Source organism: Curtobacterium sp. 314Chir4.1 (assembly GCF_900215175.1).
GTDB classification, from domain to species: domain Bacteria; phylum Actinomycetota; class Actinomycetes; order Actinomycetales; family Microbacteriaceae; genus Curtobacterium; species Curtobacterium pusillum_A.
In genome coordinates this window covers 914,359-1,029,701 of sequence record NZ_OCMI01000001.1, presented here as the reverse complement: position 1 = coordinate 1,029,701, position 115,343 = coordinate 914,359, and the positions used below count along the sequence as shown (strand labels likewise).

General features: G+C 71.6%; 105 protein-coding genes, 1 pseudogene and 1 riboswitch (1 of these 107 running past the window's edge). Of the genes and pseudogenes, 66 read left to right on the top strand and 40 right to left on the bottom strand.

Going from position 1 to position 115,343, the window contains the following annotated elements; all coding sequences use genetic code 11:
* Nucleotides 1-398 precede the first annotated feature (398 nt).
* Nucleotides 399-1,829: an amino acid permease gene (locus CRP27_RS04710; RefSeq protein WP_097179511.1), complete on the bottom strand. Its 1,431-nt coding sequence runs from the start codon at nt 1,827-1,829 to the stop codon at nt 399-401.
* A 183-nt stretch (nt 1,830-2,012) separates the two neighbouring features.
* Here CRP27_RS04710 and CRP27_RS04705 point away from each other — a divergent pair, with 183 nt between their 5' ends.
* Nucleotides 2,013-2,504: a DUF427 domain-containing protein gene (locus tag CRP27_RS04705; protein ID WP_097179510.1), complete on the top strand. Its 492-nt coding sequence runs from the start codon at nt 2,013-2,015 to the stop codon at nt 2,502-2,504.
* 201 nt (nt 2,505-2,705) lie between these two features.
* Here CRP27_RS04705 and CRP27_RS04700 read toward each other — a convergent pair whose 3' ends face one another.
* Nucleotides 2,706-3,041 (bottom strand): hypothetical protein, encoded by a 336-nt coding sequence (locus CRP27_RS04700; RefSeq protein WP_079238764.1) that lies wholly within the window; start codon nt 3,039-3,041, stop codon nt 2,706-2,708.
* A gap of 99 nt (nt 3,042-3,140) precedes the next feature.
* Here CRP27_RS04700 and CRP27_RS04695 point away from each other — a divergent pair, with 99 nt between their 5' ends.
* From CRP27_RS04695 to CRP27_RS04685, 3 genes and pseudogenes are all read left to right on the top strand, one after another.
* Nucleotides 3,141-3,521, top strand: a complete 381-nt coding sequence (locus tag CRP27_RS04695) for a hypothetical protein (protein WP_097179508.1) — start codon at nt 3,141-3,143, stop codon at nt 3,519-3,521.
* Nucleotides 3,485-3,988 (top strand): annotated as a pseudogene (locus CRP27_RS18430) (DUF6264 family protein); the annotation flags it as partial. The gene CRP27_RS04695 and the pseudogene CRP27_RS18430, both read left to right, overlap by 37 nt.
* Before the next feature lie 94 nt (nt 3,989-4,082).
* The gene (locus CRP27_RS04685; RefSeq protein ID WP_141399688.1) at nt 4,083-4,529 is read left to right on the top strand and encodes a hypothetical protein; all 447 of its coding nucleotides are present in this window, start codon (nt 4,083-4,085) and stop codon (nt 4,527-4,529) included.
* On the opposite strand, the gene CRP27_RS04680 is transcribed toward CRP27_RS04685, so the two are convergent.
* The gene (locus tag CRP27_RS04680) at nt 4,530-5,150 is read right to left on the bottom strand and encodes a hypothetical protein (RefSeq protein WP_097179505.1); all 621 of its coding nucleotides are present in this window, start codon (nt 5,148-5,150) and stop codon (nt 4,530-4,532) included.
* A 91-nt stretch (nt 5,151-5,241) separates the two neighbouring features.
* Nucleotides 5,242-6,699: an APC family permease gene (locus tag CRP27_RS04675; RefSeq protein WP_097179504.1), complete on the bottom strand. Its 1,458-nt coding sequence runs from the start codon at nt 6,697-6,699 to the stop codon at nt 5,242-5,244.
* A 132-nt stretch (nt 6,700-6,831) separates the two neighbouring features.
* Here CRP27_RS04675 and CRP27_RS04670 point away from each other — a divergent pair, with 132 nt between their 5' ends.
* Nucleotides 6,832-7,260 carry a hypothetical protein gene (locus CRP27_RS04670; RefSeq protein ID WP_079238770.1) on the top strand — a complete coding sequence of 143 codons (429 nt, stop codon included), beginning with the start codon at nt 6,832-6,834 and terminating at the stop codon, nt 7,258-7,260.
* Nucleotides 7,261-7,368: 108 nt separating this feature from the next.
* Here the strand turns inward: CRP27_RS04670 and CRP27_RS04665 are convergent, their stop codons facing one another.
* From CRP27_RS04665 to CRP27_RS04655, 3 genes are all read right to left on the bottom strand, one after another.
* Nucleotides 7,369-7,986 carry a uracil-DNA glycosylase gene (locus CRP27_RS04665; RefSeq protein WP_097179503.1) on the bottom strand — a complete coding sequence of 206 codons (618 nt, stop codon included), beginning with the start codon at nt 7,984-7,986 and terminating at the stop codon, nt 7,369-7,371.
* A gap of 124 nt (nt 7,987-8,110) precedes the next feature.
* Complete coding sequence (locus CRP27_RS04660; RefSeq protein ID WP_097179502.1) at nt 8,111-9,313, bottom strand: glycosyltransferase; 1,203 nt, start codon at nt 9,311-9,313, stop codon at nt 8,111-8,113.
* Nucleotides 9,314-9,322: 9 nt separating this feature from the next.
* Entirely contained in the window at nt 9,323-10,219 is an 897-nt protein-coding gene (locus CRP27_RS04655; protein ID WP_176505461.1) for a DUF429 domain-containing protein, read from the bottom strand.
* Nucleotides 10,220-10,251: 32 nt separating this feature from the next.
* Between CRP27_RS04655 and ligD the strand changes: the two genes are divergently transcribed.
* Nucleotides 10,252-11,283, top strand: a complete 1,032-nt coding sequence (ligD, locus tag CRP27_RS04650; protein WP_097179500.1) for a non-homologous end-joining DNA ligase — start codon at nt 10,252-10,254, stop codon at nt 11,281-11,283.
* Between the two features lie 4 nt (nt 11,284-11,287).
* Here ligD and CRP27_RS18130 read toward each other — a convergent pair whose 3' ends face one another.
* On the bottom strand, nt 11,288-11,431 hold the full coding sequence (locus CRP27_RS18130; protein ID WP_176505460.1) for a hypothetical protein: 144 nt from the start codon (nt 11,429-11,431) through the stop codon (nt 11,288-11,290).
* A gap of 79 nt (nt 11,432-11,510) precedes the next feature.
* A complete protein-coding gene (locus tag CRP27_RS04645) occupies nt 11,511-12,560 on the bottom strand; it encodes an ATP-dependent DNA ligase (protein WP_097179499.1) in 1,050 nt (349 codons plus the stop codon).
* Nucleotides 12,561-12,648: 88 nt separating this feature from the next.
* On the opposite strand from CRP27_RS04645, the gene CRP27_RS04640 reads away from it, so the two are divergent.
* Nucleotides 12,649-13,707 (top strand): MBL fold metallo-hydrolase, encoded by a 1,059-nt coding sequence (locus CRP27_RS04640; protein WP_176505459.1) that lies wholly within the window; start codon nt 12,649-12,651, stop codon nt 13,705-13,707.
* A gap of 115 nt (nt 13,708-13,822) precedes the next feature.
* Here the strand turns inward: CRP27_RS04640 and CRP27_RS04635 are convergent, their stop codons facing one another.
* The 5 genes from CRP27_RS04635 to CRP27_RS04615 all read right to left on the bottom strand — a co-directional run bounded on the left by CRP27_RS04635 (nt 13,823) and on the right by CRP27_RS04615 (nt 21,026).
* Nucleotides 13,823-14,455, bottom strand: a complete 633-nt coding sequence (locus CRP27_RS04635) for an FMN-dependent NADH-azoreductase (protein WP_079238779.1) — start codon at nt 14,453-14,455, stop codon at nt 13,823-13,825.
* Nucleotides 14,456-14,587: 132 nt separating this feature from the next.
* The gene (locus CRP27_RS04630) at nt 14,588-16,330 is read right to left on the bottom strand and encodes a hypothetical protein (protein WP_141399687.1); all 1,743 of its coding nucleotides are present in this window, start codon (nt 16,328-16,330) and stop codon (nt 14,588-14,590) included.
* Nucleotides 16,331-16,516: 186 nt separating this feature from the next.
* Nucleotides 16,517-17,851: an LPXTG cell wall anchor domain-containing protein gene (locus CRP27_RS04625; protein ID WP_097179496.1), complete on the bottom strand. Its 1,335-nt coding sequence runs from the start codon at nt 17,849-17,851 to the stop codon at nt 16,517-16,519.
* A gap of 229 nt (nt 17,852-18,080) precedes the next feature.
* Nucleotides 18,081-19,952 (bottom strand): putative Ig domain-containing protein, encoded by a 1,872-nt coding sequence (locus CRP27_RS04620; protein WP_097179495.1) that lies wholly within the window; start codon nt 19,950-19,952, stop codon nt 18,081-18,083.
* A 171-nt stretch (nt 19,953-20,123) separates the two neighbouring features.
* Nucleotides 20,124-21,026 carry a LysR family transcriptional regulator gene (locus tag CRP27_RS04615; protein WP_097179494.1) on the bottom strand — a complete coding sequence of 301 codons (903 nt, stop codon included), beginning with the start codon at nt 21,024-21,026 and terminating at the stop codon, nt 20,124-20,126.
* 81 nt (nt 21,027-21,107) lie between these two features.
* Here CRP27_RS04615 and CRP27_RS04610 point away from each other — a divergent pair, with 81 nt between their 5' ends.
* Entirely contained in the window at nt 21,108-24,581 is a 3,474-nt protein-coding gene (locus CRP27_RS04610) for a bifunctional proline dehydrogenase/L-glutamate gamma-semialdehyde dehydrogenase (protein WP_097179493.1), read from the top strand.
* Between the two features lie 136 nt (nt 24,582-24,717).
* On the top strand, nt 24,718-25,158 hold the full coding sequence (locus tag CRP27_RS04605) for a VOC family protein (protein WP_097179492.1): 441 nt from the start codon (nt 24,718-24,720) through the stop codon (nt 25,156-25,158).
* Nucleotides 25,159-25,272: 114 nt separating this feature from the next.
* On the opposite strand, the gene CRP27_RS04600 is transcribed toward CRP27_RS04605, so the two are convergent.
* Both CRP27_RS04600 and CRP27_RS04595 read right to left on the bottom strand, forming a co-directional pair.
* Nucleotides 25,273-25,716: a thioesterase family protein gene (locus CRP27_RS04600; RefSeq protein ID WP_097179491.1), complete on the bottom strand. Its 444-nt coding sequence runs from the start codon at nt 25,714-25,716 to the stop codon at nt 25,273-25,275.
* Nucleotides 25,713-26,294, bottom strand: coding sequence for a QsdR family transcriptional regulator (locus tag CRP27_RS04595; protein ID WP_097179490.1), 582 nt, complete (start codon nt 26,292-26,294; stop codon nt 25,713-25,715). Before CRP27_RS04595 ends, CRP27_RS04600 begins: the two co-directional genes overlap by 4 nt.
* A gap of 46 nt (nt 26,295-26,340) precedes the next feature.
* Here CRP27_RS04595 and CRP27_RS04590 point away from each other — a divergent pair, with 46 nt between their 5' ends.
* On the top strand, nt 26,341-27,534 hold the full coding sequence (locus CRP27_RS04590; RefSeq protein WP_097179489.1) for an acyl-CoA dehydrogenase family protein: 1,194 nt from the start codon (nt 26,341-26,343) through the stop codon (nt 27,532-27,534).
* 80 nt (nt 27,535-27,614) lie between these two features.
* On the opposite strand, the gene CRP27_RS04585 is transcribed toward CRP27_RS04590, so the two are convergent.
* From CRP27_RS04585 to CRP27_RS04575, 3 genes are all read right to left on the bottom strand, one after another.
* Nucleotides 27,615-29,720: an alpha/beta fold hydrolase gene (locus CRP27_RS04585; RefSeq protein WP_097179488.1), complete on the bottom strand. Its 2,106-nt coding sequence runs from the start codon at nt 29,718-29,720 to the stop codon at nt 27,615-27,617.
* Nucleotides 29,721-29,792: 72 nt separating this feature from the next.
* Nucleotides 29,793-30,665 carry a patatin-like phospholipase family protein gene (locus CRP27_RS04580; protein WP_097179487.1) on the bottom strand — a complete coding sequence of 291 codons (873 nt, stop codon included), beginning with the start codon at nt 30,663-30,665 and terminating at the stop codon, nt 29,793-29,795.
* A 109-nt stretch (nt 30,666-30,774) separates the two neighbouring features.
* The gene (locus CRP27_RS04575; RefSeq protein ID WP_097179486.1) at nt 30,775-31,512 is read right to left on the bottom strand and encodes a trypsin-like serine protease; all 738 of its coding nucleotides are present in this window, start codon (nt 31,510-31,512) and stop codon (nt 30,775-30,777) included.
* Between the two features lie 113 nt (nt 31,513-31,625).
* Between CRP27_RS04575 and CRP27_RS04570 the strand changes: the two genes are divergently transcribed.
* Both CRP27_RS04570 and CRP27_RS04565 read left to right on the top strand, forming a co-directional pair.
* Nucleotides 31,626-32,453: a GAF domain-containing protein gene (locus tag CRP27_RS04570; protein ID WP_141399686.1), complete on the top strand. Its 828-nt coding sequence runs from the start codon at nt 31,626-31,628 to the stop codon at nt 32,451-32,453.
* Between the two features lie 41 nt (nt 32,454-32,494).
* Complete coding sequence (locus tag CRP27_RS04565; protein ID WP_079238793.1) at nt 32,495-32,680, top strand: hypothetical protein; 186 nt, start codon at nt 32,495-32,497, stop codon at nt 32,678-32,680.
* A gap of 25 nt (nt 32,681-32,705) precedes the next feature.
* Here the strand turns inward: CRP27_RS04565 and CRP27_RS04560 are convergent, their stop codons facing one another.
* Nucleotides 32,706-33,734: an NADPH:quinone reductase gene (locus CRP27_RS04560; RefSeq protein ID WP_097179484.1), complete on the bottom strand. Its 1,029-nt coding sequence runs from the start codon at nt 33,732-33,734 to the stop codon at nt 32,706-32,708.
* Nucleotides 33,735-33,778: 44 nt separating this feature from the next.
* Complete coding sequence (locus CRP27_RS04555; protein WP_097179483.1) at nt 33,779-34,144, bottom strand: helix-turn-helix domain-containing protein; 366 nt, start codon at nt 34,142-34,144, stop codon at nt 33,779-33,781.
* Between the two features lie 92 nt (nt 34,145-34,236).
* Here CRP27_RS04555 and CRP27_RS04550 point away from each other — a divergent pair, with 92 nt between their 5' ends.
* Nucleotides 34,237-34,884 (top strand): NAD(P)-dependent oxidoreductase, encoded by a 648-nt coding sequence (locus tag CRP27_RS04550; protein ID WP_097179482.1) that lies wholly within the window; start codon nt 34,237-34,239, stop codon nt 34,882-34,884.
* A 149-nt stretch (nt 34,885-35,033) separates the two neighbouring features.
* Here CRP27_RS04550 and CRP27_RS04545 read toward each other — a convergent pair whose 3' ends face one another.
* Nucleotides 35,034-36,359, bottom strand: a complete 1,326-nt coding sequence (locus tag CRP27_RS04545; RefSeq protein WP_097179481.1) for an MFS transporter — start codon at nt 36,357-36,359, stop codon at nt 35,034-35,036.
* A gap of 124 nt (nt 36,360-36,483) precedes the next feature.
* Between CRP27_RS04545 and CRP27_RS04540 the strand changes: the two genes are divergently transcribed.
* Nucleotides 36,484-37,341, top strand: a complete 858-nt coding sequence (locus tag CRP27_RS04540) for a LysR substrate-binding domain-containing protein (RefSeq protein ID WP_097179480.1) — start codon at nt 36,484-36,486, stop codon at nt 37,339-37,341.
* A gap of 179 nt (nt 37,342-37,520) precedes the next feature.
* Here CRP27_RS04540 and CRP27_RS18580 read toward each other — a convergent pair whose 3' ends face one another.
* Nucleotides 37,521-38,534 (bottom strand): hypothetical protein, encoded by a 1,014-nt coding sequence (locus CRP27_RS18580; RefSeq protein ID WP_141399685.1) that lies wholly within the window; start codon nt 38,532-38,534, stop codon nt 37,521-37,523.
* Nucleotides 38,535-38,630: 96 nt separating this feature from the next.
* On the opposite strand from CRP27_RS18580, the gene CRP27_RS04530 reads away from it, so the two are divergent.
* Nucleotides 38,631-39,599: an aldo/keto reductase gene (locus CRP27_RS04530; protein ID WP_097179478.1), complete on the top strand. Its 969-nt coding sequence runs from the start codon at nt 38,631-38,633 to the stop codon at nt 39,597-39,599.
* Nucleotides 39,600-39,823: 224 nt separating this feature from the next.
* On the opposite strand, the gene CRP27_RS04525 is transcribed toward CRP27_RS04530, so the two are convergent.
* Complete coding sequence (locus tag CRP27_RS04525; RefSeq protein ID WP_097179477.1) at nt 39,824-40,471, bottom strand: NADPH-dependent F420 reductase; 648 nt, start codon at nt 40,469-40,471, stop codon at nt 39,824-39,826.
* A 79-nt stretch (nt 40,472-40,550) separates the two neighbouring features.
* Between CRP27_RS04525 and CRP27_RS04520 the strand changes: the two genes are divergently transcribed.
* From CRP27_RS04520 to CRP27_RS04505, 4 genes are all read left to right on the top strand, one after another.
* Complete coding sequence (locus CRP27_RS04520) at nt 40,551-40,847, top strand: GNAT family N-acetyltransferase (RefSeq protein WP_097179476.1); 297 nt, start codon at nt 40,551-40,553, stop codon at nt 40,845-40,847.
* A 22-nt stretch (nt 40,848-40,869) separates the two neighbouring features.
* Nucleotides 40,870-41,331: a VOC family protein gene (locus CRP27_RS04515; protein ID WP_097179475.1), complete on the top strand. Its 462-nt coding sequence runs from the start codon at nt 40,870-40,872 to the stop codon at nt 41,329-41,331.
* 101 nt (nt 41,332-41,432) lie between these two features.
* Entirely contained in the window at nt 41,433-41,903 is a 471-nt protein-coding gene (locus CRP27_RS04510; RefSeq protein WP_079238804.1) for a MarR family winged helix-turn-helix transcriptional regulator, read from the top strand.
* Nucleotides 41,900-42,406 carry a metallophosphoesterase gene (locus CRP27_RS04505; RefSeq protein WP_097179474.1) on the top strand — a complete coding sequence of 169 codons (507 nt, stop codon included), beginning with the start codon at nt 41,900-41,902 and terminating at the stop codon, nt 42,404-42,406. The genes CRP27_RS04510 and CRP27_RS04505 overlap by 4 nt, the downstream gene beginning before the upstream one ends.
* Before the next feature lie 423 nt (nt 42,407-42,829).
* Here the strand turns inward: CRP27_RS04505 and thiD are convergent, their stop codons facing one another.
* The 3 genes from thiD to thiM all read right to left on the bottom strand — a co-directional run bounded on the left by thiD (nt 42,830) and on the right by thiM (nt 45,827).
* Nucleotides 42,830-44,302, bottom strand: a complete 1,473-nt coding sequence (gene thiD / locus CRP27_RS04500) for a bifunctional hydroxymethylpyrimidine kinase/phosphomethylpyrimidine kinase (RefSeq protein WP_217990687.1) — start codon at nt 44,300-44,302, stop codon at nt 42,830-42,832.
* On the bottom strand, nt 44,299-44,955 hold the full coding sequence (gene thiE, locus CRP27_RS18350) for a thiamine phosphate synthase (RefSeq protein WP_217990686.1): 657 nt from the start codon (nt 44,953-44,955) through the stop codon (nt 44,299-44,301). Before thiE ends, thiD begins: the two co-directional genes overlap by 4 nt.
* Nucleotides 44,952-45,827 carry a hydroxyethylthiazole kinase gene (thiM, locus tag CRP27_RS04495; protein WP_176505458.1) on the bottom strand — a complete coding sequence of 292 codons (876 nt, stop codon included), beginning with the start codon at nt 45,825-45,827 and terminating at the stop codon, nt 44,952-44,954. Before thiM ends, thiE begins: the two co-directional genes overlap by 4 nt.
* Nucleotides 45,816-45,911, bottom strand: a riboswitch (TPP riboswitch). It overlaps the preceding gene by 12 nt.
* A gap of 68 nt (nt 45,912-45,979) precedes the next feature.
* Between thiM and CRP27_RS04490 the strand changes: the two genes are divergently transcribed.
* A complete protein-coding gene (locus CRP27_RS04490) occupies nt 45,980-46,975 on the top strand; it encodes an NUDIX domain-containing protein (RefSeq protein ID WP_097179473.1) in 996 nt (331 codons plus the stop codon).
* Nucleotides 46,976-47,102: 127 nt separating this feature from the next.
* Here CRP27_RS04490 and CRP27_RS04485 read toward each other — a convergent pair whose 3' ends face one another.
* Both CRP27_RS04485 and CRP27_RS04480 read right to left on the bottom strand, forming a co-directional pair.
* Nucleotides 47,103-48,338 (bottom strand): MFS transporter, encoded by a 1,236-nt coding sequence (locus tag CRP27_RS04485; RefSeq protein WP_097179472.1) that lies wholly within the window; start codon nt 48,336-48,338, stop codon nt 47,103-47,105.
* On the bottom strand, nt 48,335-48,985 hold the full coding sequence (locus tag CRP27_RS04480; RefSeq protein ID WP_217990685.1) for a GntR family transcriptional regulator: 651 nt from the start codon (nt 48,983-48,985) through the stop codon (nt 48,335-48,337). Before CRP27_RS04480 ends, CRP27_RS04485 begins: the two co-directional genes overlap by 4 nt.
* Nucleotides 48,986-49,135: 150 nt before the next feature.
* Between CRP27_RS04480 and CRP27_RS04475 the strand changes: the two genes are divergently transcribed.
* From CRP27_RS04475 to CRP27_RS04460, 4 genes are all read left to right on the top strand, one after another.
* The gene (locus tag CRP27_RS04475) at nt 49,136-49,882 is read left to right on the top strand and encodes a phosphotransferase enzyme family protein (RefSeq protein ID WP_097179471.1); all 747 of its coding nucleotides are present in this window, start codon (nt 49,136-49,138) and stop codon (nt 49,880-49,882) included.
* 42 nt (nt 49,883-49,924) lie between these two features.
* Nucleotides 49,925-51,001, top strand: a complete 1,077-nt coding sequence (locus CRP27_RS04470) for a winged helix DNA-binding domain-containing protein (RefSeq protein WP_097179470.1) — start codon at nt 49,925-49,927, stop codon at nt 50,999-51,001.
* A 245-nt stretch (nt 51,002-51,246) separates the two neighbouring features.
* Nucleotides 51,247-52,194, top strand: a complete 948-nt coding sequence (locus CRP27_RS04465) for a DnaJ domain-containing protein (RefSeq protein ID WP_097179469.1) — start codon at nt 51,247-51,249, stop codon at nt 52,192-52,194.
* Complete coding sequence (locus CRP27_RS04460; protein WP_176505457.1) at nt 52,194-52,565, top strand: hypothetical protein; 372 nt, start codon at nt 52,194-52,196, stop codon at nt 52,563-52,565. Before CRP27_RS04465 ends, CRP27_RS04460 begins: the two co-directional genes overlap by 1 nt.
* Here CRP27_RS04460 and CRP27_RS04455 read toward each other — a convergent pair.
* On the bottom strand, nt 52,559-52,921 hold the full coding sequence (locus CRP27_RS04455) for an RNA-binding S4 domain-containing protein (RefSeq protein ID WP_097179468.1): 363 nt from the start codon (nt 52,919-52,921) through the stop codon (nt 52,559-52,561). The genes CRP27_RS04460 and CRP27_RS04455 overlap by 7 nt on opposite strands.
* A gap of 33 nt (nt 52,922-52,954) precedes the next feature.
* Here CRP27_RS04455 and CRP27_RS04450 point away from each other — a divergent pair, with 33 nt between their 5' ends.
* Nucleotides 52,955-53,212: a hypothetical protein gene (locus CRP27_RS04450; RefSeq protein WP_255257430.1), complete on the top strand. Its 258-nt coding sequence runs from the start codon at nt 52,955-52,957 to the stop codon at nt 53,210-53,212.
* A gap of 354 nt (nt 53,213-53,566) precedes the next feature.
* Complete coding sequence (locus CRP27_RS04445; RefSeq protein ID WP_097179467.1) at nt 53,567-54,724, top strand: hypothetical protein; 1,158 nt, start codon at nt 53,567-53,569, stop codon at nt 54,722-54,724.
* 65 nt (nt 54,725-54,789) lie between these two features.
* Here CRP27_RS04445 and CRP27_RS04440 read toward each other — a convergent pair whose 3' ends face one another.
* A complete protein-coding gene (locus CRP27_RS04440) occupies nt 54,790-56,265 on the bottom strand; it encodes a S1C family serine protease (RefSeq protein WP_097179466.1) in 1,476 nt (491 codons plus the stop codon).
* 159 nt (nt 56,266-56,424) lie between these two features.
* On the opposite strand from CRP27_RS04440, the gene CRP27_RS04435 reads away from it, so the two are divergent.
* From CRP27_RS04435 to CRP27_RS04405, 7 genes are all read left to right on the top strand, one after another.
* On the top strand, nt 56,425-57,459 hold the full coding sequence (locus CRP27_RS04435; protein ID WP_097179465.1) for an iron ABC transporter permease: 1,035 nt from the start codon (nt 56,425-56,427) through the stop codon (nt 57,457-57,459).
* A 5-nt stretch (nt 57,460-57,464) separates the two neighbouring features.
* The gene (locus tag CRP27_RS04430; protein ID WP_097179655.1) at nt 57,465-58,466 is read left to right on the top strand and encodes an iron chelate uptake ABC transporter family permease subunit; all 1,002 of its coding nucleotides are present in this window, start codon (nt 57,465-57,467) and stop codon (nt 58,464-58,466) included.
* A gap of 405 nt (nt 58,467-58,871) precedes the next feature.
* On the top strand, nt 58,872-61,274 hold the full coding sequence (locus CRP27_RS04425; protein WP_097179464.1) for a glycosyltransferase family 2 protein: 2,403 nt from the start codon (nt 58,872-58,874) through the stop codon (nt 61,272-61,274).
* Nucleotides 61,274-62,866, top strand: coding sequence for a chitinase (locus CRP27_RS04420; RefSeq protein WP_255257429.1), 1,593 nt, complete (start codon nt 61,274-61,276; stop codon nt 62,864-62,866). The genes CRP27_RS04425 and CRP27_RS04420 overlap by 1 nt, the downstream gene beginning before the upstream one ends.
* Nucleotides 62,867-63,059: 193 nt before the next feature.
* Nucleotides 63,060-63,539, top strand: coding sequence for an FHA domain-containing protein (locus tag CRP27_RS04415; RefSeq protein ID WP_097179463.1), 480 nt, complete (start codon nt 63,060-63,062; stop codon nt 63,537-63,539).
* Entirely contained in the window at nt 63,539-64,243 is a 705-nt protein-coding gene (locus CRP27_RS04410; protein ID WP_097179462.1) for a MerR family transcriptional regulator, read from the top strand. The genes CRP27_RS04415 and CRP27_RS04410 overlap by 1 nt, the downstream gene beginning before the upstream one ends.
* A 150-nt stretch (nt 64,244-64,393) precedes the next feature.
* Nucleotides 64,394-64,954, top strand: coding sequence for a MerR family transcriptional regulator (locus CRP27_RS04405; protein WP_070418635.1), 561 nt, complete (start codon nt 64,394-64,396; stop codon nt 64,952-64,954).
* 251 nt (nt 64,955-65,205) lie between these two features.
* Here CRP27_RS04405 and CRP27_RS04400 read toward each other — a convergent pair whose 3' ends face one another.
* The gene (locus CRP27_RS04400) at nt 65,206-66,018 is read right to left on the bottom strand and encodes a ParA family protein (RefSeq protein WP_079238821.1); all 813 of its coding nucleotides are present in this window, start codon (nt 66,016-66,018) and stop codon (nt 65,206-65,208) included.
* 60 nt (nt 66,019-66,078) lie between these two features.
* Between CRP27_RS04400 and CRP27_RS04395 the strand changes: the two genes are divergently transcribed.
* The 3 genes from CRP27_RS04395 (at nt 66,079) to CRP27_RS18415 (ending at nt 70,243) form a co-directional block, all read left to right on the top strand.
* Complete coding sequence (locus tag CRP27_RS04395) at nt 66,079-69,489, top strand: pyruvate carboxylase (RefSeq protein WP_097179461.1); 3,411 nt, start codon at nt 66,079-66,081, stop codon at nt 69,487-69,489.
* Nucleotide 69,490: 1 nt separating this feature from the next.
* Nucleotides 69,491-69,994 carry a peptide deformylase gene (locus CRP27_RS04390; RefSeq protein ID WP_079238823.1) on the top strand — a complete coding sequence of 168 codons (504 nt, stop codon included), beginning with the start codon at nt 69,491-69,493 and terminating at the stop codon, nt 69,992-69,994.
* A gap of 117 nt (nt 69,995-70,111) precedes the next feature.
* Entirely contained in the window at nt 70,112-70,243 is a 132-nt protein-coding gene (locus CRP27_RS18415; protein ID WP_255257428.1) for a hypothetical protein, read from the top strand.
* A gap of 108 nt (nt 70,244-70,351) precedes the next feature.
* On the opposite strand, the gene CRP27_RS04385 is transcribed toward CRP27_RS18415, so the two are convergent.
* Nucleotides 70,352-72,196: a long-chain fatty acid--CoA ligase gene (locus CRP27_RS04385; RefSeq protein WP_255257427.1), complete on the bottom strand. Its 1,845-nt coding sequence runs from the start codon at nt 72,194-72,196 to the stop codon at nt 70,352-70,354.
* A gap of 121 nt (nt 72,197-72,317) precedes the next feature.
* Between CRP27_RS04385 and CRP27_RS04380 the strand changes: the two genes are divergently transcribed.
* From CRP27_RS04380 to CRP27_RS04370, 3 genes are read left to right on the top strand one after another with little or no spacing between them, the layout of a single operon-like run.
* Nucleotides 72,318-73,271 (top strand): ROK family glucokinase, encoded by a 954-nt coding sequence (locus CRP27_RS04380; RefSeq protein ID WP_079238825.1) that lies wholly within the window; start codon nt 72,318-72,320, stop codon nt 73,269-73,271.
* A gap of 11 nt (nt 73,272-73,282) precedes the next feature.
* Nucleotides 73,283-74,023 (top strand): 1-acyl-sn-glycerol-3-phosphate acyltransferase, encoded by a 741-nt coding sequence (locus CRP27_RS04375; protein WP_079238826.1) that lies wholly within the window; start codon nt 73,283-73,285, stop codon nt 74,021-74,023.
* A 53-nt stretch (nt 74,024-74,076) separates the two neighbouring features.
* Complete coding sequence (locus CRP27_RS04370) at nt 74,077-75,462, top strand: class II 3-deoxy-7-phosphoheptulonate synthase (RefSeq protein ID WP_097179459.1); 1,386 nt, start codon at nt 74,077-74,079, stop codon at nt 75,460-75,462.
* Between the two features lie 388 nt (nt 75,463-75,850).
* On the opposite strand, the gene pknB is transcribed toward CRP27_RS04370, so the two are convergent.
* Both pknB and CRP27_RS04360 read right to left on the bottom strand, forming a co-directional pair.
* Nucleotides 75,851-77,899, bottom strand: a complete 2,049-nt coding sequence (pknB, locus tag CRP27_RS04365; RefSeq protein ID WP_097179653.1) for a Stk1 family PASTA domain-containing Ser/Thr kinase — start codon at nt 77,897-77,899, stop codon at nt 75,851-75,853.
* Between the two features lie 103 nt (nt 77,900-78,002).
* Nucleotides 78,003-79,172: a LysM peptidoglycan-binding domain-containing protein gene (locus tag CRP27_RS04360; protein WP_097179458.1), complete on the bottom strand. Its 1,170-nt coding sequence runs from the start codon at nt 79,170-79,172 to the stop codon at nt 78,003-78,005.
* Between the two features lie 229 nt (nt 79,173-79,401).
* On the opposite strand from CRP27_RS04360, the gene CRP27_RS04355 reads away from it, so the two are divergent.
* On the top strand, nt 79,402-79,758 hold the full coding sequence (locus tag CRP27_RS04355; protein ID WP_255257426.1) for an Rv2175c family DNA-binding protein: 357 nt from the start codon (nt 79,402-79,404) through the stop codon (nt 79,756-79,758).
* 72 nt (nt 79,759-79,830) lie between these two features.
* On the opposite strand, the gene CRP27_RS04350 is transcribed toward CRP27_RS04355, so the two are convergent.
* A complete protein-coding gene (locus tag CRP27_RS04350) occupies nt 79,831-80,949 on the bottom strand; it encodes a polyprenyl synthetase family protein (protein ID WP_079238828.1) in 1,119 nt (372 codons plus the stop codon).
* A gap of 83 nt (nt 80,950-81,032) precedes the next feature.
* Here CRP27_RS04350 and CRP27_RS04345 point away from each other — a divergent pair, with 83 nt between their 5' ends.
* From CRP27_RS04345 to CRP27_RS04250, 20 genes are all read left to right on the top strand, one after another.
* The gene (locus CRP27_RS04345) at nt 81,033-81,425 is read left to right on the top strand and encodes a DUF3040 domain-containing protein (protein WP_097179456.1); all 393 of its coding nucleotides are present in this window, start codon (nt 81,033-81,035) and stop codon (nt 81,423-81,425) included.
* 665 nt (nt 81,426-82,090) lie between these two features.
* The gene (gene mraZ / locus CRP27_RS04340) at nt 82,091-82,522 is read left to right on the top strand and encodes a division/cell wall cluster transcriptional repressor MraZ (RefSeq protein ID WP_022906684.1); all 432 of its coding nucleotides are present in this window, start codon (nt 82,091-82,093) and stop codon (nt 82,520-82,522) included.
* Nucleotides 82,523-82,628: 106 nt separating this feature from the next.
* Complete coding sequence (gene rsmH / locus CRP27_RS04335) at nt 82,629-83,603, top strand: 16S rRNA (cytosine(1402)-N(4))-methyltransferase RsmH (RefSeq protein ID WP_097179455.1); 975 nt, start codon at nt 82,629-82,631, stop codon at nt 83,601-83,603.
* Nucleotide 83,604: 1 nt separating this feature from the next.
* On the top strand, nt 83,605-84,330 hold the full coding sequence (locus tag CRP27_RS04330) for a hypothetical protein (protein WP_097179454.1): 726 nt from the start codon (nt 83,605-83,607) through the stop codon (nt 84,328-84,330).
* 50 nt (nt 84,331-84,380) lie between these two features.
* Nucleotides 84,381-86,150, top strand: a complete 1,770-nt coding sequence (locus tag CRP27_RS04325; RefSeq protein ID WP_097179453.1) for a penicillin-binding protein 2 — start codon at nt 84,381-84,383, stop codon at nt 86,148-86,150.
* A gap of 14 nt (nt 86,151-86,164) precedes the next feature.
* Entirely contained in the window at nt 86,165-87,805 is a 1,641-nt protein-coding gene (locus tag CRP27_RS04320) for a Mur ligase family protein (protein WP_097179652.1), read from the top strand.
* Nucleotides 87,802-89,304, top strand: a complete 1,503-nt coding sequence (murF, locus tag CRP27_RS04315; RefSeq protein ID WP_097179452.1) for a UDP-N-acetylmuramoyl-tripeptide--D-alanyl-D-alanine ligase — start codon at nt 87,802-87,804, stop codon at nt 89,302-89,304. The genes CRP27_RS04320 and murF overlap by 4 nt, the downstream gene beginning before the upstream one ends.
* Nucleotides 89,301-90,404: a phospho-N-acetylmuramoyl-pentapeptide-transferase gene (gene mraY / locus CRP27_RS04310; protein WP_097179451.1), complete on the top strand. Its 1,104-nt coding sequence runs from the start codon at nt 89,301-89,303 to the stop codon at nt 90,402-90,404. Before murF ends, mraY begins: the two co-directional genes overlap by 4 nt.
* Nucleotides 90,397-91,941, top strand: coding sequence for a UDP-N-acetylmuramoyl-L-alanine--D-glutamate ligase (gene murD, locus CRP27_RS04305; RefSeq protein ID WP_097179450.1), 1,545 nt, complete (start codon nt 90,397-90,399; stop codon nt 91,939-91,941). Before mraY ends, murD begins: the two co-directional genes overlap by 8 nt.
* Nucleotides 91,910-93,214 (top strand): putative lipid II flippase FtsW, encoded by a 1,305-nt coding sequence (gene ftsW, locus CRP27_RS04300; protein WP_097179449.1) that lies wholly within the window; start codon nt 91,910-91,912, stop codon nt 93,212-93,214. The genes murD and ftsW overlap by 32 nt, the downstream gene beginning before the upstream one ends.
* Nucleotides 93,211-94,359 carry an undecaprenyldiphospho-muramoylpentapeptide beta-N-acetylglucosaminyltransferase gene (murG, locus tag CRP27_RS04295; RefSeq protein ID WP_255257425.1) on the top strand — a complete coding sequence of 383 codons (1,149 nt, stop codon included), beginning with the start codon at nt 93,211-93,213 and terminating at the stop codon, nt 94,357-94,359. Before ftsW ends, murG begins: the two co-directional genes overlap by 4 nt.
* Nucleotides 94,356-95,780: a UDP-N-acetylmuramate--L-alanine ligase gene (murC, locus tag CRP27_RS04290; protein WP_097179448.1), complete on the top strand. Its 1,425-nt coding sequence runs from the start codon at nt 94,356-94,358 to the stop codon at nt 95,778-95,780. The genes murG and murC overlap by 4 nt, the downstream gene beginning before the upstream one ends.
* Entirely contained in the window at nt 95,777-97,000 is a 1,224-nt protein-coding gene (locus CRP27_RS04285) for an FtsQ-type POTRA domain-containing protein (RefSeq protein ID WP_097179447.1), read from the top strand. The genes murC and CRP27_RS04285 overlap by 4 nt, the downstream gene beginning before the upstream one ends.
* Nucleotides 97,001-97,150: 150 nt before the next feature.
* On the top strand, nt 97,151-98,311 hold the full coding sequence (gene ftsZ, locus CRP27_RS04280; RefSeq protein ID WP_097179446.1) for a cell division protein FtsZ: 1,161 nt from the start codon (nt 97,151-97,153) through the stop codon (nt 98,309-98,311).
* 6 nt (nt 98,312-98,317) lie between these two features.
* Nucleotides 98,318-99,043: a YggS family pyridoxal phosphate-dependent enzyme gene (locus CRP27_RS04275; protein ID WP_097179445.1), complete on the top strand. Its 726-nt coding sequence runs from the start codon at nt 98,318-98,320 to the stop codon at nt 99,041-99,043.
* A 43-nt stretch (nt 99,044-99,086) separates the two neighbouring features.
* Nucleotides 99,087-99,653, top strand: coding sequence for a cell division protein SepF (locus CRP27_RS04270; protein ID WP_097179444.1), 567 nt, complete (start codon nt 99,087-99,089; stop codon nt 99,651-99,653).
* Nucleotides 99,654-99,721: 68 nt separating this feature from the next.
* Nucleotides 99,722-100,012, top strand: coding sequence for a YggT family protein (locus CRP27_RS04265; RefSeq protein WP_255257447.1), 291 nt, complete (start codon nt 99,722-99,724; stop codon nt 100,010-100,012).
* A 184-nt stretch (nt 100,013-100,196) separates the two neighbouring features.
* Nucleotides 100,197-100,886, top strand: coding sequence for a DivIVA domain-containing protein (locus CRP27_RS04260; protein WP_176505456.1), 690 nt, complete (start codon nt 100,197-100,199; stop codon nt 100,884-100,886).
* A gap of 71 nt (nt 100,887-100,957) precedes the next feature.
* Nucleotides 100,958-101,563 carry a signal peptidase II gene (gene lspA / locus CRP27_RS04255; protein ID WP_255257424.1) on the top strand — a complete coding sequence of 202 codons (606 nt, stop codon included), beginning with the start codon at nt 100,958-100,960 and terminating at the stop codon, nt 101,561-101,563.
* The gene (locus tag CRP27_RS04250) at nt 101,560-102,483 is read left to right on the top strand and encodes an RluA family pseudouridine synthase (RefSeq protein ID WP_097179442.1); all 924 of its coding nucleotides are present in this window, start codon (nt 101,560-101,562) and stop codon (nt 102,481-102,483) included. Before lspA ends, CRP27_RS04250 begins: the two co-directional genes overlap by 4 nt.
* Before the next feature lie 259 nt (nt 102,484-102,742).
* Here the strand turns inward: CRP27_RS04250 and CRP27_RS04245 are convergent, their stop codons facing one another.
* Nucleotides 102,743-104,155, bottom strand: a complete 1,413-nt coding sequence (locus CRP27_RS04245; protein WP_255257423.1) for a DHA2 family efflux MFS transporter permease subunit — start codon at nt 104,153-104,155, stop codon at nt 102,743-102,745.
* Between the two features lie 68 nt (nt 104,156-104,223).
* On the opposite strand from CRP27_RS04245, the gene CRP27_RS04240 reads away from it, so the two are divergent.
* From CRP27_RS04240 to CRP27_RS04225, 4 genes are all read left to right on the top strand, one after another.
* Entirely contained in the window at nt 104,224-104,802 is a 579-nt protein-coding gene (locus CRP27_RS04240) for a TetR/AcrR family transcriptional regulator (RefSeq protein ID WP_217990684.1), read from the top strand.
* A gap of 91 nt (nt 104,803-104,893) precedes the next feature.
* Nucleotides 104,894-108,427 (top strand): DNA polymerase III subunit alpha, encoded by a 3,534-nt coding sequence (gene dnaE, locus CRP27_RS04235; protein WP_097179440.1) that lies wholly within the window; start codon nt 104,894-104,896, stop codon nt 108,425-108,427.
* Between the two features lie 2 nt (nt 108,428-108,429).
* Nucleotides 108,430-108,780 (top strand): DUF2200 domain-containing protein, encoded by a 351-nt coding sequence (locus CRP27_RS04230; protein WP_097179439.1) that lies wholly within the window; start codon nt 108,430-108,432, stop codon nt 108,778-108,780.
* Nucleotides 108,777-109,571 (top strand): hypothetical protein, encoded by a 795-nt coding sequence (locus CRP27_RS04225; RefSeq protein ID WP_097179438.1) that lies wholly within the window; start codon nt 108,777-108,779, stop codon nt 109,569-109,571. Before CRP27_RS04230 ends, CRP27_RS04225 begins: the two co-directional genes overlap by 4 nt.
* Before the next feature lie 72 nt (nt 109,572-109,643).
* Here the strand turns inward: CRP27_RS04225 and CRP27_RS04220 are convergent, their stop codons facing one another.
* Genes CRP27_RS04220 through CRP27_RS04210 form a run of 3 tightly spaced genes read right to left on the bottom strand, consistent with a single transcriptional unit; the run spans nt 109,644 to nt 113,912 of the window.
* On the bottom strand, nt 109,644-111,098 hold the full coding sequence (locus tag CRP27_RS04220) for a glycosyltransferase family 39 protein (protein WP_097179437.1): 1,455 nt from the start codon (nt 111,096-111,098) through the stop codon (nt 109,644-109,646).
* Nucleotides 111,091-112,545 (bottom strand): glycosyltransferase family 2 protein, encoded by a 1,455-nt coding sequence (locus tag CRP27_RS18125; protein ID WP_176505455.1) that lies wholly within the window; start codon nt 112,543-112,545, stop codon nt 111,091-111,093. The genes CRP27_RS04220 and CRP27_RS18125 overlap by 8 nt, the downstream gene beginning before the upstream one ends.
* Nucleotides 112,542-113,912, bottom strand: coding sequence for a glycosyltransferase (locus CRP27_RS04210; RefSeq protein WP_097179436.1), 1,371 nt, complete (start codon nt 113,910-113,912; stop codon nt 112,542-112,544). The genes CRP27_RS18125 and CRP27_RS04210 overlap by 4 nt, the downstream gene beginning before the upstream one ends.
* Nucleotides 113,913-114,080: 168 nt before the next feature.
* On the opposite strand from CRP27_RS04210, the gene CRP27_RS04205 reads away from it, so the two are divergent.
* A complete protein-coding gene (locus tag CRP27_RS04205) occupies nt 114,081-114,902 on the top strand; it encodes an ABC transporter permease (protein ID WP_097179435.1) in 822 nt (273 codons plus the stop codon).
* Nucleotides 114,899-115,343 carry the 5' portion of an ABC transporter ATP-binding protein gene (locus CRP27_RS04200; RefSeq protein ID WP_217990683.1) on the top strand. The gene runs 284 nt beyond the window's last position, so 445 of the gene's 729 nt are visible here — the first part of the coding sequence; its start codon is at nt 114,899-114,901; its stop codon lies beyond the right edge, outside the window. The genes CRP27_RS04205 and CRP27_RS04200 overlap by 4 nt, the downstream gene beginning before the upstream one ends.

Below are 115,343 nucleotides of genomic sequence, written 5' to 3'. Positions count from 1 at the left end.
ACCGAGGGCGGCGGAAGCGACCGCGGCTCCCGCGAAGCCCAGTATCTGTCGCCGACTTGGTTGTGCTCTTGCCCCATTGTTTTCCGTCAACATTCCCCCTGTTCGTTGATCACGAGCTGTCGGCATCGATCAGCTGCCTGAACCTTTTCAGAGGGCAGAACGATTGCACCACCCCTCGTTCAGGGGACACCGCAGGGCGAAGGTGCAGATTCCGAGCAAAGCGACTCACGGCCGGGCACGAGCACCGTGATCGCGAAGATGGGCGCGGTGAATTGAGGAAGCCACGGGTGTCCGGCTCCACCGAAACTCGAACAGGTCCCAGTGTCGAATTCGCGCATCGGATTATCCATGTGCAGCCCGAGAGCGCGTCCGGGGCTCGCTCGAGTCCGGCTGCGCGATCAGCTGCCGATGGGCTTGCCGGTCGTCTCGCCGGTCGCCAACTTGCTGTGCTTGCGGGAGTAGCCGAAGTACACGCCGAGGCCGATCGCGAACCACACCGCGAACCGCACCCAGGTCTCCCACTGCAGGAACGTGACGAGCCACAGCGACGCGATGACGCCGATGATCGGGATGACGGGCATGAACGGCAGCTTGAACTGTCGGTCGAGGTCGGGCTGGCGGTAGCGGAGCACGATCACCGCGGAGCAGACGACGACGAACGCGAGCAGGATGCCGATGTTCGTCAGCTCGGCGACGACGCCGATCGGCAGGACGCCGGCCAGGATCGCCGAGGCGATGCCGAGGATCCACGTGACGCGGGTGGGGACGTGGCGCTTGGGGTCGGTCTTCGCGAACCACTTCGGCATGAGGCCGTCGCGGCTCATCGAGAACCAGACGCGGGAGGCACCGAGCATGAAGGTCACGAGGACGGTGACGATGCCGACGATGGCACCGATCGCGATGACGTTCGCCACGCCGCCGAGGCCCACCGACGCGAACGCCGACGAGAAGCCGGAGGCCGGGTCGATGTCGGTGTACTTCTGCATGCCCGTCAGCACGAGCGTCGCCAGGACGTACAGGATCATCGAGATGCCGAGGGACAGCAGGATCGCCTTCGGCATGTGCTTCCGGGCGTCGGTGGACTCCTCGGCCGCGGTCGACATGGCGTCGTAGCCGAACACCGCGAAGAACACCGTCGCAGCGCCGGTCATCACGCCGCCGAAGCCGAACGGGAAGTAGGGCGAGTAGTTCGCGCTGTTGATGTGGAACACGCCGAGCACGACGATGAGCACGACGAGGGCGACCTTGATGCCGACGGCGACGAACTCGAACCGCGCGGCACTGCGGATGCCGCGGGTGAGGACGAACGCGGTGAGCAGGCAGAGGATGATCGCGAAGACGTCGATCACGTGGCCGTCGCCGGTGCCGGGAGCGCCGAGCATCCAGGCGGGCAGGTCGATGCCGAACTGGCCGACCAGGAACCCGACGTAGCCGGAGATGCCGATCGCGACCACCGCCACGATCGCGGTGTACTCGAGCAGCAGGTCCCAGCCGATGAACCACCCGACGATCTCGCCGAGGACCGCGTAGCCGTACGTGTACGCGCTGCCGGCCTTCGGGATGAGGCCGGCGAACTCCGCGTACGACAGGGCAGCGGCGGCGCTCGCGACCCCGGCGACGAGGAAGCTGATGAGGACGGCGGGGCCGGCGACGCCGTGCGCGACCGTGCCGGCGAGCGTGAAGATGCCCGCACCGATGATGCCGCCGATGCCGATCGCGGTGAGCTGCCAGAGACCGAGGTGGCGTTTCAGGCCGCCCTCGCCACCGGTCTCGTCGTCGATGGTCTCGATCGGCTTCCGTCGGAACAGGGTGCGTGTCGTCGTCGTCACGCGCCCACTCTGCACCCTGCGGGCGTTCGGCGCGCGGTGGCGGGGGCGGGCGTGGCGGCGGGCGCACCACGGGGCGCGCCCCGCGCGTGGCGCGACCAGGTGGCGGGCCGGGGTGGCGGGGCGGACGGGTGTCGGGCCTCCAGGCGGGGTCGTGGGTACAGGGGCGGGGGGTAGACGGGGAGCATGCGTCGACCGAACCGAACCGAGCCGGGCCCCGGACAGGAGTCCGTGTGGGACTACCCGCGGCCTCCCGCTGTCGAGCCCGTCCGCGAGCGGGTGCAGGTGCGGCTCGGGGGTGTGGTGATCGCCGACACGACGGATGCGGTGCGGGTGCTGGAGACCTCGCACCCGCCGGTGTACTACCTGCCGATGGCCGGGCTGGAGCTCCGGCCGGCCCAGGGCTCGAGCATGTGCGAGTTCAAGGGGCGGGCGCGGTACTTCGACGTCGTCGGTGGGGACGGGGTGGTGGCTCCGCGGGCTGCCTGGAACTACCCGACGCCGATGCCCGGGTACGAGTCGCTGCGTGACCGGGTGGCGATCTACCCCTCGGCGATGGACTCGTGCGAGGTCGGCGGCGAGGTGGTGCAGGCGCAGGAGGGGGACTTCTACGGTGGGTGGATCACCTCGCGGGTGGTCGGGCCGTTCAAGGGCGGTGCGGGCACGCTCGGGTGGTGAGGGCGGCGGGGCGGCGCGCGTGGGCGCGCGGCGGTTGCGTGGCGGTTGCGCGGCGGCGAGTCTCGGGCTGGGCGACCGTTCTCGGGGCATCGGGCGCGAGAGACGTCGCTCGGGCCGAGACTCGGCACACGAACCCGGCCGCACGAACGCGGACGCGGCCGCACGAACGCGTCCGCGCCCGCGCCCGCGCCCGCGCCGCGGTCAGCGGTGCGCGTACGGCGACCAGAACGGCGGCGGGAACGCGCCCCCGGTGGCGATCACGAGCAGCTGCCACACGAGCATCACGAGCCCGAGCGCCCCGATCACGATCCCGATCCACGACCACACCCGGACCGCGATCCGCCGACGTCCAGCGATCGACAGCGCACGCCAGCCGCTCAGCACGCACACCACGCCGAACGCTGCACCGAGCAGGACGTGTCGACCCATCGACGCCGCGGGGACGATGATCCCCATGTAGAACGCGACCGGGCCGAGCAGCACCGCGAACGTCGCCGGAGCGGCGGGCGGCTCGTGATCTCGCGAGGCTGCTCCCATGCACGTGAATCTACCTCGAAGACGGGGAGGCGCAGCGGCGCGCATGTCCGTTCGGAGCGGCGGCGGACCGCGGACCTGCCGGACGGGCACGATGGTGGCATGCGTTCCTTCCTCCGTGTCCTGCTCGGCCTGGCCCTCGTCTTCGCGGGGACGAGCCACCTCACCTTCGCGCGGCAGGACTTCCGCGCGCAGGTCCCGGAGTTCGTGCCGCTCGACGAGGACACCACCGTCCTGGCCTCAGGCGTCGCCGAGATCGGCCTCGGCAGTGCGCTGGTCCTCGCACCCCGCCGGTCCCGCCGCTTCGTCGGCACCGTGTCCGCGCTCTTCTTCGTCGCGGTGTTCCCCGGGAACGTCTCCCAGTGGTTGAACCGACGCGACGCCTTCGGCCTCGACTCGGACGTCAAGCGCATCGGCCGGCTGTTCGGCCAGCCCCTGCTGATCGCCGCGTCGCTCTGGTCCACACGCGGGCGGCGAGGGTGATGGACGCCCCGACGAGGGCGGAACCGCCCGGTGCCGGTCCCGGCTCCGGTTCCGTCGGTGCGGGTCCCGATCCGCTCGGGTCCGGTCCGGCGGCGTTCGGACGGGAGGCACGACACCCCTTGGCAGGCGGCCGTCGCGTCGCGGACGTGGTCGCCACCACTGCGCTGCTCGTCCTCCTGGCCGCCGAGTCGGTGGTCGCCGGGGGCGGCATCGTGTTCCTGTCGCTCGCGTTCACCTCGTGCGGCGCTCCCGGCAACACCTGTGACGAGGCGCTCGGCGGGACGGTGGTGTACGTCGGCCCGGTGCTCGTCGCGCTCGTGCTGGTCGCCACCCTGATCGTCTGCGTCCTGCGGCTCGTGCGTCGGCGGCTGTCGTGGCCGTTCGCCCTGGTCGGCATCGCCGCGGTCGTGGCGGTGTTCTTCGGGGCGATCCTGCTGGTGGACAGCGCGATCACGCACGGCATCTGAGCGTCGTCCTCCACAGGGCGCTTCCTGGGCGGGGCACTCCACAGATCGCTCGTCGCGGGCCCGCCGGCGGGGCTGTCGGCGGGACGCTGGGGGCATGCCAGAAACCGACATGCTCGACCGCCTCATCCACACCGCCGTCCGCACCGACGACGACGTCATCGACTTCGTCACCGCCCTGGTGGAACGCCCGATCACGCGGCAGTGCTGGGTCCTGTTCCTCGACGAGCGGGCCGTGCCGATCTCGTTCGTCATGCCGATCTCCGACCTGCCGTGGCAGCCGGACGAGCACGTGGAGGACTTCGCCGCGCTCACCTCCGACGTGGTCGTGCAGATGGCCGCGACGGAGGTCGTGCTCGTGTGGGAGCGTCCGGGGGAGTCCCGGCTGTTCCCGATCGACTGGGAGTGGGTGGACGCCTGCGCGTGCGCGTTCGCGGAGCACGGCGTGCGGATCCGGGCGCAGGTCGCGGTGCACACGGGCGGGGTCGCGATCGTGTCCCTCGACGACGCCGACGACCTCGACGATCTCGGCGAGGTGGCGTGATCAGGCCTGCGGCGCGGTGTCGGGGACCTTCTGGCTCGTCAGCCCCTCGACGACCGCCTTGGCCTCGGGCCAGAACTTCGCGTAGTGGTCCGGGTCCGAGTTGATCTGCACGGCGTGTGCCATCTGCGTCGGCGTCATGGTCTTCCAGCCGGGCACCTTGACGAGCTTGGCGTAGAACATCGACGCCGCCGTGTACGGGTCCATCCGCTGCTCGTAGGTGCCCCACGCGCCGTTGTCCCGCTGCTGGAACAGGCCGCGGCTGTCCGGGCCGGCCGCGTCCCCGTGGTCGAGGTTCACCAGGCTCGACTCGCCGATCGCCGTCATCACGCCGACGGCCTGGGTGTGCGGCCCGATGCCGAGCGCCTGGGCGGCCTCGATCACGGAGGCGGCGTTGACCAGGCGGTCCTGGCAGAACCCGGCGACCGGGCCGGCGGGGACGACGATCCCGCCGATGGTCTTGGAGGCGACGTCCGGGCAGGTCGGAGCGGCATCCGCCGCGACGGACTTCGCCGCTCCGGCCAGGGAGTTCACCGCGATGACGACGACCACGACGACGCCGATGCCGATCGCGACGACGCCCGCGCCGAAGACCGACGCGAGCGTGATGCCGACGCGGCGCATGGCGGGTCCTCTCGGGCGGGGCGGGTCAGGCGGAGCACGACGAGGTTACGTGCGCCGGCTGGGAACCGCACCCGCCCGATCGGGGGTGTCGTCAGACGTCGCGGTGGTCGTGGTCGTGTTGGCGCTGCACCTTCGTGGGCTCGGTCACCAGGCCGGTCGGTGCCTTCTCGGCCTGCTTGCGGCCGTGCGTGAACCACGTCACGATCCAGAGCAGGATGCCGAGCGCGAGCAGCGCACCGGCGATCTGGTACTGCTGCGGGTCGCGACCGGAGGAGAACGGCAGCACCAGCCACAGGCAGGTGACCACGCCGATGATCGGGATGATCACACCGGCTCGGAAGTGCTTGTGGTCGACCTTGTCGCGCCGCAGGACCAGCACGGAGAGGTTCACCACGGCGAACACCGAGAGCAGCAGGAGCGAGGTGGTGCCACCCAGGACGACCACGATCGGGGAGTCGGGGTCGAGCGAGACCCAGCCGATCAGCAGGAGCGAGATCAGGGTCGTGAAGACGATCGCGGTGGACGGCGTGCGACGGGTCGGCGAGACCTTCGCCAGGAAGCCGGGCAGGACGCCCTGCTTGCTCATGCCGTACAGCAGGCGCGACGCCATCATCATGTTGATCAGTGCGGTGTTGGCGACGGCGAACATCGAGATGAAGGGCAGCAGGTCGGCGATCGGGAAGTCCGGCGCCGCGGTCTGCACCACGGTGACGAGCGGCGTCTCGTTGCCGGCGAGTTCACCGATCGGCACGACGGCCACGGCGCAGATCGACACGAGGACGTAGATGACCGCGGTGATCCCGAGGCCGGTCAGCATGACCTTGGGGAAGATCCTCGAGGGGTCCTTCGTCTCCTCGGCCATGTTCACCGAGTCCTCGAAACCGACCATCGCGAAGAACGCCAACGACGTCGCGGTCGACACCGACAGCAGGAGCGTCTTGTCCTCCGGGGTCTCGAACATGACCACCCGGGAGAAGTCGGCGTTGCCGCCGGCGATCGCCCAGAAGCCGATGAGGATCACCATCACGAGACCGCTCAGTTCGACGAGGGTCAGGACCACGTTGGTCTTCACGCTCTCGCTCACACCGCGGAAGTTGATCGCCATCACCGCGAGCATGAAGCCCATGGCGATGAGCATCACGACGCCGTTCGGCAGCTCGAGACCGAACCCGGCGCCGAGGTTCGCGGCGAAGGCCCTGGAGGCCGTCGACGCCGACGTGATGCCCGAGCACATCACGATGAACGTGACGATGAAGGTGACGAAGTGGATGCCGAACGCCTTGTGCACGTAGAGCGCGGCACCGGCCGTCTGGGGGTACTTCGTCACGAGTTCCAGGTACGAGAACGCGGTCAGCAGGGCCACGGCGAACGCGATGAGGAAGGGGAGCCACGCTGCTCCGCCGACCTCCGCCGCGACCTGCCCCGTGAGCGCGTACACGCCCGTGCCGAGGATGTCCCCGACGATGAACAAGAGGAGGAGTTTGGGACCGATGACCCGCTTGAGCTCTGGCTGCTCCGTGTGCGGGCGCGCTGTGTTGGTGGTGGCCATGGGTCAGCCTCTTCCGGGGGACACCATTCTGTCCGCCTTCACAGGAAGCTCCCCGCTGATCGCAACACGGTCGTGTCCTGCGTGACACGCGGTGGCCGGACGTCAGACGGGTCGACCGCTACGCTCCGAGCCATGTACGACGACTCGAACACCACCGAGGAAGCCGTCGAGTTCGCGGACTTCAACGCGAAGCTCCTCGTGCTCGACGTGCTCTGCTACGACCTCGACGTCCTCGAGCCGTACGACCCCGAGGAGCAGGACGAAGCCGACGAGGACCTCGACGTCGAAGGGCAGGACGACCGGGCGCGCGAGTACTACGACGACCTCGACCTGCTGCCGTCGCACTTGTCGCTCGTGACCGAGGTGACGGTGGACTCCGACCTCGAGGTCCTGCAGGACGTGCACCCCGGCTGGGACGGCTCCGACGACCGCTACGACCCGCAGAACTGGGACGACCTGCTGGACCTGCCGGCGCTCACGACCGTCTACGCCGCGGCACCGCTCCCGGCGCACGTCGTCGAACGGCTCACCGCGAAGGGCGTCGAGGTCCGCTCGGCCTGACCCTCGCGGCGCGCGAGGTCGCAAGAACTGCCGCCCGGAGTGCGTCGAAGCGGCGCCTCGTGCGACCTCGGTGGGTGCCAGGCGGCATGTCGTGCGACCTGGGCGAGGTCAGCTCCCGCGGCGGTTCAGCGCCAGCACCTGCTCGGTGAACTGCTTCGCCCCGCCCTGCGCCGGGTGCCGGACCGCGACGGCGTCGATCCCCGCGAGCGACAGCGCACCCTGCGCCTTCCGCCCGACGGCGACGACGCGGACCTCGCCCGTGCTCCCGGACGACCGCAGCGCCTCGAGCAGGGCGAGCGCGACCGGAGCGCCGTCCCGCACCTCGGCCGGCCGCGGCGTCCGGTTCGTCAGTCGGTCCGGGGCCACGAACGGGTGGTGCGGGAAGATCGCCCACGTCAGGGGGAGCGCACCGTGCCACTCGGCCAGCGCTGCCTGCACGACACGGGACGACGCCTCCCACGGGGCGGTCGGCTCCGGCGGGACGACGTACTCCGGGCCGAGCTCGCGCATGCTCGTGAACGGCACGCCGGTGTTCGTCATGCCCCGCCAACCAGGGGCCTCGGCGACGAGCACGGTGTCCGCCCCGGTCCCGACGCGGTCGAGGTAGCGCTCCAGGTTCGTCCGGCGGAGCCGGCCCTCCGCGGTCGACACGTCGTAGAGTGCCTCGGCGTCGTCCGCGACCGGAACGGCGTCGAGCGCTGCCCAGAACCCGTCGAACGTGGTCATCGCACCCTCGCACCGTGCGAGCTCGCACCCCTGGCGCGCCCAGTGTGCGAGGTGCCGAGCAGTGTGCGAGGCGCGAGGCGTCCCACGGTGCGCGAAACCTCGCACGCTGCGGCGCCCGCCACGCTCACGCGCGACCGAGCACGCGGCGGTACACGTCCTCGAGCCCCTCGGCCGACCGCTCCCAGCTCAACCGCTCGGCGTGCTCGCGCCCGGCAGCCGCGAGCCCGGAGGCGTACGACGCATCGGTCAGGATCCGCTCGATCTCCGCCGCCCACACCGCGGGATCACGGGACTCCAGCACGACCCCGGTCTCACCGTCGACCACGGCCTCGCGCAGCCCCCCGGCAGCCGCCGCCACGACGGGCACCCCGGAAGCAGAGCCCTCGAGCGCGACGAGGCCGTACGTCTCCGAATGCGACGGCACGAGCACGGCTGCCGCGCCGCGGAACAGGAACGCCAGGTCGGCACGCGACTGCGGACCGACGAACGTGACGCGGTCGGCGATGCCGTGCGCGGCCGCGAGCCGACGCAGTTCGTCCACGTAGTCGCCCGCCTCACTCGAGGCGTCACCCGCGATGACGAGGGTGGGGCGTGCCTCCAGGCTGATGCCCGCGATCGCCTCGATCGCCAGGTCCAAGCCCTTCAACGGCTGCACGCGTGCCGCGGCGACCACGTACGGGACGTCCGCGCGGCGGGCGCCGGCCGCGGCGGGGCGGAAGACGGAACCGTCGACGCCCGGCGGGACGATCCAGACCCGACCGGAGTCCCCGCCGAGTCGTGTGCGGACCGTCTCGGCCTCGGCCTCGGAGACGACGACGACCGCGTCGGACTCCCGGGCGAGCAGCTGTTCGCCGGCCATCCGACCACCGGACTCCGGCCGCTCGCCCTCGGACAGCGGGGTGTCGCTGCCGGCGGCGATCGAGTGGAAGGACTGCACGTGCGGGATGCCCCGCTCGCGGGCGACGGGCAGGGCGGCGGCGCCGGAGAACCAGTGGTGCGAGTGCAGCACGTCGAAGGGGCCGAGCTGTTCGAGTCCGTGCCGGAACGGCTCGATGAACGCGTCGTGCTCACCCTTCGGGACCGGTTCGGCCGGGCCGGCGGACAGGAACCGCAGGCACACGCCCGGCACGAGCGACACCGAGTCCGGCTGCGTCGGCGCGGAACGGCGCGTGACGATGTCGACGTGGTGGCCACGGTCGGCCAGGGCCTCGGCCTGGTGCCGGACGACGACGTTCATGCCGCCGACCTCGCCGGATCCGGGTTCGTCGCCGGGGGAGGTGTGCAGCGACACCAGCCCGATGCGCAGGGGTTCCGTCGTCGTGCTCACCGATCAAGCCTATCCGCGGGGTCGCCGCTGCGACGGGCGCGCGGGCGCCACCACGACGGGCTGCCGGCCCGCCTCGTCCAGCGGGTCGGCCGGGAGGCTGGGCCCACGCCGCCGGTTCCCGGGCGACGCGCCAGCGGCGTCCGGGCCGTGCTGGTGGGGAGCGTCGCCTCCCAGGATCTGCACGCGCCCGTCACCGTGCCGCTCCCAGAACGCGGCCGTCCAGGCACAGAGGGCGCCGTCGAGCAGGTCCTCCCGGTGCTTGTGCGTCGGCCCGTGGATGCCGGAGAGTTCGGCCAGCTCGGCCGTCAGCGGGTGCGAGTCGAGCTGCAGCGGTGGGTCCAGCGGCGTCGACCGGAGCCGTCGGACGAGCTCGTCGAACGCCTCCGCCCGACGCGCCCGCGCCTCGGCTGCCGGGACCTTGAGGTCGAGCCGCTTGTAGCGGGGGCGTTCGTCGTCGTAGCCGAGCTCCTCCACGCCGACGAGGGTCGTGTACGGGTAGCACTCGAACGCCGCCGGCCCGGTGCGCTCCCGCATCGCGGCCGTTGAGGACACGTACCCGACGCCGAGGTCCGTCAGCCGCTCGAGCAGTCGGGCGCCGGCGCTCGCCGCCGAGGCCAGGTTCGTCGGGTTCGCCGCGACCTTCCAGCGGCCGTAGCGCTGCCCGACCTGCCGTTCGGCCTCGCGGATGCCGGTCGGGTTCGTCACGACGAGCGAGGCGTCGACGGCGATGAGGGAGCGGGGCCCGAGGTGCTCGGCGATCCAGGCGGTCACCGCGTCGACGCCCCGCGCCCAGCCCGCGTCGGTGATCGTCCCGTCGGCGCGCATCGCGACGAGCCCGGTCTCGTTCGCGGGCTTCCGGTCGGTCCCGAGCCCCCACGCCAGGTCGACCCCGATGTACTCCGTCACCCGTCCATCGTGCACCGTGTAGCTTCCGCAGCATGGCGAGCGAAGCGACGACGCTGACGGTCCCGGGGCCTGACGGCGACCGGGAGGTCCGGATCAGCAGCCCCTCGCGCGTGCTCTGGCCGGAGCCCGGCATCACCAAGCTCGACCTCGCCGAGTACCTCGTCGCCGTCGGCGACGCCTTCGGAGCCGCGAACGGCGACCGACCGATCTCCCTGCAGCGGTTCCCGGGCGGCGTGGACGGCGAGCAGTTCTTCTCGAAGAACCCGCCGAAGGGTGCGCCCGACTACGTCCGCTCGGTGATCGTGACGTACCCGAGCGGTCGGGAGCACCCGCAGCTCGTGGTGGACGAGCCGGCGGTCGCGGTGTGGGCGGCGCAGATGAACACGGTCGTGTTCCACCCGTGGGCGTCGCGCGCCGAGGACAGTGACCACCCGGACCAGCTCCGCATCGACCTCGACCCGCAGCCGGGGACGGACTTCCGCGACACGGTGCCGATCGCGCACGAGCTCCGGAAGGTCCTCGACGAGGTGGGGCTGACGGCGTGGATCAAGACGAGCGGCAACCGCGGCCTGCACGTCTTCGCCCCGATCCGCCCCGAGCACGAGTTCCTCGACGTGCGGCACGCGGTGATCGCGGCGGCCCGGGAACTCGAGCGCCGGATGCCGGACCGGGTGACGACGGCGTGGTGGAAGGAGGAGCGCGGGCAGCGGGTGTTCGTGGACTTCAACCAGGCGAACCGGGACCGCACGATGGCGGGCGCCTACAGCCCTCGCGCCCTGGCCCACGCGGCGGTGTCGACCCCGATCGCCTGGGAGGAGCTCGACGACGCCGATCCCACGGCGTTCACCGTTCGGACGGTCCCGGACCGGCTGCGGAGCACCGGCGACCCGTGGGAGGGGATGCACGCGAACCACGGGAGCATCGCACCGCTGCTGGAGTGGTGGGAGCGCGACCTGGAGAACGGGGAGGGTGAGCTGCCGTTCCCGCCGGACTTCCCGAAGATGCCGGGGGAGCCGCCCCGTGTGCAGCCGTCGCGGGCCAAGAAGCCGAGCGCGAAGGACTAGAGGGCTACGCCGCGCTGGTCTCTTCGCCGAGGAGCTTCGGCTCGATCACCCGCGTGGTCTGCGTCGGGAGCGTGACGCTCGCCGTGTGCAGTCGCGTCAGTCGTGACCAGGTGCCGCGGTGCGCGTCGCTGATGCCGTCGATGACCATGTCCCGCTCCCGTCCCTCGTTGCGGCCGGTGCCGCACCCCCAAGTTACTAGGCAGGCTAACTAATCACAGGCGTGAGCGTCAATCGGACATCAGCACGTCCTGCAGGTCGTACGCGGCCGGGACCTCGAGCTGGTCGAACCCGCAGGACCGGGCCTCGCGGTCCGGACGCCAGCGCTCGAACTGCACGGTGTGCCGGAACCGGTCGCCCTCCATCTGGTCGTACCGCACCTCGAGCACGCGTTCCGGCGCCAGCCGGACGAACGACGTGTCGCGACCCGACGAGAACCGCGACCGTTCTCCGTCACCGGTGACGGGCCTCCCGTCCGCATCCCGGAGGACCACCGGGTCGAGCTCGTCGACCAACTCGACCCGTCGCTTGTCGGAGAAGGCGGACACGCCGCCCACCTGACGGACCTCGCCGTCCTCGCCGTACAGGCCGACGAGCAGGGAACCGACGCCGGTACCGCTCTTGTGCACGCGGTAGCCGATCGCGACGACGTCGGCCGTGCGGTGGTGCTTCACCTTGAGCATCGAGCGCTTGTTCGGTTCGTACGGCTTCGCTCGGGGCTTCGCCACGACGCCGTCGAGGCCCGCCCCCTCGAACGTGGTGAGCCACTCGCGGGCGAGATCGACGTCGAGGGTGGTGCGCGTGACGAACAGCGGGTCGGACATCCCCGTGGCCAGGCGTTCGAGCCGATCGCGCCGCTCGTCGAACGGCAGGTCCAGCAACTCGGACCCGTCGACGGCGAGCAGGTCGAACGCCACGAACTGCGCGGGCGTCTCGGTGCTGAGCTTCGCGATCCTCGAGGCCGCAGGGTGGATCCGCTGCGACAGGGCCTCCCAGTCGAGCCGCTCGGAACCCGGCTCGCCGGAGCGCAGCACCACCTCGCCGTCGAGCACGACCGTGTGGTCCCGGCCGCCGAACTGCGCGCGGAACGCCTCGACCAGCTCGGGGAAGTACCGGGTCAGCGGCTTGGCGCCGCGGCTCCCGATCTCGACGTCGTCGCCGTCGATCGTCACGATCCCGCGGAAGCCGTCCCACTTCGGCTCGTACCGCAGACCGCCCCGCACGCTGTCGGGTTCGGGGACGGTGGCGACGGCCTTGGCGAGCATCGGTGCGATCTCCATGCGGCCTGTCTACTCGCGTGCCCGCGGCAGACTGCCTGGAGGCGCGGCTCGCCCCGGTCGCGCGCGTCGCGTCAGTAGGGTGGAACGCGTGACGACCGTGCCACCGCCGGCAGCGCCGGCACCGGAACCGATCAGCCCCGTGCAGGCCGCCGCGCTCCGCGACGGCGTCCTGCCGCCCGTCGAGGAGGTCCGGCCGGGCATCTGGACCCTCGCCGTCCCCTTCCGGTTCGGTGTGCCCGACGCGACGCTCGTGTACGTCGTCGAGGGCGCCGACCGCTCGCTCACGCTGATCGACCCGGGATGGGCGTCCGACGACGACCTCCAGGGGCTCCGCGACGCGCTGTCGGCGATCGGCCGGTCGCTCGACGACGTCGGTCTGGTCGTCGTGACGCACCTGCACGCGGACCACCTCGGTGCCGCTGCGGCGGTCCGGCGGGCCACCGGCGCACGGGTCGCGATGCACCGGCTCGAGGTCGAGGCGCTCCGCCGTGAGCGGGACGACGCGCGAGCGAATGACCTGGACATCGCGACGTGGGGGCTGCCCTCGCGTCTGCAGGCGGGGGTGGTCGAGGCATGGGGGAGCGGCCGCCGGATCGGACTCGGGCGGACCGCGGAGCCCTTCGCCGACGTGCTGCTCGAGGACGGCGACGTGCTGCCCGTCGCCGGCCGGACGATCCGGACGCTCTGGACCCCCGGCCACACCGCAGGGCACTGCTGCTTCGTCGACGAGGGCGACGGGCTCCTGTTCACCGGCGACCACGTGCTGCCCCGGATCAACTCCGGGCTCGGACTCGGTGGCCGGACGACGACGAACCCCCTCGGCGACTACCTGGCGTCACTCGGGCGGCTCGACCGGTACGCGGGCCTCGAGGTGTGCCCCGGGCACGAGTACCGGTTCCGGGACGTCGTCGCCCGTGCGCGGACCCTGGCGCGGCACCGGGAGGAGCGGTCCCGGCACGTCGCCGAGGCGCTCGACGCGCTGTCCTCGCCGACGCTGGCCTCGCCGACGCTCTACGAGGTCGCGTCGCGGGTGCCGTTCAGCGGCGGGATCGAGTCGATGACGGGGTTCCTGCTCGCGAGCGCCCTGACGCAGACGGCGTTCCACGCGGCGCTGCTCGGTCGCGCGGGCGAAATCCGCCCCGCCTGACCGCGGCGCCGGCCGGCGGTGCCGGGTGCCGGCGCACAACCAAAGTGCGCCGGCACCGCGGAACGCCGTGGCGCGAACGGACTTTGGTTGTGCGCGGGCCGCGGGCGCTGCGAGGTCAGACGATCGTGGCGGCGAGGCGCTCCAGGGTCGTCTTCGCGTCGGCGACCTCGGCGGCGGCGTGGTCGGCGAGCGGCGCCAGGTCGGGCAGCCGGTCGGCGAGGGTCGCGCTGACCGTGACCGGGTAGAGCTTCATGCCGAGGGCGGTGCCGAGGATCAGGTGCAGCACCGGCGAGCCGTGGTCCCAGCCCTCCGTCGGGGTGCCGGCGTCGTACGTCGCACCGCGGCTGACGACCGTCACCACCGGGCGGCCGGCGAGGGGCTGGACGTCGCCTGCGAGGACACCCGGGACGTGGATGCGGTCGATCCACGCCTTGAGGGTCGACGGCACCGTGTAGTTGTAGAGCGGCGCCCCGACCACGACGGCGTCGGCGGCGAGGAGCTCGTCGATGACCTCCTGCCGGAGCGCGTCGGCCTCGGGGGCGACGACCTCGTCGTCCGTGCGGTCCGCCGCCGCCCAGTGCAGTGCCGACGACTCCAGGTGAGGAAGCTGGTCGACGTGCAGGTCCCGACGCACGACGGTGTACTCCGGGCCGCGAGCGCGCCAGGCGTCGGCGAAGGCTGCGGTGAGGGCTCGCGAGCGGGAGTGTGCGAGATCGGCGGACGAGTCGATGTGCAGGAGCGTGGGCATGCGTCCACGCTACCGATCGACGGTCGCCGGATGACGGGAACGGCCCCGCCGCGCCGGTGACGGGCGGCACGGGGCCGAGGTGGGCCTCCCGTCAGCCGCGCGGGCACGCGACTGACGGGAGGCGTTCGGGGGTCAGCGCTGGGCGTGACGACGACGCAGCGTGCGTGCGCCGATCAGGCCGATGCCGGCGAGGACGAGGCCGAGGGCCCACGGGAGGGCACCCGTCGCGTCGGTACCGGTGTAGGCGAGACGGCCCGCGCCGGTGTGGTGCACGGCCACGGCGGCGGGCTTGACCGGCGTGACGACGGTCGGCACGGCGGCCGGGCGGACGTCCACCGCGAAGCTCGTGCTCGGCACGCCGGCACCGGACACGGTCAGGGTGTGCGTCGAGGCGTGCGGGAACGTGACGCTGACGTAGCCGATCTCGCCGAGGTCCGAGTCGGGCGTGATCACGTCGGACGCGACGTCGGAGGTGACGGTCGGCGTGAAGAAGAGCGGCTCGTCCGTCTCGTCGTCGAAGTCCGGGTAGATCGTGTTGCCGAAGCGGTCGACCTTGGACCCGCCGACGAGCAGCGTGCCGCCCTGTGCCACGGACACGTGACCGCCCTTGACGGGGTCGGCGTCACCGAGGAGGTCCTCCGTGTAGACGTCGCCGTTCGGGTGGATGACCCACGCGCTCGTCGTGGTCCCCGCGGCGAGTCCGTCCTTGTCGATCGAGACCACCTCGATGCCGGCGGGTGCCGCGGCCTCGACGCTGATCTGGCCGTACAGGTCGCTCGTGACCGTGCCCGAGGCGGCCTTCGTCGTCGCGGTGATATCGAAGGAGTAGTACTCCTCCGCGTCGGTCAGCGTGCCGGACAGGACGCCCGTCTCCGGGTCGAACCGGACGCCGGCGGGCGCGGTGGTCGGCTCGTCGTCCTCCTCGTCCAGCCAGGTGATCGAGAGCGTCGGCGCGGGGGTGCTCAGCGCGCGGAAGGTGTGGGAGAAGGCCTCACCTGCGGTCGCGTCGACGTACCCGTCCTCGCCGTCGACGTCCGGCTGGCCGTCCTGGTCGAGGAAGACCGGCGCCACAGCGTCCGTCGTCGTGGTCGCGGACTCGCCGGCGACCGACCCCTCGACCGTCACCGTGATCTGCTGTCCGGCGAGGGCCGGATCGATCGTGTACGCAGCCGACTCGGAGAGCGTGGCGCCGGACTCGTCGGTCCAGAGGTACGAGCTCTTGCTGCCGGAGGTGAAGCCCTCGGGCTCGGCGACGAGCTGCGAGCCGACGGTGAGGTCGCCCGTGACGGTCACCGACTGGGCAGCGGCGACCTGGACGGACTTCGTGGGCTGGTCGTCGGCCGTGCCGGGCGTGGACGCCGGAGCGGTCGTCGCGTCACCAGGCGTCTCGGTGCCGGTCGGGTCGGTGGCGGGGGCGCCGGTGGCGGGGGTGCCAGCGGTCGGGTCCGCAGCCGAGCCGTCGGTCCCACCTGCCGGGGCATCGCCGCCGGCGGTGCCGACGGTGCCGCCGGTCGTGCCGCCCGTGCTGGTCGAACCGTCGGCCGTGCCCGAGCCGGTGTCCGTGCTGGTGTCCGTGCCGGCGGAGGAGTCCGTGCCGGTGCCGGCGTCGGGCGTCGTCGTGCCCGCGTCGTTCGACGTCGTGTCGGACGTCCCGGTCGTCGCCGGGGCGGACACCGGCGCGTCGGGATCGGTCGCGGCGGACGCGGCGGACGCGGTCATGATGCCCAGGCCGGTCGTCAGACCGACGAGTGCGATGGTGGTGCCGACGGCGCAGGCGCGTCGGACGGTGGAGGTGCTACGGCGCACGGGTTCCCCCAGGTGGTCCAGGTCCGGCGGGTGCCGGATCGTAAGAATCTGCCGAGAGTTCTCGGCCACGCTCGGATCGTAGGTCCTCGGGACGAACGACACGGTGGTGTCGACCGAAATGTGACCCGGCTTGGGGGTCCGTGCGGGAACCCGTGGACGGACAGGAGTCTCCACGCCGGCCGGTACCCGGCAGACGCGCCAGCGGCTGCCGGGCCGTGCCCGGTGGGGAGCCTCCTGTCCGATCGTGGTGTGCGATCAGGCGCGACGGCGACGCAGCCGGTGCAGCAGCAGGCCCCCGCCCGCCGCCAGCAGGCCGAACGCCCACGCCAGCGGCGTGGTCTCGTCACCACCGGTGTACGCGAGCGTGCTGCCGGTGCCGCTCGTCGTGGTCGCGACCGCGGCGGTGGCGACCGGTCGCACAGCGACGACGAACGTCGTCGAGACGCCGCCCTGGGTGATGGTGAGGCGGTGGTCCGAGGCGTGCGGGAACGTCACCGTCGAGGCGTCGCCCCGGGGATCGGCGACGATCCGGTCGGACGCCACCGAGCTCGCCACCGTCGCGCCGAAGCCCGTGCTCACGGAGGCCGGTGCGGTCGGGTTGCCGAACCGGTCGACGGCGAGCCCGGACACCACGAGCGAGCCGCCCTGCTGCACGGGGATCGACGCGACGGTGCCGAGCGGGTGCCCCTCGCCGTCGAACGCCGTGATGACCCCACCCGGTGCGACCGACCACACCGTGGTGCCCGGCTTGCCGCTGTCGACGATCGCGAGGACCCCCACCGGAGCCGCCGGGAGGACCGTCAGGCGCACGTACTCCGTGGCGGTCGCGGTGCCGCGGAGCGCGACGACCTCGAAGTCGTACGTGCCGGCGACCGTGATCGTGCTGGTGAGCACGCCCGTCTCGACGTTGACGCTGAGGTCGGACGAGGGGGAGTCCTGGATGGCGTACGCCAGCGACCCCGTGCCGCCGGTGGTGCGGAAGGTGTGCGTGAACGTCGTGCCGGCGGTCGCCGTGAGGGCGAGCGGCTTCGCCTTGGTCCCCGGCTCGGTGAAGACGACCGGCGACGGCGAGACGGTGAGGCGGACGTACTCGGTGACCTGGGTCGAGCCGCTGAGGGCGACGACCTCGAAGTCGAACGTGCCGGCCGTCGTCGGCGTACCGCTCAGCACGCCGGTCTCGACGTTCACGGTGAAGTCCGCCGACGGGGCGTCCTGGATGGCGTACGCGACGGTGCCGTCGCCGCCCGTAGTGGTGAAGGTGTGACTGAACGGCGTGCCGACCGTCCCGGTGAGGGCGAGCGGCGCGGCCTGGGTCGACGGCTCGGTGAACGCGAGGCCGCTGCCGTCGCTCGGCGCTGCTGCCGGGGCCGCACTGCCCGTGGCCTTCGCGGCGGGACTCGCGCCCGGCGTCGGGCTGGCGCTCGGGGTCGAGGTGGCGGTGGCCGTCGTGCTCGTCGGTGTCGTCGGATCGGTCGGCGTCGCCGCCGTCGCGGACGCGCCGACGCCGATGACCGAGCCGATGGCGGTCGCCGCCACGACGATGCCGATCGTCGCCGCACGGCGGACGGGCGGCCTGGTGGACTGGTGCATGGTTCCCCCCTGGGAGTCCGGGTCGCGAGCGCCCGGTGGTCGTGCGCTCGTCCGTGCTGACGATACGGTCCGCCGGGCCGTTCCGGACCGGTCCGCACGTCACGGTTCCATCACGGAATCATCCGCTCTGACCTGGGGTTTTTCACAGAATCAACCAGAAGACGGACTGGAGGCGCGGGGCGGGCCCGCCCCGCGCCTCCAGTCCGTCAGTGGGTCACCGTGACGTGCCTCAGCCGTGTCGGCGACGCAGGCGCCAGACGAGCAGGCCGGCGCCCGAGGCCAGCAGGCCGAGGGCCCACGCGAGCGGGCCGGACTCGTCGGCCCCGGTGTAGGCCAGCGAACCGTCGGACGAGGAGGAGCCGGGCGTCACCGAGACGTCGAAGGTGCTCGTGGCGCCGTCGAGCGCCACGGTGATCGTGTGGACCGAGGCGTGCGGGAAGCGGATCTGGGTGCTCCACACCGAGGGCAGGAACGTGACCTGGTCGGATCCGATGCTGCTCGTCACCTTCGGCGCCGGGTCACCGGGGGCGGGCTCCACGGGCGCGGTCGCGTTGCCCCACGCGTCCATGGGAGTCGTCTTGACGTACAGCGAGTCGCCCTGCCGCACGGGGATCGAGTCGACGTCCTCGTGGGTCGCCGATTCGCCGGTGCCGTCGATGCGGATCAGCTGGTCGCCCGGCCCGTAGCCCCACGTGGTGTTCCCGAGCAGCTGCGGGTTCGGGCCGATGAAGGTCTGCAGGTGCGTGGTGGCGCCGGGGGTGACGACCACGTGCACCTCGCGCCGGACCGTCTGCGTGCCGGACGTCGCCACGACGGCGAAGCGGTAGTCGCCGGCGATCGTCGGGGTGCCGCTGAGCACGCCGGTCTCGCGGTCGAGGGTGAGGTGATCGGGGATGCGGGCGTCAGCGTGCGTGGGGTCGGCTTCCGATCCGTCGGAGTACTGGAGCGAGTACCGGACCGGTTCGATCCCGCCGGTCGTCCCGAACTGCTCCGAGAACGCCTTGCCCGCGGTGGTCCGCACGTCGTTCGAGGTGGGGGAGCCGACGAAGGCGAGCGTGGGGTCCTCGACCGAGACCGGGATCGTCATGGTCAGGCCCTCGGAGGTCAGGGTCAGCGTGCGGTCGCCCCTTGCGGTGAACGTCGTCTTCCACGTGTTCGTGTCCGCGTTCCAGACGAGCACGTCATCCGGGTCGCTGCTGGTCAGGACGGACTCCGACGGCATCTCCGGCCCGTTGAGCGGGTTGCTGTAGTGGTCGAACACCGCGGCACTCGTCCAGAGAGAGCCGCCGGGGGCCACCGGGACCGCGGTGACGAGGCCGCCACCACCGGACGGATCGACGTCGCCGCCGGCGCTCACGAACCAGGAGGGGTTGTGTCCGTCCTCGTGTGAGTAGACCTGAGCGCCGATGGTCTCGGCTGCTCCGGGCTCGACGATGATGCGGACGTACTGCGTCGCAGTGTTGCGGGTGTCGGTGGCGAGCACGTCGAAGTCGTACGCGCCGACGACGGTGGGCTTCCCGCTGAGGAGTCCGTCGTCGCCCCACGAGAACCACTTGAGCGCATCGAAGCCGATGGAGGGGGCGAACCCGTACTCGAGCGGCCCGTCCCCACCGTGCGCGACGAACTGGTGGGAGAAGTCGCTCCCGGCGGTGACGGTGTAGACGATCCGGTTCGTCCGGCTCGACGGCTGGTCCCAGGTCACGGCGGCGTCGGCGGCCGGGGCTGCGTCGGACGTGGGGTCCGTGCTCTCCGCCGGCGTGCCTGCGGCCGGGGTCGAGTCGGTGCCGTCGGCGGTGTCGCCTGCGGCGGGTGTGACGTCGGTGCCGTCCGCCGTGTCGGCCGGGTCGGCCGTGGGCGTCGGGGTGGCGTCGGTCGCCGGGTCCGTGGTCGGTGCGGCCGGTTCGACGACCGTGGTCGGCGCGGTGCCGTCGCCGGTGGTCGCGGTCGTGGCCGCGCCGCTGGTACTGGTGGCGCTGGTCTCGGCGGTGTCGGCGACGGCGGCGGTCGTGCCGATGCCGATCACGGACGACACGGCGACGAGTGCGACGGTCGCGCCGAACGCTGCGGTACGCCGGAGTGCCGGCGGTGTGGACTGCTTCACGGGATCCCCCTCGGATGCCTGGACGGGACACTCGACGAGCGTCCTCTACCCAGGGAATGTCCGGGCGTGACGAGTCCTGACGGGCCGCAGGTCACGGATCGGTCACGACGTCCGCACCGGTGTCGGCGACGGTCGTGGCGGGGCCGCACCGTGCCTCCCGACTGGTGCGCCTCAGTCGCCGACCGTCGCGGCCGCGCGCTCGAGCGCGCGGCGCAGTGCCCGCACGGCCGGTGACGACGAACCGGCGGTGCGCACCACCGTGAAGATGGTCCGTCGCGGGTGCTCGGGCAGCTCGACGAGCCGGCAGGTCGTCGTGCGGCCGGTCCACATCAGGTCGGGCATCAGGCTCACGGCGTTCCCGGACTCCACCAGGCGGATCTGCGTCTGCAGGTCGGCGGTCTCGTACCGGACGTCGGGCTCGAAGCCCCAGCGCCGACAGACCTGCTCGGCGAAGTGCCGCGATGCCGTGCCGCGCGGCTCCATCACCCAGGGCAGGGCCTCGGCGTCCTCGATCGACGACACCGGGGCGAGTGCGGTGTCGATCGGGGGCAGTGCGAGCCGGACCGCGTCGGTGGTCAGGTCCGACCGGTCGAGCCCGGGCAGGTGTGGCGCCGCGTGCGCGGGGTACTGCTCAGCGATCACCATGTCGAAGTCGCGGGCCCAGGTCTCGTGCAGGGCGGTCTCCGGTTCCCGCTGCACCATCTCGACGCGGACGTCCGGGTGCTCGGTCGCCATGGCGTGCAGGGCGTTCGGCATCAGGGCGAGGGCCGCCGACTGGAACACCGCGACGCGGATCCGTCCCTGCACGGTCGGCATGGTCTCCTCGACCTGGGACTGGGCCAGCTCGAGGACGTCCATCACGTGCCCGGCCGCCTGGACCAGGACCTCCGCCTGCGGGGTGAGCTGCAGCCGCCGCCCAGCCTTCCGGAGCAGCGGCACGCCGGCCTCGCGTTCCAACGCGCTGAGCTGCTGCGAGACGGCCGACGGAGTGAAGTTCACAGCCTCGGCGACGGCGGCGATCGTGCCCCGGATGGAGAGCTCCCGGAGCAGGACGAGGCGGCGGACGTCGAGCATGCTGACACTTTAGCCTCGCTGAACGGTATCCATCACGAACCGTTGCTTCCGCTGATGGGTCGGGCCCTCCACACTGATCCCATGACGACCCTGCACGAGCACCCCGCCACCGACCACGACGCCCTCGCGGACCAGTCCGTCGCGCTCGTGCGACAGTGGCTCGCCGAAGCCGAGACCTACCCGGTCGACGGCTCGGCGAAACAGCTCGCGGGGGTCCTCGCCGACCCGGCCGGTCTCGACTTCGCCGTCGGGTTCGTCGACGGGGTCGTCCGGCCCGAGGACCTCGGGGTCGCCGCCCGCAAGCTCCGCGCGATCGCACCCGGGGCACCCGGCTTCCTGCCCGCAGCGCTCCGCGGGCTCGTCCGACTCGGCGGCGGGATGGCACCGGCGCTGCCCGGCGTCGTCGTGCCGATCGCGCGCCGTGTGCTCCGGAACATGGTCGGCCACCTCATCGTCGACGCGACCGACGCCAAGCTCGGCCCCGCCATCGCGAAGATCAAGCGCGACGGCGTGCGGCTCAACGTCAACCTGCTCGGTGAGGCCGTGCTCGGCGAGGGCGAGGCAGCGCGCCGGATCGAGGGCACGCACAAGCTCCTCGCCCGCGACGACGTCGACTACGTGTCGATCAAGGTCTCCTCGACGGTGCACCCGCACTCCCCGTGGGCGTTCGACCACGCGGTCGAGGACATCATCGAGAAGCTCCGGCCGCTCTTCCGCCGTGCCGCGTCGGCCTCCCCGGCCAAGTTCATCAACCTCGACATGGAGGAGTACAAGGACCTCGACCTCACCATCGCGGTCTTCACCAATCTCCTCGACGAGCCGGAGTTCCTCGGCCTCGAAGCCGGCATCGTGCTCCAGGCGTACCTGCCCGACGCGCTCGCCGCGATGGAGCACCTGCAGGAGTGGTCCGCCGCCCGCCGTGCCCGCGGTGGTGCCGGCATCAAGGTCCGTCTGGTGAAGGGGGCGAACCTGCCGATGGAGCAGGTCGAGGCCTCGGTGCACGGCTGGCCGCTCGCCACCTGGCACACCAAGCAGGACTCCGACACCAACTACAAGCGCGTGCTCGACTGGGCGCTGACGCCGTCGCGCATCGAGAACGTCCGCATCGGCGTCGCCGGTCACAACCTGTTCGACGTCGCCCACGCCTGGCTGCTCGCCGGGGAGCGCGGCGTCCGGGACGGCATCGAGTTCGAGATGCTCCTCGGCATGGCGCAGGGACAGGCCGCGGCGGTGAAGAACACCGTCGGCTCGCTCCTGCTCTACACGCCGGTCGTGCACCCGCAGGAGTTCGACGTCGCGATCGCGTACCTGATCCGCCGACTCGAAGAAGGCGCGTCGCAGGAGAACTTCATGTCCGCGGTGTTCTCGCTGGTGTCCTCGCCGGAGCTCTTCGCTCGTGAAGAGGAGCGCTTCCGATCCTCCCTCGAGCCGCTCGCCACGCCCGAGGGCCTGGCTGCCCCAGCGTCCCACCGTGTCGCCGACCGCTACGCGGCCGTCGGTCGCCCCGGCGTCGGACACTTCGAGAACACCCCGGACACCGACCCGTCGGTGGCGGCCTTCCGTGAGTGGGGAGCGGCGATCACCGCGCGCGTCGCGTCGTCGACGCTGGGCGTCGCGGCCGTCCAGGAGGCACGGGTCGACTCCGCCACGACGCTCGACTCGGCGCTCGGTCGCGTCCGGGACGCCGGTGCCGTCTGGGGGACATGGTCCGGTGCCGCGCGTGGCGCGGTCCTGCACGCCGTCGGTGACGCACTCGAGGCGAACCGCGCCGCCCTCGTCGAGGTGATGGCGTCCGAGACCGGCAAGACCATCGACCAGGCCGACCCCGAGGTCTCCGAGGCGATCGACTTCGCGCACTTCTACGGCACGCTCGCCGCGTCGCTCGACGACGTCGACGGTGCGTCCTTCACGCCCGCCGCCCTGACGCTCGTCGCGCCGCCGTGGAACTTCCCGGTCGCGATCCCCGCCGGGTCGACCCTCGCCGCGCTCGCCGCCGGGTCTGCAGTCGTGCTCAAGCCGGCGCCGCCCGCCGAGCGCTGCGGTGCCGTCCTCGCATCGATCATGTCGACCGCGTTCGACGCCATGGGTGCGCCGGCGGACGTCCTCGCCTTCCTGCAGGTGTCGGAGAGCGACCTCGGGCAGCAGCTCGTCGCCTCGCCGCTCGTCGACCGGGTCATCCTCACCGGGGCGTACGAGACGGCCGAGCTCTTCCGTTCGTTCCGCCCCGACCTGCCCCTGCTCGCCGAGACCTCCGGCAAGAACGCGATCATCGTGACGCCCTCGGCGGACCTGGACCTCGCCGTGAAGGACGTCGTCGCCTCGGCCTTCGGGCATGCCGGGCAGAAGTGCTCCGCGGCGTCGCTCGTCGTGCTCGTCGGCTCCGTCGCCACGTCGCGTCGCTTCCGGTCGCAGCTCGTCGACGCCGTGTCGTCGCTCACCGTCGGCTACCCGACCGACCCCACCACGCAGATGGGGCCGGTCATCGAACCCGCCGCCGGCAAGCTGCTCGACGGCCTCACGAAGCTCGGTGCGGGGGAGTCGTGGGCGGTCCAGCCAACCAAGCTCGACGACTCCGGCAAGCTCTGGAGCCCGGGTGTCCGCCAGGGCGTCCGTCGGGGCTCGGCGTTCCACCGCACGGAGTACTTCGGTCCGATCCTCGGCGTCATGACGGCGAAGACCCTCGACGAGGCGATCGACATCGTCAACGAGGTCGACTACGGCCTGACCTCGGGCCTGCACTCCCTCGACTCCGCTGAGATCGGCACGTGGCTGTCGCGCATCGAGGCGGGCAACCTCTACGTCAACCGCGGCATCACCGGCGCGATCGTCCGACGCCAGCCCTTCGGCGGCTGGAAGAAGTCGGCCGTCGGTGCCGGGACGAAGGCCGGCGGGCTGAACTACCTGCTCGGGCTCGGGTCGTGGACGTCCGCTCCGGCTGCATCCGGTTCGGCGTCCGCCGGTGTCGCGGTGTCCCAGCCGGTGTCCGCGTTCGTGCGTGCCGCGGGTGTGGCGTCGCCGTCGCTCGACCGGGCCGTCGCCTCGGACCAGCGCGCGTGGGACTCCCTGTTCGGCACTGCCACCGACGTGTCGGCCCTGACCGCCGAGCGGAACATCGCGCGGTACCTGCCGTTCCCGGCCGTGCACGTGCGGCTGGCTTCGGCTGCTGAGGACGCGGTCGCTGATCTCGTCCGGGTGGTCGCGGCATCCGTCCGTGCCGGCACCACGATCGACGTCTCGACCGAGTCGACGTTGCCGTCCGCGGTCGTGTCGGCCGTGCGGGCGCTGCCGAACGTCCGGTCGCTGACGCAGTCGCACTCCGACGCCGCGTTCGCCTCGGCGGTCGCGAGCGGCCCGTCGACGCGGGTTCGACTGATCGGCGGCGACGTCTCGGCGCTGTACACGGCGATCGGTGGGCGCCCGGACGTCGCGGTCTACGGCGAGCCCGTCACGGAGGCCGGTCGGATCGAGATCCTGCCGTTCGTCCGCGAGCAGGCGGTGTCGATCACGGCGCACCGGTTCGGGACGCCGAACCACCTGACGGACGCGCTGATCTAGGCGCGGCGGCGGTCGGGCGCTCGGCCGGGGCGGGGCGCTGTCCGGTCGCCGCACGACCTCGGGCGGCGGTCAGGTGCGGAGGGTTGCGTCGGGCGGGTGCCGGACCCTGCCGGCCGATTCCCTGAGGAGCACCCCCGTGACCGAACCCTTCGCTCGCCCCACCGCCCTGGCCCACGTCCGCGTGACCGTGACCGACATCCACCGCAGCAAGGCCTTCTACCAGCAGCTGCTCGGGACCGATCCGGCCATCGACTTCAGCGACCAGGTCGACGAGCCCGGCGTCCTGGAAGACCGGGAGCGCTTCTACGGCGGCAGCGTCTTCCAGCTCGGTGACCAGGTGTTCGGCCTGCGTCCGGTCGCTCCCGCGGGGCAGCGGTTCAACCCGGACACCGTCGGGCTCGACCACGTGAGCTTCGTCGTCGGGTCGGTCGACGAGCTGCACGCCGCTGCCGCGCGCCTCGACGAGGCCGGGGTCGAGCACGGGGAGGTCACCGACCTCGGCGACGCGGGCATGGTCATCCTGTCGGTGCAGGACCCCGACGACATCAACCTCGAGCTGGCGGCGCTGAAGCGCTGAGGGTGCCGGCGGCGCCGTCGCTGGTCTGGCGCTGGTGCCGACCGCCGCTGCACAACCAAAGTGCGTTCGCACCGCGGCTTCCCGTGGTGCGAGCGCACTTTGGTTGTGCGCCGGTCAGTCCGCCGAGACCGACGCGGGGGTGGTCATCGTCGCCGTCACGAGCTCACGGAGGGACTCCGGCAGCGGCCTCGGGCGGCGGGCACCCTCGCGGTCGATGATGACGTGCGCGAACTCACCCGTCGCGAGCAGGGCACCGTCGGACTGCCGGAACAGCCCGAACTCCCACGACAGGCTCGTGTTCCCGAGGTGCTTCGAACGCATCCCGACCTCGATGACGTCCGGCCACACCGCCGACTCGACGAACCGGCAGCTCGACGACACGAGCACGGCGATCCACTCGGACGAGAACGGATCGAGGCCGGCTTCCTCGCGGAACCAGTAGGTGGCCGCGTTGTCCATCGCGCTGTAGTAGATCGTGTTGTTCACGTGCCCGAACATGTCGTTGTCGTTCCACCTGGTGGGGTAGACGCGGACGAAGGGGTAGTCGGCGATGGTCATCGGACTCCTGATGTGGTGGTGACGGGACGGAGGACGTACTCGAACGTCGCCCGAGCACGGGCGGGGTCGGGTGTCTCCCCGGAGATGAGGTCGGCGTACGTGAAGGACTCGGAGATCCGGACGAGCAGCCGGGCGAGCTCCTCGGCGGACAGCGGTGTCGGATCGAACGCCCCGGCGACGCGTTCACGATCGACGAGCTCGGTGACCCGGCCGACGAACCGGCTCTGCACGTCGCTCTCGGTGGTGGTCAGCAGACGGAGCGCCCGCGCTGGTTCGCGGGTGAGGAACGCCCGGAAGTAGGGCGCTTCGATCAGGTCCGCAGTGAAGCGGTCGAGCACGTCGACGATACGCGCGGCACCGGACGGCGCGGCCGCGGCGGCAGCCGCGTCGAACGTCGGGACGGCGAGCGACCAGAGGATCTCGGACAGCAACCGGTCACGGTTGCCCACCCACCGGAACAGCGACGTGCGGTCGACGCCGAGCGAGGTGGCCAGGGCGCCCATGTCGATCCGGGACCCGGCGATGAATGTGTGGCGTGCCTCCCGGAACGCGCGCAGCGCTGAATCCGATGTGTACACGCGATCCTCCCTTGCAACGTTTCCGAGAATGATGCACGATCAGTGTATGTCACTGACGACGGCCACCCCCGCGATCCTCGAGTCCGACTTCTACCGGTTCCAGGAGGGGCTGACCGACCAGGAACGCGAGTCCCTCGGACGGCTGCGCACGTACCTCGAGTCCGAGGTGCGCCCGATCGCGGACGAGTACTGGGCGCGTGCCGAGTTCCCGATGCAGGTCATCAAGCCGCTGTCGGAGCTCGGTATGTACGGCGCCGGCGTCCCGTTGGTGCGGCACTTCGAGAACTCGGCCGTGTACCGCGGGTGGGCGGCGCTCGAGCTCGGGCGGGTGGACGCCAGCGTCGCGACCTTCATCGGCGTGCAGTCCGGCCTCGCCATGAACTCGATCGCCGTGGCGGGCAGCGACGAGCAGCAGCAGGAGTGGCTGCCCCGTATGGCCTCCGGTGAGCTCGTCGGGGCGTTCGGCCTGACCGAGCCGCTCTCCGGCAGTGACTCCGCGCGCGGACTCCGGACGACCGCTCGGCGCGACGGCGACACGTGGGTCCTCGACGGCGAGAAGCGCTGGATCGGCAACGCCACCTTCGCGGACGTCGTGGTCATCTGGGCGAAGGACGTCGCCGACGACCAGGTGAAGGGCTTCCTCGTCACGACGGACACCCCCGGGTTCACCGCGACGAAGATCGAGGACAAGATCGCCCTGCGCGGCGTGCAGAACGCCGACATCGTGATGACCGGGGTCGAGGTCCCCGAGTCGCGGCGACTCCAGCGGGCAGACTCTTTCCGCGCGACGGCCGAGGTGCTCCGCCTGACCCGGACCGAGGTGGCCTGGCAGGCGATCGGCATCGCGGTCGGTGCCTACGAGGCCGCACTCGACTACGCCCGCACCCGGATCCAGTTCGGCAAGCCCATCGCCGCGCACCAGATGGTGCAGGACCTGCTCGTGAAGTCGCTCGCGAACATCACGGCGTCCATCGCGCTGTGCACGCAGGCCTCGGCGATGCAGGACGCGGGGACCGGTGGCGACGAGCACTCGGCGATGGCGAAGGCGTTCGCGACCGCGAAGATGCGCGAGACCGTGGGATGGTGCCGCGAGGTCGAGGGCGGCAACGGCATCGTGCTCGACAAGGGTGTCGCCCGGTTCTTCGCCGACGCCGAGGCGATCTACTCGTACGAGGGCACGCGCGAGGTGAACACCCTCATCGTCGGCCGCGCGATCACGGGCCAGGCCGCGTTCGTGTAGGTCGGCCCAGCGCGGCCAGACCCGGAACGACTTCGTCGACGTCGTACGGCGTCGACTCTGTCGTTCCGGGTCGGGGCGCGCTACCCGAGCAGCTCCGGCCGCTCCCACTCGCCGCCGCGCACGTGCTGCTCGAGGAACGCGAACACCGTCTCGTACCAGACCACCGCGTGCTGCGGCTTGAGCACCCAGTGGTTCTCGTCCGGGAAGTACAGGAACCGGTGCGGCATCGAACCGTCCGGTGCCGCGTGGTGCTCGGCGAGCTCGGACCACAGCCGCAGTCCCTCGCCGATCGGCACGCGGTAGTCCTTGTCGCCGTGGATCACGAGCATCGGAGACGTGATGTCCGCCACGAAGCGGTGCGGGTCGTTCTCGTGCAGCCCGTCGGCGTCGAAGATCGACTGCCAGTACTGCGACATGTCCGTGGTGCCGTTGAACTGGTCGAGCGCCCACAGGCTGGCGTGGGTGACGATCGCCCGGAACCGGTCGGTGTGCCCGGCGACCCAGTTCGCCATGAAGCCACCGAACGACCCGCCGAGGGCCGCCGTCCGGGTCTCGTCGATGTCGTCCCGCGCCACGACGGCGTCGGTGATCGCCATCAGGTCTGTGTAGGGCGCCTGGCCCCAGGCGTTCCACCCCCGGTTGATGAAGTCGAGCCCGTACCCGGTCGACAGGGCGGGGTCGGGCAGGAGCACGGCGTACCCGCGCGCTGCGGCGAGTTGCGGGTTCCACCGCCAGGACCACTGGTTCCACGAGTTCAGCGGACCGCCGTGGATCCAGAGCAGCAGCGGGTGCGGCCCGTCGCCGGCGTCGGACGACGGCAGGACGAGCCATCCGCGCACCCGGGAGCCGTCGGCAGCCGTGGTCTCGACCTCCTCCAGGCGGCCGGGGACGTCGGGCAGCGCGGCGGGCGTCGCGAGCGGCGTCACCGTCCCGTCGGTCGCGATCTGCACGGGGTGCAGCGGGGCCGCCCAGGAGGCACGGAGCGCCACCACCTCGCCGCTCGCGTCCGCCACGCGCAGGCTCGAGTACGCCCAGTCGTCGTGCGTCAGCTGCTCGACGGCGCCGCCGTCGAGGGGGAGCCGGAAGACCGGCGCGCGACCGTCCTGGTCCGCCGTCGCCAGGAGCGCACCGTCGCCGTGCGCGAAGACCAGCTCGTTCGGCCAGCGGTCCCAGTCGGTGGCGATGCGCCGTGCTCCGGACACCGTGGTGCCGTCGAGGTCGGCGACCCAGATCTCCTGCTGCGTCGCACCCTGCGGCGTGAACCGGGGCGTCCGCACCCACGCCAGGGTCCGCCCGTCGTGGCTGAGGGTGGGGGTCTCGTGGTCGACGGCGTCGTCGCTGAACAGCACCGTGCGCTGGCCGCTCGCGACGTCGAAGGCGACGATCGTCGATCGCGAACCACGCGATTCCTGCACGGCGACCGTGGCGACGACCACCGAGCCGTCGGGCGTGACCACCCCGTCGACGTGTTCGAGGGAGCGCGCCGGCGCCGGCGTGAGGTCGGTGAGCGCGGGGAGGTGCGCCGGGTACGCCGGAGCATCGGACGCACCCTGCGTGGTCCGCGTCTCCTGCAGAGCCGTCTCCCGCAGCGCCGAGAGGTCGAGCGTCAGCACGTGCGTCTCGTCGGGGCCGAGGTCGTGGTCCCAGAACCGCACCGGGTAGGTCTCGTGCAGGATCGCCTGCACCTTCCGGTCCTTGCGGCGCCCGCGGAGCTCGGCGTCGGCGGTGACCACACCCGTGCGGTCGGTGCCGGCGCCGGGGAGCAGCCCGGCCGTGACCGCGACGGTGTCGGCCGCCGTCGCGCTGCCGAGGACACCGCCGACGCCGCCCGCGAGCTTCGTGACCGGTCGTGCCTCGCCACCGGCGGCGGGCAGGACCCAGAGCTGCGGGGCGTCGCTGTCCTTGTTGCCCTCGCCGTCGGGACGCCCCGAGACGAACAGCAGGTCGCCGGAGCGGGTGAAGGAGACCCCGCCCTCGCCCCTCGTCGAGCGCGTCAACCGGACCGGTGCCGAGTCGGCGTCCGACGACGGGCCGGGCACCGCCCAGATCGACCGCCGGTACCCGGTGCCGTCGGCGTCGAGCACGCTGACGGTGAGGGCCACGCGGGAGCCGTCCGGGCTCACGGCGATCCCGTCCACGCGGGGGAGTGCGGTGTACTGGTCGAGGTCCGAGAACGGCGTCGTCATGCCCCCACGCTATCGGCGCGACCCGACAGCACGGCCGTCACGACCCGACCTGTGGAGAAGTGTCGGCCCGGCTCACGCCCAGAACGCGGCGATGCCCTCGGCGACGGCGCTGCCCTGGGTGCGCCCGGCGTCGGCGGACGGCGCCTGCGTGCTGAGCGACAGCGAGTTCGTGCCGAACGCCTGCTGCGCGGTGCTGTCCGCCACGATGACCTCGACCGAGCTGCCGGCGGCCCGGAGACCCTCGACCGCGACGTCGAGCCACGGCCCGAGCGGCGACGGGCCCTCGGGGCCGCAGGCGACGACGAGGACGCGCTCGTACCCCGCGGCGACGTCCGCGTTCGTTCCCGAGCGGAGTCCGCCGTCGATGTAGGGGCGTCCCTCGAGCCCGACCGGCGACCACACGAGGGGCACCGAGCAGCTCGCGGCGACGGCCCGGGGGAGCGGGATCCCGTCGGCGGCGGTGAGCACGCGGAACGTGCCGTCCGTCGCGTCGATGGTCGTCAGGGCGAGCGGCTTCGCCGGCCACTCCGTCGCGGGCAGGGTCTCGGTGAACGTGGCGACGCGCTCGTCGTCGGTCTGCCCGGTCGTGGTCTGCTGCGCGAGGAGCCCGAGGCGTGCGCGGGCGTCCTGGTCGGAGGTCGCGCCCTCGAGGACGGCGCCGATGCGCTGCTGGAACTCCTCGCCGTCGATGGCGACGGGTTCCTCGTACGTGGTCGGGACGGGGGCGTGCTGCTGGTCGTACGCCTGCTGGACCCCGCCGTACCGGACGAACGTGCCGACGACGCTGCCGGCGCTCGTCCCGACCACGAGGTCGGCCGCGTCGAGGTCGACCCCGGCGTCCTGGAGCGCGGTGAGCACCCCGAGTTCCCAGGCGATGCCGGCGATGCCGCCACCCCCGAGGACGAGTGCTCTGGTTCCGGGTGCGGGCGTCGAGACGTCGGTCATGGGTCCTGCTTACCAGGCTGCGGTGTCGCCGTGGTGGCGACCGGCGACGGAGGGGAGGCGCGTGGCGGCGCCGCCACGCGCCTCCCCTCCGTCTGGTGGGTGCGCTGGGTCAGACGCCAGCGGTGGAACGGATCCAGCTGGCGGACTGGGCGAGCACCGCGTAGTTCGAGCCGGCGTGCGTGTTCGCACCCGGGTCGGCCACGTCCCCCGTCGAGCACACGCCGACGACCTTGCCGTTCACGACGAGTGCGCCGCCGGAGTCGCCGTGGTTCGACGCTCCCGACACCCCGGTGACGTGCTGGGCGAGCCCGCGGTACGCGTCGGTGGAGCTGCCCGTGAGGTTCACGCTCGCCTGGTAGAGCCCGGTCGTCGGGACGCTGTTCGCGCGGTTGCCGTACCCGAGGATCGTGCCCGTCCCGGTGGACTTCGGGCTGAAGCCGAGGTCCAGCTGGGCGTACGAGGACAGGGTCTTCGGCGTGCGCAGGTGCACGAGCGCGATGTCGCCCGACGGCGCCGAGTAGAGCCGGTCGGCCGCGGTCGCCGTGCCCCGGTTCGTGGTGCTGTTCGAGTGGTAGACGTTCATCGCGGTGGTGCCGTCGACGCAGTGCTCGGCGGTGAGCACCCACGAGGCGTTGAGCTGTTCGCCGGTGCACCCGAACGTGTCGGTGCCGCCCTGCTGGAAGACGAGCTGCACCTCCCACGGGGTGCTCGGCGCCGGCTCGCCGCCGATGACCTGGGGCGAGGCGGTGGCGGCGTTCGCGGCAGTCGCGCCGAGGGAGCCACCGAGGAGGGCGAGGGCGGCCGTCGCGGTCAGTGCGAGGGCCCTGCGGTTCTGTCGCTGCTTCATGGACAGATCGTGCGCGCCCCCTGTTCGGGGGTCAAGTCAGCGTTGCGGAGGACAACACACGTCACCCTGTGGACAACTCCGTCGGCGTCGGTGGCACGCCCTACCGTCGAGGCATGGGGCAGGAACAGGAACGACGCCGGACGCGTGCCGGACGGGTCGGTGCGGTGGTGTGGCCGATCGTGGTGGCCGCTGCGCCCACCGCGGCGTTCCAGCTGCCGAACCTCGTCCAGACGTCGGCGGTGCGGGTGTCGCTCGTCGGGTTCGGGCTCGTCGTCCTCGTGGCCGCGGTGCTCGTGCAGGTGGTGCGGGCCCGCCGTGCCGAGGCGTCACGGACCGCTGCGGCAGACGACTCCGCGGCCGTCGAGCTCGAGCAGGGGACCGCGGTCCGGTACGCGTTCGGACAGCTCGCCACCCGGCTCGTGCGGTTCACCGAGCTGCGGCGACGCGACCGGCGGAGTGAACTCCCGGCGTTCGCCGACCGGGTCGCGGTGGCCCTCGCCTTCTACCTGCTCCCCAAGGTCCCGGACGTCCGCGCCAACGTGTACCAGCTCTCGGCGGACCTGGGCGCGCTCGAGCCGATCGGGCACGGCGGAGCAGGTGACACCGCCGGGGTCTTCCGCGCGGGCACGCCCTACGGGGACCGCAACCTCGAGTGGGTGCTCGTCGGCGGCGCACCCCGCATCGTCGGGGACCGTGCGGCGGACGTCGACGTCGACCAGGACCTGCCGGGCTTCGAACCGCGGTACCGGTCGTACGTCTCCGTCGTCATCCGGTCGCACGAGTACTCGTTCGGCATGCTCACCGTCGACTCGCCGGCTCCCGACGCGTTCACCGATCTCGACGCGAAGACCGTCGCCGTGGTCGCCGCGTTCATGGCGGTGGCCTTCTCCCTCACCTACTCGTCCCCGGAACGGGACCGCGACTCCCGGAAAGGCCCGTGATGCTCACGCGATTTGTCGGACGCTCGACGTACCATCCCCCCATGACCATCGTGACCCCCGAACCGAAGCCCTTCGGACGTTCACGGGTGTACACCCCGAACTGGACCGACGACACCACCGACGCCGACTACGAAGACCTCGAGGTCATCGCCGCGAACATCGAACGTGAGCGTGCAGCGGCACGACGCCGGGTCGAGGCACGGATCGCCGCCCGGCTCGCTCGCTGACCGGGCGGGATCAGTACCGCCCGCGTCACTCGGTGGTCACGTCGATGAGCACCTTCCCGACCGTGTCGGACTCGACGGCGTCGTGCGCGGCCGCCGTCTCCTCGAGCGCGAACCGCACGAGCGGCAGTCCCGCGGCTTCGCCCACCGGCAGGACACCGTCGCGCAGTGCCGCGGTGACGTCCTCGGCGGCTGCGCGCAGGGCGTCGTCGCCGATCGTGTAGAGCAGCAGGAACTGGTACCGGGCGTTGATGCCCATGTTCGGACGGATCGGCAGCGTGGCGTCGTCACCGCCGTTGTTCGCGTAGATCGACACCACGCCGTGGTTCGCCAGTACCTCCGCGACCAGCCCGGCGTTCTGCGGGATCGACACCTCGACGACGATGTCGACGCCGTCGGGGGCGATGTCCCGGATGCGGGTCGCGGCGTCCTCCGACCGGTAGTTCACCGTGTGGTGCGCGCCGGCCGCGGTCGCGAGGGCGGCCTTCGCGTCGGAGCTGATGGTCGTGATCACCGTCGCACCGGCCCACCGGGCGAGCTGGATCGCTGCGTGACCGACCGCGCCGGCGCCACCGGCGACCAGGACGGTCCTGCCGGTGAGGGCGCCCGGTGCGAGGCGCGACGGCCCGTGCTCGTGCGTGGTGAGGGCGCGGTGCGCGGTCATCGCGGGGACGCCGAGCGAGGCGCCGATGTCGAAGCCCGTGCCGTCGGGCAACCGCACGGCCTGGGCAGCGGGTACGACGGTGTACTCCTGCGCCGTGCCGGTCGGACGGCTCGCGGCCGCCATGTACAGCCAGACGTGGTCGCCGACGGACAGTCCCTCGACCCCCTCGCCGAGGGCGTCGACGACCCCGGCTCCGTCCTGGTTCGGGGTGATCTCGGGGAAGGGCAGACCGTCGCCGTAGGTACCGCCGGCGCGGGCCTTCCAGTCGGTCGGGTTGACGCCCGAGACGACGACGCGGACCCGGACCTCGCCGGGGCCGGGCTCGGGGAGCGGGCGCTCCTCGAGGGTCAGGACGGACGAGTCACCGGGCTTCGTGTAGACGACTGAACGCATGTCCCCAGGCAACCACGGCGGTGGCTCGGGGATTCCGGGCGCGCTCAGCTCCGGGCGTCGTACGCCTCGCGAGACACCGCGACGTCGTCCATGTGCGACGTCGCCCAGTCCTCGAGCGGCTTCAGCACCTCGCGCAGGGACCGGCCGCGGTCGGTCAGCTCGTACTCGACGTGCGGCGGGATCTCCGGGAAGACCGTGCGGGTGACGAGTCCGTCGCGCTCGAGGGCGCGGAGGGTCTGGGTGAGCATCTTCTGGGACACGCCCTGCACCCGGGTGGCGATCGCCGAGTAGCGTGCCGGACCGTCGGCCAGAGTGCCGATCGTCAGGACGCTCCACCGGTCACCGATGCGGTCGAGCAGCTGTCGCGAGGGACACTCCGCGGCGTACGGGCTGTACTCGAGTGCTGACACGACGACCTCCGTTACGCACCGTGAGGTGCCTACTTACTCAAAGAGAGTAACGCTTGTACGGTGAGTGTCAACGTTCCACGAAAGGAAGCTCCATGACCAGCATCGTCGTCTTCGGTGGCACCGGCTACGCCGGCTCCGCCATCACCCGCGAGGCCCTCTCCCGCGGCATCGCCGTCACCGCCGTCGCCCGCGACACCTCCAAGCTCGAGGCCGCCGAGGGGCTGACCCTCGCGCAGGGCGACGCCTTCGACGCCGACTTCGTCGCAGAGGTCACGAAGGGCGCGGACGTCATCGTCATCGCGCTCCACGCGGTGCAGGCGGACGGCAGCGAGCTCAAGGACAAGTTCCAGCACTTCGTCGACGCGGCGGTCGCCGCTGGCGCCCGGCTCGGCATCGTCGGCGGTGCCGGTTCTCTGCTCGTCGCCGAGGGTGGCCCGCGCCTGTTCGACTCGGCCGAGTTCCCGGACGCGTTCAAGGCCGAGGCGAAGAGCCACGCGCAGATCCTCGACGCACTCCGCGCTGCTGACACCGAGGTCGACTGGTTCTACGTGAGCCCGGCGGCGGCCTTCGGTGGCTACAACCCCGGCGAGCGTCGCGGCACCTACCGCACGACGGACGAGGTCCTGCTCACCGACGCCGACGGCAACTCGGACATCTCCGGCGAGGACTACGCGCTGGCCTTCGTCGACGAGATCGTGTCGCCGGCACACCACCGCGCGCGGTTCGGCGTCGCGTACTGACGCAGCGCGCTTCGCGATCGCACGACCGAAGTCACCCGGAACAACGCACGGGCGTGGTTCCGGGTGACTTTGGTTGTGCGGCACGCGCCGGACGCAACCAGCGGGCGGACTGGAGGCACGGGGCGGGCCCGCCACGTGCCTCCAGGCCGTCAGCGGTGACCGACGATCGACGGGACCGGCATGTGGTGCCGCATGCGGACCGCCAGGTGGAGCCCGCCGCGGCGGGCGAGCACGAGGCCGACGACGGCCGCCGCGGCGGCGGGCACGCCTCCGGCGACCACCATGCCGACGTGGGCGCCGAAGTGGTCGACGATCTGGCCCATGAGCGGGCCGCCGATCGCCTGGCCGCCGAGCAGCACGAGGACGTAGAGCGACATCACGCGGCCGCGGATCGCGACGTTCGACGACAGCTGGACGAGTGAGTTCGACGCCGTCTGGAAGAGCAGCTGGGACATGCCGACGGCGACGAGTGCGACGGTGAACGGCGCGATCGCGGGGATCGAACCGGAGACGACGAGCAGGATCCCCGTCCAGAACACCCCGCCGACGATGGTGCGGAGCCGGACGGTCGCGCGCCGGGTGGAGAGCAGCGCCCCGACGAGCGCACCGATCGCGACGGCGGAGTTGAACACGCCGTAGCCGCCGGCGCCGACGTCGTAGACCTTCGACGCGAAGGCCGAGAGCAGCACCGGCATCGTCAACGCGAAGACCGAGAAGAACGCCACCAGGATCACCGGCACGATGATGGTCGGCTTCCGGACGGCGTAGCGGAGGCCCTCCACGAGCTGGCCCTTCCCGCGCGGCGCCGGGGGTGTGCGGTGCAGCTCCGAGACCTTCAGGAACCCGAGCGTCACGACGACCGCCACGCAGGCGATCGCGTTCACGCCGAACGACCACCCGGCCCCGACCGCGACGAGCAGGGCGCCGGAGAGTGCGGGCCCGATCATGCCGCCGAGCTGGAACACCGAGGAGTTCACGCTGATGGCGTTCCGGAGGTGCTCGTGGCCGACGATCTCGGTGACGAACACCTGCCGCGCCGGGTTGTCGATCACGGTCACCATGCCCACGAGGAACGCGATCGCCCAGATGTGCCAGGCCTGCACGACCCCGGTCAGGGTCAGCACGGCGAGCAGGGCGGACAGCAGTGCGAACGAGCCCTGCGTGATCATCATGAGGGCGCGCTTCGAGAACCGGTCGACGAGCACGCCGCCGAGGAGCCCGAACAGCAGCATCGGCGCGAACTGGCACGCGACCGTGATGCCGACCTGCGCGACCGACCCGGTGAGCTGGAGGACGAGCCAGTCCTGCGCGATCCGCTGCATCCAGCCGGCGGTCATGGCGACGAGGTTCGTGGCGGTGAAGAGCCGGAAGTTCGGCACCGACAGGGCGATGAGGGTGTGGCGCCACGGCGGGCGGGTGGCCTGGATCGGGAGCGGTTCGGTGGGTGGGGGGAGGGTCGTCGGTGACGCGCTCACGGTGGGGGATCTCCGGACGTCGGCTGCGGAACTGGTACCCCATCGAAACTACGTGCTCGCGGGTCATTCGATACCCCTATGGTGGCTATCAGTCCATTGCGATGTCGAATGAACGGGGTGCGTCGTGCTCGATCCGGTCCTGCTGCAGACCTTCCTGGCCGTCGCCGAGACGGGCAGCTTCACACAGGCGGGGGCCAGGCTCGGGATCAGCCAACCGACGGTGTCCCAGCACGTGCGGCGGCTCGAGACCGCGGTGGCACGGACCCTCGTCGCCCGGGACACCCGGGGCGTGGCGCTCACCGACAACGGGGACGCGATGGCCGGGTTCGCGCGGACGATCCTCGCGGCGCACGCCACCGCCGACGCGTACTTCTCGGGAGCGGCGACCCGCGGGCGGCTCCGGTTCGGGGCGGCGGACGACCTCGCGATCACGCAGCTGCCGCGCATCCTGCGGGACTTCCGGCGACTGCACCCGCAGGTGAACCTCGAGCTGACGGTGAACCAGTCCTCGCCGCTGCTGCGCCGGGTGCACGCCGGGCAGCTCGACCTCGTGTTCATCAAGCAGACCGCGGGGGAGTCCGCCGAGGGCACCCGCGTCGCCACCGACCAGATGGTGTGGATGGCGCAGGACGGCATCGCCCTCGAACCAGGGGCGCCCGTGCCGCTCATCGCGTACCAGGCGCCGAGCATCAGTCGGCAGATGGCGATCGACGCACTCGAGGCCGCCGGACGCACCTGGCGGATCACCTGCAACACCCGTGACGTGAACGGGGTGCTCGCGGCGGTGCGGGCGGGGATCGGGGTCGCGGTGTTCCCGCACTCGCTCATCCCCGCTGATCTCGTGAAGGTGTCGCAGCGGCTCGGGTTGCCGGACCTGCCCGCCGTCGACTACGTCCTCATCGCCAACCCGACCGTGCAGCGGGAACCGATCGACGCCCTGACGAACGCGATCCTGTCCCGCGGGGTGGTCCGCGCGGTGTGAGGCGTGCAGGGCGGCGTCTCGTCTCGCTGAGACGAGACGCCGCCTCGCCCGCGAGACACCGCCTCGCGCACGAGACGCCGCCGGATCCGGCGGCGTCTCGTGCTGCTGCCGGTGTCTCGCGTCGCCGCCGGTGTCTGGCGCGCAGCGCGCAGCGCGCAGCGCGCGGCGACGCCGGCCCGCTACGGGGCCAGGGTCGGGGACGTTCCCGTGCCGGTGAGGTCGGGGAGCGTCACGCCGGCGAGCGACAGCACCGCCGAGGCGACCGCCCACAGCAGCACGAGCGTGCCGACACCGCCGAGCACCGCCCCGAGCAGCGCGATCGGTCGCTGCCACGTGGCCGCGCGGTTCCGCAGCGTCACGATCGAGAGCACCAGCGCGAGCGCGCCGAGCAGCAGCCCGACACCGTGCACGGTCGCGGGAGCGAGGAACCACCAGGCCGCGAGTCCGAGTGTCGCCAGCCCGGCGACGGCGCCGAGGACGGCACCCGGCGTGGCCCCGACGAGCGGCTTGCGCACGCGCTCCGGGTCGGCCTGGAGGCGCGGCTCGTCCCCGTCGGTCCCGGTCGCCTCCGCGGGTGGTGCGCTGGTCTCGGACCCCGCCGGCGGTAGCGCTGCGGGAGCGGCGGCGGGTGCGGCGGCGGTCGGTGCTGATGCGGGCGGTGCGATCACGGCGTCGAACGACCGGGTGGGCGTCAGAGCCGACGCGGGGGCGCGGAGCGGGGCCTGCTGACGGGCGAAGCGGGCGGGGGTCCGGTAGCCGATCGGTCCCGAGGGGGCGGGCTCGGTGCCCTCGACGACGACGTGCTCCAGGCCGGGCACCGAGAACCGCGGTTGGCCGACGACGGGCACCGCGGGCACGACGGGTGCCGGGGGAGCGGCGTCGATGGGCGACGCGGGTGCCGGGGCGAGCAGTGCGGCCTCGAACGGGACCGTGTGCACCGCGGGCGAGGTCGGAGCCGGCGGGAGCAGGTCCTCCTGCGGCGGGTAGTCGGGCACCACGATGTCGTCCGCGCCGGGTGCGAGGTCGGACTCCACGGTGGGGAGCGTGCTGCCGGGGCCGACCGTCTCGGGGGTCGGGGCCGGTGCGGCGGGGGTGGGGCGCGCCTCCAGGCCGGCGCTCTCCGGCGGTGCCGTGACCCAGGCCGGGACCGCGCGACGCGGCCGCTCGTCGTCCGGCATGCGATGCGATGCCACTGCGGCTCCCTCCGTAGGCTGATCCATCGTCAGTTCTAACGGCAACCCGTGCGCCCGGCGCAGCCCCAGTTCCGGGGTCGCCGGTACGGTCGACTCATGACCGGAATCGAACACCGTCCGCTCGGGCCGTCAGGGCTCGTCGTCTCCACCGTCGGCATCGGCTGCAACAACTTCGGCCGACCCGGGACGTTCACCGAGTCGCAGGAGGGCACGGACGCCGTCGTCCACGCCGCTCTCGACGCCGGTGTCACCCTCTTCGACACGGCGGACGTCTACGGCGGCCGGCCCGGTCTGTCCGAGGAGATGCTCGGCAAGTCGATCGCCGGGCGTCGCGACGAGGTCGTCCTCGCCACGAAGTTCGGCATGGACATGCAGGGCGCGAACGGGCCCGACTGGGGCGTCCGCGGCTCGCGGCGGTACGTGCGGCTGGCCGTCGAGTCGTCGCTCAAGCGCCTCGGGACCGACTGGATCGACCTGTACCAGATGCACCGCCCGGACGACGTGACCTCCATCGAGGAGACCCTGTCGGTGCTCGACGACCTCGTCCGCGAGGGCAAGATCCGCTACATCGGACACTCGAACTTCGCCGGGTGGCAGATCGCCGAGGCCGAGCTCACCGCCTCGATCGCCGGCACCACGGCGTTCGTGTCCGCGCAGAACGAGTACAGCCCGCTCGCCCGCTCGGTGGAGGACGAGGTCCTGCCCGCCGTCCGTGCCTACGCGCTCGGGTTCCTGCCGTACTTCCCGCTCTACAACGGTCTGCTCACCGGCAAGTACACGAAGTCGGGCGGTCCCGCGGACGGCCGCCTGACGAAGGCGAAGCCGCAGCTGCTCGCCGACGCGCCGTGGGGGATCGTCGAGGAGTTCCAGCGCTTCTGCGACGAGCGCGAGGTCACGATGCTGCAGGCCACCTTCGCGTGGTTGCTGGCGCAGCCCGGGCTGTCGAGCGTCATCGCGGGGGCGACGAAGCCCGAGCAGATCGTGCAGAACGCCGAGGCGGGCACGGCGTGGGAGCCGTCGGAGGACGACATCGCGGAGATGACGGTGATCTTCGACGGCGCCTGAGCGCGCTCGCGCCCGCGGTGCGCCCGCGGGCGCACCGCGCGGCGCTCCGGTGGGGCCGAGTCTCGGCGTGCGCGACACTTCTCGCGCGTTCGCACGCGAGAAGTGTCGCGTGGCCCGAGACTCGCCCCGCCGCCGTGGCGCGCGCGCCCGCCGCCGTGGCGCGCGCGCCCGCCGCCGTGGCGCGCGCGCCCGCCGCCGTGGCCGCGCGCGCCCGCCCGCACCGGCTACTGGTCGCGGTAGCGCTTCGCCTCGGCCAGCTTGCCCCGGAGCTCGTCGGCGGTGAACCGGGCGACGTAGCCGGGGGTGTCCCGCTGGATGCGCCAGCCCTCGGCGAGCGGTCCGGCGTCCACGACGTCGAAGCCGAACTCGTCGATGAGGTCCGCCACGACGGCCTTCGCCGCGTCGTCGTCACCTGCCACCACCAGGGCACGGCGGTCCGGGGTCCCCGCGGGGGTCGCGTGGCCGGTGAGGTCCGCGGCGCCGATGTGGTTGAACGCCTTGACGACGCGGGCATCCGGCAGGTGGTCCTGCAGCAGCTCGGCGGTGGTCGTGGTCTCGTCGTCGAGGGCCTGGATGTGCCCGTCACGCTGCGGGTAGTAGTTGTTCGTGTCGATCACGACCTTGCCCACGAGCGGCTCGACCGGGATCGTCTCGATGGCCGCGAGCGGGGTCGTGACGACCACGATCTCCCCGGCGGCGGCCGCCTCGTCCCTGGTGGCAGCGCGAGCGTCGTCGCCGAGTTCCGCGACGAGGTCCGTCAGCGTCTCCGGGCCGCGTGAGTTCGCGATCACCACCTGGTGACCGTGCTGCACCGCGAGTCGTGCCAGCTGGGATCCGATGTTGCCTGCGCCGATGATGCCGATCGTTGTCATGGGATCCATGCAACGCCGTCCGGTCCGACGCATTCCCCGGCTGCCGTCACGTGAGGTCACACGGGTGCATGATGGCGGCATGGACCACGAGTTCCGGCACGAAGCAGACCAGGACCGCTACGCGATGTACGTCGGCGGCGAACTCGTGAGCGTCCTCGACCACCGCGAGAACGGCGACGCGATCGCCTTCCCGCACACCTACACGGTGCCCAAGCACCGCGGGCACGGCTACGCCGCCGAACTCGTCGACTTCGCGGTCGCCGACGTCGAGGCGAACTCCACGAAGCGCATCGTCCCGATGTGCTGGTTCGTCGGCAAGTGGTTCGACGAACACCCCGAGAAGGCAGACCTGCTCAGCCGCGGCGCTGCGGACTGAGCCGAACCGGAAGGCCCCGCCCATGCCGACGATCACCCCGTTCCTCTGGTACGACGACCAGGCCGAGCAGGCGGCGGAGTACTACGTCGCGCTGTTCCCGGACAGCAGCATCGACAGCGTGAGCAAGACCCCGGACAGGCAGACCCTCGTCGTGGAGTTCACGCTCCTCGGCCAGCCGTACCGGGCGATGAACGGCGGACCAGGACACGAGCACACCGATGCGGTGTCGTTCCAGGTCGACGTCGACGACCAGCCGGAGCTCGACCGCATCTGGGACGCCCTGCTCGCCGACGGCGGACGACCGTCGATGTGCGGGTGGCTCTTCGACCGCTGGGGTGTCGCGTGGCAGGTCACCCCGTCGATGATGGGCGACCTCATGACCGGTTCGGGCGATCCCGAGGCGAACGCCCGCGTCTTCCAGGCGATGATGCAGATGCAGAAGCTCGACATCCCGGCGCTGCAGGCCGCGGCGGCGGGTCGCTGACCCCTGGCGAACCGTACCCGCCGGTATGGTGGCGGGACCGAACACCGCCGGTCGGCACCGGCGCAGCAACGAACAGGCCCTGACAGGCTGGAGGCCCGGCGATGAGCAGCCCGAAGCCCGACGTCCGCAACAGCGACATCGGGCGTGCCTACACGGAACTCGCCCGCATCACCCGGCGTGCGAGCATCCGGGCCCGTGGGTCGGAGTCGATCCTCAGCGTCGTCGACCAGTCCCTCGTGGACTTCGTCGTGCAGCACCCCGGTTGCATGGCCATCGACATCGCGCGGTACCTGCGGCTCAACCGGTCGACGATCTCCCGGCAGCTCTCCGGCCTCCTCGCCGCCGGGCTCATCCGCACCACGGACGGCGGGACGGGCAACGCGAAGCCGCTCGGTGTGACGGACGAGGGCCGCGCCGCACTCGAACGGTCCGTCCAGCTGCACCGCGACGCACTCGACGAACGGCTCGCGAGCTGGTCGGACGACGACATCGCGCTGCTCGCCGGACTGCTCGAACGCCTCGGCGCCGCCGACGAAGCGGGCCTGCCCGTCCCCGGACGCACCGCACCGTGACGACCTCGTTCGTCCTGCTCTCCGACACGCACCTGCCGAAGCGGGCGAAGGACCTTCCGGAGCCCCTCTGGGCGGACATCGACACCGCCGACCTGGTCGTGCACGCCGGCGACTGGGTGGACCTCGCGACGCTCGATGCCGTGCAGGGCCGGTCGCGCCGGTTCGAGGGGGTCCGCGGGAACAACGACGGCCCGGAGTTCGACGACCGCCTGCCGCTCGTCGCCGGGTTCGCCGTCGAGGACCTGCGCTTCGCACTCGTGCACGAGACCGGCGCGGCGACCGGCCGGGAGCGGCGCATGACCGCGGAGTTCCCGGACGTCGACGTGCTCGTGTTCGGCCACTCGCACATCCCGTGGGACACCGTGGCACCGTCGGGGCTCCGGCTGTTGAATCCCGGGTCGCCGACCGATCGCCGGCGCCAGCCGGACCACACCTGGATGCGCGGCACGGTGGACGGGCGCGCACTCGCGGTCGAGCTGGTGCGGCTGCCGCAGTCCCGCTGACGCGGTCGCCGCCGCGGGTCGCGGTTCGCGAGAGCGACAGGCTGCCGCCGGACGTCGGCGGGATCGTGTCGCTGTGGCGGGGTGGTCGGCGTGCGTCGGCGGGACGGTGTCGCGGTGGCGGGGTGGTGACGGTCTGCCGGCCTGGAGGCGCGTGGGGGCCGTGCCCCGCGCCTCCAGTCCGTTTTTGGTCGCGAAAGCGACAGGCTGCTGCCGGACGTCGGCGGGATCGTGTCGCTGTGGCGGGGTGGTCGGCGTGCGTCGGCGGGACGGTGTCGCTGTGGCGGGGTGGTGACGGTCTGCCGGCCTGGAGGCGCGTGGCGGCCGCGCCCCGCGCCTCCAGTCCGTCCCGCACCACCTTCCGGGCGTGGGCCGAGTCTCGCGCCCACGGACAGTTCTCGGGTCTCGTCGGCCGAGAACTGTCCGTCAGGCCGAGACTCGCGGCGGCGCCGCGGGCAGGGGCATGCGGAAGAACGCGAGCTCCCACTCGGTGCTCCGGCGGAACGCACGGGTCATCGCGCCGCGCTCCGCGGGCGTCGCGGCGGCTGCGAGCTCCTCGACGCGGGCGGTCGCGGCGGCCGAGGCCTCCGCGAAGCCCGGATCGCCGTACGCCCCGACCCAGTCCGCGAACGGGTGGTCCGCCGGCACCGCGCCGAGCTGCGTGCCGACCCAGGCGTAGACCCGGAAGCACGGCAGCACCGCGGCGGCGAGGACCCCGACCGACCCGGAGTCGGCGGCGGCCTGCAGGTGCGCGAGGTACCCGGCACAGGTCGGGTCGACCGGGTCGTCGGCGTGCGTGCCGGCGAGGCGTCGGTGGTGGAGGTCGCGGGCCTCGGCGGCGCAGCCCTCGGCGGACGTCGCCCAGAACGCCGCGGCGTCGCCGGACGACGACGACGCGAGCTGCGACAGGTGCCGCTCGTACGCCCGGAGGTAGTGCACGTCCTGCGCGAGGTAGCCCGCGAAGACGTCGGTGTCGAGGGTGCCGTCCCGCAGGCCGACCAGGAACGAGCAGGCGATCGTCTCCTGCAGCACGCCCGCGACGTCGGTCCACCAGCGGTCCGTCCACGAGGGGGTGGGCAGGGCGTCACGGACGACGGCGCCGTGGTCGATCGGGCCGGTGCCGGTCCCGACGTGCAGGGCGTCGGCTCCGCGGAGTGCTGCGGTCAGCCAGGTCTTGGCGGTGCCGATCGCGAGCTCCCAGTCGCCGTCACGGGCCACGAGCGTCGCGATCGCACTCGACAGCGAGCAGCCGGTGCCGTGCGTGTTCGTCGTGGCGACGCGTGGGCCGGAGAAGGTCCGGACGCTGCCGTCGGGCGAGACGAGGACGTCGTCGGAGGTCTCGCCGTCGTCGTGGCCGCCCTTCGCGAGCACGAGGACGTCCCAGGTCCGGGCGACGATCGAGGCCGCTGCTGGCGGTGGCGTCGCGGGTGCGGCACCGGCCAGGGCGGCGAGGACGTCCAGCTCGGCACGGTTCGGCGTCACCAGGTCGGCGAGCGTGAACAGCTCGGACACCGCGCGGGTGGCGTCCTCGTCGAGCAGTCGGTCGCCGCTCGTGGCCACCATCACGGGGTCGACCACCACCACCGGCGGTCGGTGCTCGCGGAGCCATGCCGTCACGGTGCGGACGACGTCGGCGGTGCCGAGCATGCCGATCTTCACGGCGTCGATCGTCACGTCGTCGGACACCGCGTCGAGCTGCTCGCGGAGGAACCCGACGTCGGGCACGTGCACCGACCGCACGCCGCGGGTGTTCTGCGCGACGAGGGCCGTCACCACGCCCATCCCGTAGCCGTCGTGGGCCGCGATCGACTTCAGGTCGGCCTGCAGTCCGGCGCCCCCGGTGGGGTCGGTCCCCGCGATGCTCAGGACGCGGGGGACTGCCGGCCGTGCGGCGGTCACGAGGCGCTCCAGGCGGACACGTACGCCGCGGCGGCCGAACCGGGATCGGCGGCCGCGCAGATGCCGGACACCACGGCGACACCGGCTGCCCCGGCGGCACGCAGGGGCACGACGTCGTCGAGCGTGACGCCGCCGATCGCGACGCACGGGACGTCGGTCGCTGCCGCGAGCCGGGCGAAGCCGTCGTGGCCGAGCGCCGGCGGGTGGTCCGCCTTCGTCGTGGTGGGGTGCACGACCCCGACCCCGAGGAGGTCGACGGTGCCGCGGGGGAGCCGGTCGACGGCGGCGAGGTGCTCCGGCGTGTTCGCGGTCAGTCCGACGTGGGCGTCCGCGCCGAGCAGGGCCCGGGCGACCTCGACCGCGACGTCCGACTGGCCGAGGTGCACCCCGGCGACCCGGTGGCCGGCGTGACGCGCGGCGAGGGCGACGTCGAGCCGGTCGTCGACCACGACGGTCGCCCGGTCGCCCACGGCGTCGGCCACGGCCGAGGTCAGGGCGAGCAGGTCACGTGCGGAGGCGTCCTTGTCACGGACCTGCACGATCCGAACGCCGCCGTGCACCGCGGCCCGGACCACACCGAGGACCCCGATGCCGTGCCGGTCGGACAACGCGCCGTCGGTGACGAGGTAGACACCGACGTCCGTCCCGGTCACGCGGGGACCCCGGTGGACTCCGGTGCCTGCTCGACCGTGATCCGGGCTTCGCGGACGACGTCCTCCGGACTGAGCGACGCCAGCCGGTCGAGGAACAGCGGCTGGAACGTACCCGGCCCACCGGCGTCACGGGCCGCGAGCTCGGCCGCGATCGTGTGCACCGCGGTGGCGGCGACCGCTGCCGCTCCGGCGTCGTCGGGGGAGACCGCGGTGAACGCGGCGACGACCGCTCCGAGCGCGCACCCGCCGCCCGTGATCCGGGTCAGCAGCTCGGTGCCGTTCGCGACCCGCACCGATCCGATGCCGGGCGCGACCAACAGGTCGACGGGACCCGACACGGCGACCGCGGCCACGCGCCTCCCGTCCGGGTCTGGACCGGCCACGGCGGCGACCGCAGCGTCCCGCGCGTCGTCGGTGCCCACCGTGCTGTCGACGCCGCGCCCACCGGCGGAGGCTCCCAGCACGGCGAGGACCTCGGAGGCGTTGCCGCGGAGCACCGTCGGACGGAGCGCCAGCAGGTCGCGGGCGAGCGCCGTCCGCACCGGGAGCGAGCCGACCGCCACCGGGTCGAGCGCCCACGGCGTGCCGGCGTCGACGGCCGCCGAGGCGGCCTCGAGCGACGCGGCCCGGGGCTCGGCGTGCGGGGTGCCGGTGTTCACCAGCAGGGCGTCGGCGACCCGGGCGAACGGCCCGGCCTCGGTGACGACGTCGACCATCGCGGCCGAGGCGCCGAGCGCGAGCAGCACGTTCGCGGTGACGTTCTGCACCACCGTGTTCGTGATGCAGTGCACCAGCGGACCCCGGGCGCGCACGGCCTCGAGCAGTTCGGCGGTTCGGTGGGCCCAGTCGTGTTCGGGCGCAGCGGTTTCCATGGACGATCCCTTCGCGAGTACGAGCTCGAGCAGGTTCGACGGGTGTGATCTCAGCCGCTGGTTGCGGCACCCCGTGTCTCGGACGACACCGTACACGACGTCCTCCTGACGTCTGCGGTCACACGACGGGTGCCGTGTGACAGGCTTGGTGGGTGCCAGACGCAACGCCTCCCGGGCCTCCTCCCGGCCCCCGTGACCCCGGCGACGCCTGGGCGATCGGCCCCGACGGCACCAAGGCCTGGGGGCGCTTCGGCGCCGCAGGGCTCCTCGTCGACGACGGTTCCGGACGCGTGCTCCTGCAGCACCGCGTCGAGTGGAGCCACCACGGCGGCACGTGGGGCATCCCCGGCGGAGCCCGGCACCTGGGCGAGGACGCGGTGACCGGAGCCCTCCGCGAATCCGCCGAGGAAGCCGGCGTGCCCTCGGACGGCGTGGATCTCCGGCACACCTCCGTGCTGGACCTCGGGTTCTGGACGTACACGACGGTGGTGGGGCGTGCATCCGAGCCGTTCGAACCGGTGATCGCGGACCGCGAGAGCCTCGAACTGGCCTGGGTGCCCGTCGACGACGTCGAGGACCTGCCGCTGCACCCCGGGTTCGGGGCGTCCTGGCCAGCGCTGCGGGCACGGCTCTCGACGACACCGCACGTCGTGGTGGACGCCGCGAACGTCGTCGGCAGTGTGCCGGACGGGTGGTGGAAGGACCGGGCGGGGGCTGCGTCGCGGTTGCTCGGGTCGGTCGAGGCGCTCGCCGCGGCGGGTGTGCCGGCAGGGCTCCTGGACCTGCCGTTCGACCGGTGGTGGCCGCGGTGGACGGTGGTGCTCGAGGGGGAGGCGCGGGGTGCTGCGGCGACCGGCGCGGGCGTCGGCGGCGGCGCGGCCGGCGCGGGCGTCGGCGGCGCGGCGGGCGCTTCGTCCAGTGAGCAGAAGACGTCGGGTGCGGACGCCCGACCCGACCATTCCTGCTCACTCGATGTCGTCCGGGCGCCCGGATCAGGCGACGACGCGATCGTCGAGACCGCACGAGCTGCGATCGACGCCGGCCACGCTCCGGTCGTCGTGGTGACGGCCGACCGCGAGCTCCGTGCCCGCGTCGAGGCGCTCGGTGCCGTGGTGCGCGGGCCGAGCTGGCTGCGCGAGCAGTTCTGACCTGCCGGGCGGCCCGGCCCGCGGGGTCCGGTCGAGCTCGCGGGGTCCGGTCTGACCCGCGGGGTCCGGTCGAGCCCGCGGGGTCCGGTCTGACCCGCGGGGTCCGGTCGAGCCCGCGGGGTCCGGTCTACCCCGCGGGGTCCGGGATGTGCTTCCGCGACGACACCAGGATCGCCAGCCAGGACAGCACCCCGAGCCCGACGACGACCCACAGGACGAGCGGCACCGCCACCACGTTCCCTACGGCGGCGATCACCGCGGGCGCCAGGAACCCGGCGTACGCCGCCGCGTAGAACACCCCGGTCAGCCCGGCGAGGTCGCGGGACCCGGCGATCCGCTGCACCTCGAGCAACGACGACACGAGCGCGAGCCCGATGCCGAGGCCGATCACGACGTTCGCGACGAGTCCGATCGCCACCGACTGCAGCTGGATCGCGACGACGACCACGGCGATGCCCGCGGTCATGAGGCCCACGGCGGTGAGCAGTCCACGTGCCGAGACGAGCGAGTTGACCCGCGCCGTGAGGGGCTGCACGGCACTCGACACCCCGAGGGCGACGACGGTGGCGGCGGTGGCGAACAGGAGCCCCCACATCCCGGTCGCGCCGGCGAGCTTGGTCGGCAGGTAGCCGTACCCGATCGCCGCGGAGCCGAAGATCCACGGAGCCGCGACGAGCACGACCCGGGTGAAGCGGCGGTGGCCGGCGCTCGGCACGGCGAGCTGCTTCCACCACGGACCGGGGAGGCCCCCGGTCCGGTTCGTCTCCGGCGTCCGCCACACGATGACGGCGAACGGGAGCGCGACGCAGATGTGCACGAGGAACGGCAGCACCTCGGGGATCGGCCCCCACTGTGCGATGAGCCCGGCGACGAGCGCGCCCGACGCCGAACCGAGGGTGAACGCCAGCGATGCCCGGCGCGCCCCGGAACCGGCGTCGGCGGCGGGGTCGAACCGGCCCTGCGAGAGCTCCTTCACCCAGCTGTTGCCGACCGCCATCGCGATGCCCACGGTGATGCCGGAGAACAGTCGGCCGGCCATCAGGAAGCCCGCACCGAGCGGCCCGAACGCCAGGAGACCGCTCCCCACCACGGCGGAGACGATCCCGGCGAGCATGAGCGGTCGGCGTCCGTGCCGGTCGGACAGGGACCCGGCGACGAGCAGCGCGGGGGCGAGGCCGAGCACGTAGACGCCGAGGAAGACGTTGACGAGCAGCGACGAGTAGTGCGCGCGCTCCTCGTACATGAGCAGCAGCGGGGAGAACTGGTTGCCGCCCCACGAACAGACGAACACCGCGCCCCAGACGGCGACCCACGGAAGGACGCGGACGCCGGGGACCGCGATCGAGTCGGTGCCGGCGCTCACAGGGCGCCCCGGTGCGACGCGACGTGCGCGCTGAGGACCTCGGCGTAGCGGGCGGCGTCGCCTGCCTCGAGTGCGGCGGCGAGGGCCCGGTGGTCCTCGAGCGACGCCTGCAGCTGCGACGGTTGCAGCCGCATCAGGTGGTGCCGCAGCCGCTGCTGTCGGTCCCGCAGCGTCCGGGCGAACATGACGGCGATCGCGTTCCGCGACGCGCCGATGACCGCTCCGTGGAACTCCGCGTCGACCTCGATGAACCGGTCGACGTCGCCGCTCGCCGAGGCCTGCGCCTGCTCCGCGAGCATGGCCTGGAGGCTCGGGGTGACGTCCGCAGCGCGGCCGTCGGTCACGACGCGGGTCGCGGCCGTCGACTCGATGGCCTCCCGCATCTCGAGCACGTCGGCGGCCTCGTTCGGGGACATCGGTCGGACGACGGCACCCTTCCGGGCCTCGAGGGTGAGCAGGTCCTCGGCGGCGAGGCGCAGGAACGCCTCGTGTACGGGTGTCCGCGAGACGCCGATCTCGTGGCAGAGGGCGTTCTCGCTGATCGCGGTGCCGCCGGGCAGGTCGCCGCGGATGATGGCGCGTTTGACGTGGTCGTACGCCCGATCGGACGCCGCGTGGCTCGTGACAGGGGTGCTCGGAGTGCTCACGGTCGTCGATCCTACGCCTTGCATGCAACGGTGCATGCGCTGACGTGACGTTCTGTTGCTGAGTGCAACCCGGACAACCCGGGACATCGGGCTGCCCGCACCGATACGCTGGGCCACCACGTCAACGGAGACGTACGACAGGAGGTTCCGATGGAGCGGATCACCAGGGCCGACGATCGTGTGCACCGCCCCGCAGGGCCGTGGACACCGACCGTGCACCGGCTGCTCGCCCACCTGCACGAACGGGGGTTCGTCGCGGCACCGGAACCGATCGAGCACGGGGACACGCTCGAGACGGTGTCGTTCGTACCGGGCACCGCGGGGGAGTACCCGTGGACCGCCGACGTCGCGAGCGAGGCAGCGCTCGTCACGACCGCACGCCTGCTGCGGCACTACCACGACGCCGCCGCGACCTTCCCCCGAGACGAGTCCCGCGACGTGTGGTCCCAGGCGGAGCGCTTCCCCGCCGAGACGATCGTGCACGGCGACTTCGCGCCGTACAACTGCGTCTACGACGGCGTCGCCGCAGTGGGCCTCATCGACTTCGACACCGCCCACCCCGGGCCGCGGGTGTGGGACGTCGCCAGTGCCGTGTACCGGTTCGCCCCGTTCACGACCGGCATCGTCGAGGGCTCGACCGCACCCTCGCTCGACGAACGCCTCGACCGTGCCGCGGAGTTCTGCCGCGCCTACGAGCTCGACGCGCGATCACGGGAACTGCTCGCCGAGACGATGACCGGGTCGCTGGTCGCCCTCGTCACGACGATCGAGACCGAGGCCACCGCCGGCAACCCGAAGTTCGTCAGCGACCTGGCCCACGGGCACGCCGACCTCTACCGGGCCGACGTCGCGTACATCGAGGAGCACGCCGAGGACATCGCCGCCGCTGTCGCCTGACGGGGTGTCGAGCGTGACGGTGGTGTCCGGCATGCTGGTGCCGTGACGACGACGCCGACCCAGCTGCGCGCGATGCGCCTCGCCGCGCAGGGCGTCGCCGTGCCCGGGCTCGGCCCCGCCGCCGCGGTCGAGCGGATGACCGCCGTGCAGGGGCAGGACCTCGGCCAGGTGCTGTGGGCGATCGGCGTCCGGTCGCCCGGTTCGACGCGCGACGACGTCCGTGCGGCGTTCGACCGCGGGGAGCTCGTCCGTTCGTGGCCGATGCGCGGCACCCTGCACGCTATGCGCCCCGACGACCTCCGGATGCTGCTCTCGCTGACCGCCGAGCGCACCATCCGCGCCATCGCCCGGCGCGCGAACGAACTCGGCATCGACGACGCCGTCCTCGCCACCGCCCGTGACGCCACCGTCGACGCGCTGTCCGGCGGGCGGTCACTCGTGCGGGACGACCTGTTCGCCGCGTACCGGGCAGCCGGGATCGACCCCGCGGGTGGTCGCGGCTACCACGTCCTGCTCCGCCTCGCGCAGGAGGGCCTCGTCGCCTGGGGCCCGACCGCCCGGGTCGGCCAGGGGCTCGTGCTCCTCGACGAGTGGGCACCGGCGACCACCGACCGGCCCGACCGCGACGAAGCGCTGCGCCGGGTGCTCGTCGGCTACCTCCGCGGCCGTGGCCCCGCGACCGAGGCCGACGCCGCGAGCTGGACGAAGCTGCCGCTCGGCGACGTCCGACGTGCCCGAGCGGCCGCCGGCGACATCGTGGAGGACCTCGGCGACGGACTCCTCGCGCTCGCCGACCGCCCGGCAACCGGAGGCATCCCGACCGGGCACCTCCTGCCGGGGTTCGACGAGTACCTGCTCGGGTACGCCGACCGCTCCGTCCAGCTCGACCCCGTGCACGCCGACCGCGTGGTCCCCGGCGGGAACGGGATCTTCCTGCCGATGGCCGTCGTCCGTGGGCGGGTCGTCGGTGCCTGGACCCGGACCGAGCGCTCCCGGGACGTCCGGGTCACGCTGACCCCGTTCGAACCGCTCGACGCCGCAGCCGTCCGTGCACTCGAGGCCGCGGCTCGTCGCTACGCCCGGTTCCTCGCGGTCCCGGTGTCGTTCTCCGTCGCCTGACCGGCGGCGTCTCGACGGCGGCGAACGCCGCGTCGGCCGCGAGACGCCGCCTCCGGTGCGAGACACCGCCGGATCCGGCGGCGTCTCGCCGCACGCGAGGCGTCTCGCCGCACGCGACGCGTCTCGCCACCGGCACGGCCGGCCCGCCGCTGGCGCGTCGCCCCGGAACCGGCGTCGTGGGCCCAGGCAGCACCCAGCAGCCACGCGGCGGACTCCGACGCTCCCTCGGGTAATGTCGCAGGGCCATGACCGACAGCCCGGCCGACGCCACCCCGTACGAGGTCCTCGGCGTCCGAGCGACCGCCGACGACGACGAACTCCGCCGCGCCTACCGCCGCGCCGCCCGCGAGTCCCACCCCGACCTCGGCGGCGACGCCCGCCGCTTCCGCCAGGTCCAGATCGCCTGGGAACGCGTCGGCACCCCCGCAGCACGCCGCGCCTACGACGCGGGATCCCAGCGCGGCAGCCAGCAGGGCGCGTCCGGCCCGTCGGGTTCGTCGGCCTGGAGGAGCGACACCGGTCGCGACGCCTACGCACCTCCGGCAGCGCGTCGCGATTCACGGCCCCGGGCCCGGTCCCACGGACACCCCGGCGGTCGGTCGCGCGAGGTCTTCCTGCAGGCCGAACGCGAGTGGGTCGGACTGGGCGACCCGATCGAGGACCCGTACGACCCCACGCTGATCCGCTCCGCGCCGCGGCACATCCGGCGACTGCTGGCCGAGGCCCTCGCCGAGGAAGCCACCGCCTCCATCGTCTCCGAGATGGGCATCGGTGTGACCGTGTGGCACGACCTCGACGCCGGGGCCGAGGGCAAGCTCGACCACGCCGTCCTCACCCCGAGCGGGCTGTGGGCGGTCGAGTCGATCGACTGGGGAGCCCCGGTCCGCGTCGAGCACGGTGAGATCACGGGGGAGACCCTCGCACCAGGGGAGCGTCCGGTGAAGGAACTCGTGCGCGCGGCCCGCGCGGTGCAGAAGACCACCCGGGTGAAGTTCACGGGCCGGCTGTTGGTCGTTCCGGACTCCGCGGTCGACGAGGACGTCCAGCTCGTCGGTTCGCCCCGGAAGCCCACGGCGCTCGTCGTCCGCCGCAGCGCACTCGGTCAGGTGCTGAACGGCGTGTGGTCGCCGGAGGGCAGCATCGACGTGTTCGAGCTCCGTGACCGCCTGCAGCAGACCGTCCGGTTCGTCTGATGGCCGAGCCGGTGGTCGTGATCATCGGCGGGTGGGAACACGAGTGCTGCGGGCCCGCCGTCGAGATCGGCGACGTCGTCGAGTACGGCGTGGTGTCCGCGGACGGTGCGCGGCGCTTCGAGGAGGTCCGGCACGACACGGTGCCGAACCAGCGGATCCGGGGCCGCGTCGTCGAGCTCTTCGCCATCGGCACGGACCGGCGCGTCGCGATCGACCGCGTGCCGAGTGGTCGAGCCCTGCGCGGCTTCGACGATGACGACGACGGACACCTCGAAGCGCGGTGGACCGGGCAGCCCGTCACCGTCGCGTGGGAGGACGACCCTGAGTTCGAGGTCGTCGTCGACCCGTACGGCAAGCCGCGGCGTCAGTAGCCGCGGAGCTTCTCGAGGTCGCGGCGCTCCCGCTTGCTCGGACGTCCGGCACCGCGCTCGCGCATCGGGACGAAACCGGCCTCCTCCTTGGGGAGCCGCGGCGGGGTCTTGTCCTCGAAGTGCTTCGCGGCCTCGGGCGCGCTCGTCCGCTTCAGGATGATCCCGGTCACGACGACGATCCGGTCGAAGCCGTTCTGGCGGACCCGGACCTCGTCCCCGGGGCCGATCGGCTGCGCGGGCTTCGCGCGTTCCCCGTTCACCCGGACGTGCCCGGCCTTGCACGCGGCCGTCGCGGCGGAGCGGGTCTTCGTGATCCGCACCGCCCAGATCCAGCTGTCCACGCGTGCCTTGGCCATCCCCACACTCTAGGCGCGCCCTACGCTGGGAAGGTGGAGGGCAGCGGGCAGGACGCGATCGCCCGGGCGCTGGCGCTCGGGGTGCTGCGGGACGCCGGGCTCGGGGACCGCCTGGTCGTCCGAGCACACGACGGCGGGGGAGCGCGGGACGCCCTCGGGGTCCTCGTCGCCCGGACCGCGACGTCCGTGACGATCGACACCCGCCGGGGCCCCGTCGAGGTGACGCTCGCCGACGTCGTCGCCGCGAAGCCGGTCCCGCCGCCGCCCGCGCCACGCCCGCGCCGCCCCTGACCCAGACCGCGCCGCGACCTCGCACCGTGCGACCCGGGGCCGACACCGTGCGAGGTTCCGCGCGCCGTGCGAGGCCGCGCGGGTCCCACGGTGCGCGGAACCTCGCACACTGCCGCCCGCGCCGCCCCTGACCGAGACCGTGCCGCGACCTCGCACCGTGCGACCCGGCGCCGACACCGTGCGAGGGGCCGCGCGCCGTGCGAGGCCGCGCGGGTCCCACGGTGCGCGGAACCTCGCACACTGCCGCCCGCGCCGCCCCGCGCCGCCCCGCGCCGCCCGCGCCCGCCGCACCCGTCCGCGCGCGCTCGGCGAGCCGCAGGCTCGCCCGGCCCGCCCCCGACGTAGCCTCGTGCCATGGCAGTCCCCGTCCCGCTCGGCACCGAGGACCGCACCGCCCGCCTGACCCTCCGCCGCCCCGACGTGTGGCGTCGCGAGGACTCGGCCCAGGCGGACCTGCGTGTCACCGGCGACGACGTCGTGCTCACCGTCCGCTCCCGTCCGAGCGACCGGACCATCGCCGAGGAGCACACGAGCCTGCTCGAACGGCTCCCCGGCTCGGTCGAGGGACTCCGCCTCATCGGCTCCGACCCCTGGACCGCCACGGGAGCACCGGCACGCCTGGTCGAGTACGTCCGCCCCGACGAGGGCGGTGACGTCGTGGGCGCGCACCTGCTGTTCGTCACCGGCCGGCACCGCGTGGACCTCACCATCGAGCGGCCGCTGGCGCGCATGCTCGCCTCCGACGACCTCGTGTTCGCCGTCCTCGACACCGTCCGGGCGACCGAGCCCGCACCATCGCGGGTGCAGCGCGAGCTCGAGGACCTGCCGATCGCCTCCCCGGCCCCCACGATCGACGGCCCCCACCTCGGCCCGGAGGCGCTCACGACACTCCGCAGCCTCGCCGGCCGCCGCTGGAACCCCGCTCTCCTCCGCAGCCCCGCGGGCCGGGAGCTCATCGAGTCCGGCCTCGTCGGCCGCCTCGGCACGCTGCCCGAGTCCACCCAGACGCTCCTCGGGCCCTGGGAGGGCGAGGCCCAGCCCGTCACGCTGGAACAGCGGCTGCCCGACGGGCGCACCACGCGTCTCCAGGCCTGGTCGGAGACCGTCGTCGACGGGACCGACGAGGACGGCGCGGTGGTCACCGGGCTGCCGGTCGAGCGCGTGGTCGCGGTGATGGCCGGGAGGCTCGGCATCGGTCCGGCATGGACCTTCCCGTTCCGCACGGGGTCGCTCCGGGCAGACCTGCTCGAGCGGCGCACCGGCGGAGCGGAGGACGCTCCGGACCTGCCGGCGGCGATCGCCGAGGCGGACCCGCGGCTCGCGCGCTTCTGGGCCGCGCCGTGGACGGTGTCGTCGCTGCGACGGCCGAGCAAGCCGAACCCGATCGTCGTCGTGCACGCCGAGGGGCAGGGCTTCGCGCGCGTCGGACGCACGGAAGCCGGGGAGACCGCCTTCGCGACGGACTCCCCGGCCAACGTGTACCGCTCGGTGGTGCGTGCCCTGCTGGGCTGACCGGGTTCTCGACACTGTGCCCGCTGGGCCAACGTGTACCGCTCGGTGGTGCGGGCGCTCCTGGGTTAGGCGGCCGGTCCGGCGGTCAGGGTGACCGTCACGGTCTTCGCGGCGCCGGTGCTGTCGGTGTACCCGACCGTCACCTTGTCGCCGACGGAGTGCGACTGGATCGCCGAGGTGAGGGCGTCCGAGCTCGTCACGGCGGTGCCGTCGATGCTCGTGATCGTGTCGCCCGCGGCGAGCCCGGCGCTCGCGGCACCGGAACCCTCGACGGTGCCGGCGACCGCGACGCCGCCGGTGGTGGCCGTGCCGCTGACCTCGACCCCGAGGAACGCGGGCAGGCCGATGGTGATCGTCGACGACGACTCGCCGGCGAGGATCTTGTCCGCGATCGACTTCGCCGTGGTGATCGGGATCGCGTACCCGGTGACGTCCGCCGAGCCGGAGGACGCCGCGGTCGCCATGCCGACGACCTCGCCCTCGCTGTCGAGGACCGGACCGCCGGAGTCGCCGGAGACGATGTTCGCGGCGATCTCGATGAGGCCGGTCAGCGACTCGGTGCCGGTGCCGGACTCGCTCTGCACCTGGATGTCCTGGTCGGTCGCGGTCACGGAACCCTCGGCGGCGACCAGGTTGCCCGTGCCCTCCGCGTTGCCGACGTCGGTCACGGTGTCGCCGGTGCTCGGCTCGCCGTCGTCGTCGAGCGTCACGGTGGACAGACCCGACGCGCCCTCGAGCTTCAGCACGGCGACGTCGTTCGTGGCGTCCGTCCCGACGACGTCTGCCTTGTACTCCTTGCCGGTGGTCTCGTCGGTGACGGTGATGCTCGTCGCGCCCTGGATCACGTGGTTGTTCGTGAGGACGGTGCCGTTCGAGTTGATGATCATGCCGGTACCGGCAGCCTGCGAGGACTCGTCGTAGTTCAGCACGGTGTTGATCGTCACGACGCCCTTCTTCTGGGCGCTCGTCGCCGCGGTCGCCGCCGACTCGGTGCTCGATCCGGTGCTGCCGTCGCTGGTGCCGCTCCCGCTGCCGTCACCGGGGACCGTGAAGCCGTTCGTGCCGCTGCCGCTGTCCGTGCCCGAGCCGGTGTCCGGCAGGGTCGTGGTGCCCTGCGACTGGCTCGAGGTGGTGGTCGTGCTCTGCGTGGAGAGCCCGAGCGCCGTTCCGCCCGCGGCACCGACGATCGCGAGGGCGGCGATGCCGGAGCCGATCATCAGCCCGAGGCGCCGGGGGCGCTTCGTGCCGTGGCCCGCCGCGGCGTGGTTCGCGGTCGCGGCGCCGTGCGCCCAGCCGTGCTGGAAGCCGGGGAGCGCCGAGCTGCCGATCAGGAACGGGCCGCGGCCGTCCGGCGTGTACCCGTAGGGGCCGGAGCCGTCGGGTCCGTAGAGGTAGGGGCCGCTGCCGTCGAACGCGTACGCCGAGCGGAGGGTCGACGGGTCGGCGTGCGGTGCCTCCCACGTCGCCCCGGCCTGCGGCTGCGCAGCGTCGGTGCGGGCGGTGCCGTTCTCGTCGGCAGCGGGGTTCGGGGTCTCGTTCATCGGTGCTCTCCGGTCGTCCCTCGACGACCCGGTCGGGTGTCGATGGGTACGAGTACAAGCCCGGTTCCCATGACGAACCTATGAACGGACCCTGCGGCTGCTCACGGCTTGCTCGGGGGTCGCCGTACGAGGTCGTCCGTTAGGGTTGCCTTACTTCCCATGCGTTCGTCGTCGCCCACCCCTCCCGCGCCCAGCTCCGCGTCCCGCCTCGTCGGCGCGACCGTGCTGGCGGTGGTCGTCCTCGCCGTGGCGGTGGCGCTCTCGGTGGCGTTCGGGTCCCGTCCGATCCCGCTCGGCACCGTGCTCGACACCGTCCTGCACCCGGGGCGCAACGACGAGATCGGCCTCATCGTCCTCGGGAACCGGGTGCCCCGCACGGTCGTCGGGCTCCTCGCCGGATCGGCCCTCGGGGTCGCCGGGGCGGTCATGCAGGGCGTCACCCGCAACCCCCTCGCCGACCCCAGCGTGCTCGGCATCAACTCCGGAGCGACCCTGGCGGTCGTCGCCGGGATCGCGCTCTTCGGTGTCAGCGGCACTGCGGCGTACCTGCCGTTCGCGTTCGTCGGGGCTGCCCTGGCGGCGCTCCTCGTCTACGGGATCGCCGCCGTCGCCCGTCGCGGGCTGTCACCGGTCGGCCTCGCCCTGGCCGGTGCCGTGGTGGCCGCCGCGCTGTCGTCGATCACCACCGCCGTGCTCGTCACGAGCCAGAGCCTGCTCGACCAGCTGCGGTTCTGGCAGGTCGGGGCGCTCGCGGGGAAGGACCTCGGTACGGCGGGCGTCATCACGGTCCCGGTCCTCGTCGGCCTGGCGATCGCGTTCGCCCTCGGGCGGTCGCTCAACACGCTGGCGCTCGGCGACGAGCTCGCCGCCTCGCTCGGGCAGCGGGTCGTCCTGGTCCGTGCGACCGGGGGCTTCGTCACGGTGCTGCTCGCCGGGTCGGCCGTCGCCGCGGCCGGGCCGATCGCGTTCATCGGGCTCGCGGTCCCGCACGCCGTCCGGCGCCTGAGCGGGCCGGACCACCGCTGGACGATCCTGCTCTCCGCCATCGTGTCGCCGGCGCTGCTGCTCGTGGCCGACGTCATCGGGCGGGTCGTGGCGTACCCGGGGGAGCTGCAGGTCGGCATCGTCACCGCGTTGATCGGCGCCCCGGTGTTCATCTGGCTCGTGCGGTCGCGGGCGGTGAAGGGTCTGTGAGCGGCGTGCGCCCGACCGCCGTGCGCTCGTCCGCCGTGCGCCGGGAGTTCCTCGTCCTCGGGGTCGTGCTCGTCCTGCTCGTCGCCCTCGTGCTCGTCGGCCTCGGGGTCGGCGAGATCCCGCTCTCGCCCGTGCAGGTCGCCGGCGCGCTGGTCGGGCACGGCGACACGGTCTCGGACTTCGTCATCGGGCAGCTCCGCGGGCCGCGGGTCTTCGGGGCGATCCTCGTCGGGGCCTCCCTCGCCGTCGCCGGTGGCATCGTGCAGAGCGTCGTCCGGAACCCGATCGCGAGCCCGGACGTCATCGGCATCACGTCGGGTGCGAGCGCCTCTGGTCTGACCGCCATCGTCCTGTTCGGCGCGAGCGGCGGGACCCTGTTCTCGGTGGTGCTCGTCGGCGCCCTCGTGGTGTCGCTCGTCATCGCCGGACTCGCGTGGCGGCGCGGGATCACCGGCAACCGGGTCGTCCTCGTGGGCATCGGCGTCGCCGCGATCTGCCTGAGCATCACCGGGTGGATGCTCACGAGCGGCACCGTCACCCAGGCCGGCACCGCGCTCCTCTGGCTCTCCGGCAGCCTGAACGCCGTCGACCGGAACCTCGTCGGCGCACTCGCGATCGCGTTCGTCGTGCTCATGGCGCTCGCGCTCCTGCAGTCCCCGCGGCTGACCGTCCTGACCCTCGGTGACGAGGTCGCGTCCGGGCTCGGACTCCGGCCGAACCGGGCGAAGGTGCTCCTGCTGCTCACGGCGGTGTGCCTGACCGCGGCGGCCGTGGCGACCGCCGGGCCGGTGTCGTTCGTCGCGCTGATGGCGGCACCGATCGCCCGCCGGCTCGTCGGGGGAGGCCGGGTCGCGCTCGGTCCGACGGCCGCGGTCGGCGCGGCGATCACCCTGGCGAGCGACCTCATCGCGCAGTTCGCGATCCCGGGCAACGCGCTGCCGGTCGGCGTCGTGACCGGGGTCATCGGCGCGCCGTACCTGCTCTGGCTCCTCGCCCGCGGCCGCTGAGCGTCCGAGCCGCCCGCGGCCTGAGCGCCCGGGCCGCCCGCGGCCGCTGAGCACCCGGGCCGCCCGACATCGCGCGTTCTGCCGCACGCCGGTCGGCCGCGCGGCAGTCCGTGCGCCCTCGCCGGACGTGAGCGGCGTGTCACGCGACCGGCGGGGCGGAGCCGAGCCGCGCCTCCAGGCAGAACGCCCGGACCACCCGCACGACCGCAGCCGCGCGACCGGCAGCGACACGCGCGAAACGTGCGCCACGCAACATCGTGCGGTTTCCCGCACGGCACGCCCAAAACCCCCCGTCCGGGTGTCTGCACCGTTCGGTCTGTCCCCATACGTTCGGAGTCGACCGCACGGACTCCCCGACAGTGCCCGACCCGATGGCGCGCTGGTCCAGCGGAACGAAGGACTGTCATGCCCGAACTGCATGACGGCGCTCCCGCGCGCCGTCGCCAGTGGGGTTCCGAGCGTCGTACCCGCCCGCTCGACACCCTGCACGAACGCCCCTCCGATCGGAAGCTCGTCTCCGGCCGCGTCGCGATCATCCTGACGATCGCGTTCTGGCTCGCCTACGTCGTCTACACCGTGATCCGCCAGTTCCTGGACTACGGCGCCGAGAGCTTCCGCTTCACCACCGAGGCGATCTCGTACCTGGTGGTCGTCACCTTCCTCACCTTCTCCGCGCTCATGCACCTGGTCGCCCGCCAGGGTGCGATGGAGCGGTTCGCGACCCACGTCCGGGTCCCGCGCGCCGAGCTCGACCGGCACTTCGCCGAGGGCCACGAGTCGCCGATGACGGTCCTCGTGCCGAGCTACGCCGAGGAGCCCGACGTCGTCGCCACCACGCTGTGGTCGGCCGCGCTGCAGGAGTACCCCTCGCTGCGCGTCGTGCTGCTCGTCGACGACAACCCCTTCCCGACCGACCCGGAGACCCTCGACAAGCTCGAGCGGACCCGAGCGGTCGCCACGACGATCCAGAACCAGCTCGCGGCGCCGTCGCAGCGGTTCCAGGAGGCCCTGCTCTCCGCCGAGGTCGAGGCGGCCGCCGCCCCGTTCGCGAGCGTCGACGGCCTCCGCAACCTCGTCGAGCACCACCGCTGGGCCGACGCCTGGCTGCGCCGCCACGCCCGCGAGCACGAGGTCCTCGACCACGTGGACCACTTCTTCCACGACCAGGTCCTGATCGGGCTCGCCGACGAGTTCCGGCTGACGTCCGAGGCACTCGAGGCCGCGATCGTGGACGCCGTCGACGCCGGGGAGTCCTTCAGCGAGATCACCTCCGCCCGCGCGCTCGAGCTGCAGCGTCGCCTGGCGTGGACGTTCACCGCCGAGATCACGACCTTCGAGCGGAAGCGCTACGCGAACCTCTCCGACGAGGCGAACAAGGCGATGAACCTCAACGCCTACATCGGGCTGCTCGGCGGTGCGTACGCGTTCGAGGAGACCGCGTCCGGCACCATCCTGCGCACCGTGTCGGACCCCGCCGTCGCCGACCTCGTGGTCCCCGCGTCGGACTACATCCTCACGCTCGACGCCGACTCGGTGCTGCTGCGCGACTACTGCCTGCGCCTGGTGTACTTCCTCGAGCAGCCGGAGAACGCCCGCGTCGCCGTGACGCAGACGCCGTACTCGTCGTTCCGCGGCGCGGCCACCCGCATCGAGCGGCTCGCCGGTGCCACCACGGACATCCAGCACATCCTCCACCAGGGCATGTCCCGCCACAACGCCACGTTCTGGGTCGGCGCGAACGCGGTCATCCGGACCCGGGCTCTCCGCGACATCGAGGAGGTCGAGACCGTCGGCGGCTTCGAGGTGAAGCGCTACGTGCAGGACCGCACGGTCATCGAGGACACCGAGTCGAGCGTCGACCTCGGCATGCACGGTTGGACGCTCGTGAACTACCCCGAGCGCCTGTCCTACAGCGCGACCCCGCCGGACTTCGGCTCGCTCATCGTCCAGCGTCGTCGCTGGGCCAACGGCGGCCTGCTCATCCTGCCGAAGTACATCCGCCAGGTCCGCGAGCGTCGTGCCCGCGGGGAGCGGGTCGGCATCGTCGAGATGTCCCTCCGCGTCAACTACATGGCGTCCATCGCCTGGGCGTCGTTCGGCCTGATCTTCCTGCTGGCCTACCCGTACGACTCGCGGCTGCTCAGCCCGATGGTGCTCCTCGCGGCCCTGCCGTACTTCTGGCTCCTGTCGAGCGACCTCAAGTACTGCGGGTACAAGCGCACCGACGTGTTCCGCATCTACGGCTTCAACCTGATCCTCATGCCGGTGAACGTCGCCGGTGTCCTGAAGAGCATCCAGCAGGCGCTCACGGCGAAGAAGATCCCGTTCGCCCGCACGCCGAAGGTCCGGGACCGCACGGCGTCCCCGGCGCTGTACGTCCTTGCGCCGTATGCCATGGTCGTCTTCTCGGTGTTCACGTTCGTGCGTGACTACGGGGCGCAGAACTGGGGCAACGCGGTGTTCGCGGCCTTCAACGCCGTGCTCGCCCTGTACGCGATCGTCGCCTACATCGGCATCTGGAACTCGGTGGTCGACGTGTGGCTGTGGGCCACGAAGTGGATGTACTACGACCCGTCCGCACGAGCGGCGCGACGGTCGGCAGCCAACGCGGCACGGACCGAACGCAAGCGCGCCCGCAAGGGGCTGCTGCCCGAAGCGGAGCCCGTCACCGAGGACTGGCGTGCCGTCCTGTACTTCGGGCACCGCGGGAAGACGATGCCGGTCCGGCACCAGGCGGACGTCGTCGGTGCCGCCGTCGTGACCACGTCGATCCCCACGACCACCACCGATGAACGGAGCGCCGCCTGATGGCCGCCACCAGACGACTGTCCCCGGTCCGCGTCGGCATCGCCGTCGTGCTCACCGCGGCCCTCGCCACCGCCGGCTACGTCGGCTTCGACCGCTGGCAGTCCGCCCAGGCCGCCGAGACCCAGAAGTCCTGGTTCGCCGCCTACACCGACGTCACCGCGACCCCGACCTTCGCGTTCGAGGACGTGAAGTCCGCCAAGGGCCGCGACGTCATGCTGTCCTTCGTGGTCGCCGACCACGACGACGCCTGCACCCCGACCTGGGGCTCGGCGTACTCGATGCAGGGCGCGTCGGACGCGCTCGACCTCGACCGCCGCATCGCCCGCCTGCAGCAGCAGAAGGGCGAGGTCGGCGTCTCCTTCGGCGGCCTGGCGAACGACGAGCTCGCCACGACGTGCACGAACGGCTCGGATCTGGTGAGCGCGTACGAGTCCGTCGTGCAGCGCTACGACGTCAGCACGGTCGACTACGACGTCGAGGGCGACGACCTCACGAACCACGACGCGGGGAAGCGCCGGGCGGCCGCGGTGGCGGCGCTCCAGGAGCAGCGCCGCGCAGCGGGTCACCCGCTCGCGGTGTGGCTGACGCTGCCGGCTGCGCCGTCCGGGCTGACGAGCGACGGCACGACCGCGGTCGCGCAGTTCCTCAAGGCCGGGGTCGACCTCGCCGGCGTGAACGCCATGACGATGGACTACGGCCAGGGCAAGGGTGCGAGCCAGAGCATGTACTCCGCCTCGGTGCAGACCCTGCAGGAGACCCAGCGCCAGCTCGGCGTCCTGTACAAGCGCGCCGGGACCCCGCTCTCCGACGCGACGCTGTGGCACAAGGTCGGCGCGACGCCGATGATCGGCCAGAACGACATCCAGGACGAGGTCTTCACCCTCGCCGACGCGAAGAAGCTCAACGCCTGGGCGCGGGACCGCGGGCTCGGTCGGATGTCGATGTGGTCGCTCAACCGCGACACCACGTGCGGCTCGAACTACGTCAACCTGTCGACGGTGTCGAACTCCTGCTCCGGCGTGGACCAGGACGGCGTGCTCTACGCGGACGTCCTCGGCAAGGGCTTCACCGGCGGGATCGTCGCGGCCGCGTCGGACGTCACGAAGGCGGAGCCCTCCGCGACCGTGCAGCCGACGGACAACCCCTCCACCAGTCCGTACCCGGTGTGGAGCTCGGACGCCTCGTACCTCGAGGGCACGAAGGTCGTCTGGCACCAGAACGTCTACGAGGCGAAGTGGTGGACGTCCGGCGACCTGCCCGACGACCCGGTGCTGAGCGCCTACGAGACGCCGTGGCAGCTCGTCGGTCCGGTGCTCAAGGGCGAGAAGCCGGTGAAGCAGGTCACCCTGCCGAGCGGCACGTACGACGCCTGGTCCGGCACGAAGCAGTACGACACGGGTTCGCGCGTGCTCTTCGACGGGATCCCGTACCAGTCGAAGTGGTGGAACACGGGGGAGAGCCCTGAGGCCTCCACGAGCGATCCGGACGGTTCGCCCTGGGTGAAGCTCAAGGACTCGGAGATCAAGCAGATCCTCGAGGACGTGGAGTCCGGCAAGGCCGCACCGACGGCTGACGCGACTCCGTCGTCCTAGGTCGCGACCACATCCGGACGGGAGGCGCGGTGCCGGCTGGCACCGCGCCTCCCGTCCGTCGATGGTGCGGAATCCGAACATCGTCGGTACGTTCGCTGTACGCGTTCTGCCGAGTTGTCCCCAGCCCCGTTCGGGGCTCCCGTTCGGTCGCTCGTTTCCGATACGCTGGTGCGCCAAGAGGAGGAGGTCCACGATGCCAGATCCAGTGGTCCCGCAGCCGGACGGTCAGAAGACCCCTGAGCAGCGGCTGGTCGACACCACACTGACCTTCAGCATGGACATGGGCGCGGCGTTGACCGCCGAGTCCGGTGTGTCCGCCGAGGAGCGTGAGGCGATCAACGCCCTGCCCTCCGGGTCGGCGCTGCTCGTGGTCCGTCGTGGTCCGAACGTCGGTGCGCGCTTCCTGCTCGACTCGGACGTCACCACGGCGGGGCGACACCCCGACGCCGACATCTTCCTCGACGACGTCACCGTGTCGCGCAAGCACGCGCAGTTCCTCCGGCACGGCACGGCCTTCAGCGTGAAGGACAACGGGTCGCTCAACGGTACGTACTTCGACGGTGACCGCATCGACGAAGCGCCGCTCACCGACGGGTCCGAGGTCCAGGTCGGCAAGTTCCGCCTGACCTTCTACGCCTCCCGGGTCGACCTGGCGCGCCTGGCGAACGCGTAGTGGCCGCACGGTCCTCCGCGGCCCGGGCGGGGTCCGCGGTACCGGACCTGCTCACGATCGGGCAGGTCCTCGCACGCCTCAAGCCGGAGTTCCCGGACCTGTCTGGGTCCAAGCTGCGCTTCCTCGAGGAACGCGAGCTCGTCACACCGATCCGGACCGCCAGCGGCTACCGGAAGTTCTCGGCGGCGGACCTCGACCGGCTCCGAGTCATCCTCGGGCTGCAGCGCGACCACTACCTCCCGCTCAAGGTCATCAAGGACTACCTGGCCGACCTCGACGCCGGACGCGACCCGGTGCTGCCCGGTGGTGGTGACGCGCCGAAGCCGTCGATCCTCGGCCGTGAGCGCCGCTACACCCGCGACGAGACCGTCCGTGCGGCCGGAGCGACGCCGATGCTCCTCGCCGACGCCGTCTCCGCGTCGCTGCTGCCCGCCGCCGACACCTACGGCGAGGACGCCGTGGGCGTGCTCAAGGCCCTCGTCGAACTGCAGCGCACCGGCATCGAACCGCGGCACCTCCGCACCATGCGCAGCGTTGCCGAGCGAGAGGTCGGACTCATCGAGTCGGCCCTCATGCCGGTGTCCCGCCGCGGCGACGCGACCTCGCGGGCGAAGGCCACCGAGCTCGCGCGGGAGATCGCCGGGCACCTCGAAGTGATCCGGTCGAACCTCATCCGGACGGCGATCGGGCGTCTCGACGCATGACCTCGTGAGGCGTATCCTCGACACGCCGGACGCGCCGAGTCGGATGTCCCGCGCCGGAGCGGTTCGAGTCGCTACCGTGGACCTCGGAACAACTCTCAACCCGTCATTGAACGTTCGGATGAGAGCTCGATCGTCGTGGAAGGCAGCCTGATGAGTGGGAACGACACCCCCGGCACCGAGTCGGAGATGACCCGGTACGACCTCGGGCTCCTCTTCACCGACGGCCTGCCCGAGCACGACGAGCAGAACGGGTACCGCGGCACCGTCGCTGCCCGGGCCGCCGGGATCTCGTACCGGCAGCTCGACTACTGGGCCCGCACCGAGCTCGTCGAGCCGACGATCCGCGGGGCCGCCGGCTCCGGTTCGCAGCGTCTCTACGGGTTCCGCGACATCCTCGTGCTCAAGCTCGTGAAGCGCCTGCTCGACACGGGCATCTCCCTCCAGCAGATCCGCACCGCCGTGAACCAGCTGCGCGAGTCGGGCGTGTCGGACCTCGCCCAGACGACGCTGATGTCCGACGGTGCCTCGGTGTACCTGTGCACCTCCGACGACGAGGTCATCGACCTGGTCTCCCGCGGGCAGGGCGTGTTCGGCATCGCGGTGGGCAAGGTCCTGCGCGAGGTCGAGAGCTCCCTCGTCGAGCTCGACGCGACGCCCGCGGCCGACCCCGACGACGAACTCGCTGCCCGCCGGGCGTCCCGCGCTTCCTAGACGCGCGCCCGCGCGTCGACCCTTCGTGCGGAGCGCGAGGTCGCTCGTTCTGCCGCCTGGATGGCGTCGACGCGACACTTCGTGCGACCTCGGCGCACGCGTGCGGCGTGTTGCGCGACCGCGGCGTGACGACCGTGCGGTCGCGCGTTCTGCCGCCTGCGTGCCGACGCGGCGGCACATCATGCGACCTCAGCGCGTGCGAGTGGCGCGTTGCGCGACCTCGACGTCTCGCGGACGGAACGAGCGCTGCGCTACGCGGCGCCGCCCTCGGCGTAGGGGCCGATCTTGCCCGTGCGCATGATGCGCTCGAGCAGCTGGTCGAAGTTTCGCGCCATCTCCTGCGCCGACTCGCCCGGCCACACGTGCAGGGGCTTCGCGGCACCCTGCGCCTGCTGCAGCGACGTGCGCTCGGGCAGCTGCGGCGAGAGCACGAGCGGGCCGAACATGTCCCGGAGCTCCTTGATGCGGAACTGGTGCTCGAGCGACTGCACGCGGGCACGGTTCACGATGATGCCGAGCGGCTGCAGGCGGGGGGAGAGGCCGCGGCGGATCTCCTCGATCGCGCGGAGGGCGCGGTCGGCGGCGGCCACCGAGAAGAGCCCCGGTTCGGTGACGACCGTCACGCGATCGGACGCGGCCCAGGCGGTGCGGGTGAGGGCGTTGAGGGACGGCGCGCAGTCGATGAGGACGAGGTCGTAGTCCTGCTCGACGTTGGCGAGCGCCTCTTCGAGCTTCCAGATGTCACGGATGGACGGGTGCGGCCCGTCGAAGTTGATGGCCGAGGGTGATCCGACCATGACGTCGATCTTGCCCTGGGAGCCCTTCGTCCAGCCGGACGGGGCGATCGCCTGACGGACGATCTTCTCCTTCGGGTTCTCGAGCACGTCGGCCACGTTGAGGTGGCCGGAGAGGTTGATGTCGAGGCCGGTCGAGACGTCCGACTGCGGGTCGAGATCCACCACCAGCGTGCGCAGTCCCTTGGCGAACGCGGCCGAAGTCAGGCCGAGCGTCACCGTCGTCTTGCCGACACCACCCTTGAGGGAGCTCACGCTGAGTACATGCACGGTGAGCAACGTTACCGCCAGTAGGGTTGTCTCACCTCAACCCGGGCTGAAAGGGACCTCGTGTTCAGCAAGATCCTGGTCGCCAACCGTGGCGAGATCGCCATCCGTGCCTTCCGCGCCGCGTACGAGCTGGGGGCGCAGACCGTCGCCGTCTACCCGTACGAGGACCGCAACTCCCTGCACCGCCTCAAGGCGGACGAGGCCTACCTGATCGGGGAGCGCGGGCACCCCGTGCGCGCGTACCTCGACGTGTCGGAGATCGTCCGCGTGGCGCTCGAGTCCGGCGCCGACGCGATCTACCCGGGGTACGGCTTCCTGTCGGAGAACCCGGAGCTCGCCGCCGCCGCAGCTGCGAACGGCATCACGTTCATCGGTCCGGGCGAGCACGTGCTCGAGATGGCGGGCAACAAGGTCACCGCGAAGGAGCACGCGATCGCGGCCGGTGTCCCGGTCCTCGCGAGCACGCCGGCGAGCCGCGACATCGACGAGCTCATCGCCGGTGCGGACGCCATCGGCTTCCCGGTGTTCGCGAAGGCGGTCGCCGGTGGTGGCGGCCGTGGCATGCGCCGGGTCGAGACGAAGCCCGAGCTGCGCGCGGCGCTCGAGGAGGCCATGCGCGAGGCCGACAGCGCCTTCGGGGACCCGACGATGTTCCTCGAGCAGGCAGTCATCCGGCCGCGGCACATCGAGGTGCAGATCCTCGCCGACGCCACGGGCGCCGACGCCGGCACGATCCACCTGTTCGAGCGCGACTGCTCGGTCCAGCGCCGCAACCAGAAGGTCGTCGAGATCGCGCCGGCGCCGAACCTCGACCCGTCGATCGCCCGGGCCCTGCACCGTGACGCCGTGGCCTTCGCCCGGTCGATCGGGTACGTGAACGCCGGAACGGTGGAGTTCCTCCTCGACACTGAGGGCGAGCGGGCCGGCCAGCACGTCTTCATCGAGATGAACCCGCGCATCCAGGTCGAGCACACCGTCACCGAAGAGGTCACCGACGTCGACCTCGTGCAGTCGCAGATGCGCATCGCCGCCGGGCAGACCCTCGCCGACCTCGGCCTGTCACGGGACACCGTGAGCGTGCACGGTGCCGCACTGCAGACGCGCATCACGACGGAGGACCCGACGCAGGGCTTCCGCCCGGACACCGGCCGCATCACGACGTACCGCAGCCCGGGTGGCGCCGGCGTGCGTCTCGACGGCGGCACGGTCGCCACCGGCGCGCAGATCAGCCCGCACTTCGACTCGATGCTCGCGAAGATGACCTGCCGCGGGCGGGACTTCCCGGCCGCGGTCGCCCGTGCGAAGCGCGCCCTCGCCGAGTTCCGCATCCGCGGCGTCAGCACGAACATCCCGTTCCTGCAGGCCGTGCTCGAGGACCCGGACTTCGCCCGCGGTGACGTCTCGACGAAGTTCATCGAGGAGCGTCCGCAGCTGTTCAGCGGACACGTCTCGAAGGACCGCGGCACGAAGGTCCTGAACTGGCTCGCCGACGTCACCGTCAACAAGCCGAACGGCGAGCGGCGTCCGCAGACCGTCGAGCCGAGCGAGAAGCTCCCGGCCCTCGACCTGTCTGCGCCCGTGCCCGCGGGCCAGCGCGACCTGCTCCGCGAGGTCGGTCCGAGCGCCTGGGCGAAGGCCCTCCGCGACCAGACCGCCCTCGCCGTCACCGAGACGACGATGCGCGACGCCCACCAGTCGCTGCTCGCCACCCGCGTCCGCACGAAGGACCTCGTCGCCGTCGCCCCGCACGTGGCCCGGCTCACCCCGCAGCTGCTCAGCGTCGAGGCCTGGGGCGGCGCGACGTACGACGTCGCCCTGCGCTTCCTCGGCGAGGACCCGTGGGAGCGCCTGGCGTCCCTGCGCGAGGCGATGCCGAACCTCCCGATCCAGATGCTGCTCCGCGGCCGGAACACCGTGGGCTACACGCCGTACCCGACCGAGGTGACGGACGCGTTCGTCGCCGAGGCCGCCGCGACGGGCGTCGACGTCTTCCGCGTGTTCGACGCCCTGAACGACGTCAGCCAGCTCCGTCCGGCGCTCGAGGCCGTCCTGGCGACCGACACCGCCGTCGCCGAGGCCGCGCTCTGCTACACCGCCGACCTCCTCGACCCGGCGGAGGACCTCTACACGCTCGACTACTACCTCCGCCTCGCGGAGCAGATGGTCGAGGCCGGCGCGCACGTGATCGGCATCAAGGACATGGCCGGACTCCTCCGCGCCGGTGCGGCCGAGAAGCTCGTCACCGCGCTGCGCGAGCGGTTCGACCAGCCCGTGCACGTGCACACGCACGACACCGCCGGCGGGCAGCTCGCGACGCTCCTGGCGGCCGCCAGGGCCGGTGCCGACGCGGTGGACGTCGCCGCGGCGCCGATGGCCGGGACCACCAGCCAGCCGAGCATGTCCGCCCTCGTCGCGGCCCTGGCGCACACCGACCGCGACACCGGCATCTCGCTGAGCGCGGTCGGCGACCTCGAGCCGTACTGGGAGGCCGTGCGCCGCGCCTACGCCCCGTTCGAGTCGGGGCTCCCAGGGCCCACGGGTCGCGTCTACAAGCACGAGATCCCGGGTGGCCAGCTGTCGAACCTCCGCCAGCAGGCCATCGCCCTCGGGCTCGGCGACCGCTTCGAGCAGGTCGAGGACTGGTACGCCGCCGCGAACCGGATCCTCGGGCGCCCGACCAAGGTCACGCCGTCCTCGAAGGTCGTCGGTGACCTCGCGCTGCAGCTGGCGGCCGTCAACGCCGACCCGGTGGACTTCGAGCAGAACCCGCAGAAGTACGACATCCCGGACTCCGTGATCGGCTTCATGGCCGGCGAGCTCGGCGATCTGCCGGGTGGCTGGCCCGAGCCGTTCCGGTCGAAGGTGCTCGAGGGCCGTGACGTCCGGCTCGAGATCACGCCGGTCCCTGATGCCGAGCGGGCCAACCTGACCAAGGGAGGTCCGGAACGCCGGAGCGCGCTCAACCGCCTGCTCTTCCCGCAGCCCACGCAGCAGTTCGAGCGCGTCCGCGAGCAGTACGGCGACCTGTCCGTCGTGCCGACCGTCGACTACCTCTACGGTCTCCGTCCCGGCCAGGAGCACACCGTGCCGCTCGGCAGGGGCGTGAACCTGTTCGTCGGGCTCGAGGCGATCGGCGAGGCCGACGACCGCGGCGTCCGCACGGTCATGGCGACGATGAACGGGCAGCTCCGCCCGGTGTACGTCCGTGACCGCTCGATCGAGGTCGAGACGAAGGCCGCCGAGAAGGCGGACAAGTCCGACCCGAAGCACGTCGCGGCACCGTTCTCCGGTGTCGTGACGCTCAAGGTCGCCGTCGGTGACGTCGTCGAGGCCGGTCAGGCCGTGGCGAGCATCGAGGCGATGAAGATGGAAGCGGCCATCACGGCGCCCGTGTCGGGCACCGTCGGCCGTCTCGCGATCCCGGCGACCCAGCAGGTGGACGCCGGCGACCTCCTGGTGGTGCTGCAGTAACGTGACCGTCCGTCCCATCCGCCTGTTCGGCGACCCCGTCCTCCGTTCGCCGTCCGATCCGATCCGACCCGAGGCACTCGGCAGCAGCGGCATCCGCGACCTCGTGCAGGACCTGGTCGACACCGTCAAGGAGCCCGGCCGCGCCGGTGTAGCCGCACCGCAGATCGGTGTGGGCCTCCGTGCCTTCTCGTACAACGTCGACGGCGAGGTCGGCTACGTCCTCAACCCGGAGATCGTCGAGGTCTCGGGGGAGCCGGAGCTCATGGACGAGGGCTGCCTCTCCGTCCCCGGCCTGTCGTACCCCACGCGCCGGTACCCGTACGCGAAGGTCCGCGGCGTCGACGTCGACGGGGCCGAGGTCGTGCTCGAGGGCACCGGGCTCATGGCCGAGGCGCTGCAGCACGAGGTCGACCACCTCGGCGGCACCGTGTACGTCATGACGCTCGACCCGGAGGTCCGCCGGCAGGCGCTCCGCGACATCCGCGAGCAGGACTGGTTCCACTGACGGTTGCAAGGATGGTGACACCCCCACGGGGGATTGTTGCTTTGTCCTGACGAAGAGGTACCGTGCTGCTGTCGGCTTCCCACCGACACCGTTTCCCACACCCCCAGGACACCCAGCATGACCGCTCAGAACGACGAGCTCAGCTCGCACCGCACCCGCACCAACCGTCGCCCCGCCGAGGCTCCGGTCACGACCTCCTCGACGGCCGTCCTCGACGCACCGGACGCCCAGCAGACGCCGTCGCGCTGACCCGACAGCGGGTCGCGCCCCGCGCGCAGCGGTGACCGCCTGGAGGCCCGGATCACGTCCCAGGGACGTGATCCGGGCCTCCAGGCGGTTGCGCTGAAAGCGCGGGCCCTAGCCGCGGCGGCGGCGACCCTCGACGACGGGCGTCGCCGTGGTCTGCACCTTCGAGCCCGAGTAGATGTGCTCGATGTCCGCAGCGAAGTCCTTCACCACCACCGCCCGCTTGATCGTCAGCTTCGGCGTGAGGTGCCCGGACGCCTCGGTCAGGTCGGTGTCGAGGATCGTGAACGACCGCACCGACTCGGCACGGGAGACGCGCTGGTTCGCGGCGTCGATGGCCTCCTGCACGGCCTGGTGGACCCGCTCGTCGTAGGCGGCCTCGTGCGGGGTGAGCGCCGGGGTGATCCCGCGCGTCTCGCACCAGCCGGCGAGCATGTCCCGGTCGAGCGTGACGAGGGCGGCGACGAACGGCTTGCCCTCACCGACGACGACGACCTGCCCCACGATCGGGTGCTCGCGGATGCCGTCCTCGAGCGGTGCCGGGGCGACGTTCTTGCCGCTCGCGGTGACGATGAGCTCCTTGGCGCGTCCGGTGACGGTGAGGATCCCGTCGGCGTCGAGCCGTCCGAGGTCGCCGGTGTGGAACCAGCCGTCGGGCTTGGCCTTCGCGGTCGCCTCGTCGTTCCGCCAGTAGCGGTCGAAGACGTCGACGCCGCGGATGAGGATCTCGTCGTCGTCCGCGATGCGGATCTCCACGCCGGGGAGTGCCCGGCCGACGCTGCCGATCCGGAGTTCGCCGGCGCGGTTCACGGTCGCGGGTGCGGTGGTCTCGGTGAGGCCGTAGCCCTCGAGGATGAGCACGCCGATCGACCGGAAGAAGTGCGACAGCCGCGGGGAGAGCGGCGCCGAACCACTGATCGCGTACTGCACCCGTCCGCCGATCGCGTCGCGGAGCTTGCCGTAGACGAGCTTGTCGAACAGCTTGAAGCGCAGGGCGAGCCCGAGCGGCACCTTGCCCTTCGCGAGTGCCTCGGAGTGCGCGACGGCGGTCCGGGCGGCTGCGCGGAAGACGTTCCCCCTGCCGCCGAGGTCTGCCTTCTGCTCGGCGGAGTTGTAGATCTTCTCGAACACGCGCGGGACGGCGAGCAGGAAGGTCGGCTTGAACGTCGACACCGCCTGCATGAGGTCCTTCGTGTCGGGCTCGTGGCCGACCAGGACGCCCTCGGCGACGCTCATCGCGGCGATGAACCGTGCGAAGACGTGGGCCATCGGGATGAACAGCAGCGTGGAGGCGTCGTCCGCGACGACCTCGGGCATCGCCTCGGACGCGCCCTCGACGGTCGCGGTGAAGTTGTCGTGCCGGAGCACGCAGCCCTTCGGCCGGCCGGTGGTGCCCGAGGTGTAGATGATGGTGGCGTCGTCGTGGCCGTGCACGTCCGCGGTGCGGGCGTCGAGCTCGGCGTCGGTGACGTCCTCACCGAGCCGGGTCAGGTCGTCGAGGCCGCCGCCGTCGATCGTCCAGTGCTGCCCGAGGTGCGGCAGGTCCGGCGCGATGGAGGCGACGCGGCGAGCGTGCTCCTCCTGCTCGACGACGATCGCGACGGACTCGGAGTCGGACAGGATCCAGCGCACCTGGTCGGGGGAGCTGGTCTCGTACACGGGGACGGACACCAGGCCCGCGGTCCACACGGCGAAGTCGACGAGCGTCCACTCGAGGCGCGTGCGCGACAGGATCGCGACGTGCGCACCCGGTTCGAGTCCGGCGGCCACGAAGCCCTTCGCGATCCCGCGGACCCGACGGTGGACGTCGGCCGCGCTGATCGTGGTCCACGTGTCACCGTGGCGCTCGGCCAGGATCCGCCGGTCCGGCGTCTTCCTGGCCCGCTCGGAGAGCAGGCGCGCGGCTGAGCCGTGGTCGGGTGCGGTGATCGGGGTTGGGTGCCGCTGATCGTTCACGGTGACTCCCTTGTCGGCCGGTTCGATTCGAGTGTGCCTCATCGTCGAGGCGACACAGCCAGCATAGGGCGACCTGGCGTGCGTTCCATGTGGACGCACGGAACCGGTAGGCTCGATCCTCGTGCACGCCATCGGAATCGACATCGGGGGCACCAAGATCGCGGGTGCGGTCGTCACGGAACTGGGCGAGATCGTCGCCGAGGACCGGGTGGCCACCAACGCTGCGGACCCGGACGCCATGCTCGACGACGTGGTCGCGATGGTCTCGCGACTGCGCGCCGCGAACGAGGTGAGCGCCGTGGGTGTCGCCGCCCCCGGGTTCATCGACGCCTCGCAGTCGATCGTCTACTACACGCCGAACATCCGGTGGCGGAACGAGCCGCTGCGGCAGAAGCTGCAGCAGCGCATCGGTGACCTGCACATCACCGTCGACAACGACGCCAACGCGGCAGGCTGGGCGGAGTTCCGCTTCGGTGCCGGTCGGCTCGTCTCCGACATGACCATGCTCACGATCGGCACCGGTGTCGGTGGCGCGATCGTCACCGAGGACCGGCTGTTCCGCGGGGGCTTCGGCACCGGCGGCGAGATCGGGCACCTCCGCATCGTCCCGAACGGGCTGCCCTGCGGCTGCGGCGCGCGCGGTTGCATCGAGCAGTACGGCTCCGGTCGTGCCCTCCAGCGCATGGCGAACGACGTCGCGGACGCCGGCGGCATCGGGCAAGCACTGGCCGAGGCGCGCGAGGCGAACGGCGGCGAGCTCGACGGGCACATCGTCGGCGACCTGATCCTGGCCGACGACCCGGGTGCCCTCGCGGCTCTGCGGCGGCTCGGTCGGCACCTCGGCGAGGCCTGCGCCTCGCTCTCCGCCGTGCTCGACCCGCAGCTGTTCGTCTTCGGCGGCGGGGTCGCGAGCGCGGGGGACCGGTTGCTCGACCCGATCAAGCAGGCGTACCTCAACAACCTCCCGGCCCGCGGGTACCACCCGGAGCCGGACTTCGTGATCGCCGAGCTCGTCAACGACGCAGGTGTCGTGGGCGCAGCCGACCTCGCCCGGATCCACGCCCGCACTGCCTGACGGAGTCGACGATGACCTACTGGCTGCTGAAGAACTTCCTGCTCGGTCCGCTCATCCTCACCCTCTTCCGGCCGTGGGTCGTCGGGCGTGAGCACGTGCCCGCCAAGGGCCCCGTGATCTTCGCCTCCAACCACATCTCGTTCATCGACTCGGTGATCCTGCCGGCGGTGCTCGACCGTCGCGTGTCGTTCCTCGCGAAGAGCGACTACTTCACCGGGCGCGGCCTCAAGGGCTGGCTGACCAAGACGTTCTTCAACGCCATCGGCCAGCTCCCGATCGACCGCTCCGGCGGCAAGGCATCAGAGGCCTCGCTCCGTGCGGGCCTGCAGGTCCTGGCCCGTGGGGAACAGCTCGGCATCTACCCCGAGGGCACCCGCAGCCCGGACGGCAAGCTCTACCGCGGCCGGACCGGCATCGCCCGGATGATCCTCGAGGGGCGCGTCACCGTCGTCCCCGTCGCCATGGTCGGCACGCGTGAGGTGCAGCAGATCGGGCAGCGCATCCCGAAGTTCAAGCGCGTCGGCGTGGTGTTCGGCCGGCCGCTCGACTTCTCCCGCTTCGAGGGCTTCGAGACCGACCGCTTCATCCTCCGGAGCGTCACCGACGAGGTCATGCACGAGCTCGCCGGACTGAGCCGCCAGGAGTACGTCGACGTCTACGCGACGAGTGTCAAGGAACGGGCGAGCACCGCGCGCGAGCAGGTCCTCCGGGGCAAGGTCACGCGGAATGGTCGGGACGCCTCGGCACGTTAGGATTCGAAGGCCCCGGCAACCGCCGGGACCCCACCCCTTCGAGAGGCACCTCCTTGTTCGAGTCGACCGACTTCGTCGCCCTGCAGGATCCGGACGTCATCGAGGGGCTCGACTACTGGCGGACGCTCCCGATCAAGCAGCAGCCCACGTGGCCCGACGCCGCAGCGGCCGAGGCGGCATCGGCGGAGATCGCCACGCTGCCCCCGCTCGTCTTCGCGGGCGAGGTCGACAAGCTCCGCGAGCGACTCGCCTCCGCAGCCCAGGGCAAGGCGTTCCTGCTGCAGGGCGGCGACTGCGCCGAGACCTTCGCCGGCGCCACCGCGGACTCGATCCGCGACCGCGTGAAGACGATCCTGCAGATGGCCGTCGTGCTGACGTACGGCGCCTCGATGCCCGTCATCAAGATGGGCCGCATGGCCGGGCAGTTCGCCAAGCCGCGCTCGAGCGACTTCGAGACCCGCGGCGACGTCACGCTGCCCGCCTACCGCGGCGACATCGTGAACGGCTACGACTTCACCCCCGAGAGCCGTCAGGCCGACCCCCGCCGCCTCGTGCAGGGCTACCACACGGCCGCGTCGACCCTGAACCTCGTCCGTGCCTTCACGCAGGGGGGCTTCGCCGACCTGCGCCAGGTGCACTCGTGGAACAAGGGCTTCGCGTCGAACCCGGCGAACGCCCGGTACGAGCACCTCGCGAAGGAGATCGACCGCGCGATCCGGTTCATGGACGCCTGCGGTGCGGACTTCGACGAGCTGAAGCACGTCGAGTTCTACGCCTCGCACGAGGGCCTGCTCATGGACTACGAGCGCCCGATGACCCGCATCGACTCGCGCTCCGGCCTGGCCTACGACACCTCCGGCCACTTCATCTGGATCGGGGAGCGCACCCGCGACCTCGACGGCGCCCACGTGGACTTCCTGTCCCGCGTGCGGAACCCGATCGGCGTGAAGCTCGGCCCGACCACGAGCGTCGACGACATGAAGGCCCTGGTCGACAAGCTCGACCCGAACCGCGAGCCCGGGCGCCTGACGTTCATCACGCGCATGGGTGCCGGCAAGATCCGCGACGAGCTCCCCAAGCTGCTCGAGGCGATCAAGGGCATGGACGCCAACCCGCTGTGGGTGACGGACCCGATGCACGGCAACGGCCTCACGACCCCGACCGGGTACAAGACGCGCCGCTTCGACGACGTCGTGGACGAGGTCCTCGGCTTCTTCGAGGCACACCGCGAGGTCGGCACGTACCCGGGCGGCATGCACGTCGAGCTCACCGGTGACGACGTCACGGAGTGCCTCGGCGGCTCGGAGCAGATCGACGAGGCCACCCTCGCGACCCGGTACGAGTCCCTGTGCGACCCGCGGCTGAACCACATGCAGTCGCTCGAGCTCGCGTTCCTCGTCGCCGAGGAGCTCAGCGCCCACCCGCACGTGCGCGCGTAGCGCGCCGCGGCGCCCGTCCGGCTGGTTCCGCCAAAGCGACAGATTCCTGCGGGACTACCGCGGGACTCTGTCGCTTTCGCGTGGGGGACCGTGCGGCCACCGCCGGATCTGTCGCTTTCACGCACTGGTCGCGATGCGTGACGGCCTGGAGGCGCGTGGCGGCGCCGTCACGCGCCTCCAGGCCGTCGGGTGCGCGCCTGCGTGTCGTAATCCGGCAGTCGCCGTGGTCCGGCGCGGCGGCCCCGCTCGCGAAAGCGACAGTCTGCCGTCGGATGACGGCCGCAGACTGTCGCTTTGGCGGCACAGAGGCGCGCGCGGCGCGGCAGACTGTCGCTTTGGCGGCACAGAGCCGCGCCAGCGCAGCCGCGCAACAGCGCGCGCCGCGCGCCTACTGCTTGTAGGCGAGGGTGATCGTGTCGCCGCGGTGCACGGTGGTGCCGGCCGCCGGGTCCGTGGAGGCGACCGGCAGCGAGGCCTTCCAGTCGTAGAAGCCGCACAGGATGTTCGTGCAGTCGGGGACCGAGACCTTCAGCCCGAGGTTCTCGAGGGTCGAGGTGGCGTCGTTGATCGTCTTGCCCTGGACGTCCGGCAGCGAGATCGGCGCCGGACCCTTCGAGACGACGAAGTCGACGGCCGTGCCCTTGACCGCAGGATCGTCCTGCACCTTGGCGGAGATGATCTGTCCCTCGGGGACGTCGTCGCTGAACTGGCCGTCCTGCGCACCGATGGTCAGGCCGACGGCGTCGAACGCGGCGGTCGCCTGGTCCACGGTCTTGCCGACGACGTCGGGGACCGGGCCGAGCGACACCGTCAGCGTGACGGGACCGCGTTCGCCGTAGGTCTTGGTCTTCGAGAGGTCGATGCTCTGTCCGTCGGTGCCCAGGCCCGTGGCGGCGATGACGGTGTCCTTCGCGGCGTCCGCGGAGAACTGGTACTGGTCGTCCTGCAGCTGGAAGTCGTCGTCGAGCGCGGCGGTCACGGTGGAGATCGGCTGGCCGACGATGGCCGGCAGGGCGATCATCTTCGGACCGTTCGACACGACGATCTGGATCGCGGTGCCCTTCCGGACCTCGCGCTTCGCGGCGGGCTTCGTCGTGGAGACCTGGCCCTTCGCGACGACGGCGTCGAACCGGGTGGCGGTCGTCGACGCCGTGTGGAGGCCCTGGGCCTCGAGGAGCTGGCGTGCCTGGGACACGGACTTGCCGGCGACCTCCGGGATGCGGACGTTGCCCCACGGCCCGGGGCCGAACGCCCAGCCGATGGTCCCGCCGATGGCCATCAGCACAAGGACGACGACCAGGATGATCCAGCCGCGCTTCCGGCGCTTGGCGGACTTGTCGGCGAGGCGCTGCCCGGCGGGGGAGAGCGCACCGGGCTGGGAGCCCGTCCGGCGCGGACCGGGGGTGTTCCGGCCGCCGCGTGCCGGGGGTCGTTGCCCGCCGGCAGCACCGCCGGCAGCACCGCCGGCGGCACCGGCGGGCTCGAGGATCGTCGTGGCGTCGCCGGAGTCCGCCGACGCGGGCGTCCGGGTGCCGGCGGGCAGGATCGCCGTCGCGTTCTCGGGGCGGAGCACGGCGGTGCGGTACTGCCCGGTCGCGCGCTGCTGGTTGCCCGACATGTGGTCGAGCATCTCGCGGGCGTCGCTCGGCCGGTCGTCGGGGTTCCGTGCGGTGGCCCAGGCGACGAGGTCGTCGAGCTCCGGCGGGACGCCGGCGACCGCGGCGCTGGGCGCGGGCACCGAGTCGTTCGCGTGCTGGTACGCGATCTGCATCGGCTGCTCGCCCTTGTAGGGCTGCTCGCCGGTGAGCATCTCGTAGAGCATGATGCCGAGCGCGTAGATGTCGCTGCGGGAGTCGGCGGCGCCGCGCGTGACGAGCTCGGGGGAGAGGTACGCGATCGTCCCGAGCAGTGCGGCGCCGGTGGCGGTGTTCGCGGTCGTCGCCCGGGCGAGTCCGAAGTCACCGAGCTTGATCCGGCCGTCGTCGGCGAGCAGGACGTTCTCGGGCTTGAGGTCGCGGTGCACGATGCCGGCGCGGTGGGCCGAGGCGAGACCGGCGAGGACGGCGCGCAGGATGTCGGTGGCCTGCTCGGGCGTGAGGGCGTGGTGCTCCTGCAGGAGGTCCCGGAGCGTGATGCCCGGGATGTACTCCATCACGATGTACGCCGTGTCGTCCTCGGCGCCCTGGTCGTACACGCCGACGAGGTTCGGGTGCGACAGGCGGGCGGCGGAACGGGCCTCCTGGATGAAGCGTTCGCGGAACGCCTGGTCGTCCGCCAGGTGCCCGTGCATGATCTTGATCGCGACGCGTCGCTCGAGGCGGACGTCGGTCGCGAGGTACACCGTCGCCATGCCCCCGCGCGCGATGCGGGAGCGCACGCGGTACCGGTGATCGATCATGCGACCGATCATCGGGTCCGTGGCGGCGTTGGTGGTCATCGGCGGCATTCTACGAATCGGGACTGCACGGACCCGCACTGACGCACCGGTCGTGACCGAATCTCGATCTTGCGGATGACTCGGCTTCGCCGGTCGGCCAGGCTCAGAGCGACGCCAGCAGGCTCTGCGCGGTCTTCTCCCACTGTGCGTACGCCTTCGGGTACGCCGACACCTGCACGGCCTGCGCCGCTGTGGTGACGTTCATGGAGGACCAGCCGGCGATGTCGAGCAGCCCGCGGGTGTGCCCGGGGTTGCCGGTGAAGAACAGCTTCGCCGCCGTCGCCGGGTCCTGCAGTGCTGCCGCGGGACCCCAGCCCTGGCTCGGCCGCTGCTGGAACAGGCCGACCGAGTCGCGGTCGCCGTGCGAGAGGTTGCGGAGGCTCGACTCCTGCATCGCCGCGGCCAGGGCGATGACGATGCCGTGCTCGGAGACCCCGAGCGAGCGGCCGACGGAGACGATCGTTGCCGCGTTGCCCCGCTGCTCGGCGGAGAGGGACGGGCCGGACGACGGCAGGACGAGCGTCTTGCCGGCGTAGATCGTGCTCGTGTAGGTGAGGCCGTTCGCCGAGAGGAGCGCCGACACCGTGACCCCGTGGGCCGAGGCGATCGAGGCGATGGTGTCGCCCGTGCCGATCGTCACGCTGCCGGCGCGCGTGGACGAGCTGGAGGCGCCGGACGACGATGCGGCGGTCGAGGTGCTGGTGACCGGCGCGGCCACTGCGGACCCGGCCGACGGCACCCGCAGGGTCTGCCCGGGGTAGATCACGGAGCGCTGGGACAGCTTGTTCGCACTGAGGAGTGCGGTGGTCGACACACCCACGCGGGCCGCGATGCCCGACACGGTGTCGCCCTGCTTGACGTGGTAGCTGCCGGAGGCCGAGGACGACCCGGTGCTGGCCGAGGCGGTCGACACGGCGGGGGTCGAGGCGAGGTGCAGCGTCTGCCCGGGGTGGATGATCGTGTTCCAGCCGAGGCCGTTGCGCACGAGCACCTCCTGCGCGGACAGGCCGTACCGGGCGGCGATGCCCGAGACGGTGTCGCCCTGCCGGACGGTGTACGTCGTCGGTGCCGCGGACACGGCGGCGACGGTGGTGACCGTGGTCTGCGACGGACGGGCGACGGCGGTGCCGAACACCGGGCGGTCCCCGACGTTGCGGTCCTGGTCGACGTGCCGCTTGTTGGCGCTGTCGTCCTCGTGGTGCGGTTCGGCGTGCGCGACCGGCCCGGTGAGGCCGGCGGTGACCGCGATCGTCCCCGCGAGGACGATGGGCATGGTGGCGAACCGGGCGGATCGTGCGCGCCGGGCGTCTTCGTCTGCAGCGTTATCCACGGGTTTCTCCTGTCCTTGCGGTGAGCCGTGCGCGCGCGTGCGCACTCACAGGTGGCTCAACGCTGGCATGGCGTGATTCCCAAGTCAACCAGAGAGTCGGATGTTGCGCGTGTGACGAATGTGACGAACGTGGCGGTGTCCGGCCTCCGGCTGCTCTGGCAACATGGGGCACGTGAGTGCTGCACCCGTCGACGACCTGACCCTCTCCGAGCGCTGGCTGACCGTCCCCGAGCTGGTGGACCTCTTCAGCACCAGCCCCGGGCGGATCCACCGCCTGTTCGAGGAGAAGACCCTGCTGGCGGCCCGTGTCGGCGGCGTCCTCCGCGTGCCGAGCGAGTTCATCGAGGACGGCGAGCCGCTCCCCGAGCTGCGCGGCACCCTCACCGTCCTCAGCGACAACGGCTTCACCGACGACGAGGCCGTGCGCTGGATGCTCACCGTCGACGACATCATCGGCACCTCGCCGATCGCCGCGCTGCGCGCCGGTCGCAAGGCCGAGGTGCGCCGCATCGCGCAGTCGCTGCTGTAGACGCCCCCATCGGACGGACTGGAGGCGCGGTGCCAGCTGGCACCGCGCCTCCAGTCCGTTTCCTGGTTGCGTCTACGCGACGCGACGGCTGACCGTGTCGGCCAGCGACACGAGCTGCTCGCGCGCCGACGGCGTCAGCGGAGCCGCCTCGATGGCGGCCTTCGCGCGCTGCACGTGCCGGTCGATCGACCGCTCGACGGCGGCGACCGCGCCGGACTCGGTCAGGGTCGCGCGGAGCATCTGCACCTGGCCCTCGTCGAGGTCCGGGTCGCCCAGCAGCTCGTCGAGGAGCTGCCGCGGGCCGTTCGCGAGCGTCTTGCGGGCGGAAGCGATGAGCACGGTGCGCTTGCCCTCGCGCAGGTCGTCACCCGCGGGCTTGCCGGTGACCTCGGGATCGCCGAAGACGCCGAGCATGTCGTCGCGGAGCTGGTAGGCGACGCCGAGGGGGAGGCCGAACGCGCGGAGCCCCTCGAGCTGGGCCTCGGTCGCGCCGGCCACGAGGGCGCCGATGAGGAGCGGGGCCTCGACCGAGTACTTCGCCGACTTGAAGACGATGACGCGCTGGGCACGGACGAGGTGCTCGGCCTCGTCGATGGTGGGCCAGGCGGTCTCCTCGTGCACGTCGAGGTACTGCCCCGCCGTGACGTCGAGGCGCATGGTGTGGAACTCCTGCCGGACGATCCGCCCGCGCGCGGGGTCGAGGAGCGCGAGGCCCTCGTCGAACACCGCATCGCTCAGGGAGAGCAGGAGGTCACCGAGCAGCAGCGCCGAGTTCGTGCCGTACAGCCCGCGGTCGCCGACCCAGCCCGACTCCTCGTGCAGGGACTCGAACCGACGGTGCGCTGCCGGACGCCCGCGACGGGTGTCCGAGCGGTCCATGATGTCGTCGTGCACCAGCGCTGCGGCGTGGAAGATCTCGAGGGCCGCGGCGACCGTGACGATCGCCTCGGCCGTGGTCTGGCGGGACCCCTCGGCGAGCGGGTCGAACGAACCCGACCGACCGGCCACCGACTGCCATCCCCAGTAGCAGAACAGCGCACGGAACCGCTTGCCGCCGGAGAGCAGATCGCGGGCGTAGGCGTCGAACGGAGCGAGGTCCGGACTGATCGCGGCGAGCCGTTCACGTTGGTCGTCCAGCGCTCGATCGATCCGCGCCGACACGAGGTCCACTAATCGCGTACTCTCAGCCACACTCCCTACCCTAGTGGAGCGGTCGAGTCGTAGACTCGGTCCACCTCAACCACGCGTCGATCCCAGGAACAGAGGGAACACAGATGCCACTCTCGGAGCAAGAGCAGCGACTCCTCGAAGAGATGGAGCGGAGTCTCTACCAGAACGACTCCGACTTCGTGGCGCGTGTCACGCGCCGCCAGGGTCGTCCGACGTACACGTCGATCACGCTCGGGGTCCTCGGAGCACTCGTCGGAGTCGCCGTCGTCATCCTCGGACTCATCTTCAAGGCTCCGGTCATCGGGATCATCGGCTTCGTCGTGATGCTCGCCGGTGTCCTGTTCGCGTTGCGTCCCGGCATGCGTGCCCCGTCGGCGAAGAAGCCGCGTGCGGGCAAGCCGTCCACGGGCGGCGCACCCCGTCCCAGCCAGGGCGGCAACGGTTCCTTCATGGATCGGATGAACGACCGCTGGGACAAGCGGAACGACCAGAGCTAGCGGGCTCTCCACACTCCTCCACGGGGTCGGTCCTTCGGGACCGGCCCCGTTTCGTGTGGCCGGGGCGGGGCGCGAGACGCCGGGGCGGGGCGCGAGACGCCGCGCCGGCGGACGGACTGACGGGTCGCGAGACGCCGCGTCGGCGGCGGGACGCCCGGGGTGACGCGAGACACCGCCGGTTCCGGCGGCGTCTCGCGCCCCGCGCGGCGTCTCGCGCTCGGGGCGGCGTCCCGACGCAGTGAGACGCGACCCGCCATCGGACTGGAGGCGCGGGTCGGCGTCGCCACGCGCCTCCCGTCCCGAAGGCCCCGCCCCCCCCGCCCCCGGTGAGGTCGCGGAACATGCCGTCCCCGCGGCCGCGGGGCGGCACATCGTGCGACGTCGACGTCGTGCGCACGGCACGTCGTGCGACCTCATCGCCGCCGCCGCGCCGCCGCGCGGCGTCTGAGGCAGCGAAAGTCCTCCACTTTCCTCCACGCACTCCACTTCGCTCCACGGGCCCGCGTTTCCGCGAGATTCCGGGGACTGCGGCACCGGAGTCGAGCACGACTCGACCCCAATTCGGGTCACGGGGGCGATTCGGGGAGTGATTTCCTGGTCAGGGGGAGGGCAGTGGAGTAAAGTGGTGCACACAACGGTCCGGTGGAGCGGAGGGGAGGCCCGACGTGCTGCTCGGTACCCATGCCCCGAAGCTCGACGAGAAGGGTCGCGTGATCCTCCCCGCCAAGTTCCGGGACGAACTGTCCGGGGGCCTCGTGATGACCCGCGGGCAGGAGCGCTGCGTCGTCGTCTTCAGCGCGGACACGTTCGAGCAACTGCACGAGCGCATCCGCACCGCACCGATGACGTCGAAGCGCACCCGGGACTACATGCGTCTGTTCCTCTCCGGAGCCAGCGCAGAGCAGCCCGACAAGCAGAACCGCGTCACGATCCCGCAGAACCTCCGCGAGTACGCGGGGCTCGAACGGGACCTGACGGTCATCGGCAGCGGTGACCGTGCCGAGATCTGGTCGACCCCCGCGTGGGAGGCCTACTACGCCGAGGTCGAAGAGGGCTTCGCCGACAACGACGAGGAGGTGATCCCGGGGATCTTCTGATCCGTGGATCGGGACTCCCAGCCGTGGAGCCCTGACACCCCTTCCCCGGTGTCAGGTCGCATGGATGGGGATCCGGACCCGCGGCCCAGGAGCCGAGGGGCTGCACATGGCCGAGAACGACAGCAACGGAACCGGGGCACCGGAGTTCCCGCACACCCCGGTGATGCTCGAGCGCATCGTCGACCTCTTCACGCCCACCCTCGAGGGCCCCGGCAAGGTCGTGGTTGACGCGACGCTCGGCATGGGCGGCCACTCCGAGGGGCTGCTCGAGCGGTTCCCGGAGCTGACCCTCATCGGCCTCGACCGCGACACCGACGCGCTCGGCATCGCGGGGGAGCGCCTCGCCCGGTTCGGTGACCGCGTCCGCCTGGTGCACACCGTGTACGACGGCATCGTCGAGGCGATCGAGGGCGAGGGCTTCACGACCGTCCACGGCGTGCTGTTCGACCTCGGCGTCAGCTCGCTGCAGCTTGACCGGGCCGAGCGCGGGTTCGCCTACAGCCAGGACGCCCCGCTCGACATGCGGATGGACCGGACCGAGGGGCAGACCGCCGCCGACGTCCTCGCCACCTACGACGAGGGCGAACTGCGCCGCATCTTCCAGCGCTACGGGGAGGAGAAGCTCGCCGGCCGGTACGCCCGGGCGATCGTCGAGCGCCGGGCCACGACGCCGTTCGAGATGTCCGGTGACCTCGTGCAGGTCCTGCACGACGCGACCCCGGTGGCGATCCAGCGCCAGGGCCACCCGGCCAAGCGTGTCTTCCAGGCCCTCCGCATCGAGGTCAACGCCGAACTGAGCGTCCTCGAGCGGGCGATCCCGGCCGCACTCGACTCGATCGCGGTCGGCGGACGGATCGTCGTCGAGTCCTACCAGTCGCTCGAGGACCGCATCGTCAAGCGGGCCCTGGTCGAGCGCACGAAGTCCAGCGCTCCCGCGGGACTGCCGGTCGAACTCCCCGAGCACGCCCCCACCTTCTCCCTGGTCGTCAAGGGCGCGGAACTGGCCGACGAGGCCGAACGCGCCGCCAACCCACGAGCAACCCCCGTGCGCCTGCGCGCGGCCGAGCGGATCCGGAAGTGACATGAGCACGAACCTCGCACTCGTCGACCCCGCCGTCGTCCCGTCCCGTGCCCCGCGCCCGGCCCGCCGTGACCGGCCGGAGCTCGTCGAGGTCACGCCGTCGAAGGCCCAGCGCCGCGCACGTCCCCGGATCGCCTACGCGGTGGTCGCGGTGGCGGCGCTCGGCATCCTGCTCCTGGCACAGCTCGGCATCAGCATGGTGCTCAGCCAGGGCGCGTACACGCTCAACTCCCTGAGCGCCGAGCAGACGAACCTGTCCCGCACGCAGCAGTCGTTGTCCGAGGACCTCCGTGTCCTCGACTCCCCGCAGAACCTCGCACGCAACGCGCAGGCCCTCGGCATGATCGCGAACTCGACGCCGGTGTACCTCGACCCGAAGACCGGCCGGGTGTACGGCACGCCGACCCCGGCGGTCGCCGACCAGGCCACCGCCGCGACCTCGAACCAGGTGCCGAACTCGCTCCTCGACGACGTCCCCCTCGCGGCCAGCCAGGGAGACACGTCGACGAGCAAGGAGAGCGGGTCGACCACCGGCAGTGCCTCGACGAGCGGCGACGCCAAGACCGACACGACGACCGACGCCAAGACCGACGCGAAGACCGACGCGACGACCGGCACGACCGCCGACGCTGGGAAGACCACAGGCGCCAGCGCGTCGGGCGGGGCTTCCTCGACCACCGACGTAGAGTCCGACCCGAACCAGCTCCAGGCCCCCTCCACCCGGTGACCTGCGGGCTCGGGACACCCTGACGCACCACCTGGGAAGGACCGCACCGCGTGACGAAGACGATCCGCAACCGACGACTGCGCTACAGCGTCGTGATGATCGCCGTGATCGCCCTCGTGGCGGTGTTCGTGGTCCGCCTGGTGGACATCCAGGTGGTCCAGGCGGCCGAGCTCAACGAGCAGTCGAAGGCGAAGCGCAGCATCCCGGTGACCATCTACGGCACACGGGGATCGATCGTCGACCGCAACGGCACCGAGCTCGCCGACAGCGTGACGCGGTACAACATCACGACCGCCCCTCGACTGGTGAAGAAGTTCGAGGGCAAGCTCGGTGGGTCCCGCGTCAAGGACGTCAGCGTCGACACGGCCCTGAAGGCCCTGGCGAAGGCATCGGGCGGCGACGTCGCCACGATGCAGAAGAACATCGCGGCGAACCCGAAGTCCGACTTCGCGTACCTGGTCAAGGGGCTCGACGTGAAGCACTACGAGGCCGTCCGCGCGCTGGGCATCCCGTGGCTCTACCCGGAGCAGCAGTCGGCCCGGACCTACCCCACGGGCGCCACGACGGGCAACATCACCGGGTTCATGGGGACGGACGGTGCCCAGGCCGGCCTGGAGTACGCGTACAACCAGTGTCTGGCGGGCGCGAACGGCTCCGAGACGTACGAGCGCGGTGAGGACGGCGTCCAGCTGCCCGGCAGCACCGTGACGACGAAGGAAGCCAAGGACGGCGGCACGCTCGAGACCACGATCGACAGCGACCTGCAGTACATGGCGCAGCAGACGATCGCGTCCGCCGCGAAGTCACTGCAGGCGGAGTCGGCCACGGCGACGGTCGTGAGCGTCAAGACGGGCGAGCTCCTCGCGGTCGCCGACTACCCGACGGTGGACCCGAACGACGTCGACGCCACCACGGACAAGGGTGCGTTCGGCTCGCGGGCGCTGACCGCGTCGTACGAGCCGGGATCGACGATCAAGGCGGCGATCGCGGCGGCGCTCATCGACCAGGGCAAGTCGAGTCCGACCGACCAGGCCGTCGTCCCGTACTCGCGGTCGTTCCCGTGGGGCGGGTCGATCCACGACTCCGAGTTCCACGCGACCGAGAACCTCACGCTCACGGGCATCCTGCAGAACTCCTCGAACGTCGGCATCACCGAGCTCGGCGAGCGTCTGACCGCGCAGCAGCGGTACGACTACATGAAGAAGTTCGGCCTGTTCCAGCCCGAGTCGGCGATCGACTACCCGGGGCAGCCCGCGATGGACTACGGCACGAGCCCGAACTGGGACCAGCAGACCAACATCAACTCGATGTTCGGGCAGGGCATCTCGACGACCGCCGTCCAGGTCGCGAGCATCTTCCAGACCCTGGCGAACGACGGTGTCCGGATCCCGCTGCACTTCGTGAAGGGCTGTGAGACGTCCGACGGCAAGACCATCGACGCGCCCGACGTGCAGCCGACGCGCGTGGTGTCGGCGAACGCCGCGACCCAGGTCACCGACATGCTGCAGAGCGTGGTCACGGGCGGCACGCTCGTGGGGATGAAGCCGATCTCCGGCTACAACATCGCCGCGAAGACGGGCACCGCCGAGGTCGCCGAGGGGTCCAAGGGCTACGGCGGGCAGCGCATCACCTCGGTGGCCGGAATGGCACCCGCGGAGGACCCCCAGTATGTTGTCACGGTGACGTTCACGAAGCCGCAGGCCAACAAGTGGTCCAGCGGAGCGGCTCCGGCGTTCCGAACTCTCATGTCCCAGGTGCTCGAGAAGTACCGAGTAGCCCCCTCCACGACGCCGGCGAAGACCTACCCGACCACGTGGTGAGGAAGAAGGAGCACTTGTCCGCACGGATCCCCCCGGTCCTCCGACCCGAACACCCGACCCCGAGGGCCGTGGCCGAACTCGCGAACGCGTTCGGTCTGCGTGTCGTCGGCTCGGTCGACGCCGTCGAGACGACCGGTGTCACCCTGAGCGCCGCCGAGGTGCAGCCAGGTGACCTCTTCGTCGGCGTGCACGGTGCGAACCGGCACGGCGCGGATTTCTCGACCGAGGCCGCCGAGCGCGGCGCCGTCGCCGTCCTCACCGACGACGCCGGTGTCGAGCACGCCCAGGCCGCCGGGCTGCCGGTGCTCGTCGTCGACGACCCCCGCGCGGCGCTCGGCGACGTCTCGGCCTGGGTCTACCGCACTCACCCGGACGAAGCGACCGACCTGCCGCAGCTGTTCGCCGTCACCGGCACGAACGGCAAGACGAGCACGTCGTACATCCTCGAGGGGATCCTCAAGCAGCTCGGCCTCGTCACGGGCCTCAGCTCGACGGCGGAGCGCCACATCGGCACGCTCAGCGTCACGAGCCGCCTGACGACGCCCGAGGCCAGCGAGATGCACGCCCTCCTCGCCCGGATGCGCGAGAGCGAGGTGCGCGCGGTCGCGGTGGAGGTGAGCGCGCAGGCCCTCAGCCGCCACCGGGTCGACGGCATCGTCTTCGACGTCGCCGCGTTCACGAACCTGTCGCACGACCACCTCGACGACTACGCCGACATGGAGGAGTACTACCAGGCGAAGCTCCCGCTGTTCCAGCCCGAGCACGCCCGCCGCGGCGTCGTCTCGCTGGACACCGACTGGGGCCACCGCGTCGTGCAGGACTCCCGCATCCCGGTGACGACCATCACGGTGCACCCCGAGGTCGAGGCCGAGTGGCACGTCGACATCGTCGAGGCGCACGCCGCGTACACCGAGTTCCGGCTCACCGGGCCCGAGGGGCGCGAGCTCACCACCCGTGTGCCCCTCATCGGCTGGCACATGGCCGCGAACGCCGCTCTGGCGATCGTCATGCTCGTCGAGGGCGGGTTCGAGCTCGGCGCCATCGCGCACGCGCTCGAGAGCAACCACCGCCAGTACGCGGACCAGACCGAGGACCACCGGGTCAGCGCCATCGAGTGCTACCTGCCCGGCCGCACCGAGCGGGTCTCCGGCGACCGCGGCCCGAGCGTGTACGTCGACTTCGGGCACAGCCCCGACGCGTTCGAGAACACCCTGGCAGCCGTCCGGCAGTTCACGTCCGGCAAGGTCCTCATGCTGTTCGGCGCCGACGGCGACCGCGACAAGACGAAGCGCGCCGACATGGCCCGCATCGCCGCAGCGGGGTCGGACATCCTCGTGATCACGGACCACCACCCCCGCTTCGAGGACGCCGCGTCGATCCGGAAGACCCTCGTCGACGCTGCGCGCGAGGCCTTCCCCGAGCACGAGATCCACGAGGTCAGCCCACCAGAGGCAGCCATCCGCCTGGCCGTCGGGCTGCTCGGCGAGGGCGACTCGATCCTCTGGGCCGGCCCCGGACACCAGGACTACCGCGACATCCAGGGCGTCCGCACGCCCTACTCGGCACGCGACGAGGCCCGCCAGGCCCTACGCGAGGCCGGCTGGGAGCCGAACACCGGTCCGGCCGAGCACCCCCGGACTGAAGGCACCCGATGATCGCCCTGACCCTCGCCGAGATCGCCACCGCGGTCGGCGGCGAGCTGCTGGCCGGTGCCCAGGCGACCGACGTCGCCGACCAGGGCGACCTGGTCGTCGAGGGGTCCGTCGAGACCGACTCGCGGCTGGTCCGCCCCGGCAGCGTGTTCTTCGCGCTCCCGGGCGAGGTCACCGACGGTCGCCGGTTCGTGCCCGCCGCGACCGAGGCCGGCGCCGCGCTCGTCGTCACGCCCGAACGCGTGGAGACCACCGCCCCGCAGATCGTCGTGCAGGACGGCTACGAGGCCCTCGCCGCGCTCGCGCACGAGGTCGTCACGCGTGTCCGGATGTCCAGCGCCGACCGCGTCGACGCACAGGGGCGCCCGGCGCCGCTCCGGGTCGTCGGCATCACCGGCTCGAACGGCAAGACGAGCACGAAGAACATGCTCCGCACGATCCTCGAGCAGCACGGCGAGACCGTCGCGCCCCAGGGGTCGTTCAACAACCACGTCGGCGCCCCGATCTCGATGCTGCGGATCACGCACGACACCCGGTACCTGGTCGTGGAGATGGGTGCGAGCGGCGTCGGCCACATCGCGAAGCTCGTCTCGATCGCCGAACCCGACACGGGCGTCGTCCTCAAGGTGGGCCTCGCGCACGCCGGCGAGTTCGGCGGCATCGAGGCGACGCAGCGCGCGAAGTCGGAGATGGTCACCGACCTGCCGGCGACCGCGACGGCACTGCTGAACGTGGACGACGACCGCGTCGCGTCCATGCGCGACCTGACGGCCGCCCAGGTGGTCGGCTTCGGCACGTCGGCGGATGCCGACTACCGCATCACCGGCATCGAGACGGACCGCAGCGGCACCCGCTTCACCCTCACCGCGCCTCCCGTCCGTGGTGGCGACAGCCAGCCTGGAGGCACGGATCGCCTCCCCGAGACCGTCGACGTCCGCCTCGCGATCCTCGGTGAGCACCACGCCATGAACGCGTCCGCCGCGCTCACGGTGGCCCACCGCTGGGGCGTGCCCCTCGCCTCCGGCGCCGCGGCGCTCGCGTCGATGACGCGCGCCGAGCGCTGGCGCATGGAGCTCCTCCAGGGCGGCCCGGAGGGCGTCACGATCATCAACGACGCGTACAACGCGTCCCCCGACTCCACCGCAGCGGCGCTGCGGACCCTGGCGCAGATCGTGCGCCCGGGGGAGCGGACCGTCGCCGTGCTCGGCGAGATGGCCGAGCTCGGGGAGTTCTCGACGGAGGAGCACGACCGCATCGGTCGGCTCGTCGTCCGTCTCGGCATCGGGCAGCTCGTGGTCGTCGGCCGCGCCGCCCTGCCGATCCACCAGGCCGCCACCCTCGAGGGATCGTGGGACGGCGAGTCCGTGTTCATCGAGGACGTCGACGACGCCGTCCACTCCGTGCAGGACATGCTCCGCCCCGGCGACGTGGTCCTCGTCAAGTCCTCGAAGTCCGCCGAACTGCGATTCCTCGGCGACCGCCTCGGAGGTGTCACCGAATGATCGCCCTCCTGATCGCCGGCGCCGTGTCGCTGGTGTTCACACTGCTGCTCACGCCGCTGTTCATCAAGCTGTTCCACCGCCTCGGCTGGGGACAGTTCATCCGCGACGACGGCCCGCAGTCGCACCACACGAAGCGCGGCACGGCGACGATGGGTGGCATCGTCCTCATCATCGGCGCGGTGCTCGGCTACTTCGTCGGGCACCTGGTCGGCCGTGACTCGATCACGCTGTCCGGCCTGCTCGTCCTGTTCCTGATGGTCGGCCTCGGGTTCGTCGGCTTCATCGACGACTTCCTCAAGGTCCGGCGTCAGCGGAGCCTCGGGCTCGGCGGCTGGGCGAAGGTCCTCGGGCAGGTGATCGTCGGCGTGATCTTCGCGACCGTGGCGCTCGTGGTCCCGACCGCGAACGGCAAGCCGCCGGCGTCGACCATGGTGTCGGCGATCCGGGACATCCCGTGGCTCGACTTCATGGCGCTCGGCACCGTGATCGGCACCATCCTGTTCCTCGCGTGGATCGTCCTGCTGACGGTGTCGACGTCGAACGGCGTCAACGTGGCGGACGGTCTCGACGGCCTCGCGACCGGCTCGAGCATCCTGGCGATCGGCTCGTACGTGATCATCGGGTTCTGGCAGTCGAACCAGCTGTGCGGCGGCGCTCGCCTCGACGCCAGCACCGAGCACGCCTGCTACACGGTGACGAACCCGCTCGACCTCGCGGTCGTCGCGGCGGCGGTCTGCGGCGGGCTGATCGGCTTCCTCTGGTACAACACGTCGCCGGCGCAGATCTTCCTCGGCGACACCGGTTCGCTCGGCCTCGGCGGTGCCCTGGCCGGTCTCGCGATCCTCAGCCGGACGGAGCTCCTGCTCGTCCTCATCGGCGGCCTGTTCTTCATCGTCACCGGCTCGGTCATCCTGCAGCGGGCGTACTTCAAGATCACCCACGGCAAGCGCATCTTCCGGATGAGTCCGCTGCACCACCACTTCGAGCTGAAGGGGTGGGCCGAGGTGACCGTCGTCGTCCGGTTCTGGATCATCGCGGGACTCTGCGTCGCGGCCGGTGTCGGACTCTTCTACCTGGAATGGATCGCACGAGTTGGTTGACGCCGCCCCGACGCCCGCCGGTCGCCTCGACGGCCTCGACAGCTGGTACGCCGAGGGCTGGAAGGGGCTGAACGTCGCCGTCCTGGGCCTCGGCGCCACCGGGTTCTCGGTCGCCGACACCCTCGTCGAGCTCGGCAGTGCGGTGACGGTCTACTCGACCGACGCGCCGTCGGACAGCGTCGAGCTGCTCGACGTGATCGGCGCGCAGTTCGTGCAGACGCCGCTGGACTCGGTGCCCGAGGCGCTCGAGGCGCAGGCGCCGGACGTCGTCATCGTGTCGCCGGGCCTGCCGCCGCACAACGCCACCGTGCAGTGGTCCGTCGCGAACAGCACCGTCTGGGGCGACATCGAGCTTGCCTGGCGCGTGCGCGACAAGGTCGTTCGCGGCCCGGTCGCCGCCCCCTGGGTGACGATCACCGGAACGAACGGCAAGACCACCACGACGCAGCTGACCACGGCGATGTTCGAGGCCGGGGGACTGCGTGCCGTGTCCTGCGGCAACATCGGCGTGCCCGTGCTCGACGTCGTCCGCGACCCGGACGGCTTCGACGTCCTGGTGGTGGAACTGTCGAGCCACCAGCTGCACTACATGCCGACGTCCGGCGACGGTGCCGTGGTGCCCCTCGCCAGCGCCTGCCTGAACATCGCCGACGACCACCTCGAGTGGCACGGCTCCGCCGAGGCCTACCGCGCCGCCAAGGCCAAGGTCTACGAGCGCACCGTGATGGCGTGCGTCTACAACACGACCGACGAGGTCACCCGCCACATGGTCGAGGAGGCCGACGTGGTCGAGGGCTGCCGTGCCGTCGGCTTCGGCCCCGGCATCCCCGCGCCCGGTGACGTCGGGGTCGTCGAGGACGTCCTGTGCGACCGCGCCTTCGCCGAGAACCGGCAGAGCAGCGCGCTCGAACTCGCGACCGTCGCCGACCTCGAGCAGGCCGGCCTCGCGAGCCCGCACATGACGATGAACGTCCTCGCCGCCGCTGCGCTCGCCCGTGCCGCGGCCGTGCAACCGAGCGCGATCCGTTCGGCCGTGCAGGGCTTCCACGCGGACCACCACCGCACCGAGCTCGTCGCCACTGCCGACGGGATCACCTGGGTCGACGACTCGAAGGCGACGAACCCGCACGCGGCCACCGCGTCGCTCGCGTCGTTCGACACGGTCGTGTGGATCGTCGGAGGCCTGTTCAAGGGCGTCGACGTCGACGGACTCGTCGAGCGCTTCGGGCCGGACGTCCGGGCCGTCGTGGTGATCGGCACCGACCGCGGGCCCGTCCTCGAGGCATTCGCGCGACACGCGCCCGGGGTGCCCGTCCTGCAGGTCGAAGCAGCGGACACTGATCAGGTCATGCCCGAGGCGGTCCGGCATGCCGCATCGGTCGCGAGGCCGGGCGACACGGTCCTCCTCGCCCCCGCCGCGGCGTCGTTCGACCAGTTCGGCTCCTACGCGGACCGGGGCGAGCGCTTCGCGGCCGCGGTCCACGAGCACCTGGGAGGCAACGCCGATGGCGACGACGGATCTTCCGCAGGGGCGTAACGGCCGCGACCGGGGCGCTCGGACGACGTCGAGCACGAGCGCGGGTGCCGCGACCACGCGCACCACGAACCGCGCCGTCGTCGCCGTCAAGAACGTCTTCGTCGCCGAGTCCAGCACGTTCTACACGATCCTCGGCGTCACGCTCTTCCTCGTCGTCTTCGGCGTCGTCATGGTGCTGTCGTCGTCGAGCGTCGAGCAGTACGCCGCGACGCACGACTTCTTCGGCGCGGCGTCCCGTCAGGGCCTGTACGCGGTGCTCGGCGTGCCGCTCATGCTCATCGTCAGCCGGGTGCCGGCGCGGCTCTGGCGGAAGTGGGCCATGCGGCTGCTCGGTGCCGCCCTGGCACTGCAGCTGCTCGTGTACACGCCCCTCGGCATCGACGTGCAGGGCAACCGGAACTGGATCGGCATCGGCTCGTTCACCGCGCAGCCGTCCGAGGTCGTCAAGCTCGGGCTGGTGCTCGGCATCGGCGCGATCATGTACGTCAAGCGGGACAAGCTCGACGACTGGAAAGAGGTCTTCATCCCGGTCGGGATCGCCTCGCTCCTGTCCCTCGGGCTGGTGATCCTCGGTGGTGACCAGGGCACCGCGATGATCATGCTCATCCTGGTGCTCGGTGCGCTCTACGTCGGTGGGGCCCGGGCGAAGCACCTGCTCACCGGCGTGGTCGCGATGGCCGTGCTGCTGCCGTTCGTCACGATGGCGTCGTCGTCCCGTCAGGTCCGCATCAGCGCCTGGCTGTCCGGCTGCACGGACTCGAACCAGTACGCCGACCTGTGCTGGCAGCCGGTGCACGGCATGTGGGCACTGGCGTCCGGTGGCGTGTTCGGCGTCGGGCTCGGCAACTCGAAGGCGAAGTGGTCCTGGCTGCCCGAGGCGGACAACGACTACATCTTCGCGATCATCGGCGAGGAGCTCGGGCTGATCGGTGCCGTCGTCGTCCTGGCGCTCTTCGTGGTGCTCGCCGTCAGCATGGTCAAGGTCATCCGGCAGTCGAAGGACCCGTTCGTGAAGACCGTCACGGGCGGCATCCTCGCCTGGATCATCGGCCAGGCCCTCGTGAACATCGCCGTGGTCCTCGGCCTGCTGCCGGTCCTCGGCGTCCCCCTCCCACTCATCTCGGCCGGTGGGTCCGCGCTGATCATGACGCTCGTCGCCATCGGCGTCGTGCTGTCGTTCGCGCGCGACCTCCCCGGCAAGAACGGCCCGTCCGGCCGTGACCCCCTCGACGGCCCGACCGGCCCCAGCACCCTGAACGGAACACTCCGGTGAGCACGTACCTCTTCGCCGGCGGCGGCACCGCCGGTCACGTCAACCCGCTGCTCGCGGTCGCGGACCGGCTGACCGAGCGCGACGCGGACGCCGAGGTCATCGTCCTCGGCACCGCCGAGGGGCTCGAGTCCCGGCTCGTCCCGATGCGCGGCTACGAGCTGCTGACCATCCCGCGCCTGCCGTTCCCGCGCAAGCCGAACGCGGCCGCGCTCCGCTTCCCGCAGCGCTTCTGGGGCGCCGTCAAGCGCACCGAGCAGATCATCCGCGAGCACGACGTCGAGGTCGTCCTCGGCGTCGGCGGCTACGCGGCCGCCCCGGCGTACATCGCGGCGAAGCGCACCGGCACCCCGATCGTCGTGCACGAGCAGAACGCGAAGCCCGGCCTGGCGAACCGCCTGGCGGCCTTCCTCACCGAGCACGTCGGCCTGACCTTCTCGAACACGCGGCTCCGGCACGGCCGGCTCGTCGGCATGCCCCTGCGCCGCGAGATCGAGTCGCTCGACCGTCGCGCCAGCCGCGCCGAAGGCCTCGCCGAGTTCGGGCTTGACGCCGACCGCCCGGTCCTGCTCGTCACCGGCGGGTCGTCCGGCGCGCGCAGCATCAACCGCACGGTGAACAAGGCCGCTGCGACGATCGTCGGTGCCGGCTGGCAGATCCTGCACGTCGTCGGCGGCAACTCGGACCTCGGCCCGAGCGACCTCGACGGCTACCACGTCCTGCAGTACTGCGACCGGATGGACCTGGCGTACGCCGCGAGCGACTTCGTGGTCTCGCGTGCCGGTGCCGGCATGGTCTGCGAGCTCACCGCCGTCGGGCTGCCGAGCGTCCTGGTGCCGTACCCTGTCGGCAACGGCGAGCAGCGCCACAACGCGAAGGACGTCGTCGACGCCGGGGGAGCGGTCCTCGTGGCCGACGCGGAATTCGACGAGGACTGGGTGACGTTCCAGCTCCTGAACATCCTGCAGGACCGGGCCCGGATCGCGGACATGACGGTGCGCGCCGGCAGCGTCGGGCACCGCGACGGCGCCGACCGGATGACCGACCTCGTCCTCGACGCGGCGAAGCGCGCACGAGGCGTGAATGGCGCGAACGGCGCGAAGGACACGCCCGCCGCGCAGGACGACAGCACCACGGAGGAACGATGACCATCAAGCCGGACCTGACGCAGCCGATCCCGGACGACCTCGGCACGGTGCACTTCGTCGGCATCGGCGGCTCCGGCATGAGCGGCATCGCCCGGCTGTTCCTCGCCGCCGGCCACCGCGTGACGGGCAGCGACTCCCGCGAGACCGCCACCACCCGCACGATGCGCGACCTCGGCGCCGAGGTGCACATCGGCCACGACGCCGCGAACGTCGGCGACGCGGACACCATCGTCGTCACGAGCGCGCTCTGGCCGGACAACCCCGAACTCCTCGAGGCCCAGCGCCGCGGCCTGCCGGTCCTGCACCGCTCGCAGGCCCTCGCCGCGCTGATCGCCGAGCACCGCCTCGTCGCGGTCGCCGGTGCGCACGGCAAGACCACCTCGACGGGCATGATCGTCACCGCCCTGGTCGAGCTCGGCCTGGACCCGAGCTTCGTCAACGGCGGGGTCATCCAGTCGCTCGGCACCAGCTCGGCACCGGGTTCGAGTGACCTGTTCGTCGTCGAGGCCGACGAGTCCGACGGCTCGTTCCTGCTGTACGACGTCGCGGTCGCGCTCATCACGAACGTCGACGCCGACCACCTCGACCACTACGGCAGCGAGGAGGCCTTCACCGAGGCCTTCGTCGAGTTCGCCGCGAAGGCGTCCGAGCGGGTCGTCATCTCGAGCGACGACGCTGGCGCGAAGGCCGTCACCGCCGGTGTCCGCCAGCGGGAGGACGCCCCCGAGGTCGTCACCTTCGGAGAGGCCGCCGACGCCGACGTCCGCATCGAGGGCATCACCGAGTCCGCCGGGGTCGAGGTCGACTTCCGTGCCGGCGGTGCGGCGTACCACCTGACCCTCCGCGTACCGGGACGCCACAACGCGATCAACGCCGTCGGCGCGTTCGCCGTCCTGACCGGACTCGGCGTCGCCCCGGCGGACGCCATCCGCGGCATCGAGTCCTTCGGCGGCACCCAGCGCCGCTTCGAGCTGCACGGCGTCGAGCGCGGCGTGTCCGTGTACGACGACTACGCCCACCACCCGACCGAGGTCGCCGCGGCGCTCAAGGCCGCCCGCAACGTCGTCGGCGACGGTCGGATCATCGCGATCCACCAGCCGCACCTGTACTCCCGCACGCGCCTGATGGCCGGGGACTTCGCGAAGGTCTACGAGGAGCTCGCCGACCACACCGTCGTGCTCGACGTGTACGGCGCCCGCGAGGACCCGGAGCCCGGCGTGACCGGTGCCCTCGTGCAGGAGCGGTTCGCGGACCAGTCCCGCGTCGAGTTCCTGCCCGACTGGGACGAGGCCGCCGCCCGCGCTGCAGCCGTCGCGCGCGAGGGCGACATCATCATGACGCTGAGCTGCGGCGACGTGTACCGGATCATCCCGCAGGTCATCGGCGCGCTGCAGAACGACGAGAGCGCGCTCACCCGGTGAAGCGTCCGGAGGGGTTCGACGAGCGCCCGGCGCAGCCGGACGCGTCCGCCGGTGACGCCCAGGTGCCCCGGCAGCGCCGTGCCCCGCTGATCCCGCGGCGTCCGTCGCGGGATCCACGGCAGGACGTCCGGGAGGCGCAGCCCGGCCCCGCCCCGCAGGACGCGGTCGACGAACCGGTCGCCTCCACTGCTCCAGGGGAGCCCGGTACGTCGGCTCGCGACCGGGCGGGCGCGTTCGCCGGCGCTGCCGGTCGTCGGCTCGGCGCCGGTCTCGGTGCGGGGTTCTCGACCGTCAAGGACCGCCTCCGCGAGTACACCCCCGACGAGGACCACCCCGAGTCGCTCCAGGGACCGGACGCGACCGTCGAGGACCTGCACGCCGACGCGGACCGGCAGCACGACGACCACGAGGCCCCGATCGGCGCGGGCGTCCGCGCTGCCGAGACCGCGCGCGAGGCCCGGGTCGCCAAGCGCCGCCGTCGCCTGCTCGAACGGGCCGAGGTCCGCCGTTTCACCCGTCGCAGCCGGCACCGCCGCGCGGCCTGGATCACCGCCGCGAGCATCGTCCTGGTGTTCGGCGTCTCGATCCTCGTCGCGGTGTTCTCGCCGCTGATGGCCCTGCAGACGATCGAGATCAAGGGTACGAACCGCGTCGACGAGACCCAGCTCCGGCAGGCACTCTCCGACCAGCTCGGCACCCCGCTCGCCCGGCTCGACTTCGACGCCATCAAGAAGGACATCGCGGGCTTCCCCCTCATCGAGAGCTACGTGACCGAGGAAGCGCCGCCGCACACCCTCGTGGTGACCGTGACCGAGCGCACCCCGGTCGTGGCGGTGCGGTCGGGGAAGTCCTTCGACCTGGTGGACCCGGCCGGGATCGTCGTGCAGTCCTCGCCGAAGCAGCCCGCGAACATGCCCGTCGCCGACATCGGGAACGCGAAGCTCGGATCGTCGGTGTTCCGCACCATGACCGAGGTCGTGCTGTCGCTGCCGTCGACGGTCCGGCAGCAGGTGACGAGCGTGAAGGCGTCGACCGCCGACGACGTGACGCTCACCCTGCAGGACGGCTCGAGCGTGGTCTGGGGCAACCCGGAGCAGTCGGACGCCAAGGCGGCCCTGCTCGCGGCCCTCGTGAAGGACCACGCGGCGCGGAACCCCGGCGTCGTCGTCGAGTACGACGTCAGTGCTCCGGACAACGGCATCATCCGCGCGAAGAAGTAGCGGAAGAAGTCGCGGAATCGCGCGACACGCGGCGTGGCGGGGCGACAGTGCCCGGAGCGCACCCGTAGCGTCGATGCCAGCACCACATCTACCAGCATTGCCCCTGAACTTCAAGTAGAGGTTGAGGGTTCGACCGGAGGCCTGACTGACGTGACCACGAACCACAACTACCTCGCCGTCATCAAGGTCGTCGGTGTCGGCGGCGGCGGCGTGAACGCCGTCAACCGCATGATCGAGCTCGGCCTCCGTGGGGTCGAGTTCATCGCGATCAACACCGACGCACAGGCACTGCTCCTCAGCGACGCCGACGTCAAGCTCGACGTGGGTCGCGAGATCACCCGCGGCCTCGGTGCCGGCGCGGACCCCGAGGTCGGCCGTCGCGCCGCCGAGGACCACGCCGAGGAGATCGAGGAGGCCCTGGCGGGCGCCGACATGGTCTTCGTCACCGCCGGCGAGGGTGGCGGGACCGGCACGGGTGGTGCGCCCGTGGTCGCCCGCATCGCGAAGTCGATCGGTGCGCTGACCATCGGTGTCGTCACCAAGCCGTTCAGCTTCGAGGGCAAGCGTCGTCAGTCCCAGGCCGAGAACGGCGTCGCCGGGCTCAAGGACGAGGTCGACACGCTCATCGTCGTGCCGAACGACCGCCTGCTCGAGATCAGCGACCGCGGCATCTCCATGGTCGAGGCCTTCGCGACCGCCGACCAGGTGCTCCTCGCCGGCGTGCAGGGCATCACCGACCTCATCACGACCCCTGGTCTCATCAACCTCGACTTCGCCGACGTCAAGTCGGTCATGCAGGGTGCGGGTTCCGCGCTCATGGGCATCGGCTCCTCGCGGGGCGCCGACCGTGCCATCAAGGCGGCCGAGCTCGCCGTCGCGTCCCCGCTGCTCGAGGCCTCGATCGACGGTGCGCACGGCGTGCTGCTCTCGATCCAGGGTGGCTCGAACCTCGGCATCTTCGAGATCAACGACGCGGCCCGCCTGGTGCAGGAAGCCGTCCACCCCGAGGCGAACATCATCTTCGGTGCGGTCATCGACGACACCCTCGGCGACGAGGTCCGCGTGACCGTCATCGCCGCGGGCTTCGACGGTGGCGAGCCGCAGCAGCAGCAGAAGGAACGTCGCTCGAGCTACGTCGACCCCGAGGCCGGCGCGACCCTGCCCGTGGCCTCCGCCGTCGGCACCGGCTCGATCGAGGACTCGTCGCCCTCCTGGGCGTCGCAGGAGCACGAGGCGCCGGCGCAGCGCGCCGCCGACCCGGCCTTCGACGACGATGACGACGAGCTCGACGTCCCCGACTTCCTGAAGTAAGCAGCGTTGTCAGACGACCCGCGCCTCCAGACCGACCCGTCACCAGACGGTGGACTGGAGGCGCGTCTCGCGTCCGTCAGGCAGGGCATCTCCGACGCGGCGCGAGCCGCAGGGCGGTCGGCGGACGAGCTGACGCTCGTCGTCGTCACGAAGTACCACCCGGCGTCGCTCGTCCGTGCACTCTCCGCGCTCGGCGTCACCGACGTGGGGGAGAACCGCCACCAGGAGGCGCAGGCGAAGGCCGCGGAACTCGCCGACCTGCCGCTGACGTGGCACTTCGTCGGGCAGCTGCAGTCGAAGAAGGCACGACAGGTCCGGCGCTACGCGCACGTCGTGCAGTCGCTCGACCGGACGTCGGTCGTGGACGCCTTCGCCCCGAACGAGGCCGAACCCGAGCCACCCGTGGTCGACGGGTTCGTGCAGGTCAACCTGACCGACGACCCGGGTCGCGGAGGTGTGCAGCCCGACGACGTCGAGGCCATGGTGGCCCGGGTGCTCGCGACCGGCACGATCCGGTTGCGCGGCGTCATGGCCGTGGCGCCGCTCGACGAGGAACCCCGCGCGGCCTTCGCCCGGCTCCGGTCGATCTCCGAGCGGGTGGTGTCGCTCGCGCCGGACGCCACGGACATCTCCGCGGGGATGAGCGGCGACTACGCCGAGGCGATCGCGGAGGGCGCGACACACCTCAGGATCGGCACCGCAATCACGGGAGAACGGCCGGTCACGCCCTAGCCTCGTCCCAAGGGCATCCACGAGCACGAACTCCGGAGGAACCATGGCCAACCCGCTGAAGAAGACGATGGTCTACCTCGGCCTCGCCGACGAGGAACTCGAGTACGAGGACGAGCAGCCGCAGCAGCAGCCCGCGCGGCAGCAGTCCGCTCCGGCCGCGGCCCCGACGCCGGCTCCGGTCGCGCAGGAGGCCCCCGCGCCCGCCGCGGCACCCGTGGCCCCCGCTCCCGTCGAGACCAAGACGCACACCCACCAGCGCGGCGCCCAGGTCACCCCGCTCCGCCGCTCGCACACGACCGCACAGAAGGCAGCACCGGTCCAGGAAATGAACGAGATCCTCACCGTCCACCCGCGCGAGTACAAGGACGCCCAGTCCATCGCCGAGAGCTTCCGCGACGGCATCCCCGTCATCATCAACCTCTCGCAGATGACCGAGGCGGACGCCCGTCGCATGATCGACTTCGCCTCCGGCCTGTCGCTCGGCCTCTACGGCAAGATCGAGCGGGTCACCAACAAGGTGTTCCTCCTCTCCCCGGCGCACGTCGCGGTGAGCGGTGAGGCGCCTGAGGTAGAGTCCGACATCGAGGCGTCCTTCTTCGCCCAGTCCTGAGTCCCTCAGGCCCACCCGCCCCGTGAGCGTCGTCACGTGACGACGCCCACCCGAGCCGAGCGAGCCCCATCGTGTCCGCGATCTTCACGATCCTGTACTTCCTCCTCCTGCTCTACTTCTTCACGATGTGGGGGCGGTTCGCGCTCGACATCGTGCAGGCGTACAACCGCTCCTGGCGGCCCCGCGGGGGACTCCTCGTGGTCTCCGAGTTCGTCTACACCGTGACCGATCCGCCGATCCGCACCGTCCGCAAGGCGCTCCCGCCGCTGCGGATGGGGCCGGTGGCGCTCGACTTCGGGTGGACGATCGTGATGCTCGTCGTCATCATCGCGATGACGGTCGTCCGCTACTTGATCTAGCCGCGGTTCAGCCGCGACACGCGCCACGCCAGGGCACGGTTCACGGTTCACGGTCACCGTCGGTGTACGGTGGTCGGGATCGATGCTCGCCCCGGCGTGGCATCCGCACCGCCCGGTACGACTGGTACATTCGGTCGGACCGAGACGGTTCCACACGTTCAGCAGTTCTATTGAGGTGACGGCAATGGCTTTGACGCCGGAAGACGTAGTCAACAAGCGGTTCCAGCCGACGAAGTTCCGCGAGGGCTACGACCAGGACGAGGTCGACGACTTCCTCGACGAGGTCGTGGTCGAGCTGCGCCGCCTGACGGCCGAGAACGACGAGCTCCGTCAGCGCCTGCAGGCCGCCGAGTCGGCGCCGAAGCCGGCCCAGGCCGAGCAGCCCGCTCCGGTCGCGACCCCCGAGCCCGAGCCGGAGCCCGCCCCCGTGGCCGCTGCGCCGGAGCCCGCTCCGGTCGCCGCCGCCGCTCCGGCCACCACGGTCTCCGCGGACGAGGACACCGAGGGCACCACGAACCTCCTCACCCTGGCCCGCCGTCTCCACGAGGAGCACGTGCGCGAGGGCATCGAGAAGCGCGACGCGCTCATCGCCGAGGGCACCGCCCAGGCCGCCCGCCTCGTCTCCGAGGCCGAGGCCAAGCAGCGCCAGATCATCGCCGACACCGAGAACACGAACCGTCAGCGTGTCGCGGTGCTCGAGCAGGAGCAGCGCCAGCTCGAGGGCAAGATCGACGAGCTCCGCACCTTCGAGCGCGACTACCGTGCGCAGCTCAAGAGCTACATCCAGGGGCAGCTCAACGAGCTGGACGGCTCGGCCCCCGAGCAGTCCGGTCTCACCCCCGCGCCGGCATCGGCGCAGGGCGTCGGCAACTGACGTTGTCGCGACCAGCTCCACGAGCGAAGGTCAGTGTCCGCGCTATCGCGGCACTGGCCTTCGCCGCTGTCGTGGTGGTGGCACTCGACCAGGGCGTGAAGGCGCTCGTCGTCGCCAACCTGCCGTACGGCACCGTCGTCCCCGTGCTGGGCAACGCGCTGCAGCTCCTGTACGTGCGGAACCCCGGCGCCGCGTTCTCGTTCGCGGTGAACATGACGTGGGTGTTCTCGATCGTGTCGACCGCCGTCGTGGTCGCGATCATCGTCTTCGCCCGGCGCATCCGCTCGATGTGGTGGGCGCTCGTGCTCGGCATGCTGCTCGGCGGTGCCCTCGGGAACCTGCTCGACCGGCTCTTCCGTGAGCCCGGCTTCGGTCGTGGCCACGTGGTGGACTTCATCTCGACGCCGTGGATGATGCCCGCGATCTACAACATCGCCGACTCGTTCATCTGCGTCAGCATGGTGATCTTCGTCCTGCTCGTGATCTTCGGCGTGAACCTCGACGGCTCCCGCGCCCTCACCGCGAAGCAGCAGCGCGCGGCGGACGCGGCGGCGACCACGTCGGCACCCGAGGGCGTCACGCCGGACGCACCCCGCGACGCCACGGCGGCGACGGTGACCGACGACCCGCGCGCGCCGCGTGACGGGCGGGACGCCCTCGGACACGACGCCACGTGACCGAGTCGCGTTCCCTGCCGGTCCCGGACGGGCTCGCCGGTGAGCGTGTCGACGCCGCCATCGCCAAGCTCCTCGGGTTCAGCCGGTCGTTCGCGGCCGACGTCGTCGCTGCCGGTGGCGTGACCGTCGACGGGGTCACCGTGGACAAGTCCGACCGGCTGCACGCCGACTCGTGGCTCCAGGTCGAGTGGACCCCGAAGGAAGCGCCCCGGATCATCCCGGTCGAGGTCCCCGGCATGACGGTCGTCCACGACGACGACGACATCGTCGTGGTGGACAAGCCCGTCGGCGTCGCGGCGCACCCGTCGCCCGGCTGGGACGGCCCGACCGTCCCCGGTGGACTGGCAGCGGCCGGGTTCACGATCGCGACGTCCGGCGCCGCCGAGCGTGCGGGCATCGTGCACCGGCTCGACGTCGGCACCTCCGGCCTCATGGTCGTCGCGAAGACCGAGCTGGCGTACACGCACCTCAAGCGGGCGTTCAAGGAGCGCACGGTCGAGAAGGTCTACCACGCGCTCGCGCAGGGGCACCCCGACCCGACCTCCGGCACCGTCGACGCGCCCATCGGCCGGCACCCATCGAGCGACTGGAAGTTCGCGGTCACGGCCGACGGCAAGCCGAGCGTGACGCACTACGCGACGCTCGAGGCCTTCCGGTCCGCGACCCTCCTCGAGGTCCACCTGGAGACCGGGCGCACCCACCAGATCCGGGTGCACATGGCGGCGACCCGGCACCCGCTGGTCGGCGACACGATGTACGGGGCAGACCCGGTGCTCGCGAACGAGCTCGGGCTGGCCCGGCAGTGGCTCGACGCGGTGCGGCTCGGGTTCGAGCACCCGCGGACCGGCCAGTGGGTCCAGTTCCAGGCGCAGTACCCGGACGACCTGCAGCTGGCGCTGGACCGCATCCGCGCCGCGTAGCGGCGGCGCGGCGCGCGCGGGCTCGACTGTGCCGAGGTTCCGAAATCTCGGCATCTCGTGGCGCTGACGCTCGTCGCGTGGAACCTCGACGGCGCGCGTGCGGCGTGTCGTGCGCCCACGGGGTCGCGCCCCGCGCGTGGCGCGGCCGCGTACCGGCCTGGAGGCGCGTGGCGGGGCCGTCCCGCGCCTCCAGGCCGTCGTGGGCCGCGCCACCCCGCACGGTGCGCAGGAACAGTCGGGTCACCGCGCGCGACCCGGGTCACTCGGCGGTCGCGGCGGCGGACTGCGCGACGGGGGGAGCCGGCGTGGCAGCGGCAGGCTGCCGGCCCGGCAGCAGGAACGCCATCGCGGTGGCGAACGCCGTCACACCGATCGCCCACCAGAACGCCTGCTGGAACGCCGCGGCCGGGTCACCTCCGGCGGCCGCCCCGGCGAGGACGACCGCGAGCACGGCGGTGCCGAACGCGCCGCCGAGCTGCTGCGCGAGGCGCGTGATCGTGCTGGCGTGCGGCATCTCCGGTCGTGCGAGCCCGACGAACCCGACCGCCATGATCGGGATCATCACCGCGCCCAGGCCGATGCCACGGATCACGAGCACCAGGCCGATCCACCACGGGCTCGTCGAACCGTCGGCGAAGGCGAAGGGGACCGTCGCCAGGAGGACGACCGCGAAGCCGACGACCGCCACGGTCCTCGCGCCGATGCGGTCGGTCAGGCGTCCCGCCAGGGACCGGCTGAGCAGCGACCCCACGCCCTGCGGGATGAGGAGGAGACCGGCGCCGAGGGCATCGGCGCCGCGCAGCTCCTGGAAGGACAGCGGGAGGAGGAGCATGCCGCCGTAGAGCGCCGCGCCCATCAGGAACATCAGGGTCGAGGCCGCGGCGAGGGGGCGGTGCCGCAGGAGTGCCAGGTCGACCAGGGCACGGTCCCGCCGCCGGGTCGCCCATGACACGAACGCGACGAGCAGCACCAGCCCGGCGGCGAGCGGGGCCCAGACGTCGGGCCGGGCGAAGCCGTCGCTCCGGCTGGCGTTGCTCAGGCCGTAGAGGACCCCGACGACGGCGGGGGAGAGGAGCGCCAGGCCGACGGCGTCGAGCCGGGCCGTGCCGAGCGGACCGTCCGCGGGGATGAACCGCCACGCCAGGACCAACCCGACGACCGCGAACGGGACGTTCACCCAGAACAGCCACGGCCAGCTGCCGGCTCCGAGGATCAGGCCGCCGATGACCGGGCCGAGGATCGGACCGAGTGCGGTGGGCAGCGAGGCGACGGACATCAGCTTGCCGACGTTCCGCCCGCCGGCCGCCTGCATGAGCAGGGTCGTCAGCAGCGGCATCATCGCGCCGGCGCCGATGCCCTGGACGACCCGGAAGACGACGAGGCTGGAGACGTCCCAGGCGAGGGAGCAGAGCACGCTCCCGACCAGGAAGACGACGAGCGACGCCATCCAGAGCCGTCGGCCGCCGAGGCGGTTCTGCAGCCAGCCGACGATCGGCACGGTCACGCCCATCGCGAGGAGGTAGCCGGTGCTCACCCACTGGATCGTGTCGACGCTGGTGTGCAGGTCGTGGCTCAGGGTGTGCAGGGCGACGCTGACGATCGTCGAGTCGAACAGCGGAGCCATCGCGCCGACGATCAGGGCGATGGCGAGTCTGGTGAGGTTCCGGTCCACGGTGCTCCTTGGATACGTGATCGTTTCTTAACGAGCACGACGGTAGCCCTCGGGGTTAAGATACGCAAGTGGATCTTGTGAAGACGCGACGGCGCGGTGCCGAACTCGAGGAGGCGCTGCTCGACGCCGCGTGGGCCGAGCTGCAGGAGGTCGGGTACGCCGCGCTGACCTACGACGGGGTGGCTGCCCGGGCGGGCACCTCGAAGCCCGTCCTCTACCGGCGCTGGCCGGGCAAGGTCGACCTCGTGCTCGCGGCGCTGCAGCACGGCGGACTGTTCTCGCGGCGGGAGCTGGTCGACACCGGCTCGCTCCGCGGCGACGTGCTCCGGGCGCTCCGCGACTTCAACGCGTACCGCTCTGGTTTCATGGCGGCGATCAGCGTCTACATGGCGAGCATCAACGTCGAGACCGGACTGTCGCCCGCCGACCTCCGCGACCGCCTGCTCGGCGGACGGGAGACCATCGGCCGCGTGATGCTCGAACGCGCGGCCGCCCGTGGCGAGATCCCGGCGCGGGACTGGCCCGACGGGATCGCCTCGCTGCCGTCCGACCTGGTGCGCCACGACCTCGTGATGTCGCTCAAGCCCCTGCCGGACCGTCGGATCGTCGAGATCGTCGACGACATCTGGCTGCCCCTCGTGCGCTGACCGGGGCGACGCGCTCGACGCGCCCGGGAATGTGGGTGGGCGAGGTTAGGCTGTTCCCACCCCGCAGCAGACCGTACGAACCGGAGGTTCCGTGTCGGATTCCGACTCCTTCGTCCACCTGCACGTGCACAGCGAGTACTCGATGCTCGACGGTGCCGCCAGGCTCTCCGACCTCGTGGCGGAGACCGCCGCCCAGGGCATGCCCGCCGTGGCGGTGACCGACCACGGCAACATGTTCGGTGCGTTCGAGTTCTGGAAGGCCGCGAAGGCCGGCGGCGTCAAGCCGATCATCGGGACCGAGGCCTACATCACGCCCCGCACGCACCGGTCGGACAAGACCCGTGTGCGCTGGGGCGACGGCGGCGGCGACGACGTGTCGGGTTCCGGTTCGTACACGCACATGACGATGTTCGCCGAGAACGCCACGGGCATGCACAACCTGTTCCGGCTGTCGTCGAAGGCGTCGCTCGAGGGGTACTACTTCAAGCCCCGCATGGACATCGAGCTGCTGCAGGAGTACCACGAGGGCATCATCGCGACGACGGGCTGCCCCTCGGGGGAGATCCAGACGCGTCTGCGGCTCGGGCAGTACGACGAAGCCCGCCAGGCCGCGGCGGACTACCGCGACATCTTCGGCAAGGACAACTACTTCGCCGAGGTCATGGACCACGGGCTCGAGATCGAGCGACGGATCATGAGCGACCTGATCCGCCTGGCGAAGGACCTCGACATCCCGCTGGTCGGCACGAACGACCTGCACTACACGCACTCGCACGACGCCAAGTCGCACGCGGCGCTGCTGTGCGTGCAGTCCGGTTCGACCCTGAACGACCCGAACCGCTTCAAGTTCGACGCCGACGAGTTCTACCTGAAGACCCCGCAGCAGATGCGCCACGTCTTCCGCGACAACCCCGAGGCCTGCGACAACACGCTGCTCATCGCCGAGCGGTGCAACGTCGAGTTCGACACCACCGCGAACTACATGCCGAAGTTCCCGGTGCCCGAAGGCGAGACCGAGCACTCCTGGTTCGAGAAGGAGGTCGCGGCGGGGCTGCAGTACCGCTACCCGGGCGGCATCACGAAGGAAGTCCAGGAGCGCGCCGACTACGAGGTCGGGATCATCAACCAGATGGGCTTCCCGGGGTACTTCCTCGTGGTCGCCGACTTCATCAACTGGTCGAAGAACAACGGCATCCGCGTCGGTCCGGGTCGCGGTTCCGGTGCCGGCTCGATGGTGGCGTACGCGATGCGCATCACCGACCTCGACCCCATCCGGCACGGTCTGATCTTCGAGCGGTTCCTCAACCCGGACCGCGTCTCCATGCCCGACTTCGACGTCGACTTCGACGACCGGCGCCGCGGTGAGGCGATCAAGTACGTCACCGAGAAGTACGGGTCGGAGCGCGTCGCGCAGATCGTCACGTACGGCACGATCAAGGCGAAGCAGGCGCTGAAGGACTCCTCGCGCGTCCTCGGCTTCCCGTTCGGCATGGGCGAGAAGCTCACGAAGGCGATGCCGCCGCCCGTGATGGGCAAGGACATCCCGCTCACCGGGATCTTCGACAAGGACCACCCCCGCTACAAGGAGGCCGTCGACGTCCGTACGGTCGTCGAGACCGACCCCGAGGCGAAGACGGTGTTCGACACCGCGCTCGGGCTCGAGGGCCTGAAGCGCCAGTGGGGCGTGCACGCGGCCGGCGTGATCATGTCGAGCGACCCGCTGATCGACATCATCCCCGTGATGAAGCGCGAGCAGGACGGTCAGATCGTCACGCAGTTCGACTACCCGGCAGCGGAGTCGCTCGGCCTGATCAAGATGGACTTCCTGGGGCTCCGGAACCTCACGATCATCAGTGACGCCCTCGACAACATCAAGACGAACCGTGGGATCGAGCTCGACCTCGAGACCATGGGGCTCGAGGACCCGGAGGCCTACGCGCTCCTGCAGCGCGGCGACACCCTCGGCGTGTTCCAGCTCGACGGCGGCCCGATGCGCGGGCTCCTCCGCCTGATGAAGCCCGACAACTTCGAGGACATCTCCGCACTCATCGCCCTGTACCGTCCGGGGCCGATGGGTGCGAACTCGCACACGAACTACGCGCTCCGCAAGAACGGCGAGCAGGCGATCACGCCGATCCACCCGGAGCTCGAAGAACCGCTGCAGGACATCATCGGCACGACCTACGGCCTGATCATCTACCAGGAGCAGGTCATGGCCATCGCGCAGAAGGTCGCGGGGTTCTCCCTCGGCCAAGCGGACATCCTCCGCCGCGCGATGGGCAAGAAGAAGAAGTCGGAACTGGACAAGCAGTACGCCGGCTTCGAGAAGGGCATGCAGGACAACGGCTACTCGGCCGCTGCCATCAAGACGCTGTGGGACATCCTGCTGCCGTTCTCCGACTACGCGTTCAACAAGGCGCACTCCGCTGCCTACGGCGTGGTGTCGTTCTGGACCGCGTACCTCAAGGCGCACTACCCGGCCGAGTACATGGCGGCGCTGCTGACCTCCGTCGGTGACGCCCGTGACAAGCTCGCCCTGTACCTCAACGAGTGCCGCCGCATGGGCATCAAGGTCATGCCGCCGGACGTCAACGAGTCGATCGGCTTCTTCGCGGCCGTCGGTGACGACATCCGCTTCGGCATGGGCGCGATCCGCAACGTCGGCTTCAACGTGGTCGACGACATCGTGAAGGCCCGCACCGAGAAGGGCGCGTTCGAGTCGTTCCACGACTTCCTCCGCAAGATCCCGATCTCGTCCGCGAACAAGCGCACGGTCGAGTCGCTGATCAAGGCCGGTGCGTTCGACGAGTTCGGCGACAGCCGGCGGGCGCTCGTGGAGATCCACGAGGCCGCGGTCGAGGGTGCGGTGAAGGTCAAGCGCGACGAGGCCCACGGCAACGTCGGGTTCGACTTCGACTCGCTGTTCGCCGAGGTCGCCGAGGAGCAGCCCGAGACGGCCACCGTCTCGCAGGTGCCGGACCGCCCGGAGTGGTCCAAGCGCGACAAGCTCGCGTTCGAGCGCGACATGCTCGGCCTGTACGTGTCCGACCACCCGTTGGCCGGGCTCGAGATCGAGCTCGCGAAGCACCAGTCGATCACCATCGCCGACCTCATCGGCGCGGACGACTCGGTGGAGGGCGAGACCGTCACGGTCGCCGGCCTGCTGACGAGCGTGCAGCACCGGGTCGCGAAGACGAGCGGCAACCCGTACGGCATCGTCCAGATCGAGGACTTCGGCGGCGAGATCGGCGTGATGTTCCTCGGCAAGACGTACCAGGAGTTCGGGCCGTCGCTCGTGGCCGACTCGATCGTGGTCCTGCGCGGTCGGGTCAACGTCCGCGACGACGGCAAGGCCCTGCACGCCGTGAGCATGTTCCAGCCGAACGTCGGCGACGCGATGGGGTCCGGCCCGCTCACCCTGAGCCTGCCGGAGCGCCAGGCAACGACCTCGACGGTGACCGAGCTCGCCGCGGTCCTCGGGCGACACCAGGGGGAGACCGAGGTCCGCCTCAAGCTCCTCAAGGACGACGTCGCGCGGACCTTCGAACTGCCGTTCCCGGTGAACCTCACACCCGACCTGTTCGGCGAGCTGAAGAGCCTGCTCGGCCCGCGCTGCCTGGTGTGACGATGGCCGGGCACCGCATCTTCGGCACGCCGTTCGCCGCCGTGTACCCGCACTACCTGGCGAAGGTGGAGCGCAAGGGGCACACCAAGGCGGAACTCGACGCGGTCATCGAGTGGCTCACCGGGTTCGACGAAGCGGCGCTCGCCCGGCACCTCGCTGACGAGACCACGTTCGAGGACTTCTTCGCCGCCGCACACCTCAACCCGAACGCCCCGCTCATCACCGGGGTGATCTGCGGCGTGCGGATCGAGGAGCTCGAGGACCCGCTGATGCGGCAGATCCGGTACCTCGACAAGCTCGTCGACGAGGTCGCGAAGGGCCGGCCGATGGCGAAGGTGCTGCGGACCGCGTGAGTCAGCCCGACGCCGGCGTGCTGCGCGCCTTCGGTGCGGACGGAGCGTCCCTCGAGCAGCTCGCCGGCGGTCGGGGGCTGACGTGGCGCGCCGGTGACGTGGTGCTGCGCCCGCACGATGGCGCGGCCGTGACGGACTGGCGCGCGACCGTCCTGGCCGAGTTGCCGCACACCTCGGCGTTCCGGACCCCGCGGCCGATCGCCACGGCGGACGGCTCCTGGCGGGCAGGTGACTGGGAGGCCTGGGAGTTCGTACCCGGCCGCGCCGACGAGCGCCGCGTCGAGGACGTCCTCCGTGCCGGGCAGGCCTTCCACCGCGCGCTCGCACACCTGGACCGTCCGGCCTTCCTCGGCACCGGGGCGGGTCCGGTCCGGCCCGACGACGCCTGGAGCCGAGCCGACCGCATGGCGTGGGAGGAGGAACCGCTGCCCCGTGACCCGTCGCTCGACCGCCTCGCCGCCGCGTTCCGGCCGGTCCGGGCGCCGTCCCAGCTCGTGCACGGCGACCTGCTCGGCAACGTCCTGTTCGCCGACGGGCACCCGCCGACCGTCATCGACTGGCCGCCGTACTGGCGGCCGACCGGGCTCGGCTCCGCCGTCGCCGCGGTCGACGCCGTCTGCTGGCACGGGTTCCCACTCGGTCGCCTCGGCGCGCTCGGCGACGGGATAGCCGAGTGGTCGCAGCTGCTGGTCCGCGCGCTCGCGTTCCGCATCGCGACGCTGCACGTGCTCGGTGGCTGGGACACGGCCGGGGCGGACCGGCACCGGTCCGTCATCGACGCACTCGTCTGACGGCCTGGAGGCACGGGTCGGGGCCGCCACGTGCCTCCAGGCCCGGTGGGTGGTCGCGTTCGCGGTCGTGCGTCAGCCGGTCACGGTCAGCCGGCGGTGCTGCTCCACGATGGATCCGGAACGAGGTGTCCAGACGGTGAAGCCGTCGACACTCGTGTGGCGGAGGTCCTCGCGGTGGTCGCGCAGGAACGTCGTCACCTCGTCGGAGGGCGGGAAGCGCCGGTCGTCCCCGACCACGAGGGCGACGAACGGACCGTCGTCGGTCTCCATCGAGCCGCGACCGGCGAAATACGGATCCGTGAGCGTCGGGGTCGCCGCGGCGAACAGAACACCGCCCGCGGATCGATCGTGGTCGTCGAGCCACCGGGCGACGAGGGCGATGCCCGTCGGGTGCGTCCGGGCGATCGTGACGCTGTCCGCGGCTGCCGGGACCGCCAGGGCCACGACGAGGACGGCCGCCGCGACCGCTCCGATCGGAGCCCGGACGGCCGTGGCCACGCGACTGATCCCCAGCGCCGCGAGTGCGATGAGCAGTGGCATCCAGGCGGCGTAGTAGTTCGCGAGGGCGATGTGGGCGACAAACGTGTAGAAGACCACGAGCAGGGCGAGGGCGGTCCCGAGGAAGGCGACGAGCCGCCCGGGGCGCAGGAACAGGGCCGCCAGGAGCCCCAGGACGAGCACGACCGTCGTGACCGTTCCCACGCCCTGCCACAGGAAGTACGCGTTCGCCCACCACGGTGCGAACGTGTGGATCTCTCCCGCGATGCTCAGTGGGTGTCCGTTCGCGTTCTGGCCGTTCTGGAAGCGGATCATGTACACGATCGCGGACCGCATGCCCATCGGTGCGTAGAGGGCGACCACGGCCAGCACGAAGGCGATCAGCCACACCACTCCACCGGTGAGGAGGCGCCGCGGCTGCCGGAAGAGCAGTGGCAGCAGGACGAACGCCGGCAACAGCACGATGGTCGAGGCCTTCGACGTCACCGAGAACGCGAACAACACGCCGGAGACCGGGGCGAGCCACGATCGACCGCTGCGGACCCAGGCCCAGGCCGTCGCGAGGGCCAGGACGGCGAACGCGATCATCACCGGGTCGAGCAGCGCGTACCGGTCGACCCGGGCGCCGAGGAAGTCGCGCGGCGTGAGCAGCCAGACCGCGGCGACGAGCACGGCCGTCCAGAAGCCGATCTCCTTGCGGAACCACCAGAACAGGGTCACGCCGACCAGCACGACGAGGACCCCGACGACGACGCGCGGCCCGAGGACCCCCTGACCGAACAGGACCTGCGCGGCGCCGAACAGGTACTTCGCCGTCGGCGGGTGCTCGCGGTTCGCCGAGAAGTCCCCGTGCAGGTAGGACCAGCCTGCGCGGACGTAGATCGACTCGTCGCCGTGGACGTTCTGTCCGAGGAGGTTCCAGAAGCACTGGTACAGCGCCCAGAGGCCGAGCAACGACACCACGGCCAGCCGGAACGGCCGCGTGGCCGTGACTCCGGTCGGCCAGCGGCGGGGACGGCTGTCAGGCACCGCGGCCGGTGATGGAGCGGATGCGTGCGACGAGCCGCGGGTTGCGTGCTCCGAAGGTGAGGGCGGTGAGCCGCCGGATGGAGACGGTGGCCCGGTGCACGAGGAGTCCGGTGGCCTCGGCGATGTCCGACACCGCGTGCCAGCGGGCGCGGAGCGCCGCCGGGTCGATGTCGGTCGCGACGGCCGTCCGGATCAGGCGGACGAGTTCGGCACCGTCGTGCCAGCTCGTGCTCTGGTTCTCGAAGCGACGGAGGATGCGGTCGATGGCGGAGGCACGGTGGTTCGCCACCGCGTGCGACCAGCGGAGGTCCTGCGACACCGGGTCGACGAGGATCCACCGCGGCGCGTTGGCGTTGAGGGCCGAGAGCTGCGCGAAGGTCGTCAGCGCGCCGAGCGCGACCGCGACGTCGAAGATCTGCCGTGGCCGACCGCCGACCGCGATCGCGGACCCGGGGAAGGCCTGGCGTGCCACGCGCACCTGCGCCTTGGGGACGATGATCGTCACGACCACGTCGTCCGGCGCTGCCTCGAGCGTTGACCGGACACGGGCGACGACCTCGTTCGTGAGCTCTGACGGGACGTGCAGCGCGACCCGGACGACGTCGTCGTCGGGCAGGAACGCGTCGGCGAAGACGTCGACGGCATCGCGGTACCGGGCGAGGAACAGGGCGATGGCGCCGCCGTAGAAGGGGTAGCGCTCGAGCAGGATGCGCTCGTGCTCCAGCCGCAGGGACGGGCCGCGGTCACCGCTGAAGCTCGTCGAGCCGGTGTGGAGCACGAGGGCGCGGTTGGCGAGCACCGACGTGTAGCCCTGCTCGTTGATCCGCAGGCAGAAGTCGTTCTCCTCGCCGTAGCCGGGGGAGAAGGCCTCGTCGAACAAGCCGAAGCGGTCGACCATCTCGCGGCGGATGAGGAAGCAGAAGCCCATCGCGACCGGCGACACGGTGTAGCGCGGCAGCAGGTACTTCGTGCGGCCGTGCAGCTCACGCGTGCGACGCGGTGCGAGGTTCGCCCGCGGGTTGCGGCGGGCGTAGGGGAAGGACGCGATCGTGGCGTTGTCGCTCCGGGCGCAGACGACGCCGATCGTGTCGTCGGAACCGAGGACGGCGGTCATCTCGTCGAGGAAGCCGGGCATCGGGACCGTGTCGCTGTTCAGGAGCAGGACGTCGTTGCCGGTCTGGTCGAGCTCGAGGACGGCACGGTTGCAGTTGCCCACGAAGCCCAGGTTCTTCGGGTTCCGGGTGTACTCGAAGCCCTCGTGGTCGCCGATCAGCTCGAGGACCCGCTGCTCGATCGCATCGACACGGGGTCCGACGTCGTTCGCGAGCAGGACCCGGTCCACCGAGAAGTCGACGGTCTCGAGGAGCGCTTCGATGCAGCGTTCGAGGCCGGGCAGGTCGTCGTAGATCGGGACGACGATCGTGACCGGACGGCGGTCGCGGCTCACCGGCGCGCCAACTTCCGCACGACGACGCCGGGGCGGGCGAGGAGCCGGCCGACGGCACCGGAGCGCGAACGCACGCGGTTCGCCAGCAGGCCCACGGCGGCACGGGCGCTCGTCGCTCCGAGCGAGGCGTACGCGCCGGGCAGCTCGAACCAGTAGCGGGCGGCCTGGGGGAGCCGGTAGCCCTCCGTGCCGACCAACGCGACCAACCGTGCGATCGCAGCCGCGTTGTCGTGGCCCGTCCCCGTGACGGCGGTGAGGCGACCCGGAGCAGCCGCGCCGTGCCTCCTGGCCGAATCCGGGTCCGCCGCGTAGGCGGCCAGGGCGTCCGCGAGTGCCGCGGTGTCGTCGGCGTCGACGAGCGCACCGGTGACGCCGGGCTCGATGAGTTCGGCGCTGCCGCCCTGGCGGGTGGCGACGACCGGCTTGCCGAGGGTCATGTACTCGGCTGTGGTGCGGCCGAACGCCTCGATCGTGGACGGTGTGACGCAGACGTCGGCTGCCGCGATGAAGGGAGCCGGCGTGTGCTGCTCGCCCGCGAAGACGACGTGGTCGGCGACGCCGAGCGCCCGCGCGCGGTCCGTGAGGCGCTGGTCCTCGCCGGGGTGCTTCCAGCTGCCGACGAAGCAGACGCTCGCGGTGACGCCACGGGCGCGGAGCTCGCCGAGGGCGTCGACGACTCGGTGCTGGCCCTTGGACTCCTCGACCCGACCGAGGACCGTGATGCGGAGACCGGCGTCGGCCTGCGGGAAGGGCACGACGGCCGGGGGCTCGTCCTTCGTCGCCAGCAGTCGCTCGGTGTCCACCGTCGGGTAGGAGACGGAGAGCTTCGCGGCAGGGATGTACTGCTCCAGGTGGGCGCGCATCGCCTCGGAGTTGGTGACGACCGCACCGGACAGCAAGCCGATGTCGCCCAGGACGCCGGCGCGGCCGGTCTGGAACTGCAGGCCGTGGTCGAGGTCGCCGTACTCCCGGACGAACCAGGCCTGTGGGATGCCGAGGACGGCGGCGGCGAAGGACGCCCACGGCGCGACCAGGGTGTTCGTCACCACGAGGTCGGGGCGCTGGCGTTCGTACAGCCTGATGATCGCGTTCACGGCGGCGTAGTCGACGGTGGCGAAGGCCGCGCGCTCGGCAGCGGGTGCTGGCTGCGGGCTCGGCAGGGCCCAACCGCGGAAGCGCAGGGCGTCGTACGACCAGCCGCGTTCGTCGAGTGCCTCGATGAACTTGCCGCGCGGGGCCTTCGTCACGAACGTCGGGGTCATCGTCGGGTCGATCGCCAGCCAGTCCTCCACGAACCGGAGGAGGGACCGCTCCGCGCCTCCGAGGTTCACCGGCGCCGTGGAGTGGTTGGCGAAGCTGACGATCACCGTGTCACTCTACAAAGGTTTCGGCGAGGGTTCGTCATATCGACACCCGGTGTGGACAACTGTCACCGAGTCGAACGTGCGTCCTGCAACCTGTGTGCGAGAATGTCTCGTCCCCGAAACCCTGTGAGGAGCGCCGCGTTGCGCCCCGGAGGAGCCAGCACCCGAAGCATGACGTACCTGAACGAGCTCATGTCCTCGCGCGAGCTGCTGGCGAACCTCACAGCGCGAGAGGTCAAGGGCAAGTACCGCCGCACCGTCTTCGGGCAGCTGTGGTCGCTGATCAACCCACTCGCGACGATGCTGATCTACACGATCGTGTACTCGTTCATCTTCCGAGCGCGGCTCGAGGTGGGTGACCCCAGCGGGCTGAACATCTACCCGCTCTGGCTCATGTGCGGCCTGCTGCCGTGGATCTTCGCCCGGAACGTCATCAACTCCGGCATGACCTCGATCGTGTCCAACGGGTCGCTCATCAAGAAGGTCTACTTCCCGCGCATGACGCTGCCCCTGGCTGCTGTCGGGTCGTTCGGGTTCACCTGGCTGGTCGAGATGGGCGTGCTGCTCATCGTCCTCGCCATCGCCGGCTCGAACTTCTGGATCTACCTGCCGGTCATCGCCCTGACCATGGTCTTCCTGGCCATGTTCGCCGCGGGCCTCGGACTCATCCTGTCGATCGTCAACGTGCACTTCCGCGACATGCAGCACCTCGTCGGCATCGCGCTGCAGATGTGGATGTACCTGTCGCCGATCATCTACCCGCTGTCGCTCGTCGAGGACGCCGCGAACAAGGCCGGGCACCCGTGGATCATCCACGTCTACAAGCTCAACCCGATCGAGCGGTTCTCCGAGGTCTTCCGGAACCTCATGTACGACAACCGACTCCCGAACTGGACCGACCTGGTCGCGTGCGCCATCGCCGGATGCGCTTCGCTCGCACTCGGCTACTTCGTGTTCTCCCGCAACGAGAAGAAGCTGGCTGAACTCCTGTGACCGAAGCTGCCGTCACCGTCGACCACGTGTCGAAGCGTTTCCGCATGTACAAGGAGCGCAACGACTCGCTGAAGAGCATGGTCATGCGCGGGAAGAAGTCCGTGCACGAGGACTTCTGGGCGCTCAAGGACGTCTCGTTCGAAGTGCCGCACGGCACCACGTTCGGCCTGATCGGCAAGAACGGCTCGGGCAAGTCCACGCTCCTCAAGTGCCTGGCGAAGATCCTGTGGCCGGAAGAAGGCTCGATCACCGCGCGTGGCAAGCAGGCATCCCTGCTCGAGGTCGGCTCCGGGTTCCACCCCGAGCTCTCCGGACGCGAGAACGTCTTCCTGAACGGCTCGATCCTCGGGATGAGCCGCAAGGAGGTCACCCGGAAGTTCGACGAGATCGTGTCGTTCTCCGGGGTCGGCCACTTCATCGACCAGCCCGTGAAGAACTACT

Bases quoted from the DNA above. Each gene is read 5' to 3' on its own strand.
- CRP27_RS04440 (WP_097179466.1), bottom strand. From the start codon at position 56,265: ATGAACGAGACCCCGAACCCCGCTGCCGACGAGAACGGCACCGCCCGC.
- CRP27_RS04700 (WP_079238764.1), bottom strand. From the start codon at position 3,041: ATGGGAGCAGCCTCGCGAGATCACGAGCCGCCCGCCGCTCCGGCGACG.
- CRP27_RS04705 (WP_097179510.1), top strand. From the start codon at position 2,013: ATGCGTCGACCGAACCGAACCGAGCCGGGCCCCGGACAGGAGTCCGTG.
- CRP27_RS04475 (WP_097179471.1), top strand. From the start codon at position 49,136: ATGGAGCGGATCACCAGGGCCGACGATCGTGTGCACCGCCCCGCAGGG.
- CRP27_RS04510 (WP_079238804.1), top strand. From the start codon at position 41,433: ATGAGCAGCCCGAAGCCCGACGTCCGCAACAGCGACATCGGGCGTGCC.
- CRP27_RS04270 (WP_097179444.1), top strand. From the start codon at position 99,087: ATGGCCAACCCGCTGAAGAAGACGATGGTCTACCTCGGCCTCGCCGAC.
- CRP27_RS04675 (WP_097179504.1), bottom strand. From the start codon at position 6,699: ATGGCCACCACCAACACAGCGCGCCCGCACACGGAGCAGCCAGAGCTC.
- CRP27_RS04600 (WP_097179491.1), bottom strand. From the start codon at position 25,716: ATGACCATCGCCGACTACCCCTTCGTCCGCGTCTACCCCACCAGGTGG.
- CRP27_RS04570 (WP_141399686.1), top strand. From the start codon at position 31,626: ATGGGGCAGGAACAGGAACGACGCCGGACGCGTGCCGGACGGGTCGGT.
- CRP27_RS04680 (WP_097179505.1), bottom strand. From the start codon at position 5,150: ATGCGCCGCGTCGGCATCACGCTCGCGTCGGTCTTCGGCGCGGGCGTC.
- CRP27_RS04695 (WP_097179508.1), top strand. From the start codon at position 3,141: ATGCGTTCCTTCCTCCGTGTCCTGCTCGGCCTGGCCCTCGTCTTCGCG.
- CRP27_RS04520 (WP_097179476.1), top strand. From the start codon at position 40,551: ATGGACCACGAGTTCCGGCACGAAGCAGACCAGGACCGCTACGCGATG.
- CRP27_RS18415 (WP_255257428.1), top strand. From the start codon at position 70,112: ATGACCGCTCAGAACGACGAGCTCAGCTCGCACCGCACCCGCACCAAC.
- CRP27_RS04565 (WP_079238793.1), top strand. From the start codon at position 32,495: ATGACCATCGTGACCCCCGAACCGAAGCCCTTCGGACGTTCACGGGTG.
- CRP27_RS04550 (WP_097179482.1), top strand. From the start codon at position 34,237: ATGACCAGCATCGTCGTCTTCGGTGGCACCGGCTACGCCGGCTCCGCC.
- CRP27_RS04435 (WP_097179465.1), top strand. From the start codon at position 56,425: ATGCGTTCGTCGTCGCCCACCCCTCCCGCGCCCAGCTCCGCGTCCCGC.
- CRP27_RS04625 (WP_097179496.1), bottom strand. From the start codon at position 17,851: ATGCACCAGTCCACCAGGCCGCCCGTCCGCCGTGCGGCGACGATCGGC.
- CRP27_RS04665 (WP_097179503.1), bottom strand. From the start codon at position 7,986: ATGACCACGTTCGACGGGTTCTGGGCAGCGCTCGACGCCGTTCCGGTC.
- murC (WP_097179448.1), top strand. From the start codon at position 94,356: ATGACCATCAAGCCGGACCTGACGCAGCCGATCCCGGACGACCTCGGC.
- CRP27_RS04635 (WP_079238779.1), bottom strand. From the start codon at position 14,455: ATGCCCACGCTCCTGCACATCGACTCGTCCGCCGATCTCGCACACTCC.
- CRP27_RS04360 (WP_097179458.1), bottom strand. From the start codon at position 79,172: ATGCCCATCGTCCTCGCGGGGACGATCGCGGTCACCGCCGGCCTCACC.
- CRP27_RS04415 (WP_097179463.1), top strand. From the start codon at position 63,060: ATGCCAGATCCAGTGGTCCCGCAGCCGGACGGTCAGAAGACCCCTGAG.
- CRP27_RS04610 (WP_097179493.1), top strand. From the start codon at position 21,108: ATGACGACCCTGCACGAGCACCCCGCCACCGACCACGACGCCCTCGCG.
- CRP27_RS18130 (WP_176505460.1), bottom strand. From the start codon at position 11,431: ATGGTCATCGACGGCATCAGCGACGCGCACCGCGGCACCTGGTCACGA.
- CRP27_RS04455 (WP_097179468.1), bottom strand. From the start codon at position 52,921: ATGGCCAAGGCACGCGTGGACAGCTGGATCTGGGCGGTGCGGATCACG.
- CRP27_RS04425 (WP_097179464.1), top strand. From the start codon at position 58,872: ATGCCCGAACTGCATGACGGCGCTCCCGCGCGCCGTCGCCAGTGGGGT.
- CRP27_RS04670 (WP_079238770.1), top strand. From the start codon at position 6,832: ATGTACGACGACTCGAACACCACCGAGGAAGCCGTCGAGTTCGCGGAC.
- CRP27_RS04515 (WP_097179475.1), top strand. From the start codon at position 40,870: ATGCCGACGATCACCCCGTTCCTCTGGTACGACGACCAGGCCGAGCAG.
- CRP27_RS04230 (WP_097179439.1), top strand. From the start codon at position 108,430: ATGGCCGGGCACCGCATCTTCGGCACGCCGTTCGCCGCCGTGTACCCG.
- CRP27_RS04445 (WP_097179467.1), top strand. From the start codon at position 53,567: ATGGCAGTCCCCGTCCCGCTCGGCACCGAGGACCGCACCGCCCGCCTG.
- CRP27_RS04575 (WP_097179486.1), bottom strand. From the start codon at position 31,512: ATGAAGCAGCGACAGAACCGCAGGGCCCTCGCACTGACCGCGACGGCC.
- CRP27_RS04345 (WP_097179456.1), top strand. From the start codon at position 81,033: ATGCCACTCTCGGAGCAAGAGCAGCGACTCCTCGAAGAGATGGAGCGG.
- CRP27_RS04585 (WP_097179488.1), bottom strand. From the start codon at position 29,720: ATGACGACGCCGTTCTCGGACCTCGACCAGTACACCGCACTCCCCCGC.
- CRP27_RS04330 (WP_097179454.1), top strand. From the start codon at position 83,605: ATGAGCACGAACCTCGCACTCGTCGACCCCGCCGTCGTCCCGTCCCGT.
- ligD (WP_097179500.1), top strand. From the start codon at position 10,252: ATGGCGAGCGAAGCGACGACGCTGACGGTCCCGGGGCCTGACGGCGAC.
- CRP27_RS04645 (WP_097179499.1), bottom strand. From the start codon at position 12,560: ATGGAGATCGCACCGATGCTCGCCAAGGCCGTCGCCACCGTCCCCGAA.
- CRP27_RS04560 (WP_097179484.1), bottom strand. From the start codon at position 33,734: ATGCGTTCAGTCGTCTACACGAAGCCCGGTGACTCGTCCGTCCTGACC.
- murF (WP_097179452.1), top strand. From the start codon at position 87,802: ATGATCGCCCTGACCCTCGCCGAGATCGCCACCGCGGTCGGCGGCGAG.
- CRP27_RS04530 (WP_097179478.1), top strand. From the start codon at position 38,631: ATGACCGGAATCGAACACCGTCCGCTCGGGCCGTCAGGGCTCGTCGTC.
- pknB (WP_097179653.1), bottom strand. From the start codon at position 77,899: ATGACCACCAACGCCGCCACGGACCCGATGATCGGTCGCATGATCGAT.
- CRP27_RS04590 (WP_097179489.1), top strand. From the start codon at position 26,341: ATGTCACTGACGACGGCCACCCCCGCGATCCTCGAGTCCGACTTCTAC.
- ftsW (WP_097179449.1), top strand. From the start codon at position 91,910: ATGGCGACGACGGATCTTCCGCAGGGGCGTAACGGCCGCGACCGGGGC.
- CRP27_RS04260 (WP_176505456.1), top strand. From the start codon at position 100,197: ATGGCTTTGACGCCGGAAGACGTAGTCAACAAGCGGTTCCAGCCGACG.
- CRP27_RS04465 (WP_097179469.1), top strand. From the start codon at position 51,247: ATGACCGACAGCCCGGCCGACGCCACCCCGTACGAGGTCCTCGGCGTC.
- CRP27_RS04460 (WP_176505457.1), top strand. From the start codon at position 52,194: ATGGCCGAGCCGGTGGTCGTGATCATCGGCGGGTGGGAACACGAGTGC.
- CRP27_RS04685 (WP_141399688.1), top strand. From the start codon at position 4,083: ATGCCAGAAACCGACATGCTCGACCGCCTCATCCACACCGCCGTCCGC.
- CRP27_RS04615 (WP_097179494.1), bottom strand. From the start codon at position 21,026: ATGCTCGACGTCCGCCGCCTCGTCCTGCTCCGGGAGCTCTCCATCCGG.
- thiM (WP_176505458.1), bottom strand. From the start codon at position 45,827: ATGGAAACCGCTGCGCCCGAACACGACTGGGCCCACCGAACCGCCGAA.
- CRP27_RS04525 (WP_097179477.1), bottom strand. From the start codon at position 40,471: ATGACAACGATCGGCATCATCGGCGCAGGCAACATCGGATCCCAGCTG.
- CRP27_RS04405 (WP_070418635.1), top strand. From the start codon at position 64,394: ATGAGTGGGAACGACACCCCCGGCACCGAGTCGGAGATGACCCGGTAC.
- CRP27_RS04375 (WP_079238826.1), top strand. From the start codon at position 73,283: ATGACCTACTGGCTGCTGAAGAACTTCCTGCTCGGTCCGCTCATCCTC.
- CRP27_RS04580 (WP_097179487.1), bottom strand. From the start codon at position 30,665: ATGACCGACGTCTCGACGCCCGCACCCGGAACCAGAGCACTCGTCCTC.
- rsmH (WP_097179455.1), top strand. From the start codon at position 82,629: ATGGCCGAGAACGACAGCAACGGAACCGGGGCACCGGAGTTCCCGCAC.
- CRP27_RS04205 (WP_097179435.1), top strand. From the start codon at position 114,081: ATGACGTACCTGAACGAGCTCATGTCCTCGCGCGAGCTGCTGGCGAAC.
- CRP27_RS04420 (WP_255257429.1), top strand. From the start codon at position 61,274: ATGGCCGCCACCAGACGACTGTCCCCGGTCCGCGTCGGCATCGCCGTC.
- mraY (WP_097179451.1), top strand. From the start codon at position 89,301: ATGATCGCCCTCCTGATCGCCGGCGCCGTGTCGCTGGTGTTCACACTG.